The organism is Butyrivibrio sp. MB2005, from assembly GCF_000424285.1.
In the GTDB taxonomy this organism is placed as follows: domain Bacteria; phylum Bacillota; class Clostridia; order Lachnospirales; family Lachnospiraceae; genus Butyrivibrio.
Genome location: NZ_AUJP01000017.1, coordinates 1 through 115,343 on the forward strand (window position 1 = coordinate 1; position 115,343 = coordinate 115,343).

Here is a 115,343-nt window from a genome sequence, read left to right on the forward strand (position 1 = left end):
CATGTGTTAGGCACGCCGCCAGCGTTCATCCTGAGCCAGGATCGAACTCTCACGTTTAAAATTTATCTAATCACTTAAAGTGACTGGATCGTTCGTCTGACCAGAACTAAAGCTTGGCTTTGTTCTGTCCGTTTTTACCTTGTTAGGTTTGTTTTGTTCTCTGAATATTCGTTATTGATCAGAGCCGGTATTGCGAAACGCTTCGCGTTTCCCAATCTTTTGCTTTCGCAAAATAAAATCATTCATGTATAGCTCTTAGCAAGTAAACTTGCACGGGCTATCCCTGATTGATTTTGCTCTGCTCAATGCTGTTTGGAATTTTCAGGGTTGCATTACTATTCCATTGTCAAAGTGCTTAAATACTGGGCTCGCGGGCTTTTTGTTTGTTTGCCGTGCGCCGCAGCGAAATTAAATATATCACTCTCCTATATGGGTGTCAACAAAAAATTTCATTTTTTTTCAAAAAAAATTGCAGTTTCCTCGGAAACCGCAATTTTACTGGATTTAGTATTAAAATTTTTTTGAATATTTCTCTGCACTGAGTACTGTTTGCTTCAAAAACCTTATTGTTTCGATCGGAAATTGGCCTACAGCAGTCTCTCCTGTAACCATTACAGACGAGGCCCCATCTAGGATTGCGTTGAATATGTCACTGACTTCTGCCCTGGTTGGAACAGGATTATGTTCCATTGAAGCTAGCATTTGAGTCACAACCATAAACGGTTTGCCGGCTGCAGTACACTTTCCTGCAATGTCTTTTTGTATACCGGGAAGGTCCCAAAGTGGTACAGCATTACCAAGGTCGCCTCTCGCGATTATGATCTCGTCACATTCTTCCATAATAGAAGAAAGCTTATCTATTCCGCGCCTGTCTTCTATCTTGGCATAGATGCGTATATTATCAGCACCGCAAAGATGAAGTTCCTTCCGAAGAATAGCCACATCCTCACTCCCTCTCACAAAGGGCTGCATTATTCCGGTTATGCCATTCTCTGCCGCACACTTAATATTTATATGGTCAGCTTCAGTCAGAGTAGGCATCTCTATATTGAAATCATCTGAGGCTATGCTTTTGCGGCTCTTGAGGACACCGCCACGTTTTACTGTGGCCAATGCGTAGTCATCTGAGTACGAAGAAACAACTGCAGCTATCTTTCCATCATCAAAAGCCAGTTCCATTCCGGGACGAATATTCTTCAAAATCCGAGAGTCCACAGGAATCCCGTCTTTTCCAATCACAATCTCCTGACCTTCGCTTAGCTGCAAATCCTCCGACAATACACCTATCCTAAGTTCCGGGCCTTGAATGTCCACAAGTATAAGAGGATCTACGCCCACTTCCCAGGCGGCGCTTTTGACCATATCTATGGTATCTAAGTTGTCAGCGAGCATGGAATGGGACAGATTAAGTCTCACTCCCGTCATGCCGGCTTCGAACATTGCTTTCAGTGTAGCTTTATCACTGCAGGATGGGCCGAGAGTTCCGAAAATATCAGTCATTGTCTATTATCTCCAATACCTGCCTAAAGTATTCATTACGAGTCTCTTCCAATGCATTGAATATCTCATGCCTTGAGTTCTCGAAGTTAATGATCTTTGCTTGAGGAACCTTTCTCTCGAATTCCCTATATCCGTCAGGATCGATAAGATGATCCTCCCCCGCAGTGAATACTGTTATGGGCAAAGTGAGCCTTGTGGTATTTTTGAAAATCCTGTCAAAAACCTTATAGCTTGCAAGCCCCCACCCAATAGCTGCTCCATAGGTCTGATAATGTTCATCCTTTAAACGCATCTCAAACATATAGTCGTAGCGCGGTTTTGACTGGGTACTGCTGGTCTCGAAAACAGGCTTTGCATCAAAGTGCTTCTGGCCGGGGCCCATGGATTTACGCTTACCGAATAAAGTCGCGTAGATGCTTATAAGACTGATCACAAATTTAGAAGGAACAGACTTCATCTTGAGCATGGGAGAACTAAGTATAGCTCTGTCAAAATACCCGGGATACTTTTCCATAAAAAGTGTACTTACAGCGCCACCCATTGAATGCGCGATAAGAACCAGCTTTTTCTCTGATGTTGCAGGCACAACTACTTTATCCATAAAAATGCGCAGGTCCTCTACGTAGGTATTGTAGTCATCTATATAGACTACGTCGGGTTCCTTCATCTTGCCCTCAGAGTAGCCGTGTCCGCGCTGTTCTATAAAGTAGAATCCAAAGCCAGCCTGGTAGAGATACCAGGCGTACTCATGGTATTTTCCGAAAAACTCACAAAAGCCATGAACGAAAACTACTACCTTGGTAGCGTTTTCAGGGATAGCAAAATAGTAATTGAGAGTTGTTCCGTCAAAGGACTTGAACTTGCCCTGTTTTACGTGGGCTTTGCGAAACTCCTTATTCTCAGTTTTCATGATCTGTGTGAAGTTGTCTTCACCTAAAAAATTAACCTTGTTCATATATCTTCCTTGCCTTATCAGGATAGTTAGTAATTACGGCATTTACGCCCATGTCGCGGCACTTTATAAGGTCTGCCTTTTTGTTGACGGTCCAGACATTTACGTCGATTTCGAACATGTTGCAATCATCCATATAATCAGGGTACTGCAGGTTATAGAATGCGGGATGAAGTGCATTTACGCCATTCTCTGCAGCATAGCCGGGCATGTTGAGGTGACCGTCTCCGTAGAGAAAGCCTACTTTTGCGTCGGGATCCATATCCTTTATCTTCATAACAGAGTAATGGTTGAAGGATGAGTAGATGACTCTGTCGGAAAAGCCCTTTTTCTTTGTAAGTTCTACGATCTTATCCTCAAGATCAGGGTAGAATATCTCCCCGGTCTTTAGCTCGATGTTGATGGTAAGGCCTGTAGGATCAAGGAGATCAAAGACCTCTTCCATAGTAGGAATGTGCACGCCTTCATAAGCCTGATTGCCATTGCAGAAATCAAACTTAAGAAGCTCCTCATAGGTGTAATCCTTGATGAAGCCTGCACCGTTACTGGTTCTGTCTATAGTTTCGTCATGGCAGACCACGATCACGTCATCTTTTGTAAGCTGGATGTCAAGCTCTACTCCATCAGCCTTCATGTCTGCAGCCATTTTGAATGCAGGAAGGGTGTTCTCAGGTGCATAACCACTGGCTCCGCGGTGTGCCCAAATTAAAGGATAGCTCATAATTTTACCTTCTTTCTTCTTATATAAATAACCGTTTGTAGAAATACGATTTTTCAAAAATCAAACCTTCTTGTTTGAGTTCCTGATATCCCAGAGTTTATCGTAGGAAAAGCCTGTTACTTTCTCGCAGATTCGCTTCTCTTCATCTGATGCTACTGAAGGTTCTTCGCCTTTTCTGCGGGCGATATCTTTTTGAATGACTGCAAACTCTTTTCCTGTGATAGGGAAAATAGCAGCAACCACAAACAAAAGCGTGATCAAAATCGCAGGACAGATAATAAATATCAGAGCTATTCCCTGCTGCGTGCCAAGGGACTGGCGACCGCCCTGGTTGGCGATTACTTCGTCGTAGCCAACTGCTGATAAAAGAATTCCGATTACAGCTGCAGATACTCCTGCGGAGATTTTTCTGATAAAGGTAGCCATGCCGGAAACGATGCCCGGTCTTCTGATGGATGTAATGAGCTCGTCAACTTCAGCCATATCAGCCATGATAGCGAAAATACTGGTGAGCGTAGCTGCATTACCAAATCCGATAAGAGCCGTCAAAACAAGGATCAGTACGATATTTGCGCCTTCATAGGAAAAAGCAAGAAGTCCCAAAGTACCAAGGAGCCTTATGGGAGCTCCGATAAGTATGGTTGTTCTTTTTGATGTCCTGCTCATTACAGGTCCCCAAACAAGCATACCCACCAGCTGTGATACCAGAAGAACCGCCATAAGATAAGTAAAGTATCCATTTCCGTAGCCATTTAAGACATCATCCACATAGTACACAGCCATGCCGGAAACGAAATCCATGCCGCACTGTCCAAAGAGGTAGAGCCCAAGGAAAAGCCTGAAGGATCTGCTCTTTAAGACGCTTACAGACTGCGGAAAGCTCTCAGCAAGAGTTGTGTTGATAGGCTCTTTTTTCTTTTCCCAGGTGCCAAAGAAAGTAACAAGGGATGTGCACAGGAAAAGGACGCTGAAAATAAGCGCACACTTCATGTACAGCCCGGTGTTAAGCGTATCTGTAATAATGAATGTCGGAATAAGGCCACATACCATGGAACCAAGGGTTGACCAGATCATACGGCAGTTTGAGAACTTTGCGCGCATGGCGTAATCATCCATCATGTCCGGAAGCAGACCATAATATGGAACAAACAGGATTGTAAAGCCCGTGGAAAACAGGCAGTACATAAACAGATAAAAGATATAAAGAACTACAGGTGAAGTGCTGGGAACCCTTACCCACAACAAAAGGAAAGTGATTGACGAAGCAAATGCACCAATTAAAATATAGAACCTCTTTGGTCCGAATTTGGACGTGGTTCTGTCAGTAATATTTCCCATCATGGGATCTGTGATGGCATCCCATACTTTTCCCACAAGCGGGATTGTTCCTGCAAGAGCTGCAGGCATACCAAGAGCCTTGGTCATAAATACTGCAAAAAAAGTGTTGATGATGACAAAGGCTCCCCCGTTATAAAACTCCGCCATGCCAAACATCATTTGATGAAGAAAATTATAATTTGGTTTTCTTCCATAATATTCCATAAGTGCCCCCAAAACCTTTCTCTTTCATACTAGAACGAAATCCGCAACCTACTCGGATTTCTGAAATTTCATTTATAACAAATAGCGAGTCCCCAAATCAGGTGGGGACAACGCCAATAGTCATAAATCAAAGATATTTCTTCATATTTTCAAAAACAACTTCATAAGCATCAGACCACATGTGGATTCCATCGATTGAAAACTCCTCTTTGGTCTTGCCATCAGGGCCTGTGAGGCCATCGTTTACGTCGATATAGTTGTACCCAAATTCCTCGGCGAGAGCCTTAACTGCAGCGTTGGCTTCAGGGAGTCTCTCCCTGCGTAAAATCGCTGCTCTGTCAGCGCCGGGCCATGGCATTTTTGCTGCTACTGTCTCGTTTACAGGATAATAAGCCATAAGGTAAACCACAGTTTCCGGAAGTTTTTCCTTAATCTGGGTAAGTACCTGTCTGTAATCAGAGATGAGCTTTTCCTTGGTTTCATCTGGTATGCTGATGTCGTTGGTTCCGATATTGATGAAAATCTTAGATGGCTCTAGGTCAAGAATCTGCTCATTCATAGCATCAAGCATCTCAGGGATCGTGTATCCGCCAATGCCTCTGTTATAAATTGTCAGATTCATACCGTGATTTAAAAGAATCTCCTGAATAGGAAACTGCTCCATAAGTGATGAGCCTGTAAAAAGGATGTGTCCCTTTTTCACAAACTTGTTCAGATGTCTGTAACGCTCCAGCTTGTCAGCCTTCTCGCGCTTCATGAAATCCCCAATAAAATCTGAAAATGCGTTTTTGCTTTCTTCTGCCATAATGTCCTCCTGGTTAGTAATATATATAGTACATTTTACCTCAAAAAAAGCGGGCTGTCGCACTAATTTCTTAATGCTACAGCCCCCCTAACTTAACAATGATCAATCGAGAACCTTTTCTTTCATCAATTCATTGTTTCTAAAACACGACTCTACATAAGCAGCCCAAGGTACCAGTTTGTAATTCTTTCTGAAAAAATCAAAAGCAAATATCCGGAAAATGCTATGGCAGGGCCAAAGGGAAATGCCTTTGAAGCATCCGGTTTTAGCAATCGCCTGATTGCTGCAAATAAAAGTCCGCTGATGCAGGAAAAAATGATAAGCTCATAGCTTCCGGCATATCCAAGGTAAAGTGCCAGCATTGCAAAGAGTTTAATATCTCCGCCGCCCAGTGCTTCCTTTTTAAGGAACTTCTCCATTGCCATAGTCAGAAAAAGCATAATGGCGAGCATCAAAATTCCTGCCAGAAGATGATGTCCAATCCATAAGAGCGATGCCTTTGTAAAGACGCCTTCTCCTGACATGAAAGGCGCAGTCACTATCCAGGTAATAATTCCGGCAATTATGCATCCATCCGGAATCTCAAAGGTCTCAAGATCTGTAAGCGCTATTATAAATAGGATTCCTGAAAGAAAAAGATTTCTGAAAAACAATATTAATGTATGAGCGTCCACAGTGAACGCCAGTCTTAAAGAAGGCTCTAACACAGCAAGGTACATTGACAGTGTAATTACGCCAAAAGAAAGCTCAGTAAGTGGATATCTGGGTGATATTTTTTCTTTGCAATATCTACATTTTCCCTTTGTAAGAAGATAGCTGACTACAGGAATAAGATCTATTGCAGCAAGGTCGTGTCCGCAGTACATGCAGTGGCTCTTACCTTTTACAAAATCCTCTTTCCTGCAAATTCGAATTGCAGTGCAATTAAGAAACGAACCGAATATAAGTCCAAAGATGAAGACTATTGTTCTGAAATAAGCATACATTTTGTGTCATCCCCCGCATATTAAATGTTGCTTATTCTATATTAACTCAAAAGATTTTTGCGCACAATCCATCATAGCTGTGGAACATCTCTAAGAATCGGAAATACCACAAACTCATTCTCCATTATTGGGGTATCAGTTTTGTTCGCTTTATAAATACCAATATTAACAACAAAATACTGGATTTTATCGTCTTCCTCATGAATATCTACAACACATGATGATACAAGTCCATCACCATAATCCGTATAAGATGCCTTGTTTACCAGACTATAGTTTACGGTTCTGGTTGATACCGGATCAGTATATTTCATAACAACTCTTCCAAAATTGCCGGCTGAAGCTGCAATTTCGGTGTCGTCAGCAGTAAGCAGAACTATACTGAATGGAGCATACTCCTGATTCTGGCTCGCACTGTAATATACTATGCCATCATCGGTATTCTCCACCTTTACAACATAAGACAGCTTGTCTCTTATTGCCAGTGACAAAGTCCTGCAGAGCATGGTGGCCTCACTGTCTGTAACAATATCGTCGTAATGGTTTGCTGCTAATCTCATGGTAACAACAAGTATAGATGTAGTAAGCATCATAATGAGCGTGCACAGCAACAATTCTGTCAATGAAAAACCACCGTTACTTCGTATTTTTTTGGACAAAAACTCCCTCATACGTTTCATCATAATCAGTCATTCCCATATTCATATTCATAAAAATACAAACGTCCGCTACCAGGATCATCATCTTCACTTGAATAATTAAACAGTTTTACCGGAAAAGATGCAGTCGTACTCTCATAACTAACATTTACTGTGGCAGAATAATCATCAGCACCAGTCTCAGTAGATAGCGAAGACTGTAGCTCTTTGGCCGCTTTAGTCCCTCTTGATGCGGTAGTGATGGCACCGGCAAGAATCATCATCCCGAGCACTGTTATGAGTGTTGCTACCAGTGTTTCTATCAGTGATTCCCCTGATTTATTTTTCAATTTTTGAAAAAATAGTTTCATAGCTCATCCTCAAGGCTCGTCCGGATCATTGACATTTCCGGTCTTATCATTGTAAATACGCCAGCTGATTCTGGTTGTTGTCGACTTAACAGTATTGTCGGGTTTTCTCTTTACTCTGTTAGTACTATATCCATAGAAATCGAGGCTGGACTGGTAAATCACAGAATCATCCTTTTCATCCAGTGCCTGAAAAACTACAGAAAAACCATTCTCTCCATAATCATCCCGATCATCCGGAGCATTTATGATTACCTTTACCGGATTCATTTTCATCCCCGGCGCATCGGAAGAAGTAACTGTAAGCATGGATTCGGTCATGGATTTGTCACCCTTAATCACGGCAAAAATAGCAGCCTCAAAGCCTACCAGATTATCACCTGTAATCTCTCGAATTACATACTTTGCACCGGTTTCATCTTCTAACCTCTCTGTCCTCTTGATCTTATAAGTTCCGGAAAGAGATTCTCCACCAGTAATGTCTCCGGGATACTCAACCTCAATATACAGACCATCCAGCTGTTTCTGAATCATCCTCGCGGCTGAAGAAACAGCCAGATATGCCTGCTCGTCTTTTAGTTGTTTTCCGGACGTCTTAATCGCTGTACTACTGATTGTCACCAGTGAAAAACTGATAATTACGGCGACAAGAAAAACTGCCAGAGCAAAAACGATCGTTGCACCATTTTGTGATTCAATTTTCTTTCGGAATTTTTCAATCACCATTACCACTGCCGCCATCTCCCTCTTCACCACTATTTTCAGGTTCATCAGAATTTACAGGCATTGCATCTTCAGAATTACTACTCTCTTCTTCGGTGCTGCTTTCTTCATCGTCAGAAGAACCGCTCTCCTCAGATGACTCATTACTCTCCTGTGCACTTTCTTCCTCTGATGAGGAATCTTCGCCGGTATCTGCACTTTCATCAGAAGCATTCTCTTCAGAACCGCTTTCTTCTGATGAACTCTCCTGTGCTTCTCCCTGTTCAGAGCCACCTTCCTCTGAGTTATTTTCACCGGAATGTTCCCCTTCAGAAGCATTTTCTTCTGAGTTATTCTCTTCTGAATTGTTCTCTTCAGAATTGTTCTCTTCTGAATTATTCTCGCCGGATTCACCTGACTCATCGGACTCACCGGTATCCTCTGTTGATTCTCCGTTATTCTCTTCTTCAGAAGCCTGTTCTTCTCCTATGCCATCTTCCTGTTTCTCTGTGTCAGATCCATCCTGAGATTCTTCTGCTTCCCTCGCCTCTTCCTTCTTCTTTTTCTCTTTCTTCTTTTCCTCTTTCTCTTCATCAGGAATATCTACAAGAACATCCTTGGTCATAGGTATAGGCTCATCTGCATCTACATCATCTCTGAAGTATCCATAATCACCATCAAGATATGAGTATGTACCATCTTCATTATCAAAATAATCGGCATCATCAAGTCTTGCATATTCGCAGTCAATATGATCTTCATCCCATACTGTTCCGTTTCTACCGACCAGCAACTCACAGCCGGCAAACATGTTATCGGAGTCTTCGACATTCTCAGTGCTAAAGCCATCACCTACATAAATGCCATACAAAGCCTCGCAACCATCAAACATCGATGTCATATCGGTAACATTACCGGTATTAAAATCCATAAGGAACAGTTTTTCTATGGAACTGCAGCCTGCAAACATGCTACTCATATTTGTTACACTTTCAGTATTGCATTCCATATTAAGTGAAGTGAGCTCTGAGCAGCCCGAAAACATATTGCTCATATTTTCTGCGTTTTCGGTATTGCATTCAATGCTGACTGAAGAAAGCGCTGAGCATCCTGCAAACATTCCGCTCATATCTGTTACGCTTCTGGCATTACCATCCATCTCTACAGATGAAAGGGCGGTGCAGCCTGAAAACATATCGCACATACTGGTAACATTATCAATCGACATTCCGGTCAGATTGATAGATTCCAATGATGTACATCCTGCGAATAACCTCTCCATGGAGTTAACCTGAGAAGTATTAAGGCCTCCAAGTCCTTCTACAGACTTGAGACTGGTATATCCCTGGAACCAGCCAGCCATATTATGAGGCGCTGCATCCTGGCCAAAGCCACCATAAAATACTACTCTCTCAACTCTGTCACCATAATCACTCCATGGATGGTTTTCATCATCACTTAAGAGGAAACACTCGTCTTTCTCGGCGCGATATTCTGCCTCGAATCTCTCACCATCATGACCACCTCTTAGACCTCTTTCAAAGTAAATGGTGAAGTAATCATCGGAAGCATCATCACTATCCTGTCCTGATGATTGGTAAACTCTGGCCCACAGACGCTCATCCGGGTTGGACATATCACCATTGGCATCCTGAGTTGCGGATACCTTCTTGATCTCACTGTCGGCCACGATATCCATAAGAGCTCTGAATTCTTCAGGGTCCACAATCTCATAAATACCGTCACCCATGTCAGTGGTACTTTTCGCGTTGTCCATGAAATCGTTTATAGCCGCAACTGTTTCTTCATCAGCCTCATCAAGTACGCTTCCAACATCAAAAGTGAAGCCCAGAACGTAATTACCTGCTCCGGCATTTAGCTGCGCCACAAGCTCTCTTGTTGCCTGTAACGTAGCCTCATCCGGCTCTTCATACTGCTGAAAATCATCAAATTCTTCCACCTCTTCGGCATTAACCTTTACGGAAAAGAATTGTATGACTATGAGGCCAAATGACAACGCCACTGCCATGTTACACATAAATCTCTTTCTCATAGTTTTCCCTCACTTTCTGAAAAACCAGGTAAAATGCCTCATCAAGGATTGTTAATTACTGCCTGTGCCGCCTCAGCGGGAGTTGCGTAGAATACACCCTTGTAGTAATAAACCGTTAACGGACCGGACTGCGTTGTGATTACAAGTGTAAGGTAACCGTCGGTGAGTATGGATGATTCTACGTTAGTAAAGTATCCGGGTGCTCCTTCGAGCTTTCTATCAATGCGAATATAATCACGATAATTTGTTACCTGCGTATATGTTGTACCCTGTCCGCCTTTTATATTATTAGATAATAAAAATGTATATGTACAGCTTGCATCACTTGGAGCAACAAAGTTATTTGTAGCGTATATTGTTGTTAGAGCCGTACAAGACCTAAACGTATTATTAAAATTCTTTGCTGCAGCAGTATTAAAGCTTCTAAGATCAAGTGCGACTATTGACGAGCAGTTCTCAAACATTGATTCATACGATGTTATTGCTGAAGTATTCCAATTTGTCACATCAACATATCTTAGCGCAGTACAATTCTTGAACATATCCTTAACAGAAGTAACATTTGAAGTATTCCAGGTACTCATATCCACTCCGGTCAATGTAGAACATCCATTAAACAGGCCTTCAAGATTCTTGAGCTGATATCCTGCAAGCTGGTTCCCATCAAAGAAAGTCAACTTTGTCATACCATAAAACCAGTTGATCATAGAGCCAAGTTGATATGAACCTGTATCATGGAATTTCACATCAACAATACTGCTTCTATAACTATGCCAAGGATAGTCAGCCGCATTACGGTATCCACCTTCACTAAACAATCCCAGATCTGCTTCCAATGTACCTCCTGACGCCATCGTCGTTTTAGCAGATTCATAGGTTCCTCCATTGCTACTATCAGCGAAATAAATATTTAATCTGTACTCACCAGCAACTCCTGTCTTTTCCAACAGTGCGCCTAAGCACTTACTATAGTCGGTGTAATAGCCAGGTGTACCGGCTGATGCTTTATCAATTCTCGCATACGTTCTATAGTCCTTAGCTCCATGCATATCAGTACATTTTGTACCTTCTCCTCCTATCAACTTAGAATCAAAAATAAACATATACTGATAGTTTGCACTTTCAGATCCATTAAGGGCATCTGTTGCAAAAATAGTGGTCAATTCACTGCACTCTCTAAATGCATTATAGAAGGTTGTTACATTTGCTGTATTGAAGCTTCTTAAATCTAATGTCTTAATGGATGAGCATTTATAGAACATGTCATTCATACTGGTTACACTAGTTGTATCCCATCCTGTTACATCAACAGACTTAAGAGCAATACAGTTATAGAACAAGGACGTCATACTCTTAACACGCGATGTATCCCATGTATGCAAATCCAAATCGGTTAATGCATTACATCCGCTAAACAATCCTGTAAGATCGGTTAAAGGATACCCTGCCAGCTGGCTTCCATTAAATGAAACCATCTTCGTAAAGTTGGTAAACCAATACATCATTGATGTAAGTTGATATGCATCTCTATCATGGAACTCAACCTCTACTATACTATTCCTATAACTATGCCAAGGATAATCAGCAGCATTTCTAAAACCACTAGAACTAAATATTCCCAAATCAGCCTCAAGAGTCCCGCCGGCTGTCATTGTTGTTCTGGCAGCCTCATATGTTCCTCCATTACTACTATCCGCATAATAGATATGAAGCTTATACTCGTCTACCGTTGATGTCTTTTGCAGCAATGCTCCAAGACATTTACTATAGTCTGTATAGTATCCGGGAGTACCTGATGTTGCCTTGTCGATCTTAGCAAAATTCCTATAATCTTTGGTTCCATGCATGTCCGCACATTTTGTTCCTTCGCCTCCTATCAGCTTAGGATCAAAAATGAACATATATTGATAGTTTGCACTTTCTGCCCCATTAAGATCATCTGTTGCAAATATTGTTGTCAATACACTACAATCTCTGAACATATTATAGAAATTTGTTACATTTGCTGTATTAAAACTCCTAAGGTCCAAAGTCTTAATCGAACTACATTTATAGAACATATCGTTCATGCTTGTTACACTTGTTGTGTCCCAACCTGTAAAATTCATATTTACAAGCTTATTGCAGTTATAGAACATTGAAGTCATAGACTTTGCATGTGATGTATCCCATGTATGCATATCAAGACTTGTCAATATTGTACATCCACTAAACAAACCTGTAAGATCTGTTAACGGATATCCTGCAAGCTGACTTGCATCAAATGATGCCATCTTTGTAAAGTTGTTAAACCAATACATCATAGATGTAAGGTTATACTTATCTCGGTCATGGAAATATACAGAAGCTATACTTCCTCTGTAGCTATGCCATGGATAATCTTCAGTATAACGATATCCAGCAACATTAAACATGCCCAAATCCACGTACAAAGAGCCATTTCCTTGAGCTGTTGTCATTGAAGTTTTATAAGTTCCACCCAACTCACCGTCAGCATAATAAATTTGAAGATCATATTCACCATCTGTTCCGGTCTTCGTCAAAAATGCGCCCAAGCATGTTGTTATATCTGTAAAGTATCCAGGAACTCCATCACTTACAGCCCGATCAAGCTTTGCATATGGTCTGTAATTATAATTATTGGCAGTAATACTTACCGCTTTTGTGCCTTCTCCTCCAATAAGATGGCTATCTTCCCAAAACATCAGACAACAATCCGCATTATCTGCAACAAAAGTATTAGTAACAAATATCGTCCGCAATCTACTACAATCTCGGAAGGTCTGATTAAAGCTCATTACTGTAGCTGTATTAAAGCTTCTAAGATCAATTGTTTTTATAGTAGAACACCTATAGAACATTCCACTCATATCCTTCAAGCTAGTTGTATCCCAACCTGAAAGATTAACGTTTGAAAGCTTACTACAACCGTAGAACATATATGATACAGTCTTAAGTCTGGATGTCCCCCATGTACTCATGTCTATGCTTTCTAGTGATGAACAACCATAAAACATGTTTGTCAAATCGGTAAGAGGCTCATCCTTTAACTGACTCGCGTCAAAAGTCTTCATATTTGTGAAACCACTAAACCAATGCATCATTGAATCTAGCATATACTTATCAAGATCATGGAATTTTGCATTTACAATATTCGCTCTATTGCTATGCCATGGATAATCATCAGCATAGCGATATCCCGCGATATTAAATATTCCAAGATCTTCATATAAGGTTCCATGTTCCTCAGCATCATTCTTTGCTAGTTTATAAGTACCTCCCTTTTCTTCATCAGCATAATACACATGAAGTTCGTATTCTCCTTCTGTAGAGGTTTTAATAAGTAATGCTCCTCCACATGTTGAATAATCAGTAAAATAACCAGGTTCATCACCACTTACTGCTCTATCAAGCTTTGCATATGGTCTGTAATTATAGTTATTAGCTGTGATATTTACCGCCTTTGTTCCTTCTCCTCCAATAAGGCGCAAATCTTCCCAAAACATAAGGCAGCAATCTGCACTATCGGCAACAAAAGCATCCGTAGCAAATATTGTATGTAATCTACTACAATCTCTGAATGTTTGATTAAAACTTGTTACTGAAGCAGTTTTGAAGCTTCTAAGATCAAGTGTTTTAATAGCGGAACATCTATAAAACATTCCACTCATATCCTTTAAGCTAGTTGTATCCCAGCCTGTTACATTAACATTCTTCAGTTTGCTACATCCATAGAACATATATGATACAGTCTTAAGTCTCGATGTATCCCACGTACTCATATCAATGCTCTCTAATGTTGAGCATCCATAAAACATGTTTGTTAAATCTGTAAGTGGCTCATTCTTTAACTGGCTCGCATCAAAAGACTGCATCTTGCTAAAGCCACTAAACCAATACATCATCGAATCAAGAGTATATAACTCAAGATCATGGAACTGTGCCTTTACTATTTTTCCTCTATAACTATGCCATGGATAATCTTCAGCGTAGCGGAAACCAGCAATATTAAATGGTCCAAGATCCATGAAAAGCGTCTCATTTCTTTCTGCTTCCTCTTTAGCAGCTTTATAACCACCACCATTTAAGTCATCAGCATAATACATATGAAGTTCATACTCATCTTCAACCGCAGTCTTAATAAGCAGAGCCCCACCGCAGGTAGATATCTCTGTAAAATATCCCGGAACGCCAGTACTTATTACTCGATCCAATTTAACGTATGGCCTGTAATTATAGTTATTAGCCGTGATATTTACCGCCTTAGTTCCTTCTCCTCCAATAAGATGACTGTCCTCCCAGAACATGAGACAACAATCGGCACTATCCGTTGCAACAAAATCATCTGTAGCAAAAATCGTATGTAATCTGCTACACTCTCTGAACATCTGATTAAATGAAGTTACCGTCGTAGTCTTAAAGCTTCTAAGATCAAGAAGTTTTATTGTAGAACATCTATAAAACATTCCACTTGCATCCTTAAGACTGGAAGTATCCCAATTAGATACATCTATAGAAGTAAGTTTGCTACATCCATAGAACATATATGATGTGCTATAAAGATGCTCAGTAGTCCAATTGTGCATATCAACCTTTGTAAGCGTTGAACATCCATTGAACAAACTGGTGAGATCTGTGAGCGGCTGATTTTTCAATTGATCACCGTCAAATGACTGCATCTTATTAAAGCCATTAAACCAGTACATCATCGATGTTAGAATATATTTATCTTTATCATGAAACTCAGCTGAAACTATCTTTGCTCTGTACTCATGCCAAGGATAATCGTCCGCATAGCGATAACCTGCAATGTTAAATACGCCAAGATCTTTATATAAGGATCCATTACTTTCAGCTGTTGCCTTCGCTGATTCATATGAACCACCATGTTCTCTATCTGCAAAATACATATGAAGTTCATATTCTTCATCAACTTCTGTTTTTATTAGAAGTGCGGCGCCACAAGTTGAATAATCCGTTAAATAACCGGCAACACCCATAGAAATGACTCTGTCAAGTTTCGCGTAAGGTCTATAATTATAATTATTTGCCTGAATATTGACTGCTTTTGTACCTTCTCCTCCAATAAGTCTGCCATCTTCCCAGAACATCAAGTAACAATCCGCATTATCTTTAGCAACAAAATCTTCTGTAGCAAATATAGTACGTAATCTGCTACATTCACGGAATGTCTGATTAAAGCTTGTAACAGCTGAAGTATCAAAGCTCCTGAGATCAAGTGTCTTTATTGTTGAGCAGCGATAGAACATTCCACTCATGTCTTTCACATTCTGTGTATCCCACCCAGTGACATTAACTGATGTAAGTTTGCTACAGCCAAAGAACATGTACGATGTAGTTGTTACACTTCGAGTTGTCCATTTACTCATGTCTATTTCTTTGAGTGATGAACAGCCATAGAACATTTCCGAAAAATTAGTAAGTGGATAACCTTCTAGCTGATTCGCATCAAAAGTCTCAAGCTTTACAAAATTCTTAAACCACTTACGCATGGATGTAAGACGATATTTATCCCTGTCATGGAATTTAACATCTACAATCGTTCCTCTATACGAATGCCAAGGATAGTCATCATCTTCTCTGTATCCACCCATATTGATTTTTCCAAGATCTTTTTCAAGCGTACCGGCAGCAATAAATGCTGCTTTATCAGTGGCATATGTACCATTAACTGCATGATAAATATGGAGTCTGAACTCTCCTTCAACTCCTGTTCTTTCCAAGAGGACTGCTCCACTCTTAGTTATATCCGTGAAATATCCAGGTTCATTAGATGTAACAACCCTATCAACCCTCATAACCTCGTTATATCTGTAATTATTTGCCTGAAGATTCTGACAAGGAGTTCCCTCTCCTCCTACAAGTCTAGGACAATCCCAGCAAGCAAGATAGGTAGTTGCTCCACTATCTACGTCAAATGCATCTGTTGCAAATACTGTTGTCAACCTGCTACACAATCTAAACATCTCACGATAATCAGTAACAGATGTTGTAACAAAACCACTACAATCAATAATCCTTATCTTGTTACAGTTGTAGAACATGTAGGACATATCCTTGACATACGAAGTGTCAAGCAAATCCATTCCTTCTATTTCAAGAAGACCTGTAAAACCGCTAAACCAGTTCTTTGTATACAAAGGCTCTGCAGATTTGCAGAATTTCTCCGAAAATTCCACCTTCGTAATCATGGATCTATTACTTCCGGTCCATCCATCACTATTAGCTGCCCATGGAACGGTCGCAATGTTAAGGAAGCCCTCCTCAGCATTGCCCTGCCACTGAGCAACAGGAGCTACGGTATGGCCGTTCCTTTTCCATGCACCACGCTCAAAGCACATGGTATATGTGCCGTCTCCATTAGAGAATATGCGTGCCCATAAAAGTTCAGGCTTTTCAAGCCAGTCTCCATAATGTTTAACATTTATAAGCTCCGGCATGGCAACACTATTAAGCTTGCTGGACAGAGCCGCCGGAGCAAACTTATAAGGGAAAATTCGATCAGGATTATTTGCTGCAGTAAGTCTGTTTTTGCCAAACTTTTCTACAAGCTCCTTGATTTTTGCATAATCACATTTGATGTTTTCATCATCGTACTGATCAACTATAAAGTCGCCATCTCCACCATAGGTGTAGAAGGTATTTTCATCGATAGTACTCTCAAGACCTGCCACAAGATACACTGTAGTAAGCGACTCAGCAGGTTCTGTTTCACTGGGATATCCTTTTATATATCCATTTGCATCAAAGGTAACCGCAGTAAAAGTATCATCAAAAATATTGTCGAAGTTAAATAAGCTAAGACAATTGGTAACCGTAGATTTTGTTGTTGAGATTCCACCTGCAGTCTCAGCATTTGTTCCTAAAACAAATCCGGCTGAATAGCATTTTGTGAACTCCGGCTGGTTTGATCCGGATGCTTCGATTTTTCCTGCAAGACCGCCAACTGTTACTGCACCAATGTAACAATCTGCATAGCTTTCGTTCATTTTTACACAATTGGATCCACTACCATTATTGGCACCGGCAAGTCCTCCTGCTATACTACCCGGACCCTCTGCCAAAATAATTGTAGAAGCAAAGCTGTTCTCTATTTTTGTTTCATCTGCGCTTACACCATTAAAATATGCAACAAAACCTGCAGCAATACATTCTCCGGAAGTGTCTGTCGACCAGATCCAAGGAGAGTTAATTGCCAGTGGTCTTGCTGTATTTGAGGTTTCTCTGGAAACATAATATTTTGCGTTGTCTGTAGATACGCCGGAACCCAGTCCTGCCTGAGAATACATTCCTGCATACTGATCAGAAACTTCGACAGAGCAATTGGTGATGGTCACAGCGCCACCATTGTGTCCTATGAGACCACCAAGCTTCTTGGTACCGGTATTATTGGCAGAATAAAGCATTACGCCATCTGTTTTACAATCTTCTACAGTAAGTTCTTTTGCACCTTCACTGCCAACAAGGCCGCCAAGGGCACCTCCGGCTGTATTGATCTCACTAATTACAGATTGTGTAACCTGGAGATTTTTCATGGTGACATATGATTGTCCGCCACTCTCACTGCTACTGGTTGCACTGTATCCAAGGCCACCTACAATACCGCCCTGGTTAGTGCCGGTACCATGGTTGCCACCATCTGCATAAATTATCAGACCGTTCACTTTTATGTTTTCAAGGTCAAAATATCTGGCACTGCTTCGTCCGATAAGTCCGCCGATTTCACCCTGATTAGCTCCGGTCTCAGAATATTCTATTTCTGATTTGCTAACCACACAGTCCTTTATGACTATATGATCATCGTTTTCACCCATTCCTCTGTCAGAACTGTAAACAATGTTACCTACAAGGTTTCCAACTCTCGTATATCCACCGGATGCGTAATTCGGTTTGGAGATTTTTATTCCTTCAAGATTTACATTAGTAATGCTTGAGCCACAGAATTTACCAAAAATACCCAGGTTTGTCTTATGTTCAGCATCCCAGTCATTATATGAATCATCTCTTGCTATAGTTACATTCTTGATACCTTCAAGAGGATTATTATCCTTGTCTTTACTTGTAATACCACCTGCTTCATTCCAGGTAACCATTCCATCAAAAACATCTATTCTGTCATTAATAACCGGACAATATGACAGTGTAGGATAAACAGATCTCCAGTAATCATATTCATCTGCTTCGCCACCAATTCTTGTAAAGTTAAGGGTTTTCGTCTGTTCTACATGGATAATTCGGTCGTATTCATCAGGTATTCCGGCATATTTACGGTCAAGATTCTGCAAATGTCTGCAATATGAGATTTTTACAGTGTCATATCCGGGATCTGACCCATCGTCGCCTTCAAAGAAACGGAGGGTGTCATACAGCGAATTTTCCTGAGCGGACATAGTAAATCCATTCGGTAAGTCCTCAAATGGCATGGAAATAACGCCGCCACAAGTAGCACTCAGCTCAACAAGAATATCCTCACCCGGGAAGAGCTTGTTAGAGCTATCCATAACTACTCTGTCGACATAATCCACTTTACTTACGTCATAGGTACCATTTACAAGATTTTTGAACTGGAGCCCTGGCTCAAGTTTATCTATAGGTATAGATGCATAATATCCTCGTTTTTCCAGGTCAAAGCTTGTGGCACTATAAGACATGGTACCTTCTATAGCGCACACAGCACCGGAATCTATACCGGTAATGGTAAGAGTATACTGTGCATCCCTTGGTCTCTCATTGTTGTTTTCATAATATAGTGTGGGATTTTCATCTACTGAGGGCAGACCAATAAATATATCTGCTACCAAAAGTTCTTTGTTGGTTAGTTTAAGAGTTGTCTTGATCTTCTCGGGATTTGATGTGGGCTGATTAGGCAGAGTCTGAGCACTCTCCGGATTGATTCCACACCAGCCCACCTTACCGTCTCTGGCGTTCTTGTTCTCTTTGCCTCTTAAGGAATCGTTAGGCACAGTTGCCCAAAGAGAATCATTTTTGAATTCAGCGGTAGTATAAAATACTTCCTGCACTGCATACAAAGAACCGTCGACTTTATATGAAATATAATAGTCGCCGGCGTTTATATCACCACTTACTGCCTCTGCGGGAAGAACAATCTGTGCAAGCTCATCTCCGTTTCTGACATTATGGTCGCCATCAGCCCCCAGCTCCTCAGAATGACCTGAAAGTGCTGCTGCCTGTATGTTTCTGTCTGCTGCGATAAATATTGTCTCAGCAATTTTATCCAGAGATTTCTGTCTGGAGGATTTGACCATGTTTAAAGCTCCTACAACAGCCAATCCACCCAGTACCGCGATAATTGCTACGGCAATAAGTACTTCGGCTAGTGTAAATCCCGCTTTAGAATTCGCTTTTCTTGTCTTCATCATAGTCTTCCCCTCCGAAAAAATATTTCTGTCTTATAAAAGACAAATAAGCGGAGCCCAAACCATTGGGATTACACTCCGCTTAAAATACCTTTATTCGGAAGCTGCCGCCTTTTTCTTGGCATTGGCATCCTCCGGCAAATCGGCATCCTCTTTTCCCTCATACATGGTCTCGTAGAAGGTCGCTCCGCAGCTTACCTCCACTTCACCTTTAAGCAGGTTAGGGTTGTCTTTTGAATTAGAGACTACCGTCATATCGCCCACAAGGCATCGTATTTCGCTCTGTTCAAGAGCATCAATGATTTTTTGTGCGGTTGCATAATCTTTTGATGTAAAAGTAAGTGAGAAATTTCTGCGAATCTGTTCGCTTTCTCTGGTACTTTTTGTAAAAGATATAAGATAATCCTTAGTCTGAGCTGATAGTACTTCATGCATAAAATCAAGCTCCTGACTACCTGCATTGTAGCTGGGCATATAATGATCTGCTCTTCCATTTTCCTGAAGTGTCTTAATCTCGGTTTTCATTTGAGCTATCTGATCACTCTTTGCCCTAAGTGCTACCAGCTGGTTTTCCATATCCTGCGCCTGCGCCTGCAAACTGGTCGTCTGTTCGCTTAAGGGATTAAACAGAAGCAGATAGTAAACTGCAACTACTACAATACCAATCAGTATGCCCAGCAGGACTTTTTCTCTACTCGAAAGTTTTCTGGAAAGTAGTTTCACGATTCTTCCTCCGTATTCTGTTTAATCGACAGATTGACCTTAATCTGCGCTTCAACTATTATATCGGTTCGATTTGTCTCTTCATCAAGTGCTGTTTCTACTTCTACTTTTTGAGCATTAACAACAGATACACTTTCGACATATTCCTGTTCCTGAAGAACTGTTCCTATTTTTCCTACACTTTCAAGGGTATCTGTATTTATGTTAATAAGCATTACATTGTCCTGAATTATGAAGGACTTTACTGTGGTCTTGCCATCAGCTATGACATCCACCAGATCACAGGCAATCACTCTGCTTATACGTTCATTCTCTTCATCTGTCATGAAGGTCCATGTCAGATGATAGAACTGATCTGAAAGTTCATTCTTGGAATCCAAGTTCGCGCTGAGGGATTCCATCTCCTGCTGCTTTATGGCAACATCATTTTGTGCAGCATTGAGTTTTGCAAACAGATCAATTACACCAACTTTTACAAGCGCGGCTACCAATATCAAAGCAAGTACAACCTTTGGGATATATTTGACCCATTCGTTAGATTTCTCCTGTTTGATCTCAGCAAAATTGATATGCGTTTTCTTTGTGATATTGCCTGTCTTTGCTTTCTTACCGCTTTTCTTTACTTTGGTAACTTCAGCTTCATTAGGACTACCTTTTACCAGTTCCATAGCATCCCCCGTTTTTAATCGAGCAGCGCACCCATTGCGCCGGCTGTTATATTAAGATCCCCTGTCGTGTTATAAGAAGGGAAGGTGTCGTTCATGGTAACCACATTCATTCCTATCCGCTCTTCCAAAATCTCTACAAGCGGCTCTATCATCGCTCCGCTTCCATATAGAACAACATCGTTAAGTCTGGAACTCATGTCAGACATTTCGTAGAAGTTGAAACCTTTGATCACTTCGTTGGCTATGTCATTATATGATTCCATGACTCTGGGCAACTTTGTGCAATCCTGATAATTAGTTCTAAGATAGGTTCTCGCAAGACTCATATCGACGCTCATTTCATCTGCGATGGTTCTGACTATATGCTTTTCTCCTATATCAATAACATGTGAAAGCTTGAAGCATCCTTTCTTGAAAACCTGCATACGTATCCGCTTATTACCTATATCAAGGAAGCATCTTTCTTTGTTAAATTCCTCTTCGTCTTCATAAAGCTTCAGCAGAGACTCCAGTACACAGATCTCAGGAACTGCCTTCACAAGCTTCATGCCTGCAACCTGAAAAATCTCTGTCAGTTCCTCATAATGATCTGTAGGAACCGCTGCCGCTAAAAGATTCATGGTATCCGGGACCTCGCTGTCACTGGTTTCATTCTGCTGAGGTCTGTATGCATAATCAAAGATGTATCCTTTAAGCTCACCCTTTATGAAATCCCTGAACTCAAAAGGGAGATTCACTCTTACCTGTTCCTCAGTCATCCTGGGAATGTTTACATTTCGCATCAGAACGATATCACTGCCAAGGACATACGCTGCTTTTTTACTTTTGAAGCCGTTCTCACGCATGGTACCCTTCATAAACGTAGCAAACAGGTTCTTTGCAACAATTACGTCGTCTTTGATAATATTGTCCGGAATATCCACCCACATGGTTTTAAATCCCTTGCCCTGTTTCATAGCAAGTGCCAATCTTCCATGAAGTGCATATACTGCTACAATTCCATCATTTTTGGCCATTTCATCCCCCTTAGATTATGCGTGCTGCTTTTCTTTACGCATGCTGTTATAGAGTTTTCATGATCACATTGTGTTATACATTTCAAACATTGCCATGTAGATAGCGATTACAATAAATCCTGCAAACCCCGCCAAAAATACCAAAACAGCAGGTTCCAGCATTGCTATCGCCCGAGCAACCGCCTGTTCAAGTTCGTTATCGTAATACTCAGCTACGGTTTCCATGGTAGCCTGCATTTCACCTGTTTCTTCACCGACACCTACCATATCTGTCAGGATATCAGGAAAACATTCAGCTTCACGCATGGCTTCTACTACTGTTCGACCTTCTTCAATTTTAGCTACCATTTCTGCAGTTTTATCTGCAAAAAGTGCGTTTGTCATAACATTCGAAGTTATATATACTGCCTTCGTTACCGGAAGTCCTGCCTGCATCATTGTCGCCATTGTATTAGCGAAAAGGCTGGCAGCATTAAGTTCTGCGACATTTCCAAGTACAGGAAGTCTTAACTGAATCTTGGCAAGATTCATGGCCCCTTCATGGGTTCTTCTGTACATGATATATGCAATGGCAAAAAGCACAGCAATTATGATGAAATATACAAAAGTATCTCTTACAAACTCGGACATTCCGATAAGCAGCTGTGTCATAAAAGGTAATTCGCTTCCGCTCTCATCAAACATAGATGTAAATGTAGGTACAACCTTTACCATAAGTACGATTACAACGATGATAGCTATAACAAATACAAATGCAGGATATGTCAATGCGCCTCTGACTTTTGATCCCATTTTTGTCTGTTTGTCAAAGTGCTTATGTATAGAGGCAAAGGACCCAACCAGATTACCTGACTGCTCACCTGCTCTAATGGTCTCACAGAAGGTTGGTGGTAACAGACCACCTCCATGATCCTCAAATGCAGAAGATAACGTACGTCCTGATTCCACGTCATCCCCTACTTTAACCAGTAGATTTTTAAGAAACTTATCGTCAGTCTTGTTTCCGATAAGTCTTACCGCTCTGGCGATGGGTATTCCGGCCTTCAAAATAGTCGAAAACTGACTGCACATCATGGTGAAGGCTCTCTTATTGAGCTTTTTTCCACCAAGATCCACTGTCAAAAATGAAGGAAGCATATCCGATACACTTTTTACCTCACTAATGGAGAGTACAATCTCGTACTGTTGCCTAAGCTTGGCAGTTGCTTCCACTTCGTCTATAGCCTCTATCAGACCTGTTACTTCGATTCCGCCTACGCCCTGTGCGGTATATTTGTAGCTGTTCATTATATCCCCCGTCAGTACATAATGTTCCTGTCAACAAATTCCTTATTTACTGCGTAATGAAGTGCATTATCTCTGGTTATTAGTCCATTCTTGACCAGTCTTATAAGTGCCTGATCCATTGTCTGTCCACCGATTTCTGCGCTGGTTGCAACAGCATTTGCAATCTGTGGTGTATTGCCTGTTCGAATAAGATTCCTTATGGCATCTGTAACAATCATGTATTCAGCTGCAAGAGCTCTTCCGCCGCCTTTTTTCTGGATCAGCTGCTGTGTAAGTACAGCCTGCAGTACCATGGATAACTGTAGTCTTATCTGTGGCTGCGCCGCTTCAGGAAAAACCTGAACCATACGATCGACAGAATCCGCTGCGCTTCCTGTATGAAGAGTTCCAAATACCAAATGGCCTGTCTCAGCAGCAGTTATTGCTGTTTCAATAGTGTCCCTGTCACGCATTTCACCGATGAGGATTACATTGGGATCCTCTCGAAGTGATGCTCTAAGTCCCATTGCAAAGCTTTTGGTATCTTTTCCTACTTCTCGCTGATTTATTGCACAAAGATCCGGCTTATACATATACTCGATAGGATCTTCAAGGGTCACAATATGTCTTTTATAGTTGTGATTAATGTTATCCAATATAGCGGCCAGCGTGGTTGATTTACCGGATCCTGTTTCTCCTGTTACGAGGACTATTCCTTTATGCAACTTAGGAAGATCCAAAACTCCAATCGGCAATCCCAGATTTTCAAGCTGCGGTATGTTCTCTGACAGAATTCTGAGTGCCAGTGAAGGAACACCCTGCTGCTTAAAGAGATGGATACGGCATCTATTACCTGCGTAACTGTCTGCTGCATCAAGTTCGCCTTCTATCATAAGTTCATCAAAGGCTTTCTCTGTCTTCGAGAGTTCTTTTGCCATCTGCATACAATAATCTTCTGTTACGATCTCTTCAGCCATATTTTCCAGATCACCGCTTTTTCTATATTTTGGCGGCAATCCACAGATAATATGTATATCAGATGCTCCGTCTTCTTTAGCTTTAACTACCAGCTGCTCTATCGTCATCATATGAGCTTATCCTCTTTATAATTTTTCAATCACAACCGTCTTTGCTATCTTTGATTTCTTAATACTGCTCTTGTATTTCTTGAGTTTTGCTTTTGGCACCTTGATAACTGCCAGCTTGTTTATTCCATAAAAGGCTTTTTTACCAAAGGTTTTAACTTTCTTTGATTTAATCTTTATCGTCTTAAGCTTTGAGCACTTAGCGAAAGCTTCTTTTCCTATCTCTTCGACTTTTGAACCAAGTTCAAGGGATTCCGCACCTTTACAACCATAGAAAGCTTTCTCACCAATACTGGTGATGCTTCCTGTCAATTTAAGCTTTTTAAGAGATTTACAATTATAGAATGCCTTCTTACCAATTTTCTTTACATTGCCGTTAAGGTTGATACTCTTAAGAGCTTTGCAGCCGTTAAATGCATTGTCATCTATATATGTGACGTTTCCACTTAGCTTTACTTTTTCAAGAACTTTGCATCCCTTAAACGCATTCTTGGCTATACCTGTAACCTTATAGGTCTTTTTCTTGTATGTAATGGTCTTTGGTACTTCATATGTAGTTATTTTTGTGTCTTTTATATTCGTTATTTCAACTTCATTCTGTTCAACAGTACTGTATTCAACATTACTTACTTCCATCGGAACGCCTTTTTTTGCCATTCCAACGAAAGAGAATCTGTTTTCCGTGGCATACTCCTCTGTCTTGGTGTCATAGTAGCCATAGATTACAAAACCAGGAACCGATCTTGTACCAGCTTCACTCTCATAGTACCCTAAAGCATTTGTACCAATACTGGAAACTGAATAAGGTATGGATATACTTTTTAGTTCCGGTTCATCATAGAATGCTTTCGACATTATCTTGACGATACCTTCGCTGAGGGTAACCTCTCTTACTCCTACGCAAGAGGAAAAAGCACTGCCTTCAATAGTCTGAACATTCTTGGGAATATAAAGATTCGTTATACTGTAGCATTTCTCAAAAGCCTTGCTGCCTATGGATGTAAGGCTGGTCGGAATATGTATTTCAGGAATACTCTGGCACTCTGAAAATGCTTTAGTTCCCAAAGAAGTAATAGAATCAGGGAAGTTAATACTGTTGATTTTTGTACACTTAGCAAATGCACTGTCAGATACCGATTCCAAGCCGTTTGGAAGTGTAACTGTAGTAAGCGCTGTACACTCTGAAAAGCACTTTGAAGGAATTTCTTTCACCTTTCCCGGTATATTTATGCTCCTAAGCGATGAGCATTTATAAAAGCTTTTTGTGTCAAATGACATAAATGTTCCGGGTAATACGATATTTTGAAGGTTTTTGCACTCTTCAAATGCGCTCATACCGATCTTTTCAAGTGATGGACTGCCGGTAAAATTTACAGTCCTAATGCTTTCACTTTTGTAAAAAGCAGAATTACCGATTGCGTCTACTGTTTCTGGAATGTTAACAGTAACAACATTAAAGCCTTTATGATCGGTACCACCAATGATAGGAGTACGTGTATTATCTTTTGAAAAGGCATACTCACCAATAGCGCCTACAGGATATGTTCTACCCGCGAATACAATACTTGATGGAATGCTAACCGTTGTGTCAGCGCCTGTATATCCTAAGACCACTGCTTCATCGGCTTTTATCTGGTATTCCCAGCCATCGTCATAACCTGCCGTACGACACCCTTCATATGGAATTCCCTCAACATATGCCTTTACATCCAATCTTATGCAAAGGAGAAGGCCAAATACAGCAACCATGCAGATGCTTTTTATAAGCTTTTTGATAGTAACGATATTCTTCTCATTCCTCATAGCACTACCTCATAAACCTATTCAGCCGGTTACTCTTTCAGGCATCTTCGTTGGTAATACGAAGTACTTCATAGGGTGTTGTAATTCCCTGCTTAACCAGCTTAATTGCTGCTTCCTTCAAAGAAGTAAATCCTTCCGGTGATCTGTGCAGAGCATCTTCAATTGCTCTTCTTCCTGCATTTTGATAGATAAGTTCTCTGATCTCCGGATTAACCATCATGATTTCAAATACCGCGATACGTCCTGCATATCCGGTATTAAAACAATGTTGGCATCCTTTTCCAATCTTGAATTTCATGCCAGGTTCCATTTCAATGCCCAGTCTTGAAAGTTCATCTCTTGTAGGCTCATACTCCTCACCGCAGTAAGGGCAGATTCTTCTTACAAGTCTCTGTGATATAACACCTCTTAGTGTTGCAGAAACAAGGTACGGCTCAACTCCGATATCCTCAAGTCTGTCGATGGCTCCAACTGCATCGTTAGTATGGATGGTACTCATAACGAAACGTCCTGTAAGAGCTGCTCTCATTGCTATCTCAGCTGTTTCACCATCACGAATCTCACCGATTGATACAATATCCGGATCCTGTCTGAGGATTGCCCTAAGACCGGATGCAAAGGTCATGTTTATCTTAGGGTTTATCTGTACCTGGTTTAGACCTTCGAGATTATACTCAACCGGGTCTTCCAGAGTAACAAGGTTTACATCTCTTGTATTAAGCTCATTCAGCATTGCATACATGGTTGTGGTTTTACCTGATCCTGTAGGTCCAACCAGAAGCATTACGCCGTTTCTATAGTGGATGAGCTTTTCATATTTCTCCATATCCTCCGGACTAAGGCCAAGCATTTCTTTATCAATACTGGTATTGGTCTTATCCAGAAGTCTGCATACGATTTTTTCACCCCATGCTATGGGAAGTGTTGAAACACGCATGTCTATGCTCTTATTCATAACACTTACTGAGAATCGACCGTCCTGAGGTACTCTCTTCTCAGCAACGTCCATTGCAGACATGGTCTTAACACGAGCAATAACCGAAGGTGTTACATCCTTCGGAACTGTGAGGATTTCTCGCATGATACCATCTATTCTCATGCGGACGTCCATATCGCCTTCTCTTGGTTCAAAATGTATATCTGAAGCCCTCTCAGCAACTGCTCGCTCAATTATTGAGTTTACAAGTCTGATTACAGGTGCGCCTTCACCTTCGATATTGTAGGAATTCTCACTAATTACAAAATCGAAATTGCCGGGATTATCATCACCAACAGCGTTGTATTCCTTCTTATAATCAGCGATAGCCTGCCTTGCGCCCTCGTTACCATACAGAGTATTTATTGCTCTTTCTACGGCAACATGAGTCGAAATAAGAGGGACAATTTTCAAATTTGTTACTTTACGCACTTCATCCAGTGCGTAATAGTTAAGCGGATCATCCATTGCTACAAAAAGCGTATCTTCCTGCTTTTGTACAGGAACCAGATGATTCTGCTTTGCTGTATTTTTCTGAACATAGTCAGATAAGCTAAGGGGAATGTTAACCTTCGCAAGATCTACATAGTCAACATTAAGCTGTACAGCCAGGGTCTTAGCCATATCCTCCGGGGATACAATCTTATTCTTTATAAGAATCTCACCAAGCTTTTCCTTGGTTTCTCTCTGTGCATTTAGTGCTGATTCAAGATCTGCCTGCGTAATAAGACCGCGCTCTATAAGCAGATCACCGATTCTCTTCTTTATCATGCTTCCCCCTTAGTAAAAAATGTATTTCTTCTAATATAATTCTGCCCTCCCCATCAAATGATGAGGAGGGATTTATTAAATATCATCCAAACGTACAAGTTACTTTTCCTTCAGAATCGCAAGAAATCTCAGCTGATCCACCTTCACTAGGTGCTCCTGATATATCAAATCCAGTAAACGCAGGGTCTGTAATCCAACCATCAGTTTTCTGCTGAAGAGAAACCGTTTTAGTTAAGCCTGTTGTATCGCTCGTATCATCAAGATTCAAATACCCAACGGTAACTTCGGCAACAGCAGATCTTATATTAGCTGCATCAGTTGCCTCTCTTGCCTTCTCCAACTGGTTTGTAAACACAGGGATACTTACAGCAACGAGAACTGCAATAATAGCTACAACAATAAGCAGTTCGGCAAGTGTAAATCCCTCTTGACTGTTTAATCTCTTTAACATCTTTTTCATAAATCACTGTCTCCTTTGTTTCATAAAAATGTGTTTGCAGTTCCGTGGCGGCTCTAATCACTCAATACTACAGGCTGTATTGATCTGACTCAGGTCACCTTTAAATATTATTGTCTCTTAATAATCTTAATTTTACAGACATTATTCCCATAATCCTATTGAAATAAGATTATAATTATCTAAAAATTGTATAAATTTAAGCCTTTTTTAACATAAATTGATGCAATTTCCTCCAGGGCGAATCGCCGCTGAATGCGCTTGAATTTGGGCATTTTCACAAAATGCCCCCAAATACTAGAGCTCCCAAAATACTAAAACTACCTAGATACTAAAGCTCCCCAGATATCATCTGCAGCTGTTTGGAGTTAACCCATTGGCATTCTTCAAAAAATCTTGAAAGGAAGTGCGCCGATTATATCAAAGGGAAGAAATCATGAAATAAATGGCGATATAATCAGCGCTTTAAAATGAAAGAAACTTGAATGCGCCGGGATAGCGCAAGAAAGATATTACCACAAATTTTCCATAAGTTTATTAAGAAACACCTATAAAATGTATTAAGAAATGATTAATCTTTCTGTCAAAATAATATGGTCCTTCGATCAATTGTTTATCTCATAATTTCTGAATACCTTGTCAATGTCCCGAGAATGAAAAAGCTCCTCGGAATGAATCCGAAGAGCCTATAGCATTTTCCCTATTATTGCTTACCTTATAAAGCTTTGCTTCATAAGAAGCTGCTGTATTATATTGTTCTCATACATATATTTAAGAATGTTGTTTTCAGTGACCATGCTCATGAAGTATTTCCCAGCGCCGGTATGCTGCACTGTTGAGACCAGCATCAGAATAACAAACATATAAAGAATTCCCTCAGCGATTCCCCATAATAATCCGATGTTGTCAGCGGATGTTCTAAGGCGCTGCTTCATGAAGCTATTTATTATGGTGGCGGCGATGGCTAATCCTATTTTAATAAGAATATAACTGATTGCAACTGCCATAATGTAGATTGTGTATTCTACAAGAGTGTTTTTTGCTTCTTCATGGGCCTGCGCATCAAGGGATCCATTTTCAAAATTAAAGGCGCTGCCCTGAGGATATGAATATCCCGGATCGTCTGATTCACCAAGGACATATTTTTCATATTGCTCAAGCTGTTCCTCTGTTCCAACAAAATTCTGTATGTATTGTCTGAAAGCATCCATATCCGTACTAATCAGCGTAGAATCTTCGTCGAGAACATTCATGGTTACTGTATCCACGTAGGGATTGATTTTGTCTTCAATTATTTCTCTGACCTTTGGCTGTCTTTCCAGGTTATGGGTGAAACTAAGGGCTAGCGATGGTATGAGTAAAATCATGATAACCCAAGTGACGATTCCGTAGACCATTCCGCGGATTCCTCTTCTCATACCGCGAAATACTGAGATTATTTCAATTGTAAGAAAACTAATAGTCAAAGAGTTCATAGATTCTCCAAAATTGCAAAAATTAGTTGAGAACTTTTTCTTTCATCAACTCATCGTATATAGTCTCTGTATCATAGTCAGGAGCGTATTTTTCTGCAATAGCGCAGATTCTTGAGATATACTCCTCGTCTTCTTCAACCTCAGAAGCGATTATGTCGACAGATTTTCCTTTTTGAAGTTTCTTGCATATCAAATCAATTTTTCCGATAATAACTCCTCTTGCTTCTCCTATCGCTAGAGCTTCTTCTCTTATTCCCTCACCCAGATTGCACATGGTGTTTACCTCCTCTTTCATCGATTTTGTCATAGGTATGTTAAAATTTCTTTCCAATATCTCTTTCTTTTTCTGCGGCTCAGTATTTGACGATAGCAAAACATCAAGAAGTTTCAGAATTGGAACATCTCCCGCTTCTTCAGCTGATCCGAGTTTTAAAAACAAAACTGTCATCAGATCGTAGTCCTTTTCTTCTTCAACTGCATTTCCTACGAGATTTTCCTCAACCGTTCTATAACGTGTAATAGTATTCTTATATTCATCAGCAACATTCATCTGAATCCAAATAGAATATACCTTACGAATTTTCTCATAATGACTGTTTAAGAAAACCGTATTTTTCTGCGAGCTTATCATACGACTTACATAATACAAAGCTCTCTTGATAAGAGGATATGGCGTTTTTTCATTCTTTTGAGCCTCGACATTCAAAATCAGATGAACCGGTTTCTTTGAGTCCGGTACAACTGCGGAGAATTTTATATCATAGTAGACTTTTCCCTCTTTTTTTGAACTATCTTCAGTATTTTTCCCTTCAATTCTGCCATCCGGCAGCTCCTCAAAATATTGAAGTTCATCCTTATCAAGCTGATCCTGGTCAACCGCAATCTTTGATACCTGCGGCTCTCCTTCAATGCATTTATTTGCTATTTGAGATATAGAGAATTGCGCAAATTCAGGCACGCATTCCTTCATGATCCAAGCAAGAACCAGTTTGTTTGACAATAATCTTTTTACACATTCATCATACTGAGTTTCCTTATTAGTAATATCTATAGTGTCTGCTATATCCGTTTGTGCCATCATGTATTTTCCTTTCTTCATAATACGGCAAAAAAGTACCACTTTCAACGGCCATACAACCTTTGTACAGTCGTGAAAATATTTAGGTTTGATATCCTAAAATTTAAAGATTCTCTTTTTCAAATATTTCAAATGATACTGGGTATTCTTTGGTGAAATAACCGAAAATCTTATATACTACTAAAATCACGTGATCACGTAGTAGAGATAATACCACAAATTCCCCATGAGTTTATTAAGAAACATCTACAAAATGTCTTAAGAAATGATTAATCTTTCTAACTGCATAAAATAGACTCCCCGGGTATCAAAAAATGTTGTTGCATTAACATTTCCGGAATACCCAGGGAGCCTGAACGTATTTCAGTTAATTCAATTTGCAAAGAAAGCATCTATACCGTTTGCGATGCCTTGTACCATTTGAGACTGGTAGGCTTCGGAGGCCATGTTGGCATCCTCTGTAGGATTGGACATGTAGCCCATCTCAATGATGGTGGATGGTACGTTGGCCCAGTTGATGCCGGTCATAGTGTCTGTTTCCCAGACGTACTGCTTTTTGCAGCCTGTTGCGGCCACGAAGGAATCAAGGACACAATCGGAGAGTTTCCTTGACTGTGAATAATAAGCAGCGTTGTAGGGGTTGGATGATGTCTGGCAAATAGTCATGGCGCCATTTGTGGAAGTATCATCAGAGCCGTTGGCATGGATTCTGACGAAGGCTTCTGCGCCGTTATTATTGGCTATCTGAGCTCTGTCCACATTACTAAGGCTTACGTCGTTGGACTCTCTTGTCATTATAACTGTGTAGCCTCTTGCGACCAGTTCATCCCTAAGCTTCAGTCCTACTGTCAGGTTGAGCTGATACTCTGTAAGGCCTGATGTCTTGCCTGAAGTTCCGCCTGTAACCTTGGCTTTCATATTGGATGAGCCGGGGCCGTTGGGTTCCTTCTCTGACATTCCATGGGACTGGTGCCCGGGATCAATTACTACAAGATGGCCGCCTGTATGTGGCGTTGATGTCTGAGCCTGCGCTGCATCTGCGGATGTATTCTCACTATCTGAACCGGAAATATCTGCATTACTGCTTTCAGATGATTCAGCATTCTCACTATCTGATGCCTCTTTATCTGTGCTGTCTCCAGCAGTCGCAGAAGCATCGCTGTCAGCAGCTAACGTATTAGAAGTTCCATTTTCTACTGATGTATCTGAATTTTCAGAAGCCGCGCCATCTGTACTTTGATCACTATCAGAAGTATCCGATGAGCCTTCAGAATTCTTAGCTGAATCTGAGCCCTCAGAACCAGATGCGGACCATGAATCAGCATCTGTATTATCTGTTTCTTCGCCATTCTGTGAAGCCTGCAGCGAATCATTTTCCGTATTCTGTGCTTCTTCTGATTCGTTCGTTGTCATATCACTGTTTTCTGTACCTGCCTGCTCATTAGTGATACTTTCTGTATCACCTGAAGCTGCTTCCTTTGCCATTGCAACCTGTGTTTCTTCTGCCTCTTTTACACTTGCAGGATCCTTTGTAATTGCAAAAACTGCAAGTGCCAATAGAGTTATTAAACCTACCCCGATAAGTATGTAAGGGATAGGGCTGTTCTTTCTTTTTTTCATGTCAAAAATCAATCTTTCTTAGAATCTTCTACTTCTTTAATAAGATCAGCGTTGGTCTTCTCTGTATCACTCAGGATGGAATTGCTGATCTTGTCGAATTCTTCCGGAGTATAAACACCGACATACCAGTCTTTGCTGTCAAAATAACTCTGGAGTTCTTCATCCTTGAACTTTCTGCCATATCTTGCATAAATTTCATTGCGGGCTATTTTGAGTTCTTCTGCCGAAAACTTATCAAGCTCTGCCTTAGTATAAAGTCTTGTGGCACTGTCAGGCAGAATGTAGTCGGCGCTGTCCTCAGCATTGTCAGTTTCCGCTTCGCTGTTCACCTGAGAATTATTATGTGTATAGCCCTCCTGGATATTATCCTCATAGGTATAAACATCAACATTTGCTGAAACAATCTTATTAAACATTGTATCCAGGGTCTCGTAGCCCTTGAAGTCGTAATTATATGTACTCCACCAACCGGAATCCACTCCTGTATCTACGTTGAAATAGTCATAGGTTGTGTCGTAGTTGCTGAGGTCAACAGAGATTGTTCCGTCAGGCATCTGCATCACATCATAAAAAGAAACATAATAGTAATATGTAACATCGGCCTTATACTTAGCATCCTCTTCATTGATATCGATTGTGGATACAACTTCATAAACAAGATCGACAATGTTATGATAACCTGCGTATGCACCCGGTTTCTCTGTAAGGAAGTAATTACCGAGGTAGTTCGCTTCTTTTAATGTAACCTGATCTGACCAATAGGAAGCTGCGTTAGCTGTTATGATATCAAGTCCCTGCTGCTTCATCTTGGACATAATGTCATCTGAAATCTCAGAAGCAGAAGCTACATAGCTGCTTAGTCCGTCTACTGTGAAGGTTTTCTCTGTTTCGCTGGGGATCATGCCATAATTCTCGAGGCAGTAATCCTCAAGGTTATTCCCATAATAAGTAGTAACTGTAGCCGTGATCACATCACCGTTACTGAGCTCATAATTCTTATCAAGCTGATAATCAAGGTATCCGTAAACACCATTTGTGTTACTGTTACTAATCTGTGCTGTTCCGTTAGGAGCGATTCCTGAGTAAGTAATCTCTACGCCCTCAAAAGGATCAAATAATGTTGCTGTCTCAAGCCCTTCAACTTCACCCTCGATATCTGAGTACCTGACTTTTACGCCAAGGTATTTCTCAAAATCCTTCTTATCCTGCTCTGAAATGTTCCAAGTATAAACTACCTTGTCACCATTAGAAAGGCCTTCTGTTCTATCAAGGCTTCCATTAACGCCATCTTCAAGAATTGATGCAGGTGTGAAGCCATATGCTGCAAGCGCTCCCTCAATATCATCAATATCTCCCACAAATGCACCAAGTTCGCCAAATTCGCCCTTGGCACTTTCGAATTCCTTCTTTGCTGCCCTGGTGAATTTTATCTTATCTTTGTAATCAGCTTCAAATTTCTCACTGTCAAAAACAGCTGAAGCCTTACCTATTGTCTCATAACCACTGTAACTGATGGTCATGTATTTATTGAGATTGATGGTAGTCTTTCTGCCAAAAATAAAGAAGGCAGTTCCTGCACCAAGCGCCAGGATAAGTACGCATACGCCAGCGATGATTCCAATAAGCTTACCGGTTCCACCCTTCTTTGGAACCGCCTGGACAGGTGCCTGATTCTGAACCTGAACAGGTGCCTCTACAGCTTTGCCGCAATTGGGGCAAAACTTCGAGCCATCGGGCATCTGAGTCCCGCAATTTCCACAAAACATTTCTCTCTCCTCGCTTTCACTTCATGGATTTATTTATACATCTTCAATCTTTATAAGATTGGTATTGCCGGATTGTCCGTTGGTAACACCACCTGTGATAACGATCTTGTCCCCTTCTTTAAGATCGAATGTCTCGATGGCAACCTTCTTGGCACTGTAAAACAGTACGTCTGTAGAAGGGAAAACATCGCACATCTTGGGTGTGACAGCCCATGAAAGCGACAGCCATCTCCAGGTCTTCTCATTGGTGGTAAGACCAATGATATCAACGGGTGATCTGAATCTGGATACCATTCTTGCTGTACGTCCTGAGAGCGTACAAGCTACGATTGCTTTTGCATCAAGATCTATAGCCATTCCACATGTAGCATGTGAAATTGCATCCACATCATTTTTTATAAGGAAATCATAGTTGTAAAAACGCTTGTTGTAGTGAATATTCTGCTCTGTTGTCTCGGCAATCTTGGCCATGGTCTCAACAGCCTGCACAGGATATGCTCCTGCAGCAGTCTCGCCAGAAAGCATGATAGCACTTGTTCCGTCATAAACCGCATTAGCAACGTCAGAGGTCTCAGCTCTTGTAGGTCTCGGATTGTGAATCATGGACTCAAGCATCTCTGTTGCAGTAATAACGCGCTTTCCAAGCATTCTGCACTTGGTGATAAGGTCCTTCTGAATAGCAGGAAGCTGCTCGAAAGGAACTTCTACGCCCATGTCACCTCTTGCGACCATAATTCCGTCGCACTCTTTACAGATCTCTTCAATATTGTCATAACCTGACTGATTCTCAATTTTTGCAATAAGCTGAACCTTGTCATTGCCGTTATGAGCCTTCAAAAACTCATGTACATCCACAAGATCCTGCTTTACTGAAACAAATGAACATGCGATGAAATCAACATCATTCTCAACACCAAAGAGGATGTCTGATTTATCCTGCTCTGAAAGGTAAACCTGCTTGATGTGCTTACCGGGGAAGCTCATGCTCTTTTTATCAGAAAGCTCGCCGCCTGTAATAATCTCTGTCTCAATTCTTGTGCCGTCTGTATCAAGCACCTTGAACTCCAAAAGAGCATTGTTAAGAAGGATTCTGTCACCTCTGTAAAGCTCCTTTGCAAGATTCTTGTAGCTTACGGAAACTATGGTGTCATCACCCTTGATATCCTCAGTGGTGAAGGTGAACTTTTTACCTGCTTCAAGATTGACCTTGCCATCCTTGAAGGTGCCGATTCTATATTCAGGTCCCTTGGTATCAAGGAGAATAGCGATAGGAAGTCCAAGCTCAGCGCGAACCTTTTTGATTCTCTTAATTCTGGTGAGCTGCTCCTTGTGATCTCCATGTGAAAAGTTGAGTCTCGCGACATTCATTCCTGCTTTACACAGTGCTGCGATCATCTCCTCTGATTCACTTGCAGGGCCGATAGTACATACAATCTTAGTTTTTCTCATAAAATCTCCTATTTTATTACTTATTTACATTAAAAGGTTTATTAGCTTCATGATAGCCCTTTGCAGAAACACATTTCAAGAGCTCAGCGTATTTATGGTTTTCCTTTAAATAAACCTTGTAGTGTCTTGGTCCAGTTAACTCAACCAGCATTCTGTTATCGCCAACATCTCCGATGATCATGTCCCACTCCTCGCCGTCATGGGTAAAATTAAGATCAATCTCATCAAGAATCGCAGGCTCTCCCTTAGTAATGCTGCCTGTGGTGGATGAAATAATAAGATTGATGGCATTCAAATTATCGCTGTTTATTCTAAATGTCCCCTCGGAACTCTCTGCCACGCATACGTCTGCTTCGTTGCACAGCACAAACAGATCCACCTTAAACTCTCTGAGAGTGTTGGACATATTCAGCATGTAGATAATTAGTGCGAGGCACATCACAAAAACCGATATAAATACCACCGCAAAAACTACACCCTTATTCAAACCTTTTTTCATAAAAATCTCCCTTTTGAAGTTCTCCCCTCACTTCGAAAGCCGGAAATCCGGTATGGAAGCCCATAGCTTTTTACACCTATGGCAATATTAATGTGATTGCATATAAGACAGGCTGATGAAGCAGATAGATTAAAAGTGAATGCCTGCCAAGCCAAGAAAGCGGCTTAATATTTATATGAAAAATTCCTGCTTTAAAATACGGCCTTAAAATTCCATAAAGGAAATATCCTGCCACAAAAAGGAAAAACCATGGCATAAGTGAAAAATAATCGGATGAATAAAATCCGTCCTGCATAAAGCCAAGGTAGGTCAGGTATGAACGTCCCATTCCGTCAGCTCCGCCGCCCTGATAAAGTGATGCCGGCAGATCAAACTTAATAAAGGCAAGCTTAAGTACTCCGTAATTGATTCCCTTGGTAAGCGCAAATAAAAGAGCGCTTATCATAAATCCAAATGCACTTACATTCTTATCGGGCTTATACTTATGCTCTCTGCTCAGGGCCGGAGTAAGACCATTAATCTTGTCATAGATTTTCAGATAAACTCCCATCAGCATCATGGATGATCCAAGAAGTGTCAGCACACCAAAATGCACCGGTGCTTCAGGAAGAAAAATCTCTGTAATGCAGGTCACTATTACTCCAAACAGGAACACGATCGCACCATTTCTAAGGGGCGACCTGGCAAAGTGCATACAAAATCCAGCCAGCAAAATAAATGTCCAACAGATACTTTGCTGCCAGAAATGTGCTCCCGCACTGACGTACCATTCCATGTCGAACCCCTTGATATACTTAAGGTCCCAGCAAAAATGGTACAGAACCATGCTTATAATTGTAAATCCTCTTAATGTATCTATAGTTGCTAGTCGTTTTTTCATACCCAACTATTATACGTTATTTGTAAAAAATTTGCTCGGATAAATTATCCTTTTTTATACTTAAATACCGCTTCTTTTGCTCCGGCACTCTTTAGCTTCCTGACAATCCTGTTATAGGTCTTTTTGTTTTTGCATACAATGGTGATCTTAGCACCTTTCTTGATACCCTTGAAACTGCCGCTTCCAACGGATTTCAGATTTTTTCCATTGATTGTTATTTTGCCAAGGTTCTTACACCCGTTAAAAACGTTCTTACCTATTTTCTCTACATTTGATCCTATAGTTACCTTTGTAAGCTTTTTATTCTTTTTGTAGGCAGAGCTTTCAATCTTAGTTACTTTGTAGGTTTTGCCATTTATTAAAACGCTATCGGGAATTACGACAGACTTTGTCTTAGTGTCAGCACCTTTTACAGAAACCGCATCCCCTGACTGAACTTCGTACTTTACGTTTTTAACAGTCTGAAGGCTTCCTATCAGATCTTCTTCCTCATCTTTTAACCAGTCTGCCACATCTATCCTTGTCAGCTTTATGGACTTTCTTAGCCCTGTAGGAAAAAATCTGTATTCATTTCCGTCTTTATCTACGTACACGCCGGGGAGACTCAGTTTCACATCTGAAGGTAGGTCAACAGGCGCATAAATGTATTTAATATTTTTACAGCCTTTGATACCTATATCCTGGTTTGAAATGTGCTTAGAATCAAAGGACTTAAAGCTGCAATCAGAGAAATCCAAAGTCTCAAGATTATCGCAAGCCTCGCACATTGCGTACATATATGTCATACCGGAAAAATCAAGGCCCTTTAAATTAAGTTCCTTTAAATTCGGACATGATAGCACAAGGCATTCTATACCTGTAACAGGATTTGATGCCTTTCCTTTAATGTCAAAATCGCCCCAGGTTATTTTCTTAAGGCTATTATTATAGGAAAGAAGATGCTGCGAGCAGGATATGATCTCATAGCTTACTCCCGTTAAGTCAATCTCCTCAAAATCACACCTGGTGAAGGTATGGCTACCTGTTATTGAAACGCCTCTCTCAAAAGAAAGCTTTTTAACATTAGTAATCTCGCACCTGCTGGCAATTTCTGTGTCATAATCCATGCCATTTATGATGGCTTTGCTAGGAATGACCAGATTCGTAACTGCAGGTCCTTTGTACTTTGTTAATCTTATGGCTTTTTGGGAAAATCTTCCTGTTCCATAGTCTTTAAGGGTATAGGTAAAATTGTTCTGCCAGGTGGTATCATCAGGTGGATTGAGAATCAGCTCTGCCTCTTCTGTATTGTCTTCAGAGTAAAGCAAAATGCTCTCTGTGAGATTTGCAGGCAGATACTCATATTCATTGCCATCTTCATCAACAAAATATCCCGGGAGCTGATATTTGCCCGCAGAAGGAACATTGATTGGGGCATAGATATACTTAAGATTTTTGCACTCTTTGAGACCAATATTTGTAAAAATAGTACTGTCAGTTCTCAAGTTAGAAAAATCTACGCCGCTAAAATTCACTACTTCAAGGCCGGTACATCCGGAACATAAATTTGATATCTCTTCAAAACTGCTGATATCAAAAGAGCTAAAATCCAGTTCTTTCAGATTGGGGCAATATGCCACCATATATTCTGAAGAAGTTACAGGATTACCTGCATATCCCTTAATATCAAAATCTCCCCAGGTTATCTTCTTAAGCTTCTTATTGTAGGAAAGAAAGTGTTGCATTCCCTGTATAATTTTGTTATTTACACCTGTGAAGTCTATCTCCTCGAATTCACTTTTTGTAAATGTCCAGTCTTTGGTTATCGTTACGCCTCTTTGAAATGACAGCTTCCTAACACCTGAAATGTAGCAATAATCGCCAATGCAGGTGTAATAAGTATCATCATCAATAGTGAAACTTGAAGGAATTTCCGCATCCCCGCCATCTCCCACATAGCTTGTAATAGTAATTTTGTTATTCCGGGGATTAGTTTCCTTCGTAAGTGAATAAGTATATCTGCTAAGGGGGCCTGTTCTTTCTATAGTTAGAACCTTAGATGTTACGCCGTCATCCCCGTAAGGCATCCTGGTATAGCTATTTCCGGAGCCATCAATGTATTTCCATGGTCTGTTTGGAAGTGTCCACTTATAATATGTGGCATCCTTAAGTCCTGTGGGAGTCCATATTTTCTCAAGTCTGTTACAGCCATCTGTAGCCTGCCAATAGCCGTTCTGTCTTCCGCTTGCATTAGTAAGATCAAAGGTAGAAAGATTCAGTTCCTTAAGGTTCCTGCAGTTATTAAACATGAGGGCAAAGGTTTTAAGAGAAGTAGTATCAAATGCGCGAAGATCAAGACTTTCAATACTTGTACATGCAGAAAACATGTAATCCATGTTTGTAACCTTAGAGGTATCTACACCTGTAAAATCAACTTTTTTAAGATTTTCACAACCGGAAAACATGCTTTTCATAGTAGTCATGCGTGAAGTATCTGCCCCGGCAAAACCAAATGCTTCCAGACTTTTGGCGCTGCTAAAAGTAACTCCGTCAGCAATTTTTACGCCTCGTTCAAACTTGATGCTCTTTACTGCAGATTCTACATTAAAGCCTTCGACTACTGTGGCGTATGTCTTGCCATCAATTACAGCTTCAGATGGTATCCTGATTTCCTCAGCTTTCCCAATATACTTATAAATACTTATTTCATGAGTTTCTTCGTCAAGATCATAATTGTATTGTGAATACCAGTTAGGATCGGCATTACCGGAAGCTTCAGCATCTATGCTATTCCCCGGTAACAGCCAAAAAGAAATAATGATCATTATGATCGCATTTATAATTATATAAGAAAACGAATTGGTACTTTTCATAAAATCCTCTGCTATACAAATCATAACTCAGCGCACATATGCATTATTGTAACATATTATGATTTTGAAAGATATTTAATGAAAAGGTATTTTCTATGAAATTAATCTAAAATAGCCGGAAGAGCTTATTTGTTTTCAGCTCTCCCGGCTATTAAAAATTTTCCTGCTATTCAATCTGACCTGTCAGTTTATCAAATCACTTCGATAGCTTTCTTCGGGCACTTCTCTGCGCAAAGTCCGCAGTGTGTGCACTTTTCCTGATCGATTGTAGCTACATTGTTCTCGACGGTAATAGCACCGGAAGGACAATTCTTCTCGCAGATGTGACATGCGATACAGCCAACCTTACAGTATTTGTTAACTGCCTGGCCCATATCCTGGGACTTGCAGCGTACAGATTCTGTAGCGTCATAAGGAATGAGGTCAATAAGGTGACGGGGACATATCTCTGCACATTTACCGCAGGCTTTACATGCATCTTTGTCTACTACTGCGATTCCATTAACTACGTGGATCGCGTCAAACTGACATACACTTACGCAGCTTCCGCCGCCAAGGCATCCGAAGGTACAGGTCTTGGGACCTGCGCCGGGAACCTGATTGATAACACGGCAATCATCTGCACCAAAATATTCATATCTCTGGGTTGCCTGCTCGCAGTCGCCGCCACAGTGTACATAAGCAACCATGCGCTTTGCTTCGCCGGCATCAACACCCATAATCTCAGAAATTCTTGCTGCTACCGGAGGTCCTCCTACAGGACACTGGCTTACTGCAGCCTCTCCTTTTGCTATAGCAGCCGCACATCCTGAACATCCGGGGAATCCGCATCCACCACAGTTGTTGCCGGGAAGTGCTTCCAAAATAGCCTGTTCTTTCTCATCTACATCTACATGCAGCTTCATGTCAGCCACGCCGAGGATTATTCCTATGATTATTCCGACGCCTGCAACCACTGCTGTAGCAATGAGTACACCACTAATCATAATTGTCTCCTTTTAAAATGAAGTTCTGCTCTCACTTCGTTCGCCAGAACACGTTCGAACCAAATTCGAAAATACCTCATTAGGTTCTCTCAGCTCTGCTCCAAGCTCATCTTAGTGCAGAAAAACCGGTGAATGCTATTGCCATAAGCGCTGATGCAAGAAGTACCGTAGGCATTCCGCGGAAGGGCTTAGGAATATCATTGAACTCGATTTTTTCACGAATACCTGCAAGAATTACGATGGCAATTGTGAAGCCAACTGCTGTAGCAAAACCGCAGATTGTACTCTCAAGCAAGCTGTATCCGTCAGTTACGTTGTTAAGTGCAACACCAAGCACCGCACAGTTGGTTGTGATCAGCGGAAGGTAAACACCCAGTGACTGATACAGAGAAACAACGAACTTTTTAAGGAACATCTCAACAAACTGAACCAGCATGGCAATGACCATGATGAAAACGATGGTCTGCAGGAAAGAAAGATCCAGCGGATGCAGTATGAATTTATAGATTGCATTAGTTACAAGGGATGCCAGCGAGATAACGAACACGCAGGCCATACCCATACCAAAAGCCGTCTCAGTTTTCCTGGAAACTCCAAGAAAAGGACAAAGTCCAAGGAACTGACTAAGTACTACGTTGTTAACAAGTGAGGCGGTTATCATGATGGACAAAAGTCCTACTATTGTATTTGTCATTTGTTCTCCTCCTTACTGTTAACCGGCACAGGCTCTTTATCTGCTGCTTTGAAATCAGGCTTAATTGTCTCTTTTGCTTCAAGAGCTGCCTTTTCTTTTGCAAGAAGCTCTTCCTTAACCTTGTGGGGATCCTTTATCTCTACATCGCTGCAGCATCCGCCAACGCCGAATTTGGAAGTATCCTTGCCCTTTTTCTCAAGGTTGAATTTTACCTGGTTCATAATTGCGATCAGCACTGCCAGCACAATGAACGCACCTGCCTGCTGAATGAAAATACGAATCGGCTGATACTGTGAAAAGAAGTATCCAACCGGTCCGGGAACAACTGAGCCTTCACCGAATATCTGAACATCGAACATTGTGCCGCCGCCTATAAGCTCACGGAAAAGTCCGATAACAGTTATCGCACAGGTAAAGCCCAGGCCCATTCCGATTCCATCAAAGAAGGAAGGAATGATGTTGTTCTTGGAAGCGTATGCCTCGGCACGACCAAAGATGATACAGTTAACAACTATAAGCGGAATGTACACGCCAAGTGCTTCGTACATCTTGGGAACGTAAGCCTGCATAACAAGCTGAACCAGTGTAACGAATGATGCGATTACTACTATAAATGAAGGAATTCGAACCGTGTCCGGAATAACCTTTCTAAGTAGTGATATAACCGCATTACTGAGTGCAAGTACAAATGTAGTCGCAAGTCCCATTGTGAGACCGTTTATCGCCGACGTTGTGACCGCAAGTGTAGGACACATACCAATCATGAGTACCAGCGTCGGATTCTCTACGATAAGTCCGTTAAAAAATCTTTCTGCAGGAGTATCCTGTTTAAAACCAAGGGCTCCTTTTCTTTCTTCACTCATCAGTGCCCCTCCTTACTGTAATGCAGCCTGAAAATATTCAACAGCTGCGTTTACGCCGTATGTAACGGCTTTTGATGTAATAGTTGCTCCGGAGATTGCTTCGATCTCGCTGTCGGAAGAAGCTGCATTCTTGGTTACTGAGAAAACAGTTGCAGGTTTTCCGGCAAACTGAGGAACTATTACCTTCTCGGCATTCATTCCAAGTCCGGGAGTCTCGTTAATGGATATCAAAGATATACCGTTAACTGATGACTCATTGGTTATACCAACGGTGAATACGATCTTGTCGCCGTAGCCGCCGCTTGTAACCTGAATTACATAGCCAAGTGCATTACCTGATGCATCAACTGCCTTTTTAACACTGGTAAGCTCTATCTTGCCGTAGTCAGCGCCTGATAAAACCTGAGCAGCCACCGCTTCATCGAGAGCTTCGTCTGTGAAATCCGCTGCATCCGGGAAAACCGCCTGATTAGCTTTTACCTGAGCAAGTCTCTCCTGCTCTGCAATAGGATCCTTTGTCACCTGGTATACGAAGCCAAGTGAAACTCCGGCTACCAATGTGATAACGAAGAGAACCAGTGCATTTTTTATCAGAGTTTTAACGTCTCTCATGCTTTCTCCTCCTTCTTCGGTGCCGGTTTGATTCCGAATGCTCTCGGAATTGTGTACTTTTCAATAAGCGGAACGATCAGGTTGCCAATGATGATGGCATAGGATACGCCCTCTGCGGAAGCGCCGAATACACGGAAGATTCCGGTGAGGACTCCGAGGAATACACCGTAAATGTATTTTCCTTTGGTGGTTATAGGGCTTGTTACATAGTCGGTTGCCATGAAAAATGCACCGAGCATAAGTCCGCCACCTGCAAGCTGAGCTGAGATGTAGGTTCCGTTAAGTCCGTGTCCTCCAAAGAGGATGATGAAGATAACGAAGGAAACGATGTATGTTCCGGGAATCTTGAGATCGATGATACCGAGCATTATAAGAATGCAGGCACCGATCACGATTGCGATCATGGAAGTCTCACCGATGGTTCCGGGGATCTTACCGATGATCATATCGATAACCATAACGTCTTCGCCGTTTTTGAGTGCTGTAAGAGGTGTAGCTGATGTATAGACATCAGTTGTAAAGTTGGTCATCAGTGCCGGGAATGAGATCAGAAGGAAACATCTTGCTGCAAGCGCAGGGTTCATGAAGTTCTGACCAAGTCCGCCAAAGAGCATTTTTACAACAAGGATTGCAAAGATGCCACCGATGATGGGAAGCCACCAGGGCGCTGTGCAGGGAAGGTTCATTCCAAGCAGAAGTCCTGTGACAACCGCAGAAAAATCACCTATGGTGACCTTTTTATTCATTAATTTCTCATAGATAAATTCGGTAGCGACTGTTGAGCCAACTGAGATCAAAAGTATGATCAGTGCATCGATACCGAAGTTGTAGACGCCAAAGCCGGCTGCGGGAAGAAGCGCTATAACCACCCACATCATAATGTTGGAGGATGTGACGCCGCTTCTGACATGCGGATTTGACGATACTTTCATCATATCGCTCATTGTTACTCTCCCTTTCTTTTACTTCTTCCGTTTGCCAAGCTGAATCTTACGCATACCCTTGATGAGCTGCGTGAGCTGTCTCCTGGCAGGACATATAAAGCTGCAGCATCCGCATTCGCAGCACTCCATACCGTACTGAGCAAGGAATCTCTCCTCCTGACCATTCTCAACCGCATCTGCGAGATTCTTGGGAATGAGTCTCTCGGGACAAACTTCCACGCACTTTGCACAGTTGATGCAAGCACTGGGTTCCATTGCAGAAACCGCATCCTCTGTAAGACAGGTAAGAGCTGAAGCTGTCTTGGTAGTAGGAACATCAAGATCAAACAAAGCAAATCCCATCATGGGACCACCTGAAATGATCTTGGCAGGTGACTTTACAAAACCGCCGGCATCCTCAAGGAGTTCTCTGTAATTTGTACCGATGCGAACCTTGTAGTTCCTGGGATCCACAACCGCATCACCGGTAATGGTTACGATTCTCTCCATGAGAGGTCTGCCCTCAGTAACTGCCCTATATACAGCACAAAGAGTATCAACGTTATCAACGATACATCCTGCATCTGCGGGAAGCATTGATGAATTGATCTCTCTCTTGGTGCAGGCATAAATGAGCATACGCTCAGCACCCTCGGGATACTTGGTCTGAAGCGCTTTGACCATTATCTTGTCGTCGTCCTTGGTAAGCTCGCGGAATTTTGCGATACAGTCGGGCTTGTTGTCCTCAATGGCGAGAATTCCTCTGGCATTGGGGAAAAGCGAAACCGCAACTCTAAGGCCGCCCAGTACGAGCTCAGGCTCCTCGATCATTCGACGATAATCGCTGGTCAGATAGGGTTCGCACTCAGAACAGTTTGCGATAACATATTCAATTTTCTCCGGTTCCTTGGGTGAAAGCTTCACTGCTGTAGGGAACCCGGCGCCGCCCATTCCGACTACGCCTGCTTCTCGTATGAGATCGATTTTTTCCTGAGTGGTGAGTTCTTCAAGAGGTTTTACGGGCAGCATTGGAGCTTCCTCGTAGAGACCGTCATTTTCTACGATAATGCTGTCGCACATCGCCCCCGTAGCCAGTCTCCTTTTTTCAATCCCCTTGACAGTTCCTGATACCGATGCATAGATCGGCGCTGAGACAAATCCTCCCGCTTCGGCAATCTTCTGCCCTACCAGCACATGGTCCCCCTTTTGGACGATCGGCTTTGCAGGTGCCCCGATATGCTGAGATACCGGATAGACAAGATCACCTTTCGGCAGGACTTCCTTGATGGGCTTATCCTTGGAAAGCTCTTTGCCTTCGTAAGGATGCACTCCGCCAACAAAAGTTAATTTAGCCATTTCCTACCTCTTCCTTTCGTAAAGAAAATACATAAAAATATTATACACCAAAGTTGATCGATTAGTCAGATTATTCTAGAAAACTTATGGGCAATTTATGCATTTTATGTGGTATCATATTAATGTTTTAAGGATTTGAATGAATTGTCAGTTTTTTGCATGAATTTTTTAATGTATTTCTTTGGGGTGTAAGGTATGAAAATCATAGATGAGATCATTAACTTAGACGCAGATTATCCTTTAGAGAGAATATGTAATGATCAAAAAGACATTCTGTTTTTCGACATCGAGACCACCGGTCTTTCTCCGAAAACAAGTTCTCTGTATCTGATCGGATGTGCTTACCATGGTGGTGACGGCTGGCATCTTCGCCAATTTTTCGCCAATGAAAAAAATGAAGAATTCGAAGTTATAAAATGCTTCATGGGATTTGCGAAGGACTATAAGACCCTGATTCATTTTAACGGCAATCGCTTCGATCTGCCCTTTATCAAGTTCAAATGCGATAAGGTCAATATGACCGATGTCCTTGAAAATATGGAATCCATCGACATATACAAGCGTATAAGTCCCTATAAAAATGTCCTTGGAATTCCTGACTGTAAGCAGAAAACCATTGAGCTTTTCCTTGGAATCGACAGACAGGATGAGTACTCAGGCGGCGAGCTTATCGAGGTCTACAGAGAGTATCTGAATAACCCTACTGAGAAAGCTTATAATCTTTTGTTGCTGCATAATGCTGATGATGTTCGCGGGATGTTCGCTCTTTTGCCATCCCTTTACTACTATGATCTTTTTACAGCACTCTGTGAGCAGAACGTGATCTTATTTAATACCGATGCGGATGAATTTCCTCAGATCAGAAGCGGATTTCTTATGGATGAAAGCTCTGAAAACGAGGATCCGGATGCTGTGATTGATCTGCCTATCCGCGCCATGAAGGTGCAAGCAAATTATTATAATGACTACGAAGGTAAGACCCGCGAGGAGATAATCATGAAGGTGTCTCTTCCGGATTATCTGCCATCTTCTGTTGGCGGAAGTGCCGACGGCTGTTACTTCAAGGCTGAGGGAAGCAGCGCTTCAATACGCATGCCGCTTTTGGAAAAAGAGCTTAAGTATTTCTACGATAATTATAAGGATTACTACTATCTGCCAGGGGAAGATCAGGCGCTTCACAAGTCTGTTGCCCAGTTTGTCGAAAAGAGTCACAGGGAGCAGGCAAAGGCATCAAACTGCTATACGAGAAAACCGGGTCAGTATCTGGTTCAGTGGGATGCTGTTTTCTCTCCTGTTTTCAAGGAAAGCTATGAAGATAAAAAGCTCTACTTCGAGCTCACCGATGAGCTGAAGCAGAGCCGTAGTGCAATGAGTTTGTACGCGCTGCATGTTATGGCGCATATAATTGAATCGTGTTAAGGAAGTTACACCTCGTCAAGCTCGGTGTAACACGTTCGAACCAGGCTCAAAAATACTTCGCCAGGTTCTCACAGCAAGGCCTGTTCGATATCTGCGATCAGGTCTTTTTTATCTTCAAGACCACAGGAAATTCTGATAAGTCCTGCAGGGATTCCTGCTGCATTAAGCTGTTCGTCTGTCATCTGACGATGTGTTGAAGTAGCAGGGTTCAGGCAACAGGTTCTTGCATCAGCAACATGAGTTTCAATTGCGCAGATTTTCAGCTTGCCCATGAATGCTTCCGCAGCTTCTCTTCCGCCTGCGATTTCAAAGGATACAACACCGCATCCGCCATTTCCCAAATATTTCATAGCTCTGTCATAGTAAGGATCAGACTTAAGTCCGGGATAGTTGACCTTCACTACTTTCTCATGCTGTTCAAGGAACTCAGCAACAGCCTGACCGTTCTCTACGTGCTTGGGCATTCTCACATGAAGTGACTCAAGACCAAGGTTCAGATAAAAAGCGTTCTGAGGTGACTGGATGCTACCAAGATCTCTCATAAGCTGTGATGTAGCCTTGGTTATAAATGCACCTTCTTTTCCGAACTTTTCAGCATAAACGATACCATGATAAGATTCATCGGGAGTTGTAAGTCCGGGGAATTTATCTGCGTGTGCCATCCAGTCAAATTTTCCCGAGTCTACGATAGCACCGCCCACTGCTACGCCGTGTCCGTCCATATACTTGGTTGTGGAGTGTGTAACAATATCTGCTCCCCACTCGATAGGTCTGCAATTCACAGGTGTAGGGAATGTGTTATCAATGATAAGCGGAACACCGTGATCGTGAGCTGCTTTTGCAAATTTCTCTATATCAAGAACTGTAAGTGCGGGATTAGCAATGGTCTCACCAAATACTGCTCTGGTGTTGTCCTTAAATGCTGCTGCGAGCTCTTCCTCTGTTGCATCAGGAGATACGAATGTGGTCTCAATTCCCATCTTTGCCATTGTTACTGCAAGAAGGTTAAAGGTTCCGCCATAGATAGAGCTTGATGCTACGACATGACTTCCTGCCTCGCAGATGTTGAAAAGTGCAAAGAAGTTAGCTGCCTGTCCTGAAGATGTAAGCATAGCTGCGCTGCCGCCCTCCAGCTCAGCAATTTTTGCTGCAACATAGTCATTTGTAGGGTTCTGAAGTCTTGTGTAGAAATAGCCAGAAGCCTCCAGATCAAAAAGTTTTCCCATATCGCTGCTGGTAGCATATTTAAAAGTGGTAGACTGTACTATCGGAATCTGTCTGGGTTCACCATTTCCGGGCGTATATCCACCCTGCACGCATTTGGTATCCATAGAATAATTACTCATTATCTAAATCCCTCCCTTGTTTAGTTTCAAAAATAAGCACTGCATTAGCACTATTCTATTACAAAGCTTCCCATAATTAAAGGAATAATTGTATAGGGAACGATTATTATTTTCTCAAGAATTTCTCATCTGCTTCATATTCATCACTGACAAAACGTTCAACTGTCATATGAAGATCATATTTTTCACGAAGAACTGCCAGCTGTCCCATCATCGGGGATGCATGGTGAGCATCGATCGCAGCCTGATCCGTCCAGGAATCTATGAGCAGAACTGTCTCAGGATCATCTAAAGGCTGAAAGTACTGGTAACGAAGATTACCTTCCTCGTTTCTTATTGCAGCCGCTATTCCCGACGATTCCATCTCCCGGACAAACGCACGGGCATTTCCATCTTTTCCTTTGTAATAGAGATTAACTGTTATCATATGATTCTTCTATCCCTCCATTTTCCGCTCCTGAAACGCCATATATCAAGAGCTGCCTTTATACACCAATCAAGCACCATTGCAAGAGCTATTCCGATAACACCCATTCCCATCCACAGGGCAAGAATGAATGACAAGGCTGTCCTGCATACAACTGTGGCAAATATTGATGCCCACATTGTAAATTTTACATCGCCTGCAGCCCGAAGACCGGATGAAAGCGGTCCGGAAAAGGGCTGTACCAATGCAGAAAACAGATTATGTATAGCAACTATAATAAGAATCAAACGCTTAGTCTCGTCCGAGAGATTATATAAAGTAAGCAGGATCGGAGTCAGTGCCATTACTATCACATTCCAGATGGTCGCCAGTAAAAGCGACAACCTCGTGAGCTTTTTAATATTCCACTCAGCCGCCTCATAGTCACCTGCTCCTACGCACTGCCCGACCACAGTGATAAACACAGTTCCCATTGACATGCCCATACATGCAGCCAGTGACCAGAATGTCTGTCCTGTTGTATTTGCTGCTATCTGTGAGGTTCCAAATGTTGCGGTGAGCATACCAAGGACAACCTTGGCCGCCTGAAAAAGTGTATTTTCTATAGAATTTGGAATAGCCACACCCAATATGCGACCTGCCATAGCTGTGTTAAGTCGAAGTGATTCTTTAATTCTAATACTGATTCTCGGAGTGCTAAGCGCTTTAAGTTTTCTAAGAAGCTCATCAGATGCCCCTGTCTCAAGGCAAAGCGCCGTCATGATAACTGCTGCCACATACCATGAAATCGTAGTCGGCCATGCAACTCCGGCAGCACCGGCTTTCAGTACAAATATTCCAATTGCATTTCCTACAACGTTAACCAGATTTGCTATAAACGAAACCCACATGGTCACTCTTGTCTGACCCATTGCGCGAAAAACGGCAGTTCCGGCATTATATATAGCATTTGCAGGAAAAGACCAGGCCACGATCCACATGTATGTCTTACAGGCTGCCATAGTATCTGCTTCTGCCTTAGGATACATTGTCTGAAGAAGTGATGATCCGAAAATGAGCATGATCACCATACATACTAAAGAAAGTGCACCGCCGATAAAGAATATCTGTGATGCGGAAACATCAGCATTATCCTTTTCCTTACTTCCTATGTATTGTGATACAACTACCGATCCTCCGGCAGAAATGGCGGTAAACAGGTATATAAATATGGTGTATACCATTGTATCAAGTCCTACACCGGCAACCACAGCTTCTCCTGCATAGCTGACCATCATCGTATCCGCCAGTCCCACCACCATCTGCAATAGCTGCTCTATAAGTAGTGGCACGATCATGGCTTTTAACGCTGCATTATCAAAACGTTTACGATCATCAGGTAAATATTCTTTTGGTTCTATTATTTTCCCCAGCATAGTCATTTTTTATTTTTGCGGCTCCCTATACTTAATTATGATTTTATTATTGCAAAATACCGCACTTTTCTCAAGCCACATATCGTAGTACGCTGCTGAGAAAAGATAACTTGAAAGATTCCCTTCACTATTATAAAATCGCAGATGTACAGATTTCTGTTTTCTGAGGAAAAACAAAAACCTATAGTGAATTAAACGAATATAAATATAGAGGTGCATTTATGGCAATTTTGAAATTAAAGGCTCCTACAAAGGATTATCTTTGGGGCGGCAACAGACTTGTAAATGAATATGGTAAAGAGTCCGCAGGTGCGGTAACTGCTGAGAGCTGGGAGCTGTCATGTTTTCCCGGAAGTGAGTCGGTTATTGAAAGCGGCGAGTTTGCAGGCAAGACTCTGACACAGTATATAGAAGAAAACGGAAAAGAAGTTCTTGGAACCAATTGTGAAAAGTTCGAGGACTTCCCCATTCTTATAAAACTCATTGATGCAAAAAAGGACCTGTCACTTCAGGTACACCCTTCCGATGAATATGCAAGAGTACATGAAAATCAGTATGGGAAAACTGAAATGTGGTACATCCTCGATGCTGAGGAAGATGCATTTTTATATTATGGTTTCAACAGAGAAGTTTCCAAAGAAGAGTTCGCTAGAAGAATCGAAAACGAGACACTGACTGAAGTTTTAAATCCTGTTTATGTAAAAAAAGGTGATGTTGTTTTCATCGAATCAGGTACTCTTCACGCAATAGGCGCAGGAATTCTCCTTGCAGAGATTCAGCAGAATTCTAACGTAACCTACAGAGTATATGATTACGGAAGACGTGATAAGGATGGCAATCTTCGTGAGCTCCATGTTGAGAAGGCTCTTGATGTCACAGACACCAATCCAGCTCCTAAGATTCCGAGACCTGAGCCTCACATCGGTCAGTGCAAATATTTCACCGTTGATAAGGTGGCACTCTCCGGCTCTCTTACAGATACCTTAAGCGGTGAGGTTACAACGGACAGCTTCCTCCACATTCTGGTTCTCGAAGGAGAAGGCGTTATCACAAACGGGGATGATAAAGTAAATTATAAAAAGGGTGACAGCCTCCTTCTTCCTGCAGGCAGCGGTCGCTACGAGATAAAAGGTCAGCTTGAAGCAGTGATGACCTACGAATAATTCATACACAGCGTAAAGGAAAAAAGTATGTATCAGGGTTCCAACAAAACAGCTCTTAGCTCGCAGAAAAGTATAGCCCAGGGTTTTACAGAGTTAATGCATGAAAAAGAATATTCCAAGATCAGTATAAGCGAGATCTGTCAGCGCTCCGGCGTGTCCAGACAGACCTTCTATACTCTGTTTGAATCCAAGGAAAACATCGTAATTTTTATCCTTGCAAAAAGCCATGACTTTAAGCCGGACAAAGACTGCGAATGTCAGGGGCCTCCTACTCTCGCGCAGCTGGCTGAAGGATTTACGAAATACATTTTGTCTAAAAAGGAAATCCTCGAGCTGCTTGTAAAAAACAATATCATCTACATGATGATGTGGTCTTTGTACAAATCCTTTACTGAGTGCAATGATCCAAAAGATGAGTATGATAAAATCATTTCCAACATGACTGCGGATTTTATTGCAGCAGGTCTTACGACCATTGCAAAGCACTATGTAATGAACAGCGATAAGATATCGGAAGAACAACTTAAACAACTTATATATGATCTTTTTAACGGTTCTTATTTCCCGACTGAAAAGAAGTAATATAAACTCCTGTCACATATCAATTACTGAATGTACAGGAGTTTTTTCTATATATACACATATAAATTTATATATTTTTTATTTGAACTCTGACCGCTAAAGGTCAAAAATTATAGTATGAGAAACTATTGCTTAAAATTCTTCTTAATTACATATAGCATACTGATACTGCTCTTTTCATCGGTGCTGAAAGTCAGCGCAGATGGCGATAGCGAGCGTCAATATCGCATTCTTTTCATATCCTCATACGGTTTTTCCAATCCTGCAGTTCCATCGCAGCTTCAGGGTTTTGAGGCCGGACTTGGACAGGCTAATGTCGATATCAGTTATGAATTCATGGATGCGGATAAATACTATGGCGGACTTGATCTTATGAATTTTGATAAATATATCAGGTACAAGGTGTATTCAATTCGCTCTTTTGATCTGTTAGTTGTGGCAGACGACTCTGCCCTGCGATATGCCATCAACAATAGGAACGAGTTATTCCCGGATACGCCGATGGTTTTCATGGGAATAAACAACAGAACAGAGGCAATCACAGCTTCTGCAATGAAAAACGCCACCGGTATCGCCGAGAATCTTGATTTTGAAGGCAATTATGAGCTTATGAAGGAGCTTTTCCCTGACAGAACGCATCTGTATGTGATAGTGGACTCTACTATCGCAGGGTTGGCCGATTATGTTGAGTTTATGAAATTCAGGGATGCACATCCCGAAATGAAAAGCACTGTCATCAATGCATCATCCTATACCAGAAATGGACTCCGGGAACTTTTGGGAACTTTTGAATCAGATGACATAATACTCTTCCTGGATTTTTCACTGGATGGTGAGAAACATGCTTATTCTCTGCAGAACGCGGCAGAATTCATCTCCGAGTATGCTCCGGATATCCCCATAATCAGGCTTACTTCCACTGATATAGGATATGGAGTACTTGGCGGAATATCCTACTCTTATTATGATGCCGGTAAAATGGCCGGTGAGATTTCCGCAAAGATACTTTCAGGCGAAAGTGCCGACAGTATACCTCTTGTTACTTCTGCTGTCACTGCTACATATTTTGAACAGCACTCCATGGATAAGTTTGACTTAAAAAATTCACAACTCCCAAAAGGTGCAACGATAATAAATGAGCATCAGACCTTTGCGAAATTTTATCGTGAAAACAAGCTTATCAGCAACCTGATGATTGTAATATTGCTTCTTTTGATAGTCATAATTGTTCTTCTTAATATCGCTAATAACAAACGCAAAAAATTGATAAAGATGGACTTCATGACACAAATGCCCAACAGAAAAAAGATCATGGAGGATATCGTTCAGGCGGTTACTGCGTCAACACCTTATGGAATAATAATGCTCGATGTAGACCGCTTCAAGAGCATAAATGATACCTATGGTCATAAAGTAGGGGATGAAGTGATCGTAGCTGTTGCAGAAAAGCTAAAAAAGCTTTCAAAGAAAAAGCTGTCCTTCGCAAGACTTGGTGGAGATGAGTTCTCCGGAATTTTTATGGAACCTTCTGAAGACAAAGCCCGCAAGATATGCGAATCAATCATAAAGAGTGTAAAAGATCCAATAAAGACTTCCGCCGGTGACCTTAAGATCACAGTCAGCGTAGGCTGCGCAATGTATCCACTTGACACAAAGAATTCCAAAAACGTCATGGAATGTGCAGATAAAGCACTATATGAGACTAAGAAAAACGGCAGAAACGGATATACATTATTTGACAGCATAAATAAGTCCGGCTGAGTTTCGACTGTAGTACCCCGTATCAAACAATTCTTCCTCAATATTGTCCAGTGTGATAGTAATGGGCTGTAACAAGTATGATGATACTACTCTCACACCGTTGTCGTAATCAGTGGTATTGTAATCGCAGGAAAAATCCCAGTTCGACGTATCAATAAGATCCGCATCAGGTTTACTTCCTGATAAAATGGCTAATCCAAGATCGGCAGTAACAACAGATTCATTATCCATAGCCTTGAATACTGTCATGCTCTGGACTCCATCAAAAATATTATAAATATTGGCAATATCGCCATCCTGCCCGGTTAACACAACCGGGTTTTTCTCTGAGTAATCTGCTTCCAGTGCTCTTGCTGCGCCAAGGGCAGTTGAGTCATTGGCACAAAGCACCGCATCGAGAATAGTCCCACTTGGATAATAGGAATTAAGAATAATCTGAAGCCTTTGCTGGGCTAAATCTGTCGACCACTGAGCAGTGGAGGTCTCGTAAAAACCGGTCTGGTTAGACATTACGTTCAAAGTCCCTGAATCAATATAAGGCTTAAGTGTGTCCATGGCACCGCCATAGAAGAACCTGGCATTATTATCCACCGGATCGCCTGAAACAAATTCAATATTAAAGGTTTTTTCTGCAGAATCCAGTGCCAGAGCATCTATTACATAGTTGGCCTGAAGGACGCCTACCTGATAATTGTCAAAAGAGACATAATAATCCACAGCTTCTGTATCCATTAGGAGTCTGTCATATGCAATTATCTTTATGTTTGCCTCAGCTGCTTCATCAAGAATATCTGATAAGGCGGCACCATCCACAGCAGTGATTACCAAAAGATCCGCACCGCTGTTTATCATATCGCGAAGGTCGTTTACCTGTGTATCTATCAGATTATTGGCATAACGCAGTATGACTTCACAGTCATTTTTTTCAAACTGTTCTTTTAAGAATAATCCGTCACGATTCCAGCGTTCAAGCAGCATATCAGGCATGGAAATACCCACTACTGTCCTGCCGTCATCAGAATGTGTATCTTCAATTTTAACCTTCTGTGTATCGTTCCGGCCAACATCTGTATTAGTTTTTTTCGAGCTGCATCCTGCTATGATCAGGAAAAACAGTAATGAAATTGCAAATAACCTCTTAGTTTTCATCATAGCGTTATGTATCCTCAAATTGGTCACTTAAATCTCAACTTCATCCTCTTCAGGCAGATGTACTTTGGAGATAACTACAATTGTATCCCCTGCTCGTAGTTTAACCTGCCCTTTTGGAACAACTGATTTGCTGCCTCTTTTTATTGACAATAATATGGTCTGTCTCGGGAAATTCAGGTCCTTAATAAATTTATCACACCAGGGATGAGTATCTCCCAAAGTAACTTCCTTAAGGTGCATGGGCACATCATTTTTGATGGCCTGAGCACCAATAATTATCTTATCTCCCGCTTCGAGAACTATGCTTCCGTTTGGAATAATCACGTTGCCCTGACGTTGTATCATTGCAATAATTGCACTATGGGGAAGGTCGATATCTCTTATTTTTTTATCTACCCATTTATCATTCATTGAGAGCTGAACCTTGATAAAATGCATATCAATACTCTTTGAATAATCTCCCATGTGCTTTAATTTGGTGTACTGTTCAACGAATCCTGCGGAAATAATACCTGTAGGTATGGCTACAATTCCCACCCCAAGGAACGCCAGCAGAATTCCAAAAACCTTTCCAAGAAAGGTTATAGGATATATATCTCCATACCCCACTGTCAGCAGCGTGGATGCCGCCCACCAGATTCCGGAGAATGCATTTTCAAAAACCTCGGGCTGTGCTTCATGCTCTAATGAATACATGCAAAGACTAGCTGCCAGCATCATAATTGCAATTATGAAAACCGATGACAGAAGCTGCTGTGCTTTGCTTTTGATAACTTCAGTGATTACATTAAGTGAGTCATAGTATGCATTGATCTTGAAAAGTCTGAAGATCCTCGCCACTCTAAACATTCGAAATGCCGCTGCGCCTGCAGGGAAAAACACCGGCAAATAGAATGGTAAAAAGCTGAGAAGATCTATGATTCCAAAGAACGAAATGACATATCGTAAAACTGCCACTCCCTCTGATTTATCAGGGAAAAGGCATTTTGACGTAATAAGCCTTAGAACATAATCAATTGCAAAAAAGAATACGGTGACATTTTCTATCATGTCAAAGACTTTTCCACAACCGGCATTTAGTTCTGAAAAAGTCGCTAAAAACGCCACCGTAAGATTCAAAATCAGGGCGATAGTTCCAACAATGTCATAGATAACGCTTGGCCAATCGCCCAAATATCCAACAGAAACTATTTTAAAAAGCTTCTGCCTAAATTCATCAAAACTTATTTTCTTTTCAGACATATTCCCCAACCCCAACTAAACTTTTATTCATCCGAAGCATCAAATACAATGGCTTCTTCAGGACTTATCGGCTTACTGAAGTAGTAACCCTGAATGATATCGGCCTTGAATTCCCTGAGTTTTTCATACTGCCACTTTTCCTCGACACCTTCGATGATCATCAGCTTATCAAGATCGTGTACCAGCTGGATGACATCTCTGATAAATGAATCCTTGCCCCCAACAAGGTACGCATCAACAAGGGATTTATCGAGTTTTACCACGTCCACAGGAATGTATGTAAGATATCCAAGTGAAGAATAGCCGGTACCAAAATCATCCATAAGTATCTTAATTCCAAGTGCTTTGAGCTGTGCAAAAAGACTCTCCGCCTTCTCGGTTTTTTCAAGGAAAAGACTTTCCGTAACCTCTATCTCAACGAATTGTCCTGATATATTATACTCCTCTAGCAGCTCTTTTAAAAACTCAACATATCCGATATCGCTGAGCTGGTTACTTGAATAGTTAATGGAAACAGGATAAAGCATGTATCCTGCATCTCTCCATGCCGCCAGCTGCTTGATAACAAGCTCTGTAGTGATTCTTCCAATTCTGGCAATCCAGCCACTTGCCTCAGCTATAGGAATAAATACGCCGGGATACATTCCTTCAGCCTTCATTCTGACAAGAGCCTCAAAGCCGCAAAGCTTCTTGGTCTCTGTATTGATCTGAGGCTGATATACCATGTAGAATCCGTCATTATCCATAGCATCGAGGATTTTGGCCTTAACCTTGTTCTCCTCGCGAACCTTTTTCTTCATATCATCGGAGTACAGGAATGCCTTATTTCTGCCTCTCTGCTTAGCCTCGTACATAGCTATCTCAGCATTTATGATGTGCTGATCAGGGGTTGTCACGCCGTCGGATAATGATACGCCCATACTACAGGACATGATTATGGTCTCATCACCCATGCTGATGGGATTTCTGAATATTTTCATTATCTCCTGAATAGTGGAACTCTCCTCTGTCACACGCTCACCTGAGAGCATCATAAGGAATTCGTCACCGCCGTATCTTGCCAGCATCCAGTCTCTGGTTTTGGCAAGGTTTTCAAGCTCATAAGACAAGTGCTTTAAAACTTCATCCGCAACCTGATGGCCATAGGTTTCGTTGACATCTTTGAAGTTATCAATGTCCACCATTATTATCGAGAATACCTTATCGGGAATCGCATGTCTTCTCAGATATTCTACTGCGGTTCTTCTGTTAAGAATATCCAGGAAATCGTCATGCTCTGCCTGATAGATAAGTCTTTTCTGGGATTTTTCAAGTTCTTCCTTGGATGCAAGAAGCTCTCTGTTGGATTCTCTGCCAAGGAAAACCGTGGCATTTACTGACTGCAAAAGCATTATCATCGCAAGGAAAATAAGTCCTGCTGAAGGAAGAATTGCTCCATACACATCAATGAATGAAACGGGCTTATTGATGATTATGGTCTCTTCCGGAAGCATCTTCTCTGTGATGCCGTATCTGGCCATAACGTTGTAATCAAACTCCGTTATACTTGGAGTCTTCAGGGCCATGTGAATCCTGCTGATATCGGCGCCATCAAGAACCTTTACCATGGTCTCACCGGCATTTTTTGCCTGCTGATAGAATGACATACCAATCGATCCAAGAACACCGTCACCCACTGCATCTTCGTAGCAGCGAACTATAGGCGCATTGGAATACTCCTTGAAGAAATTGGTCATCTCATACTTAGTATGTGTGATTCCATCCGCATCAGAAAAGCAGGTCATGTAAATAATAATCGCATCATCCGGCACTTGCTTAATGACCTCAATGAGCTGTTCCTTAGTGTAGTTTGTGACATTTATCGTCTCAAATTCGTATCCGGTAAGCCTGGACATAATGATGGTAAATCTTGCACCATCAGTTTTTCCTGCGGCTGATTCATCAAAAAAGCCCACGTATTTTGTGCGATTAGGGAAAATCTTCCTGGTCAGCTTCAGAGTTTCTTCAAGATAATCATTTTCGTAAAAGCCTGTAATATTTCTGCGGGTACATGCTTTTTTTGCCAGAGTCAGATTATTTGCACCTATGAAAACAATGGGAATATCGCCGAATATCTTTTTTCCGTAATCACACATAAACTGCAGAGCTTCATCGTCCACAACTATTACGCCATCATACTCTTTACCATTTTTCATTCTTGATACAAAGAAGTTGTAGAAAGCGCTCTGATCCTCACTGGTTCTGTAATTTTTGGCATCCATAAATATGACGTCGTACTCAACGCCATTGGGATACAAAGAGTCGTGGAAACCTTCTATTTGGTTGGCATAAGTGTAGTATTGGGAATTATACGAGCAGAATAAAAGCACCCTGTGTCTTACGTCCTCCACATACCGGAAGGCAGGGTCCTCGGTCTTTTTCCCTTTATTGATGACCATGATCTGCAGAAAAATCACGGCCAAGATAAGGCAAACAACACTAAGGACGAGCCATACAGTCCTCAGTGTTCTGAAAACCGCAGTTTTTTTCATGCTTTTCTGCTCCGTTAAATGATTATAATACTCTTTAATCATAGCATTAAAAGGGCATTTGCATTATTAATTTAGTCTTTTATACATATAGAAACTAGAAAGAAATTCTTAAAAAAAAATAAATATCGGTCACGAACCTTTGATGCTTCTGCTGTGACCGATATTTATTAAATTTCTATTAAATCGTAAATGGATTATAGAATCTGCTTCCGTCGTAGTAAGTAAAAATAAGTGCAGCTGCAGAAAATGCCACTATGAATATCAAAACTGCAAAATCGGCGGCTGTTAGCTTTTTCCTGGAGTACCAGGTTCTCGTCTTTTTCTTGCCAAAACCTCTAAGCTCCATGGCATTACTTACCACATCTATTCTCTCCATGGATGAAAACAGGAGCGGAAAAATTATGGCCGCAGTGTTTTTTATTCTGGATAACAGTTTTCCCTTGGAACTCATCTCTATTCCGCGGGCTTCCTGAGCGTTCCTGATTCTGTGAAACTCATCCTGTATGTCCGGAATGTATCTTAGGGTAATCTCCAGCGCGTATGAAATCTTGTAAGGCACTCCCACACCGTTAAGGCTTGAGGCCAGTTCGCTGGGATCAGTGGTTGTAAGGAATATGAACACCGATGGAATAACCGTAAAGTATTTCATCAGCACATTTAGCTCATAAAAAAGCTGCTGCTTTGTGACGGTGTAATTTCCAAACAGATGAAAAAGGTCGCTCCTGCTGTCGTAAATCCTGCAGCCCTCGTAAGGTGCAAAGAAGAAAATGCAGGTAAGGTTAATTACCATAAAAAACATGACCGCTGTGAAAATGGCGCTTACCTGTTTCCATTTTATTTTGGCACTTAAGTAAATCGAGATGCCCAAAACCAGCATTATTGCAAGGATTCTGGTGTCAAAGGTAAGGGCACTTGTAAGGCACCATATCAGGAAAAATACAAGCTTGGTAAAGCCGCTGAGCTTATGTACAAAAGTGTCTTTTTTCTCATAGGATATCAGTCTGTTCATGACTGACCTCCTCTCCCGGCTCTCTCATGATCAATGAATCTGGCCGCAAATTCTGAAGGTGTATCTATGCCGCATTTAAGAGAAAGGTCATAGAGTGATGTCTTCTTAAGGTATGCCTTGTCACAAATGTTTTCATCAGTCAGAACCTCTGAAGGAAGTGCATTCATAAGGAGCCGTCCGTCTGTCAGAACCAGCGTCCTGTCAGTATACTCAAGCATCAGATGCATGTCGTGAGTGATCATCATGATAGTCTTACCCATGTCATCTCGAAGCTTTACAAGGAATTCCATGATCTCTGTATAGTGGCTGTAATCCTGGCCGGCTGTAGGTTCATCAAGAATTATCAGCTCCGGACTAAGAACAAGGATTGATGCTATTGAGACACGTTTTTTCTGTCCAAAGGAAAGGGCTGAAACAGGCCAGTTTCTAAAGGGATAAAGTCCGCAGATTTTCAATGCATCATTTACTTTTTCCTTGATGACATCTTCCGGAACTCCTCTGGCAGTAAGGCCTAGTGCCACTTCATCAAATATCATAGGCTTACTTATCATCTGATTTGGGCTTTGCATAACGTAGCCGATTTTCTCACCTATTTCTTTGATGGAAAAGCCGGACATATCTTCACCGTTAAAGAGGATATTTCCGCTCTGTGGCTTGTAGAAGCCGCAGATAAGGGAAGCTAGTGTTGATTTTCCTGCGCCGTTTCGACCTACAAGGGAGATCATCTCTCCTCTTTTTATCTCGAAATTAACGTCCTTCAGAATCTGTCTTCCATCCTCATAGCCAAAGCTTAAGTTATTTACGCTTAGGAGTGTTTCGGAAGAGCTCTGCTGCTGATGTTTTGGAACCGAGTGGTACCAGTTCTTCACCTGATCCTTATATTTTGTTACATCCATAGACTCTATGTGCTGCGGATGAGTATCTGCGCCAAGCTCACAACCAGCTGCTTTCAGCGCAGCTATATAGAGCGGTTCGCGGATTCCGTGCTGAGGTAGAAGCCCTGTGCACAGAAGTTCATCGGGATGCATATCAGCAATTATCTCGCCGTCTCCCATAAGGATCACTCTGTCCACATCGCGGTAAAGCACATCTTCTATGCGGTGTTCAATAATGACAACCGTCATATCCTCGCGCTTCATGATCTCATCAATAAGAGCTATGGTGCGCTTTCCGGTGGCAGGATCAAGATTGGCCAAAGGCTCGTCAAATAAAAGGATTTTTACATCACATGCCATAACACCGCCAAGGGATACTCTCTGCTTTTGTCCGCCTGAAAGTTCTCCCGGAGCGTGATTTAGAAAGCTTTGTAAGTCAAGCTTTTCAGCAACCTCATGAACTTTGTCAAATATCTTGTCCTGAGGGATGTTGTCGTTTTCAAGGGCAAAAGCTATGTCCTCGCCCACAGTAAGGGCTATAAACTGCCCATCAGTGTCCTGAAGCACTGTGCCCACTATCTGTGACATGCCAAAAACTCCGAGTTCACTGGGAGTCTTCCCGTCAACCCGGAGTGTTCCGCTCATCTCGCCTGTAAAAGAACAGGGTATCAGCGCATTCAGGCAATGTGCCAATGTGGACTTACCCGAGCCGGATTGTCCTGCAATGAGGATTTTCTCACCCGGGTAAATCTTTAAATTGATGTTTTTAAGTGTAGGTTTTTCCTGCACTCTGTACTTGAATGTTACATCTGAAAACTCGATGATTGGGGTCTTTTCCAAAAAATCAATCCTCCGCCTTGAGGCCTGATGACTTACCTGCAATCTTAGAATATGCTGCAAGAAGGATAGTTCCGAGGATTGCAATAATTACGATGTTACCGATGAATGCAAGGGCGCCCTGAGCGAATACCTTGTTAGCAGGTTCAGCATATACGAGGATATCAAGAACCGGTGCAAGACCAATCCACGCTACAGCGTTTGCAACTACCTGAACTACGTTAAAAAGAATAATGCTATTCTTAACACTGAAGCCGCCCTCTTCTATTGCGAACTTCTTGGAAAAGAGACCGATTGCTACACCAACAACAGCTTCAGGGAATACCCAGCTCCACCAAACTGATCCATAGAAAAATGCATCGCCGAGAGCATGTCCAAGAATACCTGCAACACCACCTACGATAGGTCCGAAAACAGCAGAAATGAATGCTAGGATTGCCATTCTGGGCTGAAGTGCTGTGTTAGGAACAATAAAAAATGGAACCTGTACTGTCGTAAGAACGACGAACAATGCAGTTCCAATACCTAATGCTACAACTTCTCTGATACCAAACTTTAATTTCATACCAAATTCCTCCATGTGTAAGTAAAATATTTTAGTTCCCCATTGAGGATATTATACACCTTAGCTTGGAAATATTGCACTTCAATCTACATGTATTTCAAACATAAATAATCCACTCAGCTGACGCTTTCGCTCATGCTAAAAAAAGCATCGCCCAACTATATTTGAATAGCTGGGCGACGTAAAACGACTCAATTTATTTTGTTAATAGTTGTTATGGAGTAAAAAGCTAATTATTTAATTAGCAAATGTGTGCTCGTGATAGAGGGCTGGTATGTTAGCCTTCGATCATTATAAGCTTCTTCTCAGGAACTTTAGGCTGTTCCTTCTTAGGAATCTCAAGACTCAGAACGCCATGTCTGAAGGCTGCCTTGATATCTTCCTCGGTAAGATTCTCGCCAACGTAGAAGCTTCTCTGCATCGATCCGCTGTAACGTTCCTGTCTGATGAGTTTACCCTTGTGGTCCTTCTCATCTTTATCAAGTCCCTTTGCTGCGCTGACTGTGAGGTATCCCTTATCAAGCTCAAGTGAGATCTCTTCCTTCTTAAATCCGGGAAGGTCTATATCTACTTCGTAGTGATCCTCGTTGTCATGTACATCCGTCTTCATAAGTCTGTCAGCATGTCTGCCGTACAGCTTCCTCTCGGTGTTATCAAAGTCATTAAACATCGGGAAATCAAACCAATTATCAAATAAGTTCTCTTCAAAAATACTAGGCATCAACATAATAATTACCTCCTTATGACTATATATTTTTGTATTTGAGCATCGGAACCGGAGTCATTACTTTGTTATTTGCTCCCTTTATTTCTGTTCCCTTGTTCTATAACTGTTATAACACTTGTTAGCACTCTTGTCAAGTGAGTGCTAATTATTTTTAATAAAAATCTATTTTTTTCATTTCTGTTGTTGTAAAAACGAATACTTGGAGACGGGTATATAAGATAGAAAAATACATAGAAATTATATATCTTTTTGTAAGCGACTGAGCGAGGCAGGTATATAAGATAGAAATACAATGCACTTTTATATACTTTTTTCTATGCTTTATAAGTACCAGGGGTGAGTGTTACAGGAAATGCTTATCGAAAAAGTATATAAGTCAAATTATCATTTTCAATTTATATACCGGGCGGAGAAGTTACGGGAGAAATAGGTATATAAATTTGGCTTAAAAGCTTTTCTTATATATGTTGTGTAAAAAGGCGCGCTATAAATATTTTTAGAAACACTTTTGTAAAAAGAGAGTTATAAAAAATGCAGGCATACGAAAAATGCCTGCATTTATGCGCGTTACTTCATACCGGATAGTCTCTCTTCAAATTGAGCATAGAAGCTCTCTTCCACATTGTAGGGCTTTATGAAAAACTCCTGCAGAATTCGCATGTTTATAGACTTAAGTTCCTCCTCCGGCATTTCCGGGGCTTTGTCAGAGATTTCTTTTAAAAAGTAGTGCCACTTATCTATGTAGGCTTCATAGCTTGATAGCTCTGGTGTATCCTGCCATTTCTTAATCTTTATCTTGGTCTGCCTCTCCTTATGGCATTCATGAATCTGAAGGAAATATTTGTGGGTGTTATCTTCAAATATTCTGCCTAAAGGGAAGAGTCTGCAGATACCTGGTCTGTGCGGATGAATACTGCATCTCCCCTCTCTGTTAAGGAAAGTGCACTTCTCGTCACCGTCCATCTTTAGGCATGGAAGAATGATTCCATCAGCTACTCTAAGCTCCAGATTTTCAGAAAGCAGTTCTTCAAAGCTTTTGCCAAGGCCTTTTTCAAGCCTGTAAACATCATAAGGATCAAGAGTTATGGAATCTCCCATACCACAACAGCATGCATGGCAACCACTGCAGTCATCCACACCGAGTTTTGCCATATCGCCTATATCGTAAAGCTTGCCGTCTGAAATTTTATCTAAATCAACATCTCTTATCATGTATTAACCTCTCGGAAAATCATCGTGGACCAATCCTCTGTCATCACCATAATCGTCAAAAGGATCATCCATATCTTCTGCGTCTCCCATCTGAGATGCATATTTCGGATCCATAAGAATAGCCCTAAAAAGGCCATGGCATCCCTCTGAGCAGTCGCGCCAGGTATCATCAAAATTCCCGGTATACCAGGGATCAGCTACATCTCCGCTTCTATCAGCAAACTCCAGCATCTTGTAAACCTTGTTTTCAGGATCTCCACTGAAGAGCCTATTAAGATCTCTGATGTTTGCGCTATCCATTCCTATTATAAAATCGAACTTCTCATAGTCAGTCCTTGATGTAAGTCTCGCCCTTTTTGTAGAAACACCAAGCTCGTTGTCCGGAGTTCCGATTCCATACTCTCTAAGCTTTGCCTTCGCCGGCGGATAGACAGGACTTCCCTGTCCGTTCCATATTTCGTCAGTGTGTGTCGCTGACGACTCTATATGGAAAAACTCATCCAAATGCTGCTTATGCACAATGTCTTTCATAATAAATTCTGCCATTGTTGAACGACAAATATTGCCGTGGCAGACGAATAAAATACGTATCATTCAATCTCTCTTTCCGAATATGCTCTCTTATGCGCTAAAAAGCGCTTATTTGCGCGGTCGATATTTAACCAATTCATTGTACATAAAATCATTCAAAATGGCAAAACTTGGCGGAACTTGGCATTTTATACCACTGAAAAGTAGTAAAATCGTAGTCAGTTTTGGAGATTCGTACTACTGGGGAATTTGAGTAGATTCTCTTTCTGATAAAAAAGTTACAGCAAAGCAAATCTTATAAAATCTCTCCTAAAAAAGGATTAATCAGTATTCAAGTTCGGTCTCATTACATGCAGGCCATTTGAATAAATCTCTTCTCAGATAAATCTGATATACTATATATAATAAAATGAAACGAGGGGGATTACCGATGAAAAAAACTATTTCCATTTTTCTATTATCCATCATGCTTATATGCACAGTATCAACAAAGGTATCTGCTGCAAACAAAGCGCTTCAGATCAATGCAAAATTTCCTAAGGGAGACAATGGTGCAGGATTCTACATTGACCTTGAGACCAAAAAAGGCATGGTTGCGCTCAACAATCGTTCATGCTTTTCTTATGATCTCTACCTCCCACAATCGCTAATATCCAAGAATAAGGATAATGTCTTTATAGATAACAGCATGATTTTTAGTAACCCCGATGATCAATATGGAGGAGTATTAGGAGCAAGATATTCAATCGGAATAACAAATGTAAATGGAAAAATCAAGACATACGGATGGGATGAAAATAATGATAAGCATCGTAAAATCAGTAACTACGTTAAAGTAAAAAAGTGGAATACCTGGTATAAAATATCTGTTCGCAATATGCCTGCAGAGCCTACTGTAACCGAAACCTACTCTGTAGGTGCTCCAGAAGACAACAAGTATTATGAAGATCTGGATCTTCAGACAATTCTTTTTACTGAAGGGCAGAAATATGTCGGATGCATCTATATGGATAATGTGACAATTGTCTCAGGTTCGACCTTAAAGTCAAAATTCAACAACCTTAAAGACTTTAAACATGTCAGCGGTTATGATTTAAAATACGGTAAAAATTATAAGGCAAAGATAGCTAACCTCCCAAGCAAATAAAAAATATTCCTTAGCTAAGCACATAGCCCTCTAGAGCATCTGCTCTAGAGGGCTATTCTATAATTGTATAGCTTTAAACTCCCTGATGCTTGGAGTTTCTACTTTTTTCTCCTTACCATCAAGCTCTTTTCTTACTTTCTCAAGCTTCAAAAGCTCATCTGTTGCATCCTCTAATCCCAAATGGGTGTACGTATTAAGTGTTACACTTATGTCGCTATGCCCCATCAGATATTGAAGCGTTTTTGGATTCATTCCTGCCTTAGCCATATTGCTGCAATATGTATGCCTACATACATGTGGTGTGATGTTGGGAATCTGGATCCTATAAATGTTATTGTATCTGTTCACCATATTATTAAAGCGGTGCTCCCAGTGCATGGCCACAAGTGGCATTCCATTCTCATCCAGAAAAAGAAATCCGGTATATCCGTCAACCATCTTTTCTATGGTGTAATCCTCTCTTTCTTCAAGTATCCGCCTGAAACACTCAGCCACATCATCAGTTATAGGAAGCTTCCTTGTTCCGGCATTTGTTTTTGTACTTGCAATTACATACTGCATGTCCGAGGTTCGCTGAAGCTGATGATCTATGTTTATCACCTTGTTTTCCAGATCAACGTCGCTTACTGTAAGTCCGCAGAACTCTGAAATTCTCATTCCTGTATGAAAAAGAATATAAACCGCATCGTAATACTTATAATAAACATTATCGTCATGTATGAACTTAAGGAACTTTTTCATCTGATCCTTTGTGATTGCTTCTCTTGTCACAGAATCATTAACCACAACTCCAGCAAGCTCAAATCCAAATGGATTCTTCTGAAGGCAATCATCGTCAACAGCCATCTGGAACGCGGGCCTAAGAACTCCTCTTATTGTCTTTATTGAACTATATCCTCTTCCGTCCTCTTGCTGCAGTTTTATCAAAAATAACTTTGCATCTGATGTTTTTACCTGTGATATCTTTTTTCCACCAAAAGGTTCTTTAGCAAGTATATTCTTTGCAAAATTATAATTCATTCGCGTATTATGTTTAACTCCGGTTTTTGTAGCCAGGTATCTTTCCACAAGTTCCAAAACCGTTATATTTTTTCCTGTAGGATCGATCTGTGAATCAATATCATATCCGATCAGTTTTTCCTTTTCTCTAAGTGAAAGGTCTGGCTTTTTCCCTTTTTGCTGTGGATCCGTGGGCTCTAGCCTCCAGCTATAAACGAAATGTGGCTTACCACCTATATGGTACTTAAATTGGTATTTTCCATTTGCTCTGATTGACTCTCCACACCTCAAAACTCTGTGCTTGCTGTCTCTTCTTTGACTACTTTTTCCCATATGCCCTCCTCTTTAGTTCCTGATGTGTTTCTAAGTATTTCTCAAATTCAGCCCTTATTATCAGGTTCCTGCCGTCATAGTACTTAACAGTAAAATCTGTCCTCTCTTCCATCAGCTTCCACATTTTTCTTCTGCTAAGTACATAAAATGTAATTGCCTCCTCTGGTGTAATAATGTTTTTATTTCCCGGTGATGGTCTTCTCATGCCGCATTCCTCCTTTGTTTATATATCCCTCTAAGCGCCAGATATAGCAACTACTATCGGCAGATAAAAAGGATCATATACAAGAAGTTTCATCAATGTACTTTTCAAACTTTTTTCTGTGAACCATGGTCCTGTCACCATTATGGAGTCCAAGGCATGGGTTCTCATTTACAAGGAATCTTATTCTCTTTTCGCCAATACCAAAGTAAGCTGCTGCCTCCTTTACAGTAAGCAGATACTTTTCACTGAACGAAACCACCATAGTCTTTTTGTTTTCTATCATAATGAACCTCCCTAAATAATCTCGTTAACAAAGCTTCTATAATCCCTAATTACAAAACCTGTGAAAATGTACGAGAAAAATAAAATTTTCTAATAGTTAAGTATTTGAAGAGGAGTATTTTTCCGGTTTTTGGAAAATCTCTTCTAACTTCCTAAGTGGATTTCAGAGATAAAATTCCGGGTCTTTTGAAAAAAAAGCACAAAAAAAGCCTCATGGCATAACCACGAGGCTCTAGCAGTGTTATTCTATTCTCTTTTTAATACTATTATGTCAATTCTTCTTACATCTCAAATCATATACTTAACACATCTTTCACTACAGATCTGAGGTCTTCACCTCCAGAATTAACTTCCGGAACCAGAAACCTTGACATCTCATCATCACATATAGCTTTTATCCCATTAAGGAATACTTTTTTATCGTCTACATCTGGGAAAAGTGTGTTTAAATCTCCAGTGTGAGCTACAAATCTTCCAGTACTGCTTCTCTTCTTTCCCCATATATGAATTCCTTTAATGACTTCTCTATATGGTACAAGCATATGGACAGCATTCGTATATTTTCCCCTATCGAAACATTCTGGATGAATAAGTTCTCCTGTCAGAAGCTGTGGAAAATCTAAAACCACACCAAGTCTGACGTTGTTTTCTCTTATCTTTTTGCAAAGCTCCGCTATCTCTTCTGCCGCGCTAACTACAAATTTCCCTCCCCTATATATGGAGCCAGCTCTGTTTTCAACAACTATTTTTACATCAGGATATATTGCATGTATCTTCTCTTCGAATACAGTATAAAAATCTAGAAAACTATCAATACTTGAGTAGTCATTGAAGGGTGGATGAATTTCTATCACAGTTGGTGCAGCATGTTCGTTTGTAAGAGAATGCACAAAACTTGCAAACTGTACAGCCCACCCTTTGTCTTTCCACAATTGTGGAACGCCATCCTTATTGGAGCTATATAGCTTCGGATATCTTCTTATTAGGTTAGAGGCCAGATTTCTCTTCCCGTAACTATACTCTGTATGTAAAGAATAATTTGAAATATCAGGAACTGACGTCTTATCTAAGTGTCCTGCAACTTCAACAAGATCTGCTTTTATTCCATCAGGATATGGCTGATTTCCATACTCTACAAAAATGAAGTTCATATTTTTATACCTCTTCATTGCTACCTATCACCGACTATGATTAGTATACTCCAAAGCAGGGGATTATTATTTGATCACATGAAATAAATCCAAGAAAAATCCTTATGTAACCACAAAAAGCTTAGATGAATTCTCTGCATCAAGTATTCAATTTTATCGTGCCCACGCCACAAACTCCTTGTAAAAAGCTTCGATTTTGTTGTTATCCTTATAGCTTTTCACCACAAAATGGGCAATACTTGATTGATTTCGAATACTCCTTGGCATCCCCCTCATTATTTACAACAGCCATCCTTAGCGACTTTGTATCAGGATCAATGCTGCCCATAAAACATAACGATCCCAAAAAGCCCGCTTCTATATCTTCCATAAAAATCTGTTTATCTAAAAAATCACTATCTACTTCCTTTTCTCGGCTACAAAATTTACACATAAAAACTCCTTTCTTATCACCAAATAGCCCTCATCAATTCCATATTTGACACTTTAGTTATCTTCTTTCTCAACTTCATCTTTTTCTTCTGATACCTGTCATGGCTCATAATCTCGGACACCGCAGGTGCGATATCCTGATCTTTATAGCAGAAATGAACATGATATTTATCTCCATCATGACTATGATAAAGAACAAGCCCTGGGTATCCATCCTTATCAAATTTCTTCATAATCCAATGATGCCTAGTCTCAGGGCTCCTTACTTCAACACTATCTTTTTTCATATTTAGAACGTCAAAATAACCGACATTCAAAAGAAACTCATCAAACTCTGTAAACATAATAAAACTCCATAAATTCATAAAAACATGAGGAAAATTGATTATTCCGACTGGAATAAACACAGCTTTGAAATTGCTGCGAGGGATAATATAACAGATTGAAAATTATTTGTAAATAGAATTTCGAAAAGAAGATTAATTACATTTGTTCATAGTATAACTGAAAAAAAGGCCCAGCATATGCCAAGCCTTTTCAGATCCTATCCCCATATAGCCTTCATAAATGCTATTGCCGTAGTTGCTCTAGCATTTATCTGCGTATACATAGCAGTTTTTTTTGTATTATAAGCAATACCTTCTTCTGTCTTGTATATTGCATCCAAATACTTATTTGTATCTATGCTTTCCTCCCTAATGTCCTCGGAAACAGAAATCATTTCTCCCATCTTTTCATTCAGGTCCTCTATTTCCTCATTTGTCTTCTTGAGAATATTATAAAGAATGTACTGATTATCCTTAATCTGATCCAACTTATCAATTATTACATCCATCTTGGCTATAATAATATTTGCTCTCAATTCACTTTCATAAAGATTATAAGCCCCGTTTGTTCCACTTAACCCTTCAACTCTTCCCGTCATGAAATACTCATACATAGTACTCCACGCTATTACATCATTATATTTCGGAAAGATTATACCTGGCTCCAACAATGAATTAAGTATTCCATATTGTTTTGCCAGCTCTTCCGATAATTCTTTGAGCTCACAATCATAAAGTGTCATAGCATATTTAGCTTCTCGATAGTCCTCATCCTCCATCAGATATTTTTCTATGAAAGCTCCAGACTTAATGTTTTTTTCAGCCTCCTGTTTTTCAATATCTAACTGTTTTATTTCTGCTTCAATGCTTGGAGCTTCTTCCGTCAAAAGCCTCTGCTTTTCATTTTCAATAATTTCCTGTTTTCTTTTTTCAAAAATCTCATGCTTAGAATTATAATCGCTCACTAAGACATTATAGTCAGCCATGTTCTTTTCATACGCATCCATTTCTTCCTCGTAGCGAGTCATCATAGCTTCATAATGTGCCTTCATTTCGGTGTTCTTAGCCTTCTTGCTTATTTCAGTTTCATAAGCATCTTTTTGTCTCTCGTATTCTGCTTGGGCTGCTTGATTTTCCTGAAGCACCTTTTTTTTTATTAAAAAAACCTGGCTGTTTCATTTCAGGCTTGTTAGGTTCAATCAGCTTTGTCTCATCTATGCTAAAATAGCAAGGATTATTAGGTTCGACTGGTTTTAAGGGGCATCTTGGTTCAACCAGATCTTCTAATCCATTTGACAGGCACAACACATGGATCTCATCCTCTGAAAATTCAGTTAACGAATTAAGTTTTCTTCTCCTTATTTCAATCTTTTCTATAATTGGATTAAGATATTCTTTTTTCATTGATTCAACATCAGGCAAATTATTGCTTAGCGCAATAGTCTTTTTTATTGTGCGCCTATCATATCCACTCATCCTATAGATATCGCGGATACCATCTTCTAAAACCAAAATACTTTCTGATATATCTACTAAGCACTTCAAATAGGCTTTAATGTCTACATTCTCGCTCTTGGAATTATCATATTCATTAACAATCGATGTCTTATCAGCTTTTTCCTTTATTGTAAGAATGTATTTTTCAGCCTCTTTCTTATCATGGTCACCAAAAGAGAACAACTCTTCTGAAAACTCTGTTCTTTCACCGCAAATGGGACAATAGTTTTCGTTAGAACGAATCACTTTACAGCCCTTATTGGCATTGTAAGACATTTTTCCCAAAGAGCCTTTTAATACTCCTTGATATGAATCACCACCTATGTTCTGAATTGTAACCATCATAGAAATGGGTAACCCTAAATAGTCTCTACCAGTTCCCGGCATTGTACCATTCAGTTCCTTTTTATACCGCTTGATCAGTCCATCCTTTACTTCTCTGCTCTCTGCAAAATTATTTTTGCCATAATAAGTGCCTCCTGTATCAATAATAAAATGTCTTGTGCCATCGCTATCCGGAGAAGTCTGAAGAGCTTTGTCCCATAGTTCTTCTGCTTTAAAGTAATCGTCATCTGAAACCATAATAGATTTTGCGCCACATTCTGCGCAATAAACCTTTTTAACGCCTTCCATATGTCCCTCCAAATAATCTCAATCAGCGATAATTCTTTATCTTCTCTTGAAACAATTTCCACATCTTCTAAACGGTGTTGCATCCTTATGCTCTATCTCATATTTCTCAACTTCATCCAATGATGAAAAAGTAATAAATTTGTATGCACCCTTAGCCCATTGACAACCATTTGTCCTATGAAGAGTTCTTATATTCTTTTCCATATTCACGAAGTATTCCTTAACATTATCGGCAAATTCCTTATGAGTCGATGCTACAATTATGTCTTTATCTAACATTTTCTTCTCTTTTCTTTCATTTAAAAACTAGCACAATTGCTTGCCTATAATATATCATATTGCGTTTATTGCTACTATGAAAAATGTATAAACGCAAAATAATAATACTGAATTTCTCAGCATTAATGTTAATAAAAAAATAAGCCTGCAAGAAAAATCCTCACAGGCTTACTTAAAAATCAAATATTCACTTTACGTACCAGTTACCACCATACTTCAGAGCCAGATACCCATCTATTGTTTTGCCCCAAGTCTCGCCTTCAGAGATTGTTATGATTTCCTGAACCTCGATGGTCCTTCCCTTTCGATACACCGCCTTTCCTAGAACGTTGCTCTGAGCAGAGGCACATGCCTTTGCTACTTTCTGTGGAAACTCCGTCCCTGCGCCTTCACGGATCTTAATGGAAGAAGCTGTGACCACATAAAACTTGGAGGCTTTCTCAATTCCTAGAACATCGCGATCATAATCATCCAGATCATACTGCTTGATGTAGTTTTTCAGGTTCTGGGCATAAGAAAGGCTCGTAGCCCATCCGTCTTGCCGGATGAGGTCACAAGCCTTTCTGTAATCTGTTACTCCTCTTAAGTTCCTATATCTTTTGTATTGAAGAAATTCATAATAACCTCGTATTCCCTCCGATACACTTTTATATTTTCTGAACTTCGCTGTAATGGTTATATATCTACCATCTTTCTTTTGTTCTTTGGTTTTATACTCCTTGTAATCACAGCCGCATCCCTTTGACCATTTCATACCAAAGAAGTTATAACAGTCTCTTGAAAGCCCGCTCCTTCCCCAGTTTGATTCGAGTATTGCCTGTGCTATTGTAAGGGACGGCAAAATGCCGTAGTCCCTATAATAGGAGACTGCGGCATCACCAATCATCTTTATGAAATCAGCCTGTAGTTTTGTCATCATCATCGCCCTCCTTTATCTGCTTCAAAACATCTACGAGCCTTGCAGGAATTGGTAATTCAAGTCTTGCTGCATTCTCAATAATAGAGATGCCCTCATTAGAAAGGTAAAAGAAAATTACAGCAGTCCTAAGAATTGCTCCGGTCTTTAAGATTTCTATGTCAATGACATTGCCTATGCCAACCAGAAAGAAAATAGCCACTTTCCTTGCTATCCCCTTAAAGCCAACCTCACTTGAAAGCTGCTTTGTATAAATCGCAGCCATGACACCAGTAAGATAGTCAATAACAACGAACGCTATAAGTGCATAAAGAAAACCATCAAATCCCCCAAAGATCCAGCCCATAACACCTCCTATTCCTGAAAAAATATACTGCCCAATAGTTACTACGTTTTTCATATGTTGTTTCCCTCCTTTTTGCATAAAAAAAGCACCCATAATGGATGCAAGTTAATGTTAGTGATTTGTAAGTTCCGTATAAACGCCCTTACTATTCGTATAATATATATGCCCTGGAGTTATAAGCGTATCTTTTGATCCATCGGTTAGATGGATCTGCGGTATTCCACTTGATGTATTAAATCTAATAAGCTTACTATCACTTTCCTTGATCGTAAGATTTCCAGATTTAATGGTTACGCTTCCTCCTGAGTTTACCTGGAAATTGCCATTATTATTTATGGCAATAGATGATAAAGTTCCTGTCTTTATTTTATCAGCAGATATTGTTCCGCTCTTAATCATGCTTGCATTTATACAAAGCTGTCCGGAACTATTTAGATATATTCCCTGATTCGTATCCGTTGATGAGGCTCCTGTCATAGTTGAAACTATAGAATCCTTTATCATTGCATCACAGCCATTAGGAATCCATCTGCAAGATGCGCCGGCAGACTGTGCTGTTTCTGAAGAAGACAACGGCGAAAACATCATTCCACAGTACTCAATTGAGATTCCATGCATAGTAGATAGTCGCATCTTAGTCCGGAATTTTCCGGTCTCATACTCCAAAAAATATGTCGTATTTTTCATATCCAGCTTATTGCTGGTATCCTTATTCTTCGTGAAGTTTTCTTCAGCAACAAATCTGTTCCACTTGCCGGCTTTTATTTCTGCTATCGTATTCTTTTCCGTAAAGTAGTATCCATACGAAGAAGTATTTCCCCATCTATACAAGACCCTGAAGTAAACCTGATCTGTTTCTTTATATGACGCATCTGCTGTATTAGGCACATAAAGAGTACAAAAATCTGCCTGTTCAAGTTTCACACATGCAAACTGAACACTCCCTGCTCCTGAAATACCAAATTGAATATTTGTGTTTTCACTATTCTCGTTTGTCGCTGTGAATTTCACGCAGAATCTTTGCCATACGGTATTAGTGATTTTAGAGTTATAAAGGGTAAGCTCACAAGCATTCGTTGTCACATTCCAGTTACGAATAAGAATAGCTGCTGAAGTACAATTATTCACTAGCCTTGCATACCAAGAAAGCACATACGTCTTTCCTTTTGTAAGCGATACCTTCTGCGCATAGTCTTTGTTACCTGTGGTATTTCCTGTAATAGCATAAGCAAGAGGATATGGAAGTACATATCTATCCGTCGTTCCAAGGTTGTCATAACCAGTTACCACAGAACCTACACCATCTCCGCTTGATTTAAGTACCCATCCTGTATCTGTTGTTGTAGAATCAATCTTTTTGTCTGCAGTATTCCTTAAGAGATTAGGATTGAGCTTAGCTCTGTAATAAAACGAGAACATATACTTTCCTGCATCAATAGGAATTGACTGTCCCACCCCTTGTGTGGACATATTATAAGGCTTTAGCCAAAATGAATTTGTAACTGGAACCCCTTCTGGCTGATTTGAAGTTATATCCATAAGATCAATAGTTCCATTTGTTGAATTATTGGAATCCCCCATCCAGATGCCTTTTTCTCCAGAAACAAAGCTAAGCAAATCAGTACCTATTTTGTTGAGCGAAGATGTATTTCTCCAAAGATTTGTGAGCCTTGTTCCCATGAGTGTAAGCTTAGTTGCTTTCATGTTCAGGATTCCCTTTTCTAAGTCAAGATAAAATGTCTCTCCATCTTTGGATTTAAGAATTCCTGAAGCTATATATTCAGCGTTGATATACAGCTTTCCATCCTTAAGATATATTCCTTGTGTCTGGCCATTGTTTGTCAGTTTATTAAATATGCTACTCTGTGTCTGATTTGCAACAGCTGCTGCCGCCACCTTATCAGCATAGCTCTGAAGGTCTTCAGGAGCAGGCGTCCAAGCTGTAGCCTTCTGTCCAATCTCGATTTTTAGGTTCCATATCTTGATCGTCGCGCCAGAAGTAACTTTGTCCATTCTGATTCTTATAGCAGTGGCTGTAGAATCTATCAGTGCAGTAGTTGCTGACACCGCTTGACTCTTTTCAAAATGCCCACCCGTATTGGTTTTTGATAAAACAATATCCCCGGCCATCATTTCCCATGGATTTGCATTAAATCCGATACGGAATTTACCTGAGGGTTCCGCAATATTTATGTTCCAGTCAAAAGAGATCGTCAGATAATCTGTATTCTTAAGGCCAAGCTGCGCCAAGGTGCCGCATGCAATCTTATATGGGTAATTTGCATTAGCATCTCCTGCAAAGTTTGTAAATGCGCCACTACTTGTATTAGAGTTTTCATTTTCTCCACCCTTTGGGTATAATTCGATGGCAGCTGCGGTACCTAAAATAAGGTTCCTTCCTCCAATCTTAAGGTTATCAAGAGTTTTCTTGGTATTATCTGCTGTTGTCTTTGCAGTATTAGCAGTTGAATTTGCTGTATTAGCTGTGGTATTTGCAGAGTTAATTCCGTTTGCTAGAGTAGGCGTAGTATAAGTTGTAGTTTTATCAGTCCAGGTAATTGCGCTTCTCGTCCAGATATAATATCCAGATTTCCAAGCCGGACATGTAGTCTGCCAAGATCCACCTGTCTGAGTAGTATTAGACGAAGATAAGTAATACTGCTCAACGATAGCAGTCGCGCCTTTTCCATCGCTACCATTTTTTCCGTCTACACCGTTTTTCCCATCCTTTCCTGCAGGGCCTGTAGCTCCTGTGTCCCCTTTTGCTCCTTTAGCTCCAGTCTCACCTTTCTCTCCGGTATCCCCCTTGTCACCCTTGGCTCCTTTTGAACCAGTATCACCTTTATCGCCTTTATCTCCTTTTGCACCCGCAGCTCCTGTAGCCCCAGTTGCACCTTTAGCACCAGTGATACATGTTGCAGCGCTGTATTCTGCCTTACCATCAGCTGTAGTAGTTTTTGTTCTCTGCCAAATATACTTACCGTTAACCCAAGAAGGAGCTGTTGTACTCCACCCCGATGTGGGAGCCGTTGCCATTGAGCTATTCTGTGCATACTCAATATCAACATCAATAATGCCCTTGGAAACAGCATCCTGAATATTCTCAATAGAAGTATCACCAATCATACCGGTCTGAAGAGAAAACTCACCTGTTTCCATATTCCAAAAGTTTTGACCTTTTTCATCTGAGATAATACCGGTCTTTATAAGGTTTGCATCAAGTTTTCCTGTAGAAATATAATCAGCTACTATTGCGCCATCCTGGGTTATTGCAAGAGGGAAGTCACCCTTATAGCCATTCTTAGAAAAACCAAGCCCGCCCTGATTCCATCGCCAAATCTTTTTAGCTGTAGACTTATCGTTAGTATCCATAACAAGGACTTCATTTGGCTCAACAACGACAAATCCGTGAGTAGCCTTGTTGATAAGATTAGTAGCATTTCTTTTTGCCTGATCAAGAACAGTATCCGTATCCGGAATGTTTTCTATCTTTTTCATGATCTGGGCATTTGCTTCTTTTGATGCACCTGTTAGTGTTCTGTTTCTATCTGTTATTCCAAGAGTTATCGTATTGTCTGCAATATTATCAAGAGAAAGACTAAGAGCACTTATAGGAAATCTCTTATTAAGGCCATGAGGATTCGAAACAACCCATGCATACTGTCCGACAGTAAAAGCGGGAATATTATCATCAGCGTAGTGAAGATCAATAGCACTGCATTCAATGGTCATATTATCGAACTGAGACTCCTGAAGATACTTTTTCCCCTTTGAAAATAGTGCACTGGCAGTAGTGACGTCATCCCATATAACTGTCTTTGTTATGATTCCAAAACTTTCTATCGCATCAGTACTTTCGATATAATTCTTACCGTTATTAACTTCCTCTATCGTAAGTCTCTTCTTTATAGTTTCTGTGGACTCGCTTTCCAATACTGATCCAAGTGGTATGATTCTTGTAGCAAGGTCTGTTGTATTAAAGCCCTTTGTAAAATCAAGGAGATTCTCTCCAAACTCTATCTTCTGATCGCTTGTATCCAGATAATCATCAAGATAATCAACATAAAGAATGCCATCCTCATTTCGTATTGAAATATATCCGCCAATATCATTTATCAGGTCCTCCTTTATCTCAGTGATTGTATTGTTATAGTTTGTAAATCTATACAGTGAGTCATTTGCATCTCTTGCAGTAACAATGCCAACCGTAAACTGTCTATTCTTTTCTACCTGGCTGTTGTGAACTGACACCAATCTTTCAAGATATCCTCTAACAGTAATTCCGTGATATTCAGCAAATGGCTGGATAGAGTCATTGAAAAAGGCCAGTGCCCCTTCACAGTACACTGACCTTCTATTTAGGAAATCATCCTCCACCTCTGTAACTCTTCCAGTAAAGATTATCTCTTTGTCACGATAAACAGTAAGCGTAGATTTCATTCGCTTAATACTATCCTTAAAACTGCATCCTGGAAGCATAATAAAGGATAAGCTTCCTGCCATATTCACTTCCAAATCCACAATGGGATTAAGAATTAATTTCTCATCATCACGGCTATCGTATATTAAATTGTCATCACAATATATCTTATAGATCATAAGCTCTGCACCTTAAATTCTACCGTCACATTGCCGGTTCCGCTAAATATCAGCTTTGAGTCTCCTTCAGGAAGAAGGATATCAAACACTTTATTCTTTCCAGGAGAAAGATGATAGGACATACCTCCAAAAGATACATCCAGCTCACTATCTGCTGTTATCTCAGGAATTGTTGGTATACCACTATTTGTTAACGTAAGTGATTTTGATCCAGAAACTGCAATCATCTTTTTTACAGCATTCTTATAAGTTTTCTTAGGAGAAACAGTGCAAACAACTGCGATCTCAGCAAGGTTTCTATTTGTAGCAAACTCATCAATACTAATTCTCCCTGAGTAGGTATTATCAGGATCATCATCAAGAATAATATCCATCTTCTTACCATGAATATTGTTGAGTACCTTTGAGTAAACTCTTGGCCATTCTTCTTTGGGATTTGGCACCCTAAAAACGAATGATATCTCTCTATCTTCGTACATAACTCTTCCTGTTAGAGCTTCTGTTATATCAAGATTTCCATCTCGTCCAGGCACTTCAACTACCGCAGTCCTTACCTTTGGAGGACTTATTTTTTTAGAATATAAAACAAGGCCAAGGTCCGTATCAGACCTTAGCCCGCCAAACTTTACACCTTTCATGATCTTGAATACCTCCATGCTATATTTCCAAGTGCCCTATCCATCTTAGGTGCAATACCACCTACAAGCTCACCACTATCAAGGTATACTCTTGTATCCTTATTTGCTATGAGTTTAAGAAGGCTTACAATCTGGTCATCCTGGCCCCTCATTCCATCTGCAACAGCATCTGCAATATAAGACTTTAATGTTTCAAGAGGAGCAACCGCTTCCTTTCCTGCTTCCCCTCCACCAAGTAATCTTCCATTCTGCATTCCAAATATAGTGGGCCCATCCAGGATACCACCATTCTTATACCAATCTACAGAAAGGCTCGGTACTGATGGCGGATCAAGCGAAAAGCTTCCTGAAATACTAAAATGTGGAAGCTTTATGTGAGGAAGGCTCCAAGTAAAGTTAAAGCAATTCTTTATACGATTAATTGCATTGCGAACCGCATCCGCTGCCTGCGACATCTTATTTTGAAAGGCTTCCTTTATCCAATTCAGTTTGTTTCCGCTCAAAGTATTTATAGTATCAAACCCCAATGTGTAATACTCCTTAATACCTGTCCAAGCCGCTGCGACTACTCCCTTTATTCCTCCGCCATTATTTACAAAGGCTTGCTTTATGTTATCCAGTTTCTTAGCAACCATGCTTTTAAGGTCATCTGATATGTTTGATACATCATCATACATTTTTCTCCAGGTTTTTGAGGTGTTTTCTTTTAGTTCGTTCCATTTCTTTCCTACTACCTCTTTTAGTTGTCCTGCCTTTTCCTTTATTACATCCCAGTTTTTATAAAGGAGAACTCCTGCAGCAACTACAGCACCTGTTATTGCAATTACCGGTCCTGCTGCACTAACAATTCCCAAAAGTGCAGATGATCCAGCAGCAAGTGAAGGAACAGCGCTACCACTCACAGTAAGTGATAGTAGCTTAACTACGGATATTACATTTGGTATAACCGTAAGAATTGTTCCTATAGCGCTTATAACATTCCCAACAACGATAAGCACCGGAGCAAGTGCCGCGACTACAAGTCCTATCGTAATTATCGTTCGCTTAGTTCTCTCATCCATGCTATTGAGCTTATCGATGAACTTTTGAATATGTTCCACGATTTGCCTAATTATTGGCATCATCGTTTCTCCAAGAGAAATTGCAAGCTCCTGAAGCTGCGATTTAAGGATTGTCAGCTGACCAGAAAGGTTATCCTGCATGGTCTCTGCCATTTCCTTAGATGTTCCATCGCAATTTGCTATCGCTCCACTAAGCTTATTTATATCAGTATCTGCAGCGTTCATAATGGCAAGAAAACCTGACATGGCATTCTTTCCAACAAGCGTTTCTGCATTTGCTGCTTTTTCTGACTCAGACATCTGATTAAATGCTGCTCTGCAATCCCTAAGGATATCCGATAAACTTCGCATGGAACCATCAGCATTTGTTGTCTGAATGTGCATCTCACCAAATGCCGCACCCGTAAACGTAACATCCCCTGCTAGGTTATTCATCAATGATCGAAGAGATGTACCCGCCTGGGATGATTTAATACCGGCATTAGCCATTAGTCCAATTGCTTCTGCAGTATCCTTTACGGAAAATCCAAGCGCACCAGCTATAGGCGCTGCATATTTAAATGTTTCACCCATCATCGATACATTTGTATTTGCATTCGATGATGCAGCAGCAAGTACATCCGCAAAGTGCCCTGAGTCCTCAGCGGAAAGTCCAAAAGCTGTAAGTGCATCTGTTACTATATCAGATGTTGTCGCTAGATCTTCACCGGAAGCAGCTGCGAGATTCATAATACCTTCAATACCGCCAAGCATATCCTCAGTCTTCCAACCGGCCATTGCCATGAATTCGAACCCTTGTCCTGCCTCCACAGCTGAGTACTTACTTTGAGCGCCCATTTCTCTAGCCTTTTTTCGAAGAAGCTCTAATTCATCACCCGTGGCACCTGAGATAGCTTGTACTTTGCTCATTTGTGCATCGAAATCTGCTGTAGTTTTTACTGCGGCCGTTCCTATTCCCGCTACTGCTGCTGAAACCGGCATAAGCTTGCTTCCAACATTTGCCACAGAAGTGCCTACAGATTGCATCTTTGTTCCCACAGCACTCATCTTTTCTAGCGCTACACCTGACTTTGATGCCTGAGATTCCAAATCTTTTAGCTTTAATGTAGTCTCTTCGATTTCTCTTTGCAGTGAGTCATATTGGGCTTGCGAGATATCTCCCTTTTCTAAAGCAACCTTCGCCTGCTTCTCAGCTTCCCGCAATGCATCAAGCTTTTCTTTTGTCTCTTTGATTGCTTCTCCAAGGAGTCTATACTGCTGAGCCGCAAGAGTGCTGTTTCCAGGATCAAGCTTAAGAAGCTTATTAACATCCTTAAGCTGTGACTGAGTGGAACGAATATCTGTATTTACTTGTTTTAGCGATGCCGACAACTTTGTTGTATCACCACCGATCTCAACTGTTATTCCCCTGAGCCTATCAGCCATGAATCCTCCCTAAAAAAGTGCATAAAAAAGGCACCTACCCTTTGACAGGTAAATGCCTTGAATCAATGTCAGCTACGACATAATACTAATGATGCATATCTTCCCATTTCAAATAATCAACATATTTTTCCGTAACCCATAAAATATTCCAACCCTTTTCATCTATCTCATCACTTAGATCATTATTACTAAACGTTCTAGCCGTTCCGGGTTCCATCGTTCCTAAATTATGATCTAAATAAAATTTCTTTTTCCTACCAGTTGTAGTTTCTGCTTCAACACATATTACAGCTTTCACACCTTTAAATTTATATTCCGACTTATTCACTACAGTAGTGACTGTGGTTTGCAAACCCGTATCATATTCCGATATGATGCTAAAGTATTCTTCATACTCGTTGTTCTTTCCGTTCCCACTAAATATCATAATCGCAACAACTATTAATACTATAGTACCTATAGCGATTGGAATAATATATTTATTCTTCGAAGTATTGGTAGTATTAGAATCTTTTTTTGATTCCATGCTTTCTGTCGCTACACTTGTATCTTCATCTGATACTACTTTAAGCATGGGCCTTCCACAATTAGGACACGAAGGAGCCAAATCAGATATTTCTTTCCCACAATCTGGACATTTAATTAATCCCATGATAATTCTCCTATAGATAGCGGTGTTATGTTCACTCTCCTACAAATTGCATTACACTTAAGCGGCAAAAATAGCAATTCTTTATCGCATATTCTCATAGAACTATTATAGTTGATATATATTGACAAGAAATTAAATAAACATAAACAGAGTAGAAATTTATCTTGTAACTATCCATAACAAAGCCCCTTTATGCTTATCAGTGCTTAACTTCCACCCTGTTCAGTTCAACTTTATCCATGAACTCCTCTATAAGTTTATGGCAATAATTCAGTCCATCAGTGAGGTTTCCATCCAATGATAGCTTAACTCCGGGTTCATCGATAATGATTACCTCTTCCGCATCATTTAACATTCCGTCAACATACTTACGGGCTTTAAACAGATCATTAAGCTCTCTGTATAACTGTTTTGCATCATCAACAGGAACAGTTCCTGTCGCCCGTTCAATAAGCCGCCATCTATTATTGGGGCCATTGTGGTCATATCGCTTAGCCCTTATATTCCCAGTAAAGGAAATTGCTATTTCTTCCTTCTTTCCATCACCATATTCGCATGGTCCGAACCACCGACATTTGTATGTGACCGCAAATGGTATATCCATCATCTTCTCTCCAATACACTAATGATACTAAATTATAACATGATAAATACTAGGTTAGAACGTATCTAAATCGTTCTTTAGTCCATAAATCCTCATAAAAAGGCACCCCCTGTGACAGGTAGATGCCTAATAATATTTTTCCGCATGTATTATAAATCTAATAGCTGTTTCTTCTTCGCTTCAAATTCTTCTTGAGTAATGACACCATTATCAAGTAATTCTTTATATTTCTTTATCTCATCGGCGCCACTAACTGTAGTTTGGTTAACAACTGGTTGCATAAATGGAGCCATACGTAAATACTGCCCCTGCTCGAAAGCCATTTTCATTTCTTCCTTCTGTGAATCCGTATAAGTTCTCCATGTTTCAGTAAGAACTGTTGTCTCTTTCGTAGGAACGCTGCAATTTGGACAATCTGATTTATTATTTCCTATTGCGCTGAAAGTCTTTTTACAGCTAGGACAATAAAATATATGTTGATTATTCAGCAATGTTTCGTCAGGAGTAGCCTTTCCTTTTATTGCTAAAATGATAAAACCTATTATTGGTGATAGAAAAATACTTATCAATAAATACGTACTAAAACTTCTTCCGACGCTACTTGCAACTGCTCCTACTACTATGCATAGAATAATCCATGAAAAAATAATAACTCCTACCATCACGAACTCCTATCCTTACAACTTGTGTTTATTTGTTACCATTACATTTTAAGCTCTTTCGCTGGCTAATACTCATAAGCTATTATTAAATTTACATTAAAAAATTTTGAATACTAGCTTATTACCTGAATTAAAATGAATCAAAATCGTTCTGGGTAGCCAAAACGTCATAATCATAAGAGTCATTGCCACTTTCAACATACATATCATTTACTGTACCGATAGTAATAAGGTCGAGATCCCGTATTGATATCCCGACCTGAACGCATCTAAGCAGAAACAATGCTGTTGTCATTTCTCGATCACTCGCTGGAAGTTTTTTTTAGATTCAACTTGCTGCTGAATATTCATACCCCATAGTGAAATTAGCTCCGGCAAGATCTCATAAATAGAAAACGTTGAAAACTGATCAAGCCATTCATCAGGAGTATGTGGCGTTTTCTCAGGTTCACCCTGCCTTGCAAATACAAAGGCAAGGTTCTCAAACATTTCCAATGAAAACATATCCAGGTCTTCTTCGCCGCTTTTATCGATATCTTTCTCAAGCTTCGATAAATCCTTAAATATATCTCTTCCAAAAAGATTACGATATATTCTTGGTGTGGCTGCGCTGGCCTTAAATGTTACATCCTTATCATCTATTTTTATAACCTTAGTTACTGCCACTTTTTGTTCCTCCTTAAGTCTTTGATCCAGTACTATTACCAGACTTTGCAGTGGGCATATAAACATTTGCAAACCATCCTTCATAGGTTGCATCTGCTGTATTCGTTCCGGTCTTTGCTTTAACATAACCACCGTTAATAGACGTCGCCACAAGTGTGAGCTTATCTGTCTTAGGCTCTTTGCTATTTTCAATGGTTCCACTAGAAATACCAGTTCTGCTTGCTGTGCAATTATAAAGGCAATGTCTTATCTTTCTCTGATCGCCACTGAATTCGAATAACAAGGCAAAATGTTCCGGCTCCACTTCTTTGTTTTCTACAAAAACTCCATTAGCATCTTCTTCCTCATGCATTATTTCCGTAGAAAATGATTCAGGAACAATGGCAATCTCAAGATCACCCTTATATCCGTTATTGGCTGCAATAGAATAGTACACACCATCATCGGCATAAAATGAATCACTCTCACCTTCTGCGTCCAGTGAGAGATTTACTGCACCTGGAATAGGTACAGGCTTTGTATATGTAACACTGCCATCTGCAGCAAAAGTAGCTTTTGCGTAATGACAATTTTTCAATCCGAACTTTACTTTATTTGCTGTTTTCATCTAACCCTCCTTATACGGTCATCTCATACCGCACTTCATATAGTTTTTCTGACTCTATCCAAACCTCTGACCTGTTCCAGATAAGCTCATGCTTTGTAAGAACATCTTCTACTCTTTCTTCCAATGCAGGGACCTTCTTATCTGTATAAAGCTCAACGACAAGTGTGCTTAGTTTCTCATAAACAGCATCATCTGCATGAAAATTGTCACTACCAGGAATAAGAAAAATGCAAAAGGGCGGCTCTGGTGACTCACCCTCTGCAAAATGGTCATAGGCAAATGGAATGCCTGTTTCTTCTAGCATTTCTACGATTTTGTCATATTTCATCATCTGAGTTTCCTCTCAACTTCGTTAATCAGCTGTTCCTCACCCTTTTTCTCAGCAGGTGCTATGTGGGGCCTTGCTGCAACACGGCCACCGCCTCTTTTGGCGTGGCCATTTTCCAGAAGATGCGTAAGCCTATACTGCGTCTTTGAATGCACCACTACTTTTATGGAATCAGAAGTCTCATTTGTTTTCTTTACAGCCCATGATTTTCTGTACTTCCCTGTCTTTTTGGGAGCAGTTTTCTCAATCTCATCCTTTACCGTTTCACCAGCGTTTTTGATAGCTGTCTTTAAATCATCTACAGCAAGCTGAGCATAATCCTTTAGTCCCTTCATAACCTCATCAGCGAGGTCATCTATTCGTACAGTTGCCATGTCATCTCCTCGCTTTCTTACATCTTAGTTTGAGGCTTCTTTTTCTATATCCCATAGGATCAACTGCTAAGATGTCATAGATTTCATCATTGAAAATCACTCGAAAACCTGTGTTACTGATGCAAGCTGCCTTAAGACAAAACCGCAAGGTAAATGAAATATAACTATCATCTACTGTTTGGCCAGCAGCTTCCTTCTGGGCATTCTCTGATATACCGCTTACAGTTACATGGCACAAGTAATAATCAGTCCAAGCATTTGTGTGATTTCCAATATCATCGACAACCACTTCATTCTTCTGTATTAAGATGAGTTCGTTAAGTCCAGATATATTCATTAAAACTGTGCCTTTCTGTTTCCACCAAGAAGCGCTCTTAAAGACAGTGCTACTGTTTTGTAGTTTGTTTCTTCCCTGTGCTCATAAAAATATGCGACGCAGTAAAGAACCGCTACCTTAGCATTTCTATCCTGTTCAAGGACAACGAAATCATCTGTCCTTAGAATATCCATACAAAGCTGCTGCGCAGATTCTATGAATCCCTCAATAAGCTCGTCGTCCTCATCATAATCTACTCTCAGATATTTTTTTGCTTCATCAATCGTTACAAGCATCTGTCATCTCCTTAGGAAAACCCGCCTGCAATTTCCCACAGGCGGGTTCATCTTTTATCAGCCAGTTACAGGAGGAATGAATGACTTAAGCTGCATTACCTGAACTGCTTCAGGAAGAATGAGCTTTCCATCAACTCTCTCCTTAGCCACATAGCCGATCATGCCGTTTCCTGCAAAAAGCTCTCTAAGCTCAGAGAAAGAACGTGATCCACGATCTCCAATGTTGTAATAGCTGTACTCACCAAATGCAAAAGCCGCCTCAGGAGCAAATGCGGATGTATGAACAGGATAGCCAAGGATTCTATCAGGCTCACCTGCCTGGTAAGAAGGCTGCCAAATGTAGGCCCCGTTGTTATCCTTAAACTTACGAATCTGAGACAGAAGCGCGTCGTTGATTATGAAGGATGCCTTCTTACGGTAAGGTCTCTTAAGGCCATACACAAGATCAAGAATGTCGTCGGCCTTAATGTCAGCTGAGAGCTTCTTGAACACCTGACCGCCATTTGTAGGATTAAAGATACCTACAGGCTTACCTCTTCCATCGCCATTAAGGAATGCGTCCTCCTCGGCATTACCAAGGGCTCTTCCGAACTGAGTGATAATGTAGTTCTCAAGATTGAATGCATTGTCGTAAAGGAGCTCCTCTGTAACCTTAATAGCTACATGAAGCTTAAATGCATCAAGGTAAATCTGATCGAAAGTAGCATCACCGAATGAGAGTGCACCACCTTCCTCAATCCATGCTGCAGCAGGCTTTGTAGCTGCGATGTTAATCTTATGCTGACCGGAAGTTGTGATCTTTGTTGCAAGACCTCTCATGATATTCTCTTCCTCAAGCACATCAACGATTCTCTTGTCATACTCCTCGGGAACAAGGTATCCTCCATCGGCATCAACACCTTCCTGAAGTACATTGTTTACCTGACGGAAATTGGTACGAAGGGCATTGAGCATTGCCTTCCTGTACTCATCAGATGCTCTACCTGTCTTTTCCTCCTCTACTCCATTTGCCTTTCCAGGCTTTGCAGTAATAGGAGTATTAACAGGCTTGTTAAGTTCTGCCTCTCTCTCCTCGGCCCTTCTCTCACGGTCAATAGCTGCTGTAAGGTCCGTGATCTCAGCCTCCATTTTTTCGTAGGTTGCGGAATCTTCCGATGAGAGTGTCCCGTTCTCCTTCTGATGGCTATCAACGAAGGCTTTTGCAGCCTCCCATGCCTTTGCTCTCTGATCAATAAGCTGCTGTAATCTCATAGTATTTTCCTCCATTAAATGAATCTTTTGATAATAGAAAGACGCTCGTTAATGTCCTTAACTGAGCGTCCCGTTTCTGGTTCCATATTTGGTATTTCTGCCTGCTGAGCTACAGGCTGTTTTTCTTTCTCATACTTGGCTGATACCTTATTGAATAAGGCATTATCTACAGCCTTACGAGAGAAAAGCATTGATACTTCCGGATGTTCTTCATCCTCAGTACCCTTTTTTAAAATTTCATCTGCAAATCCAAGCTCTACAGCTTTGTTTGCATCCATCCAAGTCTCCGCATCCATGAGATGGCTAAGTTTTGCTCTGCTCTGCCCAGTCTTTAAAACATAGGCATTGATGATTGATTCCTTAACCTGTTCAAGCATATCAATGACTTTCTGCATTTCTGCATGATCTCCAAATGCTACGGTAGCCGGGTTATGTATCATCATCATTGATACCGGGGACATATAAACGGTGTCTCCGGCCATCGCTATAACCGATGCCGCAGATGCTGCAAGGCCATCAATCTTGACCGTTACTTTTCCCGGATATGCAGTGAGCATGTTGTAAATCTGCGCTGCCGCAATGCAGTCGCCGCCCGGAGAATTGATCCAGACTGTTACATCCCCTTCTCCGGAATTTAGCTCATCACGAAATAAAGCCGGCGTGACATCATCGTCATACCAGCTTTCTTCAGCAATTGTTCCATTCAAACTAAGAACCCTCTCTATGCTTTCGTTTCCTTCCTGGTCCGTCATCTTTCGACTCGCCCAGTTCCAGAACTTCTTGTTCTTCATTGGATTCCTCCTTTCCTTTATTAGCAAATAGGCCGGCATCTTCGAGCTTTGTCATGTTTCCATTGATGAGATATAAATCTCCACCCTGCTCTTCTGGAATTCGGTCTAAATCCTCTAGTTCTCTTATGTCATTTGCGCTCATCCAGCCATTCTGCCTTGCAACAGCATAGCCATTCATTCTTGACTGATAGTCGCCTCGAAGAAGCCCATCAACATTGAACTTAAAGAAGTATTTCTTCTTCTCTTCCTCAGTGAAAAGCCTTCTATACATGGCTTGCTCAATTCTTGTGAGCCATGGCCGAAGTGTGTACTGAACATACTCAAGTGATTGCTGCTCTATATTAGAAAAGCTCGACTTATCAAGATCAGCTACCATGTGAGGCGGCACCCTGAATATCCTGCAAATCTCTGTAACCTGAAACTTCCTTGTATCCAGGAACTGCGCTTCTGAAGGATTTATGGATATCGGTGTATATTTCATGCCTTCCTCAAGTACAGCTACCTTATTGGAATTAGAGCTTCCACCAAAAGTCTGTGTCCAGCTCTCCCTTACCTTTGAAGGGTCCTTAAGTGTTCCCGGGTGTTCAAGTACGCCGCTTGGAGCTGCTCCATTAGCGTAGAATTTTGAGCCGTACTCCTCAGCTGCTATTCCAAGGCCTATCGCGTTCTTGGCCATTGCTATTGGACTATATCCTTGGAGGCCATCGAAGGACAAAGATGGTACGTGTAAAACGTCCTCCGGCCTGAGTATCACCGTGGACGTATTTTTCTTTATCGGGTCATCACTTGTGAGCTGGTACTCATAATAAAGTCTTCCATTTTCATCCCTATCCACTTTCATCCTGTCCGGCATAAGAGGGTAAATGGCCATAACCTCACCTTTACCATTCCTTATAATCTGGGCATAAAAATTCCCCCACAACAGCATGTGTGTGAGGGCTGCTTCAAAAAATGAATAGGCAGTCATTTCAGGATTTGGCTCATCATGAAGCAAATGATATAAAGGGTGATCCAGTGCTTTTTCCTTGCCACCATCACTGTTATATCTGTAAAGGTGAAGTGGAAGGCTCGCCACCGATTCAGAGATAACCCTTACGCAGGCATAAACAGCTGATGTCTGCATTGCGGTTCTTTCATTAACCCTCTTTCCAGCAGCTGACGAGCCCATGAAAAAGCCATAGGCGCTCCCCGCTGTTCTATTAGTTGGTGCTCTTGATTTAAAGACCATTGATATAAAGCTCAATATGTTACCTCCATTTGGTTTAAAGCTTCCCGTATAAGCAGGAATCCGATAATTGATATTATTATCATTTGTCACCCCAATCACAGACTACGTAAAAAGTTCTCTATATATGTACTTTCATATCTATGAGCATCCGCGTTAGGATGTGCATTATCTGCAGAGACTCTCCAGGCAATTAATCTAGCATTTTTAACTTCAGAACTGATATCAGGATTAGTTGAACGTATCATCGCCGGGGTTCTTTCATCTCCATTTAAATCAATGTATGGAATCCCCCACTTTTTTGCACAAGAGATGGTGGCTATTCGATAATCATCTGTTTCACAGCCATTTGATACAAGAATTCCGATCTTTGCATTTGGATAATTCTTAATCAAATAAGCAAGAATGACATTCCATGCGCCATAAAACGAGTACACAGTGGTATCACTTATTGCTCCAAGCGGAATTTTTCCTGTTGTATCTTCTCCATCTGAACCTGTTGAATCCGGTCTATGGTGTGAATCATTTATTCCAAGATACAAAGTAATATAGTCCACATCTGAATCAATAGTCTTATATTCTTTAGAGAAAGTATTTGTGAATGAACTCTCTTCCGGATCCGCCAATGTTTTTCCGCCTTTTGCAAGCATCTGCAAAGACATATCGTTTCTTCCAGCAATCAGATAAGGGTATGACACCTTTTGTCCGGCATACTTTCCATTCTCAATAATTTCACTACTTGCTCCTATTGAAAAGCTATCACCGCAAACAGCCCACTTTTTGCCTTTTAATACATTGGGAGTAGTATCGATGCCTTTTTTCGTTTCTTCTGATAATACTAGGTCGTCGATACTTACTCTTTTTTCACCAAAATTCTCTACTGAAGCCACCATAAACTTAGTCCAATCAACAATTTTATTAAATACAAGACAAAAATCATTTGCGTTAGCTAGCGTAATTATTGCGTACCCATCTTCATCTAATTTGATACTTCCTCCATCGCCTGCCGCATACATACCATTGCGGTATTGAATGACTCTGAAATACGAAGGTATTTCTCTTAAACTCAACTTCAACTTTGTGCCAGCTGGCATACCTGATATCAGATTTGATGTGGAATAACCGCTTGTTACCGCGCCATCTGCATACGCAGTTCCTTGTGTGAATGTTGGTTTCCAGTTTGTTTTACACTCATTTGGAATAATAAAATTCTCTGTGCCCCCTGTAACTGAAATTGCATTTAAAATGCTCATATCAGGTAGTTCTTCAGCTTTTGCGTACCCTTCTAATTCCTTCTTTTTAACATAACCAGAAAGATCTATATCTCCTCCACCACCAGGTAATGCAGTGATAGCTTCAATCATATCTGTAACAGTAGTAATTTCGATAATATCTTCCAAATCACCGCTTTTAGCTATATAGTATTCTTTTAAAGCATCAACTTTAGTTTTCATATTTCCTCCTTTCACTGCACGAAAAAAGCACCGCCGAAGCGATGCCTTTTATTGTCTTGTTAGTTTGACATAGTAGAAAGAAGTGTTCCATCAATCAAAGACTGTATATATTTTTCCCCGTTATAATCAAACGTAGCTAAGTAATTTGCATTTTCTGTAAATCTTATTGGCGTTGTATCTTCTATTACGCCAGATAATGAAGGTCGTTTCAATGTATATGTTACTGTCTTACCCGCGGGTATTTCATTATCTATACTTAACATATCACCGTTAATATATAGCAAGTCTCCCTTTGAAGTCTTTGAATAGTTCACTCCAAATCCATATTGATTAAATCCCCCTATAGATTTATTCGATGTATTTTCTATCATTACTCGAAGCTTTGATAAATTATTACCATGGTCCAAAAATGTTATCTTAAGAGGATTTATCCTTACAATTCCCTGTGCATATGCTGTGCCCTGAAGCGCATAAATCGTCGTCATACCTGGACCTACAGGTGTAATTTCACCTGTTTTAGAATCAACTTTCGCTACATTCATATCCTGGGATGCCCAAATAATATCCTCAGTTGAAGTAGTCGAAACATTGAACTTTCCTGTTTCGTTCATATACAGCGCCATATCTACTTTATCAAACGAAATAGTTTTTGTTGTTTCTTCTGCTTCAGTTTTTCCATATGGTATATTGAATGTAGCAACAGCTTGTCCCTGTCCATTAAATGAATATCGAGGCATTTTTATACTAAGTTCATTACCTTTGTGCTTTAGAACAACCGCTCTACTTGCTGAATATTTGGTTCCAACAGCTATCATTTTGGGATACGAAAAATGTGAGCAATAATAATTCTCAGCAGGATAGCCTTGCGAATCATAACAATTTCTGTCCGTAATATTAATAAATAGTCCTTCACTTACACCTAGATTTTCATAGGTATAAGAAATAGCAACTATTTCCTCTCCCTTAGCATTACTTGCTCCACTACATGAAGAATGAATTTTCACGTCTGTTATCGTTAATCTCCATTTATTTGGTGATTCCCAGGTTTGATTTTTTCCAAATACATTATTCTTAGGAACAACTGTTAAAGTCTTAGAGATACTGCTAACCACACCATCTTTAGCAGTAATATATGCTCTTCCAGCTTCAATTCCAGTTATGGTCACTGTATCGCCATGTCCATCGATCTTTACACAATCATTATTTGCATTCCAAACAATTTCTCCTGAAGCATCCGCGGGTTCTATTTCTGCTTTTGCAATTATACTTTCGCCCTCTTCGATATTGTCTTTTGGCAATACAATTTTAATTTTCTTAATTTGGGGAGAAGTTACATTCACAACACAACTTGCTGATTTTCCATTTTTAATTGTTGCAGTTATAATAGCTGAACCAATACTTTCTCCCTTCAATAGTCCATTCTTAGTAATGGAAGCAACTCTCGTATTATTAGATGACCAAGTCACACTTTCATATGAAGGGTTTGTATCAGCATCAAGAAATTCAGTCTCACCTTTCCTTATGTTTATTGATCTATATGGTAATGTGATAGAAGAATTCCCGTTTTCATCGCTTCTATAAGACTCGTCCCCCTTTTTTATCTTTATTATCTGAGCAAATTTATACTTTTTTGTTTTTCCCTTAGTCTTAACTTTCACATTAACGGATATTTTAGATTTCTTACCAGGATAGTCCTTTGCTTTTACTATTCCTTTTTTTGAAACAGTAACATAGTTATTATCTGCCTTACATGACATTTTCACCTTAGCACCTTTAGGTACGTTCTTAAGCTTTATCTTATAGCTATCTCCGGGCTTTAATGTTACCGTTTTCTTTTCAAGTTTAACTTTGCTAGCAGCATTTGCATTTTGCGGAAAGGCTAAAAACAGCATTATAGCCGCAATCCACAACAACATTTTTGTTACAATTTTCTTCATAAAACTATCCTTTACCTCTCAATATGATTAAGCACTATGTGTGTCACATTATAAGGCACACACAACAAACTTTAATATTATAATTTATTATTTGTCGTTTGAAAATAGTTAAATGACATATTAATTTATATCTATCAGACATTTTTCTATCATAATCGCCAAATGCATTTTTTGCTATTTTATTGTGGTTAACATGCAAAAAGCACCGCCGAAGCGATGCCTTTACGTTTCTCTTCTTATTCTCTATCCAGCCTCATAAGAAGCGCTGGAATAATTTCCTTTTTGCTTTCACCCTCAAGTCCTGCTTTCCAGTCGTCGATGTTTGAATTAATCTCGATAAGTCTTACCATGTGGCAACTATGCTTTTCAAATTCTGCAAGAGTTGTAAGAAGCCCTGAGTAGGTTGATGAAATGGTAAAATCTTTTATTCCAAACCTTCTGCAATTTTCCAAAATTTCTTCAATGTCTCTTTCCCAGATAACCTCTCCAAAATTTATCAAACGATTTCCTGCAGTCTGGCTGTAAAAGTATGCTGCACCGAAAGTTGGGTTTACGTTAATATCCTGGTATTTAGTCCCATTCTTTGCTGCTTCATCAAGTATCTCAATCCTCATTTTATTTGTTCCTCCTTGTCTTTTGGTATGTACATATTCGCTCTGAAGGCCAGATGTATCAACGTGTACATGTACCAATGATGTAGGAGTTATATTGTGTAGTATATATCAGAATACTATTAGACCTCTGCTATCATAAACGCTCTCACCTGTATTAAGTCCATTCCTAATTGCTCTATCCAGAGCCATGATTGTTGCCACTGCACCATCAATCTTTTCTGTAGACTTCTCTTTATCAGCCTTTATGTTTCCTGCAGGGTCCTGGCGAATAAAAATGTTATCCATGTTCCATCTAAGAACTGGATGTCCACCATGAGCTATCCTCTGCTCAAGGGTTAACTTCATGAGCTCCTTTGTAGGTGGACTCATATCCTTAAATCCCTGGCCAAAGGGAACTACTGTAAATCCCATATCGTCAAGGTCCTGAGTCATCTGAGTTGCTCCCCACCTATCGAAACCTATTTCACGAATGTTATATTTTTTTCCAAGTTCTTCTATAAATTTCTCTATAAAGCCATAGTGAATGACGTTACCTTCAGTGGTCTGTATAAAACCTTGCTTCTCCCATATGTCATAATTTACATGATCTCTCTTAACCCTCAATTCCAATGTGTCTTCCGGAACCCAAAAGTATGGAAGGACATAGTATTTATCATTTTCATCTTTTGGAGGAAACACCAAAACAAAAGAAGTCAGGTCGGTTGTAGATGAAAGGTCAAGACCACCATAACAAACTCTACCCTCAAGCTCATCTTCATTTACAGGAAATGCACATGCATCCCATTTATCCATAGGCATCCAACGTACTGCCTGCTTAACCCACTGGTTTAAACGAAGCTGCCGGAAAGTATTCTCTTCAGCCGGGTTTTGCTTTGCTGATTCACAAGCTGCTACAACTTTTTCCATCTGAATTGTTTCACCCAGTGATGGATTAGCTCTTTTCCACACTTCCGGATCAGTCCAATCCTCATCTTCCTTGGCACCGTATATAACCGGATAGAAAGTCGGGTCTGTTTTCCTGCCCTCAATGATATCCATAGCTTTCTGATGAAGCTCATAACAAATGCTGTTTGTATCATTACCTGCTGTCGTGATTAGGAAATACAAAGGTTGTTCCCTAGCATCACCAGAGCCTTTGGTAAGCACATCGTATAAATTCCTGTTAGGCTGTGCATGCACCTCATCAAGAACAAGGCCACTTACATTAAGACCATGTTTAGTTCCTACTTCAGCTGATAGCACCTGATAAAAACCATTGTTATATAGGTTATCAATTCTCTTTGTGGCACCCTTTATTTTGCTGCGCTTTTCCAGGGCCGGTGTAAGTTCACACATAACCCTACCAACATCAAATACAATACTGGCCTGTTGTCTATCTGCAGCAGCACCGTATACTTCAGGAGAAGCCTCTCCATCTCCAAACAGCAGGTATAATGCAATGGCAGCTGCTAGTTCTGACTTGCCATTCTTCTTTGGTATTTCTACATATGCTGTAGTGAACTGCCTCTTTCCATTTGGCTTTAGAATTCCAAATATGTTTCTTATGATCTCTTCCTGCCATGGAAGAAGCATAAAAGGCTTTCCAGCCCACTTACCCTTTGTGTGGCATAGGCATTGTATGAAATTTACTACATAATCGGCCTGCTCCTTGTCATAATATGACCCTTTGGCCATAAACTTCGTAGGCTCAAACTTTAGTTTCTTCTTAGCCATATTATTTCCTTGCACAAAAATAGGACCTACCGGTCCCTATATACGACCAAAAGGCCTTCCGGCCTCTGGTGCTTTTTTTCTTTAGTTGTATTCCTGAAGGATGATGCTGTAGGCTATCATCGTTGCTTCGTCGTTTTCATCCGGCTCTATGTCCCAACCTCTGTCGTAGGAAAGTGTTGTCTTCCCGTCGATCTTTATTGAAAGTTTTGAAATACGGCCTCCGTTGATTCCGTATTCTGAACCTTCGTCGTAAACCTTTGCCCACCAGTGTGCGATCTTGTTCTTGTTCTTTCCTTTAGGGAATCCGATGGTTCCTTCTTTGAAAAGCCTTCTGTATTCTTCCTGTTCTCTCTTTGTCATGTTTCTGACCTCCTTTAGTTTTGTTGATTTTATATTCGCTCTAGTGGGAATATGTATCAACGTGTACATACACCAAAGATGTGCAGAATGTGTTGTGTAGATTACACTTATATCTTTCTGCAGGAATCCTCGCCATAAACAATCCCGAGGCTGCTGCCATTATCCCATTTCACATGAATGGTTCCGGTATCATCAACAACCTGTACCGTACCTAAAGTCCCTTCCGGGATCTTTGTATAAGGATCATCCATGTGGACCAGCTCAACTCTGGTTCCTTCCGGATATTTTGCTTTTATTCTTTTTACTGTTTTCTCACTTGGGAAGTTCATGCCTCCTCACCTCCCTTTGGCTGTCTAAATGCTGAGTTGCCATCAAGATTCTCGAGGAGAATCTTCCTGTCTTTCTTGTATTCATCTCCGATGAATCCGAGCCTTAAAAGGAAGCATCTGAATGCATATTTCTCATTTGGTACTTCTGCCTCTTTTGCGCTAATTCTTGTCTGGTTCACGCTCATCTGGCAAAGGGCTGCAATGAAGTTTGTATAGGCCAAGGCTTTTTCCGGATCCAAATTCTCAAACCAAGGAAATCTTACTGTGTCCTGCGTCACCTCAACTTCAAGGTTCCCCGCTCCAAGTGCCTTCTTTATGAGCTTTCCCTTTGCTTCAAGAAGCCTTTTTATGTTTTCTACATTTACCTTATCCGCAGGAACCTCAACTATAAGTCCGTCGGTTTCTTTAGTTTCTTCCTGCATCATGCCTTCGGGAGTAATCCCTGTTGCCTTAATACAAGCCTTGATAACCTTGCTGCTTTTGTCTGCATGATCTGGATCCTGGCATTCTTCCCATTTAAGTGTTCCGTCTCTCTCCACTCTGTAGTCTCCGATCTGGTAAGCGCAGGAAGGAACTCCCAGGTACTTTGCTTTTTCCCCGGTTACTTCCTCGATTGTCTTAACCATAAGTTTCTTTGTTTCCTTGCTAAATGTAAGTTCCATGCTACTTTCCTCCTTTTGTTTTGGTACTACATATATCACTCTGTAGGAAAGTAATAGCAACTTAAATGTGCAGATAAACCGTACAAATTTAGGTTCGTATTATTGGTATATTACGCACCCAGATCAAGCTCTTTAACGAGGTCGTTATACATGAGCTTCTCTCCGTTCCTATATACATATACGTTATCCGCATCGCCGGTATCTTCTACGTAGCGGCGCAGAATAACCGACGCATACTTTTCATCAAGCTCCATGGTGTGGCAGATACGGTTTGTCTGTTCACAGGTCATAAGTGTTGAGCCTGATCCACCAAAGGTATCTATAACAATTGCATTTTCCTGACTAGAGTTTCCAATAGGATAAGCCAGTAGATCCAGTGGCTTTGATGTAGGATGGTTCTTATTCTTCTTAGGCTTATCGAAGTTCCAGATTGTTGTCTGGGACCTGCCGGCCTTGCTACTCCAGTAATGCTTGCCATTTTGAAGGAAGCCATAAAGCACCGGCTCGTGCTGCCACTGGTAATCACTTCTTCCAAGAACAAGTGAGTTCTTTACCCATATGCAGCAGCCTGATAAATGAAAGCCCGCATCAATGAATGCCTTTCTGAAATTAAGCCCTTCTGTATCTGCATGGAATACATAAGCCGAGCCACCTTTCTCAAGATGCTCGGCCATGTTTTTAAATGCAGCAAGGAGAAAGTCATAAAACTTGTCGTTCTCCATCTTATCGTTTTTAATTGATAACCCGTCGGAGCTTTCAAAAGCTACATTGTAGGGCGGGTCCGTTACTACCAGGTTCGCCTTCTTTCCATCCATGAGAGCAGCTACATCTTCAGGAGAGGTTGCATCACCGCACATAAGTCTGTGACGACCAACAGTCCAAATATCTCCTCTCTCTACAAATGCTGCTTCCTCAAGAGCTTCTGAAAGGTCAAAGTCATCATCTTCTACGTCTGACTTATTCTCATCAGCGAACAAATCTGAAATCTCATCTTCGTTAAAACCTGTAAGTGAAACATCAAAGTCCATGCCTTCCAATGCTTCAATCTCAGCCTTTAACATCTGCTCATCCCATCCAGCATCCTGAGCATATCTGTTGTCGGCTAGGATATAAGCTTTCTTCTGAGCTTCAGTAAGGTAGTCTACAAATACACATGGAACCTCAGTGATGCCCTCCTCCTTCGCAGCCATAAGTCTTCCATGGCCGGCGATAACATTGTAGTTTGCATCAATGATTACCGGATTGATGAAACCAAATTCACGTAAGGATCCTCGCAACTTATTTATCTGCTCCGGAGAGTGTGTTCTTGCGTTGTTGATATATGGGATGAGCTTTGAAGTCTCAACCATCTCCATTTTTGTTGTAGTTCTGCTCAACGAAGTCCCCTCCTTCTTACAACCTTACTCATGCCTTTACTAGCGGCATTGATATCTCCCTTAAGGGCCTGACCTTTAAGTGTCCTATATTCCTGTGCGGACATCTTGTTCTTTTTCTTCTTAAGAGCTCTCAAGAATTCTGATTTTTCTGTCATTCTTTTATCCTTTTCTTTTTCTAAGTAGCATCTCCATCATGTCGTCCTGCGGAGTGCCCACAAAATCTTCACTACAGTTTTCTTTAACAACCTGAAAAATCTGGTACCAAACTGAATTGATCTGCTTCATGTAAGCCTGACTCATCTGGACATATGGTGATGCACAAGCAGCTCCGGTAGTCGGGTGCTTGGCAAGGAAACCATATTCGGATATCGCCTGCTCGCATTGAATCCAGCGTGCTACGCTCATGGCATATTGCTCAACAAGCTGCGTGCTGATAAGCTGATCACAGCCTCGCTCCTTTATCCATTTCCAAGTGTTTTTAAATATCTCATCAGCCCCTAGCAGTTCTCCGTTCTTCTGTTTGGCGTTCAAATACTCTTTAGGGTCCGGAATGTCTTCTCCCTTAAGGTCTGAGCCCTTGGGGAGCTGAATCACCTTCAGTTTTCTCCCACCAGGATTTCCGGTCTCTATTTTTTCAGTTAAAGCCTTCGACTTGCGGCCACTGCCAATGCGTGCACCGCCTCTGGCTGTGCCGTCTTTAGCCATTTTGGTATCTCCTATTTCTTTCCCGGGGTAATACCCCGTTTGATTTTGCTATTTTTGCACGTAAAGGTCCGGCCCGGTCTGGAAGCGTAGGCCCTGTAGAGATTAAGACCGCCCCTCTCTACATCAATACTGGTACGTAGGATTTCTGTCCTCAGTGAATGTTTTATGGTCGTGATGCATTTTGCAAAGAGGCTGCCAGTTACTTTCATCCCAGAAGAGCCTTGGATCGCCTCGATGTGGTGTAATATGATCAACAACTGTTGCCCTCGTATAAACACCTTCCTTTTTACATTCCAAACAAAAAAAGTTCTCTGGTTTATCCAGGAACCTTTTTCTTGCTTTCTGCCACTTGCTTCCATAGCCACGCTCTGCTGCACTCTTCCTGTCACCATTTGGGTGTATTTTCCTGTGCTCATCACAATACTTGCCATCACAGAGATTGGCACAACCTGGGTGCATGCATGGGTGCTTAGGTTTATAAGGCATAATCTTCTCCTTGCATAACAAAAGCCCCGTGTTTCCACGAGGCTTAGTTCATTAATTCATCCTAAATAGTTGTAACAATTTGCGCCTTTCCGTTTCATCTGAAAGACCTTCTATCATATCTTTTACCTGTTTTTGAGTACCTTCTTCCAATAACTTCGGATGAGTATTAACAATCCCTTCTAGTTTCTGCATCATCTCTGAAAGCTGTTCTGCATCAACCATCTTTGCTTTTTTTAATGTCTCATAATCCTGTCTGAGTGAAATATAACTGCTTAGCATACGAAGACAAATAACTTTTGCTTCATCATCTGTAAGTACTATCTCTTCGTAATCATCACTAACTAATGCTTCTGCTAAACTGAATTCTGAGTTTTCCTCATGATAGTAGTACTCTTCTTTATCATTATCCTTTTCTTCTTCGAATCGCCTGTTCACTTTTTTGGGTAATGATGCTTTGGTTAGTTCTTTAATATCTTTCTTTTTAATAGCATTCTTTATTCTGCCAACTCCATCCTTAACTCCATGTTTAACTGCTCCTCCAATATTTACCGCACCTTCAACTATTTCAGGATTATTTGCTAGTAATTCTGCAAAGGAGTTAAGCGTTTCTAGTACTTGGTTTACTGTCCCCAAAATGCTTGTATCTGAAGTATCATTATCATACTCATAGTCATCTATCTTATAGTCATCTATCTCATAGTCATCTATCTCATATTGCTGTGTTGACTCAATTTCACTAAGAATTTCCTCTTTTATTTCGTCACGCAGTTCATCCTTGATTTCTTCTCGAAGTGTATCCTTATACTCATCAAGAGGAACATAGTTATCCGTCGATGTCTCAAGCGTTCCGTCTTTTCTTCGTCTTCCTCCACCTCTTGGATGATGACTTGTGACATCATTACCTTTTTTATCGTAGTTTGGCACGTCCACTATGTACTTTGTGCTATCTTTTTTCTTTTTATCACTCATGAATTCAGTATAGCATACATAGATTATTCCATTTATTAAAACATTATAACAAGAGCCCCAAAGGATATATGTCCTTCGAGGCTCTTATCAATTGTTCCATCTTAACTATATCATAATGTCTTACTGTCTTTTTATGGTATTTACTGTCATGTTTATGCAGCAGGAAGTTTTACTGCTTTAAGTGCCCTGCGATGCAGACGGAAAACATGATCAATGCTGTAATTCATTTCAACAGCAATCTCCTCCCAACGCATTGATGAAAGGTACCGAAGTTCCAATAAAACTCTGTATTCATCATTGGATACGGTATCAATAATCTCCTTTGTCTCACGCTTAACCTGTATAAGTTTTTTCATATCATTATCAAGCTCTTCCTGATATTCATGCATCTTAATGACAGTACTTTCCATCTTGTGATTATCCTTGGATGTCTGAACCTTTATTGGACTAAGAGCTGCTGATACCTTTGTGGCCAAGGTCTCAAGCTCAGCTATCTGCATTGCTTTACTTCGGATCCTCATATCCAAGTAATAAGCCCTCGACAAGTATTCTTTTGTAGTCATTTCTTTTCTCCTCCACAAAACTCAGCTTTTACAGCTGCAATAAGTGCTGATTGTGTCATATCCTTCTCGGATAAAGCTTTTAGAATTCTTTCATCTATAGTTCCTTTAGTAACAATGTGCTGAACAACCACTGTTCTACTTTTTTGCCCTTGTCTCCAAAGACGTGCTACAGTTTGCTGGTATAACTCCAAGGACCATATCTGTCCAAAGAAAACTATATGTGAACCTCCCTTCTGAAGGTTTATGCCATGTCCGCATGATGCGCTATGTATTAGTCCTACTTGAATCTTTCCGGCATTCCAATCCTTAATGCTCTGATCAGTACCTATTTGCTGGTAATTTGCTCCAAGCTTATCAAGTCTTTCTTTTATACGAACAAGATCATGCTTGTACCAATATGCTAAAAGCATGGATTCTCCCTGAAGGGACTCAATGATATCTTCCATTGCATCAAGTTTTGCATTGTGGATTCTGATAATAGCTCCATCATCAGAATAGATAGCTCCATTAGCAAGCTGAGTTAATTTTCCTGCAAGGGCTGCAGCATTCGAAGCAGTAACGTCTCCTTCTGGAAGCTCAATCACAAGATCCTTCTTTAAAGCATCATATCTTTTCATCTCTTCTTCGGATAAACTCACGTTATAGTTGGACTCAATAAGCTCTGGCATATCTAAATAATCCTTAGCTTCCATGCTTATTGTGATATCTGAGATTTTCTTATATATCTCATCCTCAGCTCCAGGGAGAGGTGCGTATTTATATACGATTGCACCTTTGGTAACTGCTGGTCTAAAGAACGCTGTTCTGAACTGACCGATAAACCTTCCAAGTCGCTTACCATAATCCATGATCTTAAATTCTGCGTACAAATCCTCGAGCCCATTGCTCGATGGAGTTCCAGTTAACGCAATAATCCTTCTAAACTTAGGCCTGCATTTCATAAGAGCCTTAAACCTCTTGCTTTGGCTATTCTTGAAAGAGGAAACCTCATCTACAACACAAGCATTCCAAATGAAAGGTACTCCTGATTTATTAACAAGCCAATCAACATTTTCTCTGTTGATGATATAAATATCTGCATCAGAAGTTAGTGCTTTTATCCTCTGTTTTTCAGTTCCTGTCGCTATCACATATCGAAGATGTTTTATGTGATCCCACTGCTCTATTTCATCCCTCCAGGTGTAAGCTACTCTAATCGGACAAATTACAAGAACCTTGCTTATTACAAAATAGTCAAAAAGAAGTGCTTCCAGGCATGTAAGCCCAATAGACGTTTTTCCCAAACCACATGAAAGCCAAACCATAGCCTCCGGGTGTGAAAGAATAAACTCCATGCATTGCTCTTGATATTTATGAGGCACATATTTCATTGAGTACCTCCTCTATCATTTCTATGGAATCAACAACATAAACTTTGAATCCAAGATTCTTAAGCTCTCTGTGCCTTTTAAGCTGTAAAGCTCTAGGCTTTTTCCCAGGAGCCTTCAATTCAACAAAACCAACCTTCTCACCAGGCGATAAAATGATTCGGTCCGGCAGCCCGTTATAATTGCTAGACAACAGCTTTGCAGGAATGCAGCCTCTCTTTTTTGCCATAAGAACCAATTTGCTTTCTATTTCTTTTTCTAACATCGTTTGCCTCCAACAAGCCTATTCATCAGGTTTTTCTTAAATGGGTGTAGGTCGATGTAAGTCAAATCCAAAACTTTATATATAGAAGAAAAACAAAAAAATCTCTTATAAAGGACTTATGGAAATGACCTTCACCGACCTACACCCTTATCTATAAGTGCAGATCAAAAACCAACATTATTCTAAAAAGTCCTCGTTTTTGAGTTGCACCCCGTAAATTAGCACTCCAGCCTTGGATCTTTTTCTGTTAAGTCCGACGGCTTCAAGTGCAGCATAAAAATCAGTTGTGCTCCTGGTATAATTCCCTCGCATCTGGCAGAAGTTCCTATACTCCTGATAAAAATCACCGGATTTCACTTTATAAGCAGGATCCAGGTCGCACTTTTCACTGAGGAACTCTCCCAACCAATCATTGTCTGCTCTATACTTTTCAATTGCATCAACAACAACCTTGGGTTTAACTATTCGGAATTCATCTTTCATCGCCTTATGAGCCCCTTCGATGATCCACTTCATAATGGCGGGGCCTGCATGCTCAGTGAGATAATTCGTATAATTCTTGATGTCTGAATTTCCCTCTATTTTGGCATTAAAAGGGATAACTATAAGTCTGCGCCAAGTACCTGTATCAGAAACACCTACCTTGGGAAGATGGTTTGTATACAATATCAACGTATGACTTGGCCTGAATTTAAAAGGATCCTTATACTTCTTTTCTGCTGCAATCTCATCGGTTGAGCAAAGTTTCTTTACAACTGACGTTGATAGTCTCATTCCATCTTCGAGCTCAGCAGCAATGACAAGACGCTTTCCTTTCAGTTCTGCCATCTCAGGCCTTGCATTATGCTTACAGCCAACCGTAAGTGTTTCTGCAGAAATCGTTCCTGCGTAGGATCCAAGCACATTTGCTATGGTGTTCCAAAATGTTGATTTACCGTTCCTGCCATCTCCATATGCAATGATGAGTGCTTCCATGAACACCTCACCTATAGCAGCAAGCCCTACAATCTTCTGAACATACTCTATAAGTTCTTCATCGCCACAAAAGAAGGTATCCAGGGCTTCCTGCCAAAAGAACTCTCCTTCATCCCCAGGAGCGACTGATGTTTGCTTCGTAATAAGGTCCATAGGATCCGGGTAATGAGCCTCAGTAATATCCTTTCGAAGGTCTATCGTCATGCCCGGTGTATTAAGAAGGAACCCGTCACTGTCAAGCTCATCAGTACCAATTCTTACCATAGGCCTTACCGTATTTATCGTTGACTGAATATAACGATAGTCCCTTCGTTTCATGACAAATGCAAAGTATTGAGAAGCCCTTACAAATTCTTGGTATGCTTTCAGTTCGTCCATATCTGAAATACACTTTTCCAGTGTCTTTCCACCCTTTTGTACCATTTCCTCTGAAACACCTGTAGCGATAAGATTATCTCTTGCGACTGTTAGTGTCTCTCTGGCATCTGCCAGCTGAAGGTCAATGAACTCCATATACGGAACCATCGCTGAAAGGGCTGACTCTTCCCAAAACTCACCTGTGTAATTAAGGAAATGCGTACCGTCTGTGTACTTAAGCTGATCTGCATATTCTCTTGCAAACACTGTCGCTTCACCTACGTCTGAAAAGTCATCCGGAAGAAGAGAGAAATTACCGAAGTCCTTTGAGTACTCAGCCGGTGCTTTATAAGTCGGATCAGCAATGACTTTCTTATAGTAGAAGCCTACTGCGCTATTCCATATGGTATTCAACTCTGCATCTTCAAGAGGTTCCTCACAGTCTGCCGCTCTTGAAATAAATAACTGATGTGTCTTATCGGACTCCCCATATCTTTTAAGAACCCTTGCTGCAAAAATTGATAATGTATTATTTCTCTTGCCTAAAGGAATGATTTTAGAAAATGCTGCTGGACCTTTTACAGGCTTATCTTCCTTTGCAAAATTTTTCAAACTCGCTCTATCAATATCGCAGGCTTCTTCAATAGATTCCCAGCCATCATGGAAAATGATATCCTCCGCTCTTACGCATGAGCCAAAAAGAAATCTTGCTGCATCAAGGGCATTCGGATCGAAAAAAGGGTACTTTTGCTGGATTTTTCCCTTGATCGCGGCATAAATATCGGCGTTGTCACACTCATCGATTGGAAAGAAAACATGGAACTTAGGTCTAGCAGTTCTCCCATCCTTTTCCTTCATATTGTTTCGACTCGGAACAAGGCAATACTGCACATTCGGCATAATAGTCCCAAGCTTATCCGGGGTAATCCACCCCTCAGCCTCATCTGTCTCAGTATTATCTATATCAAGACTGATAACATCTGAGCTCAAGAATTTTGAATTGTTTCTATAGGAGTCTTTGTACTTAGCAGCAACGTGATCTTTTTCAACTGCCTTAGCCAGCTCCTTCTCATTAGTAATCACCACTTCATGTGGATACAGACAATTGCCTCTGTTCCCTGTCACATCTGCGGTATAAAGCCTGAATTGCATCTTATTTCCTCCTAATCAACATCTAAACCAAATACAAATCCGGGCATTCTACCAACATCTACATCAACGTTCATATCTGCAACCTCCTTTTTGGGATTTGAAGAAAATAATCCTCATATCTCTCCCAATTACAAAAAGGCTAAATTTGTACGAGAAATTTTAAAAAAATTTTTCTTCCTAAATTTATGTCATCAATCACCCAAAAAACTTTTTATAAAATTTCAAAATTTGTCGTACAAAAATACCACTTTTGTAATTAGGGATATTAGAGGCCAATTAGTGAAATAAAAAATACAAAAAACTCTCGTACAAAATAGGTCCTTCTGTAGTTAGGAAATATAGGAAGGCATAAGCCCCGAGAAAGTGAGGTGAAAAAATGCAGAACAACGATCTTATGAAAAAGTCTGATAGTTGGAATCCTGAGAACGATTTAGAACTCGCAGGAATACTGCTAACTATCAGCGCTATAGCAAAAAGACTTGCAAGGCTATTACTGACAAACGAAGCAATCAAATAGGAGGAAAAAGACAATGGACGCTAAAGAAGTAAAAGAACTGCAGCAATTAAGAAACGAGCTACAGTCGATTAACGACAGGCTTCTAAATCTCATTAACAACAATCAGGATATAAAAGAAAATCAGGAGAAATTGCAGAAGGCTCCAAATGCTAAACAGCTTTTTGATCCTGAACTACAAAAAGAGGAAACAACCATTCCCCCAGCTACCACTCCTACTCTTACCCTCATTGATGTAAAAAGGGTTCTTATGGAAAAGGCTCACGCTGGTTTTGATCAAGAAGTACACGCCCTTATCAAGAGCTATGATGTGGAAAAACTCTCATCCGTACCCAAAGATAAATATGCTGAGCTTCTTGAAAAAGCAAAGGAGATCGGAAATGGTTAAGCACGCAATATTGTCAGCATCGTCTGCAGAACGCTGGTCAAAATGTACGCCATCTGCCCTGCTCAACCAACAAGCCGCTGATATCCCATCACCATACGCTCAAGAAGGTACCGATGCACACCTTTTATGTTCATACCTTTTGGAACGTGAATATGGTATCGAAACAAGGGATCCTACGGAAAACCTGACATATTACAACCAAGAGATGCAAGAATGTGCAGAAATATATCTACAAACAGTCAACGAAATAATGGCAGATGTCAAAAAGGTCTGTCCTGATCCTGTCATATTTGTTGAGCAAAAGGTTGATTTCTCAAAATGGGTACCTGGAGGTTTTGGAACTGCAGACTGCATTTTATTAGCAGATGGAATAACCCATGTATGTGATTACAAACATGGAGCCGGCGTATTCGTGGATGCAACCGCCAATATACAGATGAAGTGCTACGCCCTTGGAGTAATATCCATGTTCGGTGACATCTACGACTTTGACGAAATCTGTATGCACATCATACAGCCAAGAAAAGAAAACATCTCGTCATGGTCAATCAAAGTATCAGAACTACTTACCTGGGCAGATGATTATCTATCTCCAAGGGCACAGCTTGCTATAAAAGGTGAAGGTGAGTTTGTTGCCGGCTCTCATTGCCATTTTTGTAAAGTAAAAGCCACATGCAGGAAACGTGCGGAAGCAAACCTCGAGCTTGCCAAGCTTGATTTCAAGTTACCTGCTATACTTTCAGATTCAGAAATCTCTGTTGTACTTGAAAAAGTAGATAACCTTGTTTCCTGGGCAAATGACGTCAAAGATTATGCCCTTACAGAAGCATTGAAAGGGAAAAAATTTGAAGGATTCAAAGTTGTTGAAGGTCGATCAAATAGAAAATTTACAGATGTAACTGCTGTTGCTGATATTGTCACATCAGCCGGTTACGATCCATACAAAAAAGAAGTATATGGAATTAGTGCCATGGAGACTATGCTTGGCAAAAAGAAGTTTGTAGAGCTACTTGGTAACTATGTTGTAAAACCACAAGGAAAACCCGTTTTAGTTTCAATCACAGACAAGCGCCCTGAGTTTAATTCAGCCGCAGAGGAATTTAAAGAAAAATTGGAGGAAAAATAATATGTTAAAGACAAAAGTTGTTACAGGACCCGAAACCAGATTCTCATACGCAAATGTGTGGGAACCAAAGCCATCACTTAACGGTGGAAAACCCAAGTATAGTGTTAGTCTTATCATTAAAAAGAGTGATACAAAGACCATCAATGCTATTAATGCAGCTATCCAGGCAGCCTATGAGGAAGGCGAAACTAAGCTAAAAGGTAATGCAAAGGTTGCTCCCGCACTTGAAGGAATTAGAACTCCTCTTCGTGATGGAGATACTGATCGCCCAGGAGATGCTGCTTATGCTGGCTGCTATTTCATTAACGCCAATTCAGATACCGCTCCTGGTATTGTTGATGCACAGTGTAACCAGATTATTGATCGTAGTGAGTGCTACTCCGGTGTATATGGTAGAGCAAGTATTAACTTCTATGCCTACAACACTAATGGTAATAAGGGCATTGCTGCTGGTCTTAACAATCTTCAGGTATTAAAGAAAGGTGAATCTCTCGGAGGAAAGTCTAGTGCAGAATCTGACTTCGCAGAATTTGTGACAGATACAACCGAGGATAGCTTCTTAGACTAAGCCCCCTCATATATTTTTACATAGGGACAGCAGTATAAAAGCTGCTGCCCCATTTTTAATAAGGTGGTAAATATGAAAATTTCAATTGACTTAGAAACTTACTCCGATGTTGATCTTCAAAAGTCCGGAGTTTACAGATATGCACAATCCGAAAATTTTGAAATACTCCTATTCTCCTACTCCATAGACGATGCCCCTGTAATATGCATCGACGTAGCAAGCGGAGAAGAGATTCCAGAAGATATCCTCCTTGCTCTTGTTAATGACAATACGGAAAAATGGGCCTACAATGCTTCATTTGAACGAGTCTGTCTGTCAGAGTGGCTAAAGAAAAAGAAACCTTTTATAGCCTCAGTATTTACAAATAATACTGGTTACATAAATCCAGATGGCTGGAAGTGCGACATGATATGGGCTGCTTATCTTGGACTACCTCTTAAACTTGCAGGCTCCGGCGCGATCCTTGGTCTTGATGAGCAAAAAATGACAGAAGGTAAGGATCTCATTAAATACTTCTGCTGTCCCTGCAAAGCTACAAAAGTAAATGGTGGCCGCACTCGTAATCTCCCAAAGCATGCTCCAGAAAAATGGGAGTTATTCAAAAAATACAATATTCGTGATGTTGAAGTAGAAATGAACATTCATAAGCGACTATCTAAATACCCTGTACCTGAATTTGTCTGGGATGAATATCACCTTGATCAAAGAATCAATGACCGTGGGATCCTTATAGACATGGCACTTGTACATCAGGCTATATCTATGGATGAACTGGCACAGTCAGAACTTCAAGGCGCATTGAAGGAAATTACTAATCTTGAGAATCCAAACAGCGTATCGCAGATAAAGAATTGGCTTTCAAACAATGGCCTTGTAGTCGAATCCCTGGGTAAGAAACAAGTAACTGAACTCATAAAAACAGCACCTGCAGAACTAAAGAAAGTATTGGAACTCAGACAGCAATCAGCAAAGTCATCCGTCAAAAAATATACTGCTATGGCCAATATGGTTTGCAGCGATAACAGGGCCCGCGGTTGCTTTGCTTTCTATGGATCGCATACCGGTCGTTTTGCAGGAAGAGGTATTCAGTTACAAAACCTTCCCAGAAATGAGATGGAGGAACTTGAGATCGTAAGAGACACAGTAAAGAGAGGCGACTACGAACTACTCTCCTTCCTTTATGATTCAGTACCAGAGGTTTTATCCGAGCTTACACGAACAGCTCTTATCCCCCGTCCAGGTTATAAATTTATAGTAGCGGACTTTTCCGCTATCGAAGCCAGGGTCCTTTCGTGGCTTGCAGGTGAAGAATGGCGCATGGAAGTCTTTGCTAATAACGGAGATATTTACTGTGAAACCGCCAGCAGAATGTTTAAAAAGCCTGTTGTCAAACATGGGGTCAACGGTGCGCTCAGAGCAAAAGGCAAACAATGTGAGCTATCATGCGGTTATGGTGGCAGCGTCGGCGCATTAAAGAATATGGGCGCCATAGAAGCTGGTATGAAGGAAGAAGAATTGCAACCCCTTGTGGATATGTGGCGTGAATCGAATCCGAAGATCGTTTCTCTGTGGTATGAAGTTGATAAAGCCGCAAAGACTGCTATCATCAATAAAGCCTCCGCAGAAACGCATGGTATAAAATTCATATGCAAATCCGGTATGCTTTTTATAGTCTTACCTTCAGGAAGAATGCTCTCTTATGTAAAACCTAATATAGGAATAAATCGATATGGCTCAGAAAGCATTACCTATGAAGGTACCGACGGCACAAAACATTGGAGCAGACTTGAGACCTTTGGAGGAAAACTTGTCGAGAACATCATACAGGCCATAAGTAGAGATATTCTCTGCAGCTCCATGAAAAACTTATCAATGTATAACATCTGTGCTCACGTCCACGACGAGATTATCATAGAATCCCCCATGACAGAATCTGTTGATTATATCTGTGATCAGATGGCCATTATACCTTCTTGGGCAAAAGGATTACTTCTACGCGCCGATGGTTATGAATCTATGTTCTATAAAAAAGATTAGAAATAAAAAGAGAATGGAGACAAACCATTCTCTTTTTGATTCTAATGAAAATTGGATAAAAATTCTGACTCAGCCAAGTCTTTTTTTCCTTCATACTTACGCTTTAAACTATCATAAAAATTAAGAATTCCTCTATATTCCTGTCTTAAAGGAAAATCTTTATCTAATAATTTGTGTAATATAAAGTCATTATGTTCCCTATCAAGAGTATCATCCATGATATAATTTAATGCTATCATATGTGTGCTTATAAAACACATACTTCCAGCATATTCTGGTTCGTAACAATCCTCGTAGCCTTCAGGTATCTCATCGTATGATACTAATTCCGTGCATCCTCCCCTTCTTTCAATATCATTCCAATCTGAATATATGTAATAGTAGTCCTCCTTTTCCGTTGCATATTCTGTACTGTCATCAAAATCCATTTTTGTAAAATCTCTATGTAGTTGATATTGTCCAACAATAAAGTTATACACTGCCCAATCTGTATCCATATGTACACACTCGATATCACCTGTTCCATAAGTAATATCAGAATAGTACATTCTTAAAAACTTCAAATAATCTTTGTCTGTATCTTGCATTCCACAATCTATAAAGTGTTCTCTTAAATATGGATAAATTATGCACAATTCTGTCTTTCTTTCATCAAGTCCATATAACATCGGTAATGTTTCATCATCAAATAGACTTTCATCATACATCGTAAATATTCTCAAAATACTCGGGTATGTGCCCTCTAATTGTCTTGAGAAAAAATAGGCTGCGAAATACTCCTGAAAGGATCTGTGTATCCATCTATATGTGTCCTCATCAAGATAGATAAAACATAACTTCTCAGTTATATCTTCTATAAATGCCTCAACAGTTGTCGTAATATTATTAGCATCTATTACTTCTTGTAAATACTTACGGAATATCTCAGTCGGAAACTCATATTCCTGCTTAGCAAATGCCAAAGCACAAAATTCTCCAAATACTCTTTTGAATTTTTCTATATCCAATCCCGTTTTAAATTCTCTTGTTAACCCTTTATTGCCATCATGCCTTTGCGCCAAAACAGCATATGCATCTTCATAAAACAAATATCTTTTTGTAGCTATAGTATTAGTAACCGCATATGTGGTTAGCATGATAGTTAATAGTAATGGATTACCAAGAAATTCTTTTTTTTCATCTCTGTTAAAATTGAACCTATTTTCCTGAAGATCTTTTATAAATCTTTCTTTTAAATCATTGTCTACTTCGTTCGGGTCAATCTTTCTTATCATCTCATATGCTTGATCTGCTTCTAATGGCAATATTTCAAAAGGAATGAAAGAATCTAATAAGCGCAATTGATTATTATTTCGAGAAGATATAATAATATAGTTATTAGGATAGTGAAGAAAAAATCTCTCTATTTCATCTCTAAAAATCGCCCTATATTTTTGAGGTATTTCATCATAACCGTCGATAAGCAGAACTATCTTCCCTAAATTCAATAATTCGACCAAATCACTCTTAATAAGAGTTGCATCATATTTTGAAAATACATCATATAAAGACTCTATAATATCATATTGGCCATCTGGACTAAGCTTACTAGCAATAATAAAGATCGGTACCATCTGATATTTTGAGTAGTTCTCAATTGTATCAAGCATCAAATGATACATCATCATAGTTTTGCCCAGTCCACCACTTCCGACTATTTGTATTTTAGTAGCACTGGTTGCACGCATCAAAGTCTCTATACTTATGCCATGAATACTTTCAGGCACATGTCTATGCTGTGACTTTTTTTCTAAAAAAGTTATAGGGCTAATCACTCTTAATCTCAAATCATTGCATACATAGAAATCCTTAAATGGCCTTTTAACCTTGTACAAATATGTTGTACATTTTGAGTATGAACCATAAAGATTAGATAAGTATTTTGCATATTTGCCAGAAAGGACAAAATCCTCTGATTTTTTTCTTATAACAGGAATCATCGTGTTGGTAATATATTGATCCCCTACTACGATAGTATAACTATTCTTATCTTTAGCTGAATGCACGTTATTTAAGTCATCCGGCATCTTAGATATGTATGAATCATATGTAAGGTCAACATGCGTTTTCATAGCACCATTTTCTAAAAGAGCTTTATCAAATCTAATAGGTGAGCTCTTCTTATCCTGTCTTGTCCATTGCTTTAATGTATATTGTCCTAATCCATTATCAGAGCAATATCTAAAAACATAAACCCATATAGCAAGTAAAAATTCATAAAAATCTATTTTAATTTTCTCTTCATCATCAACGAACAATTCATCTCTTCTACAAGGAAGGAATCCAGGTCTAATATAAAGCAATTTATCCTCAATATATCCATCTTTTCTTATAAGCTCAAGAAGTGCTGCTACCAACCAGGTATGATTATCTTTATCCTTGTATATGTACTCATCGCAAAAACGCTGTACCTGACTAATTACAGTCTGCTTAGATGCACGTATTCTTTCTTCAAACATGTCCGCCACTTTTGCATCTCCTAACCGAACATATTTACTGTTTTTTCTCAATGGCTTACAGTTCTTGAAATCAGATGCATATGTAGAAAGCATTTCTATATCAACATTTTCCATAGCCTGCGGGTCACCAATAGAAATAAAATCTTTAAATATTACCTTTTGTGAAGGCACATTACTATTTGTTGCTTCTAGTAACAATGAAAAAAAAGTACCTCCGCAAAGACATAATGCTGATTTTGTATCATTCATATTCTTTCATCCCCCAGGTATAAAACTACAAAATTAATACTTTATATCGCCATTAACATTGTCTGTTAACCCTGTTAACTTCATCCTTAATTCATAAAAACATATTTTTATTATATCACACGAAATGCGGCTGAACTGATCATTGGGCCATTCCAAGCTTTCATAGTGATTACTACGAAATAATCTGAACTGCTCTTTTGGAATAGCGCAGCTCACAACCTGAAACGGAGAATTTCTCAGTTTTGGTTTTGTGTCTGCGCTATTTTTGCGCCCTCAGGCCACTTTCTCCGTTTCGCAATAAACGACACGGAGGAAAATCTAATGAAAAATGATGCGCAAATCACAGTAAAAATCACCACTTCTACAGAAGAATACTTCTTAGAAATAAACGGGACATCTGTTCCTTGCTCACGCGAAGTATACCTAGCTTACAAGCGTCCTGGAAGGAAGGAAGCCATGCGAGAATACCGAGGTCAAAGGCCTTTTATAAATGGTCGGCGCTGTTTGGAAGATTGTCGAACTTGCATAAATTTTGCCGGTGGAAAGTGTGAACTTGCAAAGGAATTAAGTCTAGATAAGGAATATGCGGATACATCTTTTGAGCCAAAGCATTCTGCAAATACAGAAGATGAAGCAGAGCTCAGAATACTAATAGCCAATATGTTTCATGAGCTTAAAAATGAAGATGAAAGATGCCGAGAAATTCTCGGACTAATGATTCAGGAACTCTCACAACGTGAAATCGCAAAAGAGCTTAATATAGCCACTAGTACAGTTACCCATTATATAAAAAAAATAAGAAAAAAACTTGATAAATTTAGGTAATTTAAAAGGCCATTGCAGTTCTCTTATTCTTGCAATGGCCTTTTATAAGTTTTTAATAATACTAATTCACTCCCACTCTCTTATCGCATCCCTGATCTCCGGAATAATAATCTTATCTGCCGGGAGCCAATCAACACTATATATATCATCAGCTGTAAGCCATTTTGAAGCTTCATGCTCCAAAAGAGACAGCTTGCCATTCTTAATTTCACACCAGTAGCAATCCATGCTCAGGTGAAATGTATCATAGCCATATTCTATCTTGTTAATATGCCTACCTACTTCTATATCAGTATCAAGTTCTTCCTTTATTTCTCTCCGAAGCGCCTCCTGAGGTGTTTCACCTTCTTCGATCTTTCCGCCAGGAAATTCCCAGCCATCTTTAAATTCACCATATCCACGCTGCGTAGCAAATATTTTACCTTCATGGTAAATAACTGCAGCTACAACACTAACTGTTTTCATTTTTATTTCTCTTTGTAAATAATTCTCAATACAATAGTATAATTGATTATCAGAAAAGGTCTACAGTAACAATTATGTTACTACAGACCTCTTATTTACATTACATAATTTGTTGCTGTAAGCTTGTTTATGTCAACAGCACCTTTTTCAATATAAAAGTCACCATTACCTGTTTTCACATCAAAATTGTAAATCCTGTAAAGATAGTAATGATTTGCGTTATTTTCAGAAAACTTCACCTCCCCTTCAGATATATGGAAGAGATTATTCTTTGAACCAGAAGTCGTTTTTACTTCGATATACTTCTTCGTACCATCTACTTCATAAGACTGAACATCAAATTTTGCTGTTTTTCCAATAGTCTCCCTGGTAGCAACAACTAGATCAGCTAAATCTGCTCGACCGGCCAATTTAAGCTGTGCTTTTTCATAGGCCACTACCGCATCCTCTCCTGCATTACCTTTGAATGAATTCTTTTTGGCCTCGCCCTGAAAGTCCACTTTTTTTCCAGTGAAATCAGTGTTCTTAACCCCCTTAGGCTTCACTCTATTTGCCGGAGCAGTATCAAGAGTCAACTTGCCAATAACGATTTCCGGTTCTGCTAAACCTTCCGTTTTTGTGATCAATTGACCTGCCCTTGTTTTTATAACAAGATCGGGAAGTGCATGCATTGTATTAGTGAGATCAAAATCCATTATATGCCACATAAAGTAAACAGGCTTTTCTTTATCTGTACGCTTATGTCACCATATTCAAATCTAATTTCAGCCAGTGCCTTATGAATTGAATCTACAATTGCTAAATTAAACGAATTCTCATCTTTACTGTTGGCATTACTAATTCTTCCTATAAGCATTACCACTCCTTAAGTCATTTATGAAACTCGTCTTCATTAAGATAAGCAATACTCTGTTCCACTAATGCTATTCATATTTAACAACGACAAAATATTGCCCCCCTTTCCTACTTCAGTTGCAAATATATATCTACAATTATTCGCATCATATACAAATTTGCCATATGTATCAAAGTAATATGATTTAATAAAGGTCTCTATATCCACTGTATCATCAAATACCCAAAACTCATAATTCTCTGTCAAATACGAAATCCATTTTGATCTTATATATTCTTTAATCAAATTCTTTTGTTCCACCGTCCAACCTTCAAGGTATTTATTCCCAAGATGTATTAGATTAATCTGAAAATACAGAACGTGCTGAGTATCCCTATCAAAGAGCCGGTTCTCGTACACTTGAGTTTTACACGGTTTTTGAATATCATTATATTTAAAAAAGACAGTACTATCACTTATGATCGGGTCATTCTCTACATATGCACTTATAAAGAAGTTAGGAATCGGATAATATCCATAGACCCTATCATCCTGAATAAATCTTTTTAATCTAATGCAGATCGGTTCTGCTGAAATTGAAATATAATTCGCAACATTTCTAGCGTAACTATACTGTTTCCATCTCTGACCAGCTATATCAGAGTCATCCTTGTAATACTTTGAATCTCCAATATATACCCCTCCGATTCCACCAAATGCGTCTTTATAAGAGTATATATGGTCAATAATTTTACCATCTTTGTTATATTTAAAAGTATCAACCATTTCCTCAGTAGATAATAAATCATCCACCATATCTTCAAATACAAGTTGAAAACTACCTGTAACTAAATACTCGATTTCACTTTTTCCATTTTGAATTTCACATTGAGAATAGTACCCATACAAAGCTTTATATAATTTCAAGAAATCGTCTCTATAATAATTTCTTTTAGCCCTTTTTAATAGCGTAAGCGGTTTCTTTAAGAAATTACGGTAATCTTTTTGTGAAAGAATTGCCCCTTCTACCTTTTTAATCAATCCATATCTTTGAGCAATATTATTTATTTCTGTATTTAATAGCATTAATAAAAAATCTTCTTCAGAGTATCTCCATTTACTATTCAGGAATGAATCAAAGAAAAGTTCATCATCAATAAATCTTCCCGTTCCCTTTACGATAAGCCTAGACCAATTTGCATTCATCGGATTAACGCTATTACTGTTTTTTTTCTTTAATGTATATAGATAAGAATGCTTATTATAATATCCTATCAAATCTAATATAGCATCAAGCGTCCCAACCTTTTTGGTTCTATCAATCTTCTCACTTATATAGTTCTTTAACCTAAGGTTGGAATCATATTTTTTCAAAATTCTATATAACAATATCGCATATGAATCTAGCCAATTTTTACTTGAAGTATCTTCATTAGTATTGTTGAAGTTACCAACAAATTCATCTGAAAAGACTTTCGGCAAAACAATACACATTCTTCCATTGCGATTTTTTATATATCCAACCAAATTAATAATCTTATCTTTGGTGACATAACTGCTAAGTTCCATAGGAATAAATTCATGTATATCAGATTCTGTTATCGCTTGTCCTTCTAAAAAAACCCGCATAAGCTAATCACCTACTATAGTCCTAAGTTTGTCATAAACTCAATAATATAATTTTCTCCATATGTAGCGTCAAAAAAGTCAGCAAAGCTAATCAATTCATCGGGCAATACCCCATTAATTAACTTTCTTGTTTTAGGGAAATATTCTTCTAATGTCTCCTTTGTTTCATCTTTAAAACATTCTGTCCAAATATAGAATAATACCTTTTCTACAAATTCATCTTTGCTTATTGAATTTGATTTAACAAAAAAAGGGCCTATACATTTGTCCTCGCTCTCCGTAATCTTATAAATCACGTTATTAATGATTTCAAGAAACTGGTTCCAATTATAATGCTGCAAATTAATAATAATTTCTCTTCCTGGAAACAATGTATAATCGATAGGCACGTATTTCCATAGCCAACGCCTCTTAAAAGCCGAGTCCAACGGAAACAATGATTGGTCAGATGTATTCATTGTTGCAACAATATTGAGATTAGGTGGTAATAATAACACAGAGTACAAGTTTTCTGGCTTTTCTATTCTTTTTGCATCAAGTATCATCATGATCTCTGCCAAATAAGGCGTCCCTAAACGATTCTCAATAATGCTCGCAATATCTTTAT

At 40.2% G+C, this 115,343-nt stretch carries 104 protein-coding genes (1 of these 104 running past the window's edge); 11 read left to right on the forward strand and 93 right to left on the reverse strand.

All coding sequences use genetic code 11. From position 1 onward, the window contains the following. Positions 1 to 510: 510 nt before the first annotated feature. From pyk (G610_RS0109955) to rsxC, 33 genes are all read right to left on the reverse strand, one after another. Entirely contained in the window at positions 511 to 1,500 is a 990-nt protein-coding gene (gene pyk, locus G610_RS0109955) for a pyruvate kinase (protein ID WP_026524666.1), read from the reverse strand. Next, positions 1,493 to 2,455 carry an alpha/beta fold hydrolase gene (locus G610_RS20460; RefSeq protein ID WP_035797350.1) on the reverse strand — a complete coding sequence of 321 codons (963 nt, stop codon included), beginning with the start codon at positions 2,453 to 2,455 and terminating at the stop codon, positions 1,493 to 1,495. Before G610_RS20460 ends, pyk (G610_RS0109955) begins: the two co-directional genes overlap by 8 nt. After that, positions 2,442 to 3,173: a glycerophosphodiester phosphodiesterase gene (locus G610_RS0109965; RefSeq protein ID WP_026524667.1), complete on the reverse strand. Its 732-nt coding sequence runs from the start codon at positions 3,171 to 3,173 to the stop codon at positions 2,442 to 2,444. Before G610_RS0109965 ends, G610_RS20460 begins: the two co-directional genes overlap by 14 nt. A gap of 60 nt (positions 3,174 to 3,233) precedes the next feature. Next, positions 3,234 to 4,715 carry an MFS transporter gene (locus G610_RS20465; protein ID WP_051197918.1) on the reverse strand — a complete coding sequence of 494 codons (1,482 nt, stop codon included), beginning with the start codon at positions 4,713 to 4,715 and terminating at the stop codon, positions 3,234 to 3,236. 127 nt (positions 4,716 to 4,842) lie between these two features. Next, positions 4,843 to 5,520 (reverse strand): GDSL-type esterase/lipase family protein, encoded by a 678-nt coding sequence (locus tag G610_RS0109975; RefSeq protein WP_026524668.1) that lies wholly within the window; start codon positions 5,518 to 5,520, stop codon positions 4,843 to 4,845. Positions 5,521 to 5,672: 152 nt separating this feature from the next. Further along, complete coding sequence (locus G610_RS22165; RefSeq protein ID WP_051197919.1) at positions 5,673 to 6,506, reverse strand: prepilin peptidase; 834 nt, start codon at positions 6,504 to 6,506, stop codon at positions 5,673 to 5,675. Between the two features lie 71 nt (positions 6,507 to 6,577). Then, positions 6,578 to 7,189, reverse strand: a complete 612-nt coding sequence (locus G610_RS0109985; protein WP_155830999.1) for a hypothetical protein — start codon at positions 7,187 to 7,189, stop codon at positions 6,578 to 6,580. 2 nt (positions 7,190 to 7,191) lie between these two features. Continuing rightward, positions 7,192 to 7,515 (reverse strand): type IV pilus modification PilV family protein, encoded by a 324-nt coding sequence (locus G610_RS0109990; RefSeq protein WP_026524670.1) that lies wholly within the window; start codon positions 7,513 to 7,515, stop codon positions 7,192 to 7,194. Positions 7,516 to 7,524: 9 nt separating this feature from the next. After that, entirely contained in the window at positions 7,525 to 8,253 is a 729-nt protein-coding gene (locus G610_RS0109995; RefSeq protein WP_026524671.1) for a hypothetical protein, read from the reverse strand. Next, entirely contained in the window at positions 8,228 to 10,267 is a 2,040-nt protein-coding gene (locus tag G610_RS0110000; RefSeq protein ID WP_026524672.1) for a BspA family leucine-rich repeat surface protein, read from the reverse strand. Before G610_RS0110000 ends, G610_RS0109995 begins: the two co-directional genes overlap by 26 nt. 41 nt (positions 10,268 to 10,308) lie before the next feature. Next, positions 10,309 to 19,668, reverse strand: coding sequence for a BspA family leucine-rich repeat surface protein (locus tag G610_RS0110005; protein WP_026524673.1), 9,360 nt, complete (start codon positions 19,666 to 19,668; stop codon positions 10,309 to 10,311). A 90-nt stretch (positions 19,669 to 19,758) separates the two neighbouring features. Next, a complete protein-coding gene (gspM, locus tag G610_RS0110010; protein WP_026524674.1) occupies positions 19,759 to 20,388 on the reverse strand; it encodes a type II secretion system protein GspM in 630 nt (209 codons plus the stop codon). Further along, entirely contained in the window at positions 20,385 to 21,056 is a 672-nt protein-coding gene (locus G610_RS0110015; protein WP_026524675.1) for a hypothetical protein, read from the reverse strand. The genes gspM and G610_RS0110015 overlap by 4 nt, the downstream gene beginning before the upstream one ends. Before the next feature lie 14 nt (positions 21,057 to 21,070). Then, positions 21,071 to 22,072, reverse strand: a complete 1,002-nt coding sequence (gene pilM / locus G610_RS0110020; protein WP_026524676.1) for a pilus assembly protein PilM — start codon at positions 22,070 to 22,072, stop codon at positions 21,071 to 21,073. 63 nt (positions 22,073 to 22,135) lie between these two features. Continuing rightward, entirely contained in the window at positions 22,136 to 23,359 is a 1,224-nt protein-coding gene (locus G610_RS0110025; protein WP_026524677.1) for a type II secretion system F family protein, read from the reverse strand. 11 nt (positions 23,360 to 23,370) lie between these two features. Then, positions 23,371 to 24,426 (reverse strand): type IV pilus twitching motility protein PilT, encoded by a 1,056-nt coding sequence (locus G610_RS0110030; protein ID WP_242829637.1) that lies wholly within the window; start codon positions 24,424 to 24,426, stop codon positions 23,371 to 23,373. Between the two features lie 15 nt (positions 24,427 to 24,441). Beyond that, a complete protein-coding gene (locus tag G610_RS0110035; RefSeq protein ID WP_026524679.1) occupies positions 24,442 to 26,226 on the reverse strand; it encodes a leucine-rich repeat domain-containing protein in 1,785 nt (594 codons plus the stop codon). Positions 26,227 to 26,263: 37 nt separating this feature from the next. Beyond that, positions 26,264 to 27,973, reverse strand: a complete 1,710-nt coding sequence (locus G610_RS0110040; protein ID WP_026524680.1) for a GspE/PulE family protein — start codon at positions 27,971 to 27,973, stop codon at positions 26,264 to 26,266. Between the two features lie 82 nt (positions 27,974 to 28,055). Continuing rightward, positions 28,056 to 28,433, reverse strand: coding sequence for a competence type IV pilus major pilin ComGC (locus tag G610_RS22170; protein WP_051197920.1), 378 nt, complete (start codon positions 28,431 to 28,433; stop codon positions 28,056 to 28,058). A gap of 707 nt (positions 28,434 to 29,140) precedes the next feature. Beyond that, positions 29,141 to 29,905 carry a YrzE family protein gene (locus G610_RS0110050; protein WP_026524681.1) on the reverse strand — a complete coding sequence of 255 codons (765 nt, stop codon included), beginning with the start codon at positions 29,903 to 29,905 and terminating at the stop codon, positions 29,141 to 29,143. A gap of 22 nt (positions 29,906 to 29,927) precedes the next feature. Next, positions 29,928 to 30,986 (reverse strand): PD-(D/E)XK nuclease family transposase, encoded by a 1,059-nt coding sequence (locus tag G610_RS20480; protein ID WP_196809834.1) that lies wholly within the window; start codon positions 30,984 to 30,986, stop codon positions 29,928 to 29,930. A 369-nt stretch (positions 30,987 to 31,355) separates the two neighbouring features. Continuing rightward, positions 31,356 to 32,603 (reverse strand): N-acetylmuramoyl-L-alanine amidase family protein, encoded by a 1,248-nt coding sequence (locus tag G610_RS20485; protein ID WP_242829638.1) that lies wholly within the window; start codon positions 32,601 to 32,603, stop codon positions 31,356 to 31,358. 8 nt (positions 32,604 to 32,611) lie between these two features. Then, on the reverse strand, positions 32,612 to 34,369 hold the full coding sequence (locus G610_RS0110065; protein ID WP_026524682.1) for a YARHG domain-containing protein: 1,758 nt from the start codon (positions 34,367 to 34,369) through the stop codon (positions 32,612 to 32,614). Between the two features lie 33 nt (positions 34,370 to 34,402). Beyond that, positions 34,403 to 35,818, reverse strand: a complete 1,416-nt coding sequence (gene pyk / locus G610_RS0110070; protein ID WP_026524683.1) for a pyruvate kinase — start codon at positions 35,816 to 35,818, stop codon at positions 34,403 to 34,405. A 16-nt stretch (positions 35,819 to 35,834) separates the two neighbouring features. Next, the gene (locus G610_RS0110075) at positions 35,835 to 36,317 is read right to left on the reverse strand and encodes a hypothetical protein (RefSeq protein ID WP_026524684.1); all 483 of its coding nucleotides are present in this window, start codon (positions 36,315 to 36,317) and stop codon (positions 35,835 to 35,837) included. Positions 36,318 to 36,393: 76 nt separating this feature from the next. Further along, on the reverse strand, positions 36,394 to 37,197 hold the full coding sequence (locus tag G610_RS0110080) for a heparan-alpha-glucosaminide N-acetyltransferase (protein ID WP_026524685.1): 804 nt from the start codon (positions 37,195 to 37,197) through the stop codon (positions 36,394 to 36,396). Positions 37,198 to 37,241: 44 nt separating this feature from the next. Then, the gene (locus G610_RS0110085) at positions 37,242 to 40,049 is read right to left on the reverse strand and encodes a leucine-rich repeat protein (RefSeq protein WP_026524686.1); all 2,808 of its coding nucleotides are present in this window, start codon (positions 40,047 to 40,049) and stop codon (positions 37,242 to 37,244) included. Positions 40,050 to 40,240: 191 nt separating this feature from the next. Next, a complete protein-coding gene (locus G610_RS0110090) occupies positions 40,241 to 41,035 on the reverse strand; it encodes an RnfABCDGE type electron transport complex subunit B (protein WP_330367493.1) in 795 nt (264 codons plus the stop codon). Positions 41,036 to 41,141: 106 nt separating this feature from the next. Continuing rightward, positions 41,142 to 41,729: an RnfABCDGE type electron transport complex subunit A gene (locus G610_RS0110095; protein ID WP_026524688.1), complete on the reverse strand. Its 588-nt coding sequence runs from the start codon at positions 41,727 to 41,729 to the stop codon at positions 41,142 to 41,144. Continuing rightward, positions 41,726 to 42,592: an electron transport complex subunit RsxE gene (gene rsxE / locus G610_RS20490; RefSeq protein WP_081667367.1), complete on the reverse strand. Its 867-nt coding sequence runs from the start codon at positions 42,590 to 42,592 to the stop codon at positions 41,726 to 41,728. The genes G610_RS0110095 and rsxE overlap by 4 nt, the downstream gene beginning before the upstream one ends. A 12-nt stretch (positions 42,593 to 42,604) precedes the next feature. Then, positions 42,605 to 43,204: an RnfABCDGE type electron transport complex subunit G gene (locus G610_RS0110105; RefSeq protein WP_026524689.1), complete on the reverse strand. Its 600-nt coding sequence runs from the start codon at positions 43,202 to 43,204 to the stop codon at positions 42,605 to 42,607. Further along, the gene (locus G610_RS0110110; protein ID WP_026524690.1) at positions 43,201 to 44,148 is read right to left on the reverse strand and encodes an RnfABCDGE type electron transport complex subunit D; all 948 of its coding nucleotides are present in this window, start codon (positions 44,146 to 44,148) and stop codon (positions 43,201 to 43,203) included. The genes G610_RS0110105 and G610_RS0110110 overlap by 4 nt, the downstream gene beginning before the upstream one ends. Before the next feature lie 18 nt (positions 44,149 to 44,166). Further along, entirely contained in the window at positions 44,167 to 45,483 is a 1,317-nt protein-coding gene (gene rsxC, locus G610_RS0110115; RefSeq protein ID WP_026524691.1) for an electron transport complex subunit RsxC, read from the reverse strand. A gap of 195 nt (positions 45,484 to 45,678) precedes the next feature. Here rsxC and G610_RS0110120 point away from each other — a divergent pair, with 195 nt between their 5' ends. Next, complete coding sequence (locus G610_RS0110120; protein ID WP_035797353.1) at positions 45,679 to 46,902, forward strand: ribonuclease H-like domain-containing protein; 1,224 nt, start codon at positions 45,679 to 45,681, stop codon at positions 46,900 to 46,902. Between the two features lie 68 nt (positions 46,903 to 46,970). Here the strand turns inward: G610_RS0110120 and G610_RS0110125 are convergent, their stop codons facing one another. From G610_RS0110125 to G610_RS0110135, 3 genes are all read right to left on the reverse strand, one after another. Further along, entirely contained in the window at positions 46,971 to 48,248 is a 1,278-nt protein-coding gene (locus tag G610_RS0110125; RefSeq protein WP_026524693.1) for an O-acetylhomoserine aminocarboxypropyltransferase/cysteine synthase family protein, read from the reverse strand. 106 nt (positions 48,249 to 48,354) lie between these two features. Beyond that, the gene (locus G610_RS0110130) at positions 48,355 to 48,675 is read right to left on the reverse strand and encodes a putative quinol monooxygenase (protein ID WP_026524694.1); all 321 of its coding nucleotides are present in this window, start codon (positions 48,673 to 48,675) and stop codon (positions 48,355 to 48,357) included. Then, on the reverse strand, positions 48,672 to 50,096 hold the full coding sequence (locus G610_RS0110135) for an MATE family efflux transporter (protein WP_242829639.1): 1,425 nt from the start codon (positions 50,094 to 50,096) through the stop codon (positions 48,672 to 48,674). The genes G610_RS0110130 and G610_RS0110135 overlap by 4 nt, the downstream gene beginning before the upstream one ends. Positions 50,097 to 50,311: 215 nt before the next feature. Here G610_RS0110135 and G610_RS0110140 point away from each other — a divergent pair, with 215 nt between their 5' ends. The 3 genes from G610_RS0110140 to G610_RS0110150 all read left to right on the forward strand — a co-directional run bounded on the left by G610_RS0110140 (position 50,312) and on the right by G610_RS0110150 (position 53,596). Continuing rightward, the gene (locus tag G610_RS0110140) at positions 50,312 to 51,253 is read left to right on the forward strand and encodes a type I phosphomannose isomerase catalytic subunit (RefSeq protein WP_026524696.1); all 942 of its coding nucleotides are present in this window, start codon (positions 50,312 to 50,314) and stop codon (positions 51,251 to 51,253) included. Positions 51,254 to 51,280: 27 nt separating this feature from the next. Then, complete coding sequence (locus G610_RS0110145) at positions 51,281 to 51,835, forward strand: TetR/AcrR family transcriptional regulator (protein WP_026524697.1); 555 nt, start codon at positions 51,281 to 51,283, stop codon at positions 51,833 to 51,835. A gap of 117 nt (positions 51,836 to 51,952) precedes the next feature. Then, positions 51,953 to 53,596, forward strand: coding sequence for a diguanylate cyclase domain-containing protein (locus tag G610_RS0110150; protein WP_026524698.1), 1,644 nt, complete (start codon positions 51,953 to 51,955; stop codon positions 53,594 to 53,596). Here the strand turns inward: G610_RS0110150 and G610_RS0110155 are convergent. From G610_RS0110155 to G610_RS0110195, 9 genes are all read right to left on the reverse strand, one after another. Beyond that, positions 53,567 to 54,748, reverse strand: coding sequence for a substrate-binding domain-containing protein (locus G610_RS0110155; protein WP_242829640.1), 1,182 nt, complete (start codon positions 54,746 to 54,748; stop codon positions 53,567 to 53,569). The two genes, G610_RS0110150 and G610_RS0110155, sit on opposite strands and share 30 nt — an antisense overlap. A 27-nt stretch (positions 54,749 to 54,775) precedes the next feature. After that, entirely contained in the window at positions 54,776 to 55,990 is a 1,215-nt protein-coding gene (locus tag G610_RS0110160; protein ID WP_026524700.1) for an ion transporter, read from the reverse strand. Positions 55,991 to 56,013: 23 nt separating this feature from the next. Beyond that, complete coding sequence (locus G610_RS22175) at positions 56,014 to 58,521, reverse strand: ABC transporter substrate binding protein (RefSeq protein ID WP_026524701.1); 2,508 nt, start codon at positions 58,519 to 58,521, stop codon at positions 56,014 to 56,016. A gap of 178 nt (positions 58,522 to 58,699) precedes the next feature. Beyond that, a complete protein-coding gene (locus tag G610_RS0110170; RefSeq protein ID WP_026524702.1) occupies positions 58,700 to 59,530 on the reverse strand; it encodes an energy-coupling factor transporter transmembrane component T family protein in 831 nt (276 codons plus the stop codon). Further along, positions 59,527 to 61,254, reverse strand: a complete 1,728-nt coding sequence (locus tag G610_RS0110175) for an ABC transporter ATP-binding protein (protein ID WP_442855667.1) — start codon at positions 61,252 to 61,254, stop codon at positions 59,527 to 59,529. The genes G610_RS0110170 and G610_RS0110175 overlap by 4 nt, the downstream gene beginning before the upstream one ends. Then, on the reverse strand, positions 61,250 to 61,807 hold the full coding sequence (locus G610_RS0110180) for an ECF-type riboflavin transporter substrate-binding protein (RefSeq protein ID WP_026524704.1): 558 nt from the start codon (positions 61,805 to 61,807) through the stop codon (positions 61,250 to 61,252). The genes G610_RS0110175 and G610_RS0110180 overlap by 5 nt, the downstream gene beginning before the upstream one ends. Before the next feature lie 277 nt (positions 61,808 to 62,084). Next, on the reverse strand, positions 62,085 to 62,534 hold the full coding sequence (locus G610_RS0110185) for an Hsp20/alpha crystallin family protein (RefSeq protein WP_026524705.1): 450 nt from the start codon (positions 62,532 to 62,534) through the stop codon (positions 62,085 to 62,087). Between the two features lie 567 nt (positions 62,535 to 63,101). Beyond that, the gene (locus G610_RS0110190) at positions 63,102 to 63,746 is read right to left on the reverse strand and encodes a YkgJ family cysteine cluster protein (RefSeq protein WP_026524706.1); all 645 of its coding nucleotides are present in this window, start codon (positions 63,744 to 63,746) and stop codon (positions 63,102 to 63,104) included. 3 nt (positions 63,747 to 63,749) lie between these two features. After that, positions 63,750 to 64,340: a low molecular weight protein-tyrosine-phosphatase gene (locus tag G610_RS0110195; RefSeq protein ID WP_026524707.1), complete on the reverse strand. Its 591-nt coding sequence runs from the start codon at positions 64,338 to 64,340 to the stop codon at positions 63,750 to 63,752. A 367-nt stretch (positions 64,341 to 64,707) separates the two neighbouring features. Here G610_RS0110195 and G610_RS0110200 point away from each other — a divergent pair, with 367 nt between their 5' ends. Continuing rightward, on the forward strand, positions 64,708 to 65,424 hold the full coding sequence (locus G610_RS0110200; RefSeq protein WP_026524708.1) for a hypothetical protein: 717 nt from the start codon (positions 64,708 to 64,710) through the stop codon (positions 65,422 to 65,424). Between the two features lie 57 nt (positions 65,425 to 65,481). On the opposite strand, the gene G610_RS0110205 is transcribed toward G610_RS0110200, so the two are convergent. The 43 genes from G610_RS0110205 to G610_RS0110420 form a co-directional block, all read right to left on the reverse strand. After that, complete coding sequence (locus tag G610_RS0110205; RefSeq protein ID WP_026524709.1) at positions 65,482 to 66,756, reverse strand: site-specific integrase; 1,275 nt, start codon at positions 66,754 to 66,756, stop codon at positions 65,482 to 65,484. Further along, complete coding sequence (locus G610_RS0110210) at positions 66,743 to 66,961, reverse strand: hypothetical protein (RefSeq protein ID WP_026524710.1); 219 nt, start codon at positions 66,959 to 66,961, stop codon at positions 66,743 to 66,745. The genes G610_RS0110205 and G610_RS0110210 overlap by 14 nt, the downstream gene beginning before the upstream one ends. Positions 66,962 to 67,034: 73 nt before the next feature. Then, complete coding sequence (locus G610_RS0110215) at positions 67,035 to 67,244, reverse strand: excisionase (RefSeq protein WP_242829641.1); 210 nt, start codon at positions 67,242 to 67,244, stop codon at positions 67,035 to 67,037. Positions 67,245 to 67,536: 292 nt separating this feature from the next. Next, positions 67,537 to 68,412, reverse strand: coding sequence for a hypothetical protein (locus G610_RS0110220; RefSeq protein ID WP_155831001.1), 876 nt, complete (start codon positions 68,410 to 68,412; stop codon positions 67,537 to 67,539). Between the two features lie 190 nt (positions 68,413 to 68,602). After that, positions 68,603 to 68,827 (reverse strand): hypothetical protein, encoded by a 225-nt coding sequence (locus G610_RS0110225; RefSeq protein ID WP_026524713.1) that lies wholly within the window; start codon positions 68,825 to 68,827, stop codon positions 68,603 to 68,605. Positions 68,828 to 68,843: 16 nt separating this feature from the next. After that, a complete protein-coding gene (locus G610_RS0110230) occupies positions 68,844 to 69,170 on the reverse strand; it encodes a hypothetical protein (RefSeq protein WP_026524714.1) in 327 nt (108 codons plus the stop codon). Positions 69,171 to 69,370: 200 nt separating this feature from the next. After that, entirely contained in the window at positions 69,371 to 70,297 is a 927-nt protein-coding gene (locus tag G610_RS0110235) for a hypothetical protein (protein WP_155831002.1), read from the reverse strand. Then, positions 70,239 to 71,282 (reverse strand): hypothetical protein, encoded by a 1,044-nt coding sequence (locus tag G610_RS0110240; RefSeq protein WP_026524716.1) that lies wholly within the window; start codon positions 71,280 to 71,282, stop codon positions 70,239 to 70,241. The genes G610_RS0110235 and G610_RS0110240 overlap by 59 nt, the downstream gene beginning before the upstream one ends. Before the next feature lie 36 nt (positions 71,283 to 71,318). Continuing rightward, entirely contained in the window at positions 71,319 to 71,561 is a 243-nt protein-coding gene (locus G610_RS0110245) for a hypothetical protein (RefSeq protein WP_026524717.1), read from the reverse strand. Between the two features lie 187 nt (positions 71,562 to 71,748). After that, positions 71,749 to 72,480 (reverse strand): glycoside hydrolase family 73 protein, encoded by a 732-nt coding sequence (locus tag G610_RS22180; RefSeq protein ID WP_051197922.1) that lies wholly within the window; start codon positions 72,478 to 72,480, stop codon positions 71,749 to 71,751. Further along, the gene (locus G610_RS0110255) at positions 72,458 to 72,877 is read right to left on the reverse strand and encodes a phage holin family protein (RefSeq protein ID WP_026524718.1); all 420 of its coding nucleotides are present in this window, start codon (positions 72,875 to 72,877) and stop codon (positions 72,458 to 72,460) included. The genes G610_RS22180 and G610_RS0110255 overlap by 23 nt, the downstream gene beginning before the upstream one ends. Before the next feature lie 57 nt (positions 72,878 to 72,934). After that, a complete protein-coding gene (locus tag G610_RS23755; RefSeq protein ID WP_051197923.1) occupies positions 72,935 to 77,422 on the reverse strand; it encodes a phage tail protein in 4,488 nt (1,495 codons plus the stop codon). Next, entirely contained in the window at positions 77,419 to 78,060 is a 642-nt protein-coding gene (locus G610_RS0110270) for a hypothetical protein (RefSeq protein WP_026524719.1), read from the reverse strand. Before G610_RS0110270 ends, G610_RS23755 begins: the two co-directional genes overlap by 4 nt. Further along, positions 78,057 to 80,546, reverse strand: coding sequence for a phage tail tape measure protein (locus G610_RS0110275; protein ID WP_026524720.1), 2,490 nt, complete (start codon positions 80,544 to 80,546; stop codon positions 78,057 to 78,059). Before G610_RS0110275 ends, G610_RS0110270 begins: the two co-directional genes overlap by 4 nt. An 85-nt stretch (positions 80,547 to 80,631) precedes the next feature. Continuing rightward, positions 80,632 to 81,198: a zinc-ribbon domain-containing protein gene (locus G610_RS0110280; RefSeq protein WP_026524721.1), complete on the reverse strand. Its 567-nt coding sequence runs from the start codon at positions 81,196 to 81,198 to the stop codon at positions 80,632 to 80,634. A 199-nt stretch (positions 81,199 to 81,397) separates the two neighbouring features. Then, positions 81,398 to 81,805, reverse strand: coding sequence for a hypothetical protein (locus G610_RS0110285; protein ID WP_155831003.1), 408 nt, complete (start codon positions 81,803 to 81,805; stop codon positions 81,398 to 81,400). A 146-nt stretch (positions 81,806 to 81,951) separates the two neighbouring features. Beyond that, positions 81,952 to 82,464 carry an SHOCT domain-containing protein gene (locus G610_RS20510; protein WP_035797357.1) on the reverse strand — a complete coding sequence of 171 codons (513 nt, stop codon included), beginning with the start codon at positions 82,462 to 82,464 and terminating at the stop codon, positions 81,952 to 81,954. A 130-nt stretch (positions 82,465 to 82,594) separates the two neighbouring features. Beyond that, positions 82,595 to 82,759 carry a hypothetical protein gene (locus G610_RS23315; RefSeq protein ID WP_196809835.1) on the reverse strand — a complete coding sequence of 55 codons (165 nt, stop codon included), beginning with the start codon at positions 82,757 to 82,759 and terminating at the stop codon, positions 82,595 to 82,597. Further along, positions 82,756 to 83,130: a hypothetical protein gene (locus tag G610_RS0110300; protein WP_026524723.1), complete on the reverse strand. Its 375-nt coding sequence runs from the start codon at positions 83,128 to 83,130 to the stop codon at positions 82,756 to 82,758. The genes G610_RS23315 and G610_RS0110300 overlap by 4 nt, the downstream gene beginning before the upstream one ends. A 13-nt stretch (positions 83,131 to 83,143) precedes the next feature. Then, a complete protein-coding gene (locus tag G610_RS0110305; protein ID WP_026524724.1) occupies positions 83,144 to 83,737 on the reverse strand; it encodes a major tail protein in 594 nt (197 codons plus the stop codon). A gap of 10 nt (positions 83,738 to 83,747) precedes the next feature. Next, positions 83,748 to 84,065: a hypothetical protein gene (locus G610_RS0110310; protein WP_026524725.1), complete on the reverse strand. Its 318-nt coding sequence runs from the start codon at positions 84,063 to 84,065 to the stop codon at positions 83,748 to 83,750. After that, positions 84,065 to 84,439, reverse strand: coding sequence for an HK97 gp10 family phage protein (locus G610_RS0110315; protein ID WP_026524726.1), 375 nt, complete (start codon positions 84,437 to 84,439; stop codon positions 84,065 to 84,067). The genes G610_RS0110310 and G610_RS0110315 overlap by 1 nt, the downstream gene beginning before the upstream one ends. A gap of 1 nt (position 84,440) precedes the next feature. Further along, a complete protein-coding gene (locus G610_RS0110320) occupies positions 84,441 to 84,776 on the reverse strand; it encodes a phage head closure protein (RefSeq protein ID WP_026524727.1) in 336 nt (111 codons plus the stop codon). Continuing rightward, the gene (locus tag G610_RS0110325) at positions 84,776 to 85,051 is read right to left on the reverse strand and encodes a head-tail connector protein (protein ID WP_026524728.1); all 276 of its coding nucleotides are present in this window, start codon (positions 85,049 to 85,051) and stop codon (positions 84,776 to 84,778) included. The genes G610_RS0110320 and G610_RS0110325 overlap by 1 nt, the downstream gene beginning before the upstream one ends. A gap of 57 nt (positions 85,052 to 85,108) precedes the next feature. Continuing rightward, complete coding sequence (locus tag G610_RS0110330; RefSeq protein WP_026524729.1) at positions 85,109 to 86,302, reverse strand: phage major capsid protein; 1,194 nt, start codon at positions 86,300 to 86,302, stop codon at positions 85,109 to 85,111. Between the two features lie 14 nt (positions 86,303 to 86,316). Beyond that, complete coding sequence (locus G610_RS0110335) at positions 86,317 to 87,054, reverse strand: head maturation protease, ClpP-related (RefSeq protein WP_051197924.1); 738 nt, start codon at positions 87,052 to 87,054, stop codon at positions 86,317 to 86,319. Then, positions 87,011 to 88,336: a phage portal protein gene (locus tag G610_RS0110340; RefSeq protein WP_026524731.1), complete on the reverse strand. Its 1,326-nt coding sequence runs from the start codon at positions 88,334 to 88,336 to the stop codon at positions 87,011 to 87,013. The genes G610_RS0110335 and G610_RS0110340 overlap by 44 nt, the downstream gene beginning before the upstream one ends. An 80-nt stretch (positions 88,337 to 88,416) precedes the next feature. Then, positions 88,417 to 89,772: an SGNH/GDSL hydrolase family protein gene (locus tag G610_RS0110345; protein WP_026524732.1), complete on the reverse strand. Its 1,356-nt coding sequence runs from the start codon at positions 89,770 to 89,772 to the stop codon at positions 88,417 to 88,419. A gap of 59 nt (positions 89,773 to 89,831) precedes the next feature. After that, complete coding sequence (locus G610_RS20515) at positions 89,832 to 91,709, reverse strand: Ig-like domain-containing protein (protein WP_035797360.1); 1,878 nt, start codon at positions 91,707 to 91,709, stop codon at positions 89,832 to 89,834. A 236-nt stretch (positions 91,710 to 91,945) separates the two neighbouring features. Then, positions 91,946 to 92,323, reverse strand: a complete 378-nt coding sequence (locus tag G610_RS0110355; RefSeq protein ID WP_026524733.1) for a DUF7698 family protein — start codon at positions 92,321 to 92,323, stop codon at positions 91,946 to 91,948. A gap of 108 nt (positions 92,324 to 92,431) precedes the next feature. Then, a complete protein-coding gene (locus G610_RS0110360; RefSeq protein WP_026524734.1) occupies positions 92,432 to 94,036 on the reverse strand; it encodes a terminase large subunit in 1,605 nt (534 codons plus the stop codon). Between the two features lie 81 nt (positions 94,037 to 94,117). After that, complete coding sequence (locus G610_RS0110365; protein ID WP_035797362.1) at positions 94,118 to 94,396, reverse strand: DUF7678 domain-containing protein; 279 nt, start codon at positions 94,394 to 94,396, stop codon at positions 94,118 to 94,120. Positions 94,397 to 94,503: 107 nt separating this feature from the next. Then, the gene (locus G610_RS0110370) at positions 94,504 to 94,725 is read right to left on the reverse strand and encodes a DUF4314 domain-containing protein (protein WP_026524736.1); all 222 of its coding nucleotides are present in this window, start codon (positions 94,723 to 94,725) and stop codon (positions 94,504 to 94,506) included. Beyond that, positions 94,722 to 95,387: a hypothetical protein gene (locus G610_RS0110375; protein ID WP_026524737.1), complete on the reverse strand. Its 666-nt coding sequence runs from the start codon at positions 95,385 to 95,387 to the stop codon at positions 94,722 to 94,724. Before G610_RS0110375 ends, G610_RS0110370 begins: the two co-directional genes overlap by 4 nt. A 110-nt stretch (positions 95,388 to 95,497) precedes the next feature. Beyond that, positions 95,498 to 96,763 carry a site-specific DNA-methyltransferase gene (locus G610_RS0110380; RefSeq protein WP_026524738.1) on the reverse strand — a complete coding sequence of 422 codons (1,266 nt, stop codon included), beginning with the start codon at positions 96,761 to 96,763 and terminating at the stop codon, positions 95,498 to 95,500. Further along, positions 96,760 to 96,918: a hypothetical protein gene (locus G610_RS23320; protein WP_196809836.1), complete on the reverse strand. Its 159-nt coding sequence runs from the start codon at positions 96,916 to 96,918 to the stop codon at positions 96,760 to 96,762. The genes G610_RS0110380 and G610_RS23320 overlap by 4 nt, the downstream gene beginning before the upstream one ends. Positions 96,919 to 96,922: 4 nt before the next feature. Continuing rightward, complete coding sequence (locus G610_RS0110390; RefSeq protein ID WP_026524739.1) at positions 96,923 to 97,468, reverse strand: P27 family phage terminase small subunit; 546 nt, start codon at positions 97,466 to 97,468, stop codon at positions 96,923 to 96,925. Positions 97,469 to 97,591: 123 nt separating this feature from the next. Further along, entirely contained in the window at positions 97,592 to 97,954 is a 363-nt protein-coding gene (locus G610_RS0110395) for an HNH endonuclease signature motif containing protein (RefSeq protein WP_026524740.1), read from the reverse strand. A 51-nt stretch (positions 97,955 to 98,005) separates the two neighbouring features. Then, entirely contained in the window at positions 98,006 to 98,923 is a 918-nt protein-coding gene (locus G610_RS0110400) for a hypothetical protein (protein WP_026524741.1), read from the reverse strand. 152 nt (positions 98,924 to 99,075) lie between these two features. Continuing rightward, positions 99,076 to 99,486, reverse strand: coding sequence for a DUF1492 domain-containing protein (locus G610_RS0110405; RefSeq protein ID WP_022761902.1), 411 nt, complete (start codon positions 99,484 to 99,486; stop codon positions 99,076 to 99,078). Next, positions 99,483 to 100,856: a DEAD/DEAH box helicase gene (locus tag G610_RS0110410; RefSeq protein WP_026524742.1), complete on the reverse strand. Its 1,374-nt coding sequence runs from the start codon at positions 100,854 to 100,856 to the stop codon at positions 99,483 to 99,485. Before G610_RS0110410 ends, G610_RS0110405 begins: the two co-directional genes overlap by 4 nt. Further along, positions 100,837 to 101,118, reverse strand: a complete 282-nt coding sequence (locus G610_RS0110415) for a VRR-NUC domain-containing protein (RefSeq protein WP_026524743.1) — start codon at positions 101,116 to 101,118, stop codon at positions 100,837 to 100,839. Before G610_RS0110415 ends, G610_RS0110410 begins: the two co-directional genes overlap by 20 nt. A gap of 177 nt (positions 101,119 to 101,295) precedes the next feature. Further along, positions 101,296 to 103,602, reverse strand: a complete 2,307-nt coding sequence (locus G610_RS0110420; RefSeq protein WP_026524744.1) for a phage/plasmid primase, P4 family — start codon at positions 103,600 to 103,602, stop codon at positions 101,296 to 101,298. 376 nt (positions 103,603 to 103,978) lie between these two features. Between G610_RS0110420 and G610_RS23055 the strand changes: the two genes are divergently transcribed. From G610_RS23055 to G610_RS0110445, 5 genes are all read left to right on the forward strand, one after another. Then, on the forward strand, positions 103,979 to 104,119 hold the full coding sequence (locus G610_RS23055; protein ID WP_155831004.1) for a hypothetical protein: 141 nt from the start codon (positions 103,979 to 103,981) through the stop codon (positions 104,117 to 104,119). Between the two features lie 13 nt (positions 104,120 to 104,132). Continuing rightward, positions 104,133 to 104,504 carry a hypothetical protein gene (locus tag G610_RS20520; RefSeq protein WP_035797365.1) on the forward strand — a complete coding sequence of 124 codons (372 nt, stop codon included), beginning with the start codon at positions 104,133 to 104,135 and terminating at the stop codon, positions 104,502 to 104,504. Further along, positions 104,497 to 105,630 carry a DUF2800 domain-containing protein gene (locus G610_RS0110435; RefSeq protein WP_026524745.1) on the forward strand — a complete coding sequence of 378 codons (1,134 nt, stop codon included), beginning with the start codon at positions 104,497 to 104,499 and terminating at the stop codon, positions 105,628 to 105,630. The genes G610_RS20520 and G610_RS0110435 overlap by 8 nt, the downstream gene beginning before the upstream one ends. Position 105,631: 1 nt before the next feature. Continuing rightward, on the forward strand, positions 105,632 to 106,198 hold the full coding sequence (locus G610_RS0110440; RefSeq protein ID WP_026524746.1) for a DUF2815 family protein: 567 nt from the start codon (positions 105,632 to 105,634) through the stop codon (positions 106,196 to 106,198). A 72-nt stretch (positions 106,199 to 106,270) separates the two neighbouring features. Further along, the gene (locus G610_RS0110445) at positions 106,271 to 108,235 is read left to right on the forward strand and encodes a DNA polymerase (RefSeq protein ID WP_026524747.1); all 1,965 of its coding nucleotides are present in this window, start codon (positions 106,271 to 106,273) and stop codon (positions 108,233 to 108,235) included. A 41-nt stretch (positions 108,236 to 108,276) separates the two neighbouring features. Here the strand turns inward: G610_RS0110445 and G610_RS0110450 are convergent, their stop codons facing one another. Then, on the reverse strand, positions 108,277 to 110,982 hold the full coding sequence (locus G610_RS0110450) for an NACHT domain-containing protein (protein ID WP_026524748.1): 2,706 nt from the start codon (positions 110,980 to 110,982) through the stop codon (positions 108,277 to 108,279). Between the two features lie 321 nt (positions 110,983 to 111,303). Between G610_RS0110450 and G610_RS0110455 the strand changes: the two genes are divergently transcribed. After that, positions 111,304 to 111,807: a LuxR C-terminal-related transcriptional regulator gene (locus tag G610_RS0110455; protein WP_026524749.1), complete on the forward strand. Its 504-nt coding sequence runs from the start codon at positions 111,304 to 111,306 to the stop codon at positions 111,805 to 111,807. Positions 111,808 to 111,873: 66 nt separating this feature from the next. On the opposite strand, the gene G610_RS0110460 is transcribed toward G610_RS0110455, so the two are convergent. The 4 genes from G610_RS0110460 to G610_RS20530 all read right to left on the reverse strand — a co-directional run. Next, entirely contained in the window at positions 111,874 to 112,272 is a 399-nt protein-coding gene (locus G610_RS0110460; protein ID WP_026524750.1) for a (deoxy)nucleoside triphosphate pyrophosphohydrolase, read from the reverse strand. 95 nt (positions 112,273 to 112,367) lie between these two features. Further along, on the reverse strand, positions 112,368 to 112,967 hold the full coding sequence (locus tag G610_RS20525) for a DUF3883 domain-containing protein (protein ID WP_026524751.1): 600 nt from the start codon (positions 112,965 to 112,967) through the stop codon (positions 112,368 to 112,370). A gap of 197 nt (positions 112,968 to 113,164) precedes the next feature. Next, a complete protein-coding gene (locus G610_RS0110475; protein WP_026524752.1) occupies positions 113,165 to 114,736 on the reverse strand; it encodes a hypothetical protein in 1,572 nt (523 codons plus the stop codon). A gap of 14 nt (positions 114,737 to 114,750) precedes the next feature. Beyond that, positions 114,751 to 115,343 carry the 3' portion of an AAA family ATPase gene (locus G610_RS20530; protein WP_051197925.1) on the reverse strand. 436 nt of this gene lie beyond the right edge of the window, so only the last 593 of its 1,029 coding nucleotides appear in the window; its start codon lies off the right edge, out of view; it ends in the stop codon at positions 114,751 to 114,753.

What these genes read in the sequence shown, in the direction of transcription:
- pyk (WP_026524666.1), bottom strand. Translation starts at nt 1,500, where the DNA reads ATGACTGATATTTTCGGAACTCTCGGCCCATCCTGCAGTGATAAAGCT.
- G610_RS20460 (WP_035797350.1), bottom strand. Translation starts at nt 2,455, where the DNA reads ATGAACAAGGTTAATTTTTTAGGTGAAGACAACTTCACACAGATCATG.
- G610_RS0109965 (WP_026524667.1), bottom strand. Translation starts at nt 3,173, where the DNA reads ATGAGCTATCCTTTAATTTGGGCACACCGCGGAGCCAGTGGTTATGCA.
- G610_RS20465 (WP_051197918.1), bottom strand. Translation starts at nt 4,715, where the DNA reads ATGGAATATTATGGAAGAAAACCAAATTATAATTTTCTTCATCAAATG.
- G610_RS0109975 (WP_026524668.1), bottom strand. Translation starts at nt 5,520, where the DNA reads ATGGCAGAAGAAAGCAAAAACGCATTTTCAGATTTTATTGGGGATTTC.
- G610_RS22165 (WP_051197919.1), bottom strand. Translation starts at nt 6,506, where the DNA reads ATGTATGCTTATTTCAGAACAATAGTCTTCATCTTTGGACTTATATTC.
- G610_RS0109985 (WP_155830999.1), bottom strand. Translation starts at nt 7,189, where the DNA reads ATGATGAAACGTATGAGGGAGTTTTTGTCCAAAAAAATACGAAGTAAC.
- G610_RS0109990 (WP_026524670.1), bottom strand. Translation starts at nt 7,515, where the DNA reads ATGAAACTATTTTTTCAAAAATTGAAAAATAAATCAGGGGAATCACTG.
- G610_RS0109995 (WP_026524671.1), bottom strand. Translation starts at nt 8,253, where the DNA reads ATGGCGGCAGTGGTAATGGTGATTGAAAAATTCCGAAAGAAAATTGAA.
- G610_RS0110000 (WP_026524672.1), bottom strand. Translation starts at nt 10,267, where the DNA reads ATGAGAAAGAGATTTATGTGTAACATGGCAGTGGCGTTGTCATTTGGC.
- G610_RS0110005 (WP_026524673.1), bottom strand. Translation starts at nt 19,668, where the DNA reads ATGATGAAGACAAGAAAAGCGAATTCTAAAGCGGGATTTACACTAGCC.
- G610_RS0110015 (WP_026524675.1), bottom strand. Translation starts at nt 21,056, where the DNA reads ATGGAACTGGTAAAAGGTAGTCCTAATGAAGCTGAAGTTACCAAAGTA.
- pilM (WP_026524676.1), bottom strand. Translation starts at nt 22,072, where the DNA reads ATGGCCAAAAATGATGGAATTGTAGCAGTATATGCACTTCATGGAAGA.
- G610_RS0110025 (WP_026524677.1), bottom strand. Translation starts at nt 23,359, where the DNA reads ATGAACAGCTACAAATATACCGCACAGGGCGTAGGCGGAATCGAAGTA.
- G610_RS0110030 (WP_242829637.1), bottom strand. Translation starts at nt 24,426, where the DNA reads ATGATGACGATAGAGCAGCTGGTAGTTAAAGCTAAAGAAGACGGAGCA.
- G610_RS0110035 (WP_026524679.1), bottom strand. Translation starts at nt 26,226, where the DNA reads ATGAGGAATGAGAAGAATATCGTTACTATCAAAAAGCTTATAAAAAGC.
- G610_RS0110040 (WP_026524680.1), bottom strand. Translation starts at nt 27,973, where the DNA reads ATGATAAAGAAGAGAATCGGTGATCTGCTTATAGAGCGCGGTCTTATT.
- G610_RS22170 (WP_051197920.1), bottom strand. Translation starts at nt 28,433, where the DNA reads ATGAAAAAGATGTTAAAGAGATTAAACAGTCAAGAGGGATTTACACTT.
- G610_RS0110050 (WP_026524681.1), bottom strand. Translation starts at nt 29,905, where the DNA reads ATGAACTCTTTGACTATTAGTTTTCTTACAATTGAAATAATCTCAGTA.
- G610_RS20480 (WP_196809834.1), bottom strand. Translation starts at nt 30,986, where the DNA reads ATGATGGCACAAACGGATATAGCAGACACTATAGATATTACTAATAAG.
- G610_RS20485 (WP_242829638.1), bottom strand. Translation starts at nt 32,603, where the DNA reads ATGAAAAAAAGAAAGAACAGCCCTATCCCTTACATACTTATCGGGGTA.
- G610_RS0110065 (WP_026524682.1), bottom strand. Translation starts at nt 34,369, where the DNA reads ATGTTTTGTGGAAATTGCGGGACTCAGATGCCCGATGGCTCGAAGTTT.
- pyk (WP_026524683.1), bottom strand. Translation starts at nt 35,818, where the DNA reads ATGAGAAAAACTAAGATTGTATGTACTATCGGCCCTGCAAGTGAATCA.
- G610_RS0110075 (WP_026524684.1), bottom strand. Translation starts at nt 36,317, where the DNA reads ATGAAAAAAGGTTTGAATAAGGGTGTAGTTTTTGCGGTGGTATTTATA.
- G610_RS0110080 (WP_026524685.1), bottom strand. Translation starts at nt 37,197, where the DNA reads ATGAAAAAACGACTAGCAACTATAGATACATTAAGAGGATTTACAATT.
- G610_RS0110085 (WP_026524686.1), bottom strand. Translation starts at nt 40,049, where the DNA reads ATGAAAAGTACCAATTCGTTTTCTTATATAATTATAAATGCGATCATA.
- G610_RS0110090 (WP_330367493.1), bottom strand. Translation starts at nt 41,035, where the DNA reads ATGATTAGTGGTGTACTCATTGCTACAGCAGTGGTTGCAGGCGTCGGA.
- G610_RS0110095 (WP_026524688.1), bottom strand. Translation starts at nt 41,729, where the DNA reads ATGACAAATACAATAGTAGGACTTTTGTCCATCATGATAACCGCCTCA.
- rsxE (WP_081667367.1), bottom strand. Translation starts at nt 42,592, where the DNA reads ATGAGTGAAGAAAGAAAAGGAGCCCTTGGTTTTAAACAGGATACTCCT.
- G610_RS0110105 (WP_026524689.1), bottom strand. Translation starts at nt 43,204, where the DNA reads ATGAGAGACGTTAAAACTCTGATAAAAAATGCACTGGTTCTCTTCGTT.
- G610_RS0110110 (WP_026524690.1), bottom strand. Translation starts at nt 44,148, where the DNA reads ATGAGCGATATGATGAAAGTATCGTCAAATCCGCATGTCAGAAGCGGC.
- rsxC (WP_026524691.1), bottom strand. Translation starts at nt 45,483, where the DNA reads ATGGCTAAATTAACTTTTGTTGGCGGAGTGCATCCTTACGAAGGCAAA.
- G610_RS0110120 (WP_035797353.1), top strand. Translation starts at nt 45,679, where the DNA reads ATGAAAATCATAGATGAGATCATTAACTTAGACGCAGATTATCCTTTA.
- G610_RS0110125 (WP_026524693.1), bottom strand. Translation starts at nt 48,248, where the DNA reads ATGAGTAATTATTCTATGGATACCAAATGCGTGCAGGGTGGATATACG.
- G610_RS0110130 (WP_026524694.1), bottom strand. Translation starts at nt 48,675, where the DNA reads ATGATAACAGTTAATCTCTATTACAAAGGAAAAGATGGAAATGCCCGT.
- G610_RS0110135 (WP_242829639.1), bottom strand. Translation starts at nt 50,096, where the DNA reads ATGACTATGCTGGGGAAAATAATAGAACCAAAAGAATATTTACCTGAT.
- G610_RS0110140 (WP_026524696.1), top strand. Translation starts at nt 50,312, where the DNA reads ATGGCAATTTTGAAATTAAAGGCTCCTACAAAGGATTATCTTTGGGGC.
- G610_RS0110145 (WP_026524697.1), top strand. Translation starts at nt 51,281, where the DNA reads ATGTATCAGGGTTCCAACAAAACAGCTCTTAGCTCGCAGAAAAGTATA.
- G610_RS0110150 (WP_026524698.1), top strand. Translation starts at nt 51,953, where the DNA reads ATGAGAAACTATTGCTTAAAATTCTTCTTAATTACATATAGCATACTG.
- G610_RS0110155 (WP_242829640.1), bottom strand. Translation starts at nt 54,748, where the DNA reads ATGATGAAAACTAAGAGGTTATTTGCAATTTCATTACTGTTTTTCCTG.
- G610_RS0110160 (WP_026524700.1), bottom strand. Translation starts at nt 55,990, where the DNA reads ATGTCTGAAAAGAAAATAAGTTTTGATGAATTTAGGCAGAAGCTTTTT.
- G610_RS22175 (WP_026524701.1), bottom strand. Translation starts at nt 58,521, where the DNA reads ATGAAAAAAACTGCGGTTTTCAGAACACTGAGGACTGTATGGCTCGTC.
- G610_RS0110170 (WP_026524702.1), bottom strand. Translation starts at nt 59,530, where the DNA reads ATGAACAGACTGATATCCTATGAGAAAAAAGACACTTTTGTACATAAG.
- G610_RS0110180 (WP_026524704.1), bottom strand. Translation starts at nt 61,807, where the DNA reads ATGAAATTAAAGTTTGGTATCAGAGAAGTTGTAGCATTAGGTATTGGA.
- G610_RS0110185 (WP_026524705.1), bottom strand. Translation starts at nt 62,534, where the DNA reads ATGTTGATGCCTAGTATTTTTGAAGAGAACTTATTTGATAATTGGTTT.
- G610_RS0110190 (WP_026524706.1), bottom strand. Translation starts at nt 63,746, where the DNA reads ATGATAAGAGATGTTGATTTAGATAAAATTTCAGACGGCAAGCTTTAC.
- G610_RS0110195 (WP_026524707.1), bottom strand. Translation starts at nt 64,340, where the DNA reads ATGATACGTATTTTATTCGTCTGCCACGGCAATATTTGTCGTTCAACA.
- G610_RS0110200 (WP_026524708.1), top strand. Translation starts at nt 64,708, where the DNA reads ATGAAAAAAACTATTTCCATTTTTCTATTATCCATCATGCTTATATGC.
- G610_RS0110205 (WP_026524709.1), bottom strand. Translation starts at nt 66,756, where the DNA reads ATGGGAAAAAGTAGTCAAAGAAGAGACAGCAAGCACAGAGTTTTGAGG.
- G610_RS0110210 (WP_026524710.1), bottom strand. Translation starts at nt 66,961, where the DNA reads ATGAGAAGACCATCACCGGGAAATAAAAACATTATTACACCAGAGGAG.
- G610_RS0110215 (WP_242829641.1), bottom strand. Translation starts at nt 67,244, where the DNA reads ATGATAGAAAACAAAAAGACTATGGTGGTTTCGTTCAGTGAAAAGTAT.
- G610_RS0110220 (WP_155831001.1), bottom strand. Translation starts at nt 68,412, where the DNA reads ATGAAGAGGTATAAAAATATGAACTTCATTTTTGTAGAGTATGGAAAT.
- G610_RS0110225 (WP_026524713.1), bottom strand. Translation starts at nt 68,827, where the DNA reads ATGTGTAAATTTTGTAGCCGAGAAAAGGAAGTAGATAGTGATTTTTTA.
- G610_RS0110230 (WP_026524714.1), bottom strand. Translation starts at nt 69,170, where the DNA reads ATGTTTACAGAGTTTGATGAGTTTCTTTTGAATGTCGGTTATTTTGAC.
- G610_RS0110240 (WP_026524716.1), bottom strand. Translation starts at nt 71,282, where the DNA reads ATGGAAGGCGTTAAAAAGGTTTATTGCGCAGAATGTGGCGCAAAATCT.
- G610_RS0110245 (WP_026524717.1), bottom strand. Translation starts at nt 71,561, where the DNA reads ATGTTAGATAAAGACATAATTGTAGCATCGACTCATAAGGAATTTGCC.
- G610_RS22180 (WP_051197922.1), bottom strand. Translation starts at nt 72,480, where the DNA reads ATGATGACAAAACTACAGGCTGATTTCATAAAGATGATTGGTGATGCC.
- G610_RS0110255 (WP_026524718.1), bottom strand. Translation starts at nt 72,877, where the DNA reads ATGAAAAACGTAGTAACTATTGGGCAGTATATTTTTTCAGGAATAGGA.
- G610_RS23755 (WP_051197923.1), bottom strand. Translation starts at nt 77,422, where the DNA reads ATGATCTATAAGATATATTGTGATGACAATTTAATATACGATAGCCGT.
- G610_RS0110270 (WP_026524719.1), bottom strand. Translation starts at nt 78,060, where the DNA reads ATGAAAGGTGTAAAGTTTGGCGGGCTAAGGTCTGATACGGACCTTGGC.
- G610_RS0110275 (WP_026524720.1), bottom strand. Translation starts at nt 80,546, where the DNA reads ATGGCTGATAGGCTCAGGGGAATAACAGTTGAGATCGGTGGTGATACA.
- G610_RS0110280 (WP_026524721.1), bottom strand. Translation starts at nt 81,198, where the DNA reads ATGGGATTAATTAAATGTCCAGATTGTGGGAAAGAAATATCTGATTTG.
- G610_RS0110285 (WP_155831003.1), bottom strand. Translation starts at nt 81,805, where the DNA reads ATGATGGATATACCATTTGCGGTCACATACAAATGTCGGTGGTTCGGA.
- G610_RS20510 (WP_035797357.1), bottom strand. Translation starts at nt 82,464, where the DNA reads ATGGTAGGAGTTATTATTTTTTCATGGATTATTCTATGCATAGTAGTA.
- G610_RS23315 (WP_196809835.1), bottom strand. Translation starts at nt 82,759, where the DNA reads ATGACAACAGCATTGTTTCTGCTTAGATGCGTTCAGGTCGGGATATCA.
- G610_RS0110305 (WP_026524724.1), bottom strand. Translation starts at nt 83,737, where the DNA reads ATGAAAACAGCAAATAAAGTAAAGTTCGGATTGAAAAATTGTCATTAC.
- G610_RS0110310 (WP_026524725.1), bottom strand. Translation starts at nt 84,065, where the DNA reads ATGAAATATGACAAAATCGTAGAAATGCTAGAAGAAACAGGCATTCCA.
- G610_RS0110315 (WP_026524726.1), bottom strand. Translation starts at nt 84,439, where the DNA reads ATGGCAACTGTACGAATAGATGACCTCGCTGATGAGGTTATGAAGGGA.
- G610_RS0110320 (WP_026524727.1), bottom strand. Translation starts at nt 84,776, where the DNA reads ATGAATATATCTGGACTTAACGAACTCATCTTAATACAGAAGAATGAA.
- G610_RS0110325 (WP_026524728.1), bottom strand. Translation starts at nt 85,051, where the DNA reads ATGCTTGTAACGATTGATGAAGCAAAAAAATATCTGAGAGTAGATTAT.
- G610_RS0110330 (WP_026524729.1), bottom strand. Translation starts at nt 86,302, where the DNA reads ATGAGATTACAGCAGCTTATTGATCAGAGAGCAAAGGCATGGGAGGCT.
- G610_RS0110335 (WP_051197924.1), bottom strand. Translation starts at nt 87,054, where the DNA reads ATGACGGACCAGGAAGGAAACGAAAGCATAGAGAGGGTTCTTAGTTTG.
- G610_RS0110345 (WP_026524732.1), bottom strand. Translation starts at nt 89,772, where the DNA reads ATGAAAACTAAAGTTGATGCTTTAAAAGAATACTATATAGCTAAAAGC.
- G610_RS20515 (WP_035797360.1), bottom strand. Translation starts at nt 91,709, where the DNA reads ATGAAGAAAATTGTAACAAAAATGTTGTTGTGGATTGCGGCTATAATG.
- G610_RS0110355 (WP_026524733.1), bottom strand. Translation starts at nt 92,323, where the DNA reads ATGAGGATTGAGATACTTGATGAAGCAGCAAAGAATGGGACTAAATAC.
- G610_RS0110360 (WP_026524734.1), bottom strand. Translation starts at nt 94,036, where the DNA reads ATGGCTAAGAAGAAACTAAAGTTTGAGCCTACGAAGTTTATGGCCAAA.
- G610_RS0110365 (WP_035797362.1), bottom strand. Translation starts at nt 94,396, where the DNA reads ATGACAAAGAGAGAACAGGAAGAATACAGAAGGCTTTTCAAAGAAGGA.
- G610_RS0110370 (WP_026524736.1), bottom strand. Translation starts at nt 94,725, where the DNA reads ATGAACTTCCCAAGTGAGAAAACAGTAAAAAGAATAAAAGCAAAATAT.
- G610_RS0110375 (WP_026524737.1), bottom strand. Translation starts at nt 95,387, where the DNA reads ATGGAACTTACATTTAGCAAGGAAACAAAGAAACTTATGGTTAAGACA.
- G610_RS23320 (WP_196809836.1), bottom strand. Translation starts at nt 96,918, where the DNA reads ATGACAGAAAAATCAGAATTCTTGAGAGCTCTTAAGAAGAAAAAGAAC.
- G610_RS0110390 (WP_026524739.1), bottom strand. Translation starts at nt 97,468, where the DNA reads ATGGCTAAAGACGGCACAGCCAGAGGCGGTGCACGCATTGGCAGTGGC.
- G610_RS0110395 (WP_026524740.1), bottom strand. Translation starts at nt 97,954, where the DNA reads ATGCCTTATAAACCTAAGCACCCATGCATGCACCCAGGTTGTGCCAAT.
- G610_RS0110400 (WP_026524741.1), bottom strand. Translation starts at nt 98,923, where the DNA reads ATGAGTGATAAAAAGAAAAAAGATAGCACAAAGTACATAGTGGACGTG.
- G610_RS0110405 (WP_022761902.1), bottom strand. Translation starts at nt 99,486, where the DNA reads ATGACTACAAAAGAATACTTGTCGAGGGCTTATTACTTGGATATGAGG.
- G610_RS0110410 (WP_026524742.1), bottom strand. Translation starts at nt 100,856, where the DNA reads ATGAAATATGTGCCTCATAAATATCAAGAGCAATGCATGGAGTTTATT.
- G610_RS0110415 (WP_026524743.1), bottom strand. Translation starts at nt 101,118, where the DNA reads ATGTTAGAAAAAGAAATAGAAAGCAAATTGGTTCTTATGGCAAAAAAG.
- G610_RS0110420 (WP_026524744.1), bottom strand. Translation starts at nt 103,602, where the DNA reads ATGCAATTCAGGCTTTATACCGCAGATGTGACAGGGAACAGAGGCAAT.
- G610_RS23055 (WP_155831004.1), top strand. Translation starts at nt 103,979, where the DNA reads ATGCAGAACAACGATCTTATGAAAAAGTCTGATAGTTGGAATCCTGAG.
- G610_RS20520 (WP_035797365.1), top strand. Translation starts at nt 104,133, where the DNA reads ATGGACGCTAAAGAAGTAAAAGAACTGCAGCAATTAAGAAACGAGCTA.
- G610_RS0110435 (WP_026524745.1), top strand. Translation starts at nt 104,497, where the DNA reads ATGGTTAAGCACGCAATATTGTCAGCATCGTCTGCAGAACGCTGGTCA.
- G610_RS0110440 (WP_026524746.1), top strand. Translation starts at nt 105,632, where the DNA reads ATGTTAAAGACAAAAGTTGTTACAGGACCCGAAACCAGATTCTCATAC.
- G610_RS0110445 (WP_026524747.1), top strand. Translation starts at nt 106,271, where the DNA reads ATGAAAATTTCAATTGACTTAGAAACTTACTCCGATGTTGATCTTCAA.
- G610_RS0110450 (WP_026524748.1), bottom strand. Translation starts at nt 110,982, where the DNA reads ATGAATGATACAAAATCAGCATTATGTCTTTGCGGAGGTACTTTTTTT.
- G610_RS0110455 (WP_026524749.1), top strand. Translation starts at nt 111,304, where the DNA reads ATGAAAAATGATGCGCAAATCACAGTAAAAATCACCACTTCTACAGAA.
- G610_RS0110460 (WP_026524750.1), bottom strand. Translation starts at nt 112,272, where the DNA reads ATGAAAACAGTTAGTGTTGTAGCTGCAGTTATTTACCATGAAGGTAAA.
- G610_RS20525 (WP_026524751.1), bottom strand. Translation starts at nt 112,967, where the DNA reads ATGGATTTTGATCTCACTAATACAATGCATGCACTTCCCGATCTTGTT.
- G610_RS0110475 (WP_026524752.1), bottom strand. Translation starts at nt 114,736, where the DNA reads ATGCGGGTTTTTTTAGAAGGACAAGCGATAACAGAATCTGATATACAT.